The following is a 98,965-nucleotide window of genomic DNA, read 5'->3' as shown; positions in this document are numbered from 1 at the left end:
CAAACGCGCCGCGTCTCGGATTTAACGGCAACGCGACAATGGGCGTGATCCGCGTCGCATGAGCAGAGGAGCAAGCAGATTGAAATCGATTGAGATTGGATGTCGGCCAAACCGGCGCAAGGTTCTTGCTGCCGTCCTCGGTAGCGGCTTAGCCACGGTGTTGCCAAGGCTTGTGCAGGCTGCAGTCGATGGTGATCCAGCGGCTCTGGCCTTTGATGGTGATACCATCCTGCTGGCAGATCGAGGGTTGTTCGTCAGTGACGATGCCGGCCAGACTTGGACCGCGGCAGAGACACTGGGGAACGTGCTGTCGCTGGCGACCCATCGCGACCGGCCCGGCCGTGTGGTTGCGGGGTTGGCCGAGGGCGGTGTCAGCATTTCCGAAGACGGGGGCGCTTCGTGGCGTATCTTTGAAGCTAGGCTGCCTGACGGAGAAATCACTGCCGTTGCTATCGCCTCGCGGAACCCGGACATGATCTATGCCTCGCTTCGCGGCGACGGGTTGTGGAAGAGCGAAGACGCCGGTGCAACCTGGTCGCTCGCCATGGACCGCCCCTGGCTCGACGACGCAGAGCGGGAACTTCTTTCTCTGGCTTCGGTCGAGCTTGAGACCGGCATGGGCGGGATCTGGATCTATGCGGGCACCGAGGTTGGCCTAACGCGGGTGCCCGATTGCTTTTGTCGCTGGCAGGACGTGCAGCCAGGCAATGCGATGGACGCATTGGTTGCGGGTGAAGCCCCACCGTCCGAAGCGCCATTGCCAGGAGGTGAACCGATCCTGTCGCTGGCCAGTGCCCCCTCGGCGCCGGAAGTGATGTATGCCGCGCTGCGTTCGGGCCTCTGGGCATCGCAGGACGGCGGAGTCATCTGGCAAAAGCGGGCGAGCAAAGCTGCGACCGCTGTTGCGGTTCATCCAAGAGACGAGACCTACATCGCTGCCCTGTTGGGCGGCATCTTGAAAATCAGCCGTGACGGCGGCGCAACCTGGATCGAAACAGGAGAACGATGATGGAGAAAATGATGCAGAGAAGAAACGCGCTTGGTCTGATTGGCAGCGGCATTGTCGGAATGGTGGGCCTGACCACATCGGCCTGGGCGCAAGCGACCGGCGATGTGGCGCCCGGTCTGGCGGGCAGCGAAAGGCAGATCACCATCTGGCGCGATCCGGGCTGCGGCTGCTGTGATGCCTATGGGGATTATCTCGAAGAACACGGCTTTACCGTAACGCGTGTGGATGACCGCGACTTCGACAAACGCTCGGTCGAAGTCGGTGTGCCCGCCCAGGGCATCGGCTGCCACTTGGCCGAGATCGACGGCTACTATGTCAGCGGTCTCGTCCCCGTCGACATCATCGAGCGGCTGCTGGAAACCCGTCCGGCGATAACGGGTATCACCTTGCCGGGAATGCCCGCGAACGCACCGGGCATGGCTGCGGTCAAGTCAGGCACGCTCAGGACCTACGCCTTTGGCCCGGAAGGAATCTCAATCTATGCCGATGAATAAGGGGCCGAAAGATCGATCGGCGAAGTGTACGGTCAGGCGGTCAGTGCACCTCGCTGCCCTAGTGTCCGCGCTCGCGACCACCGGCGTTGTGGTGCTGGCCCAATCGGAACCGGTTGACCCGCGTGTCGAGGGACTGACGTTTTTGGGAGAGCCCGTGCTTGCATCCCAGGTCATGGCAGGGCAACAGCTTTATGCGGACAACTGCGCCAGTTGCCATGGTGCCAGCCTCGAGGGTCAGCCCGATTGGCGTCGCCGTCTTGACACAGGAAGAATGCCGGCCCCGCCGCATGATGACTCAGGCCACACTTGGCACCATTCAGACCGCATGCTTTTTCAGATCACTAAAGGCGGGGTCGGGGCCGTCGTGCCGGGATACGAGAGCGACATGCCGGCCTTCGGAGAGGATCTGACAGACGCAGAGATCGCGGCTATCCTCGTCTACATCAAGAGCACCTGGCCTGAGCGACAACGTGAGTTCCAAGCCGAAGTTTCGGCCAATGACACGGGCGGGTGAAGATCGACAGGGTGTCAGGATAGTATCTTTCGACCAAAACCGATCCACCGGGGGACCAATTCGGCAAATCTGTCCTACTCCGCCCCCTGACTCCCGCTTTACCACGCTAATTCGGACCTGACCTGGTTGGCCGTTAACCCGCCCGCAAGGCAAGCATGTGCTACCAGGGTCGCGTGCATGCGTTCACGAAAATTTGCCCTTGAACCTCTAGCCACTAGAAGTCCTATCTATTCAAGGAGAACATATACCGTTCTTGCCATCAATCGTCGGCGGGAACCGAAAGGGTACGAAATGCTGACAAGACGACACTTCATTCAAACGACAACAGCGCTCTTTTCGGCGACTGTGGCCAACCCTGTGTTTGCCGATAGCTGGCCCACCGAAGCGCAGAAGGCTGAATGGGACGCGCAAGTCAGCCCGCCCGGCTTCGATCCGGCCACGTCAAACCCTTGGGGACTACACCCACGTTTCTTGCCTCAGCGTGTGGACGCGAAGGACGGCCTCGTGCCAGGAGACATCCATGTCGATGCGGTTGCGCGATATCTCTACCACATTGAGGAGGGTGGAACCGCGATGCGCTACGGCGTGGCGATCGCGCGGGGCAACCTCTACGAGCCAGGTGTTTATAACATCAAGCGCAAGGTCAGGTGGCCGCACTGGACGCCGACACAGAACATGATCGAGCGGGATCCTGAAAACGCAAGATGGGCCGACGGGATGGAACCCGGCCCTCAAAACGCCTTGGGATCGCGGGCGCTCTATCTCTATGTCGGAGATCGCGACACCTATCTTCGGATACACGGCACACCCTATCCGAGAAGCATCGGCGGTCGCGCGAGTTCGGGTTGCGTGCGGATGGTTATGGCACACATCAACGAGCTCTATCCGAACGTCGAGATTGGATCGACAGCACATCTTTATTCGGCTGAGGACAGTGTTACCGCGAGAAGTTGAATGAGGTAATTAGCTTTGAGCGAAATGATGTGACGTGCGGGTCGTCGTCACGCTTCCCGCGCGACGCAGATCGGATTGCCGTTCACCGTGCGCAGCGGCAACAAGGTCGTTTCAACGGGGCCGCTGTGTTCGTACCAGTAGCACCCGTCTTCCGGCACCAAGCGCGCGGTTGCAACATCCTGATCCGGGGCAGCCATTGCAATCACAGCTTCGGGAACGTTGCCCGGCTGGTCTGCCGAGTCGCCCGATCCAGTCGGCTGGATTGCGCACCCGGCCGTAAGCGACAGCGCCACTGCAAACATTATTTTTTGCTTCAGCATCAAAACCCGCATCAAGCTTCCTTTCGTGTCTGTTTTTTCTTTGCATCGGCTTTTCATGCCTCAAGGCGTGATGGAGCCGGTCGCCGCATCCTCTAGCAATAAAACAAACTGAAATACCACCGTATTTTGCTCTTGAAGCTCTAGCTACTGTAGGGGCTATGTCATGGTAAAGCACCCGAATCCAGAGGTCCATTCATGCCGTCCGACACCCATCGTCACGACCACGATCACGCCGAAGATGCCCAGACAAGCGGCGGCAGCTGCTGCGGGAGCGCCGGAACGTGCGGCGACATCGTTCCGGCGATCCCCGCGCCAGCGTGCGGGCGCAGTTTTCAGGTGTCCGGCCTCGATTGCGCCGAGGAGGTAGCAATCCTGAACAAGGTGGTCGGCCCGAAGATCGGCGGGGCCGAGCATCTCGCGTTCGACGTGATCAATGGACGGATGACTATTCTCGACAGCGCCAAGAGTGTATCGGACGGCGAAATTGCAGAACTGGTCGCAAGCACCGGCATGACCGCCAAGCCTTGGGATGCCGAGAACGCGTCGGTCGACCAGGCGGCCCATCTTGCAAGACAGCGGCTGTTTACGGCGCTCAGTGGAGGCTTCTGGGCCGCAGGATTTCTGTGGCACATCATCGAGACCGGCATGGGCGGGGCGCTCGGCCTCTTCGCGGGTCACGGCGAAGCGCCGATGCCACTGGTCGAGGCAGGGCTGTTCGCGGTTGCGATCCTGTTCGGTGTCTGGCTCGTGGCACCCAAGGCATGGTCGTCCGCTCGGCGGCTGTCGCCCGACATGAACCTGCTCATGGTGGTCGCCGTGGCCGGTGCCATCGGGCTTGGCGAATTTTTCGAGGCGGCGACAGTCGCGTTCTTCTTTTCGCTCTCGCTCTACCTCGAAAGCTGGAGCGTCGGGCGTGCGAGGAATGCGGTTTCAGCTCTGCTCGACCTCGCGCCGCCGACGGCAAGAGTTCTTCATGATGACGGCTCGGAAGCGGACGTTCCGGCTTCTGCGGTTGCTATCAACGCACGTTTCATCGTGCGCGGCGGAGACCGCATCCCATTGGATGGTGAGGTTGTCGATGGGGCAGGGGCCGTCGATCAGGCGCCGATCACCGGAGAGAGTGCGCTGGTCCCAAAGGAACGGGGCGACGAAGTCTATGCCGGTACGATCAACGGCGAAGGCACACTGACGGTGCGCGCCACGAAGGCCGCCTCGGACACCGTGTTGGCCAAGATTATCCGCATGGTCGGCGACGCCCATGCCCGCCGCGCGCCGGTGGAGCAGTGGGTGGCGAAATTCGCCCGCATCTATACGCCTATCGTCATGGCTCTCGCCATTGCAATTGCCCTGCTGCCGCCGCTCATTTTCGGGGGGGCCTGGGATTATTGGTTCTACAATGCACTCGTGCTGCTGGTGATCGCTTGCCCATGCGCTCTGGTCATCTCGACACCGGTCTCCATCGTCGCTGCACTCACCGCCTCAGCGCGGGCCGGGGTGCTGATCAAGGGCGGTGCATATGTTGAGGCACCGGGCAAGACCACTGCACTGGCCATGGACAAGACCGGCACGATCACCATGGGCGAGCCCGAGGTGGCGGCGGTGCATCCGCTGGGCAAAGCATCGGCGCAAGATCTGATGACCCTCGCCGCTGGGCTGGAGGCACGTTCCTCGCATCCCTTGGCGCGCGCCATTCTTGCGCGGGCAGAAGCCGACGGCATCAAGGTATCCGCCGCGGAAGATACCCGAACCGTTCCGGGCAGGGGACTTGAAGGACGCACAGACGGCCGGTCGATCTGGCTGGGGTCGGACCGGTTTGCCGAGGAGAAGGGTTTCGGCGACGCCATTCCGAAGGATTTGCGCGACCGCATCGAAGGGGCTGGCAGCACCCTTGTTGCCGTGGGCGACGACACCGGTGTCACCGGCATCTTGGAATTGCGCGACCGTATCCGCCCGGATGCCAAAGGCATCGTGGCGCAGCTTCACGCGCAGGGTGTGAAGACCATCGTCATGCTGACCGGTGATAACGAGCGGACAGCGCGCGCTGTTGCAGCCGAGGTCGGCATCGACGAGGTCCGTGCCGAGCTTCTGCCCGAAGACAAGGTGACTGCCATCGAAGAACTGGTCGAAACGCATGACATGGTGGCCATGATCGGCGACGGGGTCAACGACGCCCCGGCCATGGCGCGCGCGCATTACGCCATCGCAATGGGTGCCGTTGGTTCGGACGCGGCAATCGAGACGGCGGATATAGCCCTGATGACCGACGATCTCGGCAAGGTGCCTTGGCTGATCGGTCATTCGCGCCGGACAATGTCGATCATTCATCAGAACATCGGTATTTCCTTGGCGACCAAGGGCGTTTTCGTTGTCGCTACCGCGTTCGGACTGGCATCGATGTGGGGCGCGATTGCAGCCGACGTAGGAGTGTCATTGCTGGTGGTGGCCAATGCCCTGCGCCTGCTGAACAGCCAAGAGGCCAAGGCGCCGCCGTCCGGCGGTGAGCAGGTTGGCCCACAGATGGCAAAGGCCGCGCTTGCCCACGGACATTGATCACGCAGCATTTGCAAGGTAACGTAATGTCCATAACAGACCTCACGAAAGAGGCATCGAGCAGTGAAAACCATCCGATTTCCCCGCCGCGCCGTCCTGTTGGGCGGGCTGGTAGCGTTTCTGTCCGGGTGTGCCAGCAAGTTCCGCAGCTATGACGGACCCGAAGTCACCCGTGTTCGGCTTTACAAGGGACAGCGCTTGCTTGTTCTCGACGGAGCCGATCGCGTCTTGCAAACCTATCCGGTCGGGCTGGGTTTCGCTCCTGAGGGTCACAAACAATTCGAGGGGGATGGCCGGACTCCGGAAGGAGTTTACACAATCGACAGGCGAAACCCCAACAGCACCTACCATCTTTCGATTGGCATCTCTTATCCGAACGAGGCCGACATCGCCTTTGCCGAAGCGCAGGGCCTTTCCCCCGGCGGCGACATCTTCATCCATGGTGGCCCACGCCCCGGCATCGACCCGACAAATGTCCGCGACTGGACAGCTGGCTGCATCGCGGTCACGGATCGGGAGATCGAGGACATCTATGCAATGGTGAAGGACGGGACACCTATCCACATCTTTGCATGACGGTCTTTCTCATGCGGCGGTAGTGAGCCGTCGCATTGGCGCCATTGCCCAGCTCCACGAAGCCAAGATGAGCGCCAACAGCATCCAGTCCCCGAAGCTCGCGTAGAGTGTCGGCGGTCGCGCGGAGGGCAGGCTAGCGTCGATGATGCCCGTTTCGCCGGTATCGAGCCGCGCAACGATCTCTCCGCTCGCGTCGATGACCGCAGAGATGCCCGTATTCGCGGCTCGGATGACTGGAAGGCCTTCCTCTACGGCGCGCATACGTGCGGAAGCCAGATGCTGCTCGGGTCCGATGCTGGTGCCAAACCAGGCATCGTTTGTCGCGTTGAAAATCCAGTCCGGCCGGAACAGGTCGTCGACCACATGCCCTGGGAAGATGATCTCATAGCAGATCGCCACGGCGACCAGCGGCACACCCGGAAGCGCAAGCGTTCTCGGGCCCGGTCCGGGCGTAAAATCGCCCAGACCCGCCGTGAGCCGCTCGATGGGCAACCAGCCGCGGAATGGCACATATTCGCCGAAGGGCACGAGATGGTGTTTCGCGTATCCGGTCAGGATCTCGCCGGTCTCGTCAAATGCCTGGACCGTGTTGAAATATCGGGTGCCATCCTCGCTCGGTACACGGTCCGGCACACCGGTAAGCAGCACTCTGCCGTCTGGTAGCGCTGCGGCAATGCGGGCCCGTGCCTCCGTATCCTCATCGAGGAAACCCGGAAAGGCGGTTTCCGGCCAGAGAAGAACGTCGAAATCGCCGGGCTGGGTTGAAAGCTCAAGATAACGCGCGAAGGTTGCCTCGCGGTTCTCGGGCGCCCATTTCTCCTCTTGGGGAACGTTGCCCTGGACGATGCGCAGCTCCACACCGGGTGGCTGTTCTGTATCCGACTGGAGGCGAAGTGTGCCGACGGCCCACATCGTCGCGATGCCGGCCAGCGCCATGAGCGAGATGGTCAGTCGTTGCCGCCCGGACGCCATGACAGCCGCGACGGGAAGTGCCGCGACGAACACGGTGAGAAAGCTTAGCCCATAGCTTCCGACCCACGCGGCGGGCTGGCGCAAAGCGGCGTAATCGACCAGAGCGTAGCTGGCGAGGATCCACGGAAAACCTGTCAGAACGTGACCACGCAACCACTCGGCCACGGTCCAGAAGGTCGCGAACAGGAGGCAGGCCAGGAGATTGCCCAGGGCTCCGCGCCGCGCGATTTCGGCGAAGAGCACAGCGGCAATGGCCGGGAAAATCGCGAGACCTGCGGACAATCCCGCGACGGCCGGGATCGCCATCGCCCCAAACCGCTCGGCCTCGACGTAGAAACTCTCCGCGATCCATGAAATCCCGAAACCGAACTGGCCGAGTCCGAACGCCCAGCCGACGAGAAAAGCACGCCCGAAGGAGAGACCGCGAAGACCGACAAACAACGCGGAATAGACAACGGGAACGAGCAGGAGAATCGAGAAAGGCGGGAAAGTCAGAACGGTCAGCGCCCCGGCGACGAAACCAAGCGTCACCCGCGAAAGCAAACGGTGGCGCAGAGCGATGCGGTTCAGAATTTCCGGCTTCACGACTTGATCGAACGCCGCGCGCTGATCCATGGCGCGGCGAGCAAGAGCCCCACGCCACTGACGACAAATACATCGGCCAAGTTGAAGGCAGGCCAATGTGTTGTGCCAATGTAGAAATCGAGAAAGTCTGTTACAGCCCGATACCGCACACGATCGATGACATTGCCCAGGGCTCCGCCAATGATCGCGCCATAGGCAAGCGTTTCCACCGCATTGTCGGCGCGAAACAGCATAACCCCCAGCCAAACACAGATGGCAAGAGCGAGAGCGATGAGGCTCCACCACGGCGCGCCGCCCAACATCCCGAAAGTCACGCCGTCATTACGATAAAAGACGAGGTTGAATCCCGGAAACACGGGAATCCCGGCGCTTAAAGTGACGGCATTCGCAACGACAATGGCTTTGGTGATCTGATCGATCGCGAACGCAGCAAGTGCTGCGAAGACGCCGATCATCGGAGATACCTTGTTTAGTGACATTGCCTCATCCCAACCAGACATCAAGAAACAGCATTAGAACGAGCCCGACTGCGAGACCGAGCGTCGCCCTGTTCTGATGGCCGCTGCGATGGGTTTCGGGGATGATTTCGTGGCTGATAACGTAGAGCATTGCGCCCGCGGCAAAGGCCAGACCCCATGGAAGCAGCGGTTCCGACAGTGTGATGATCCCGGCCCCGAGCAGGCCGCCAATCGGCTCGACCATGCCCGTCAGCGCCGCGATGCCCCAGGCGCGCAGCTTCGGATATCCCTCGCCCAGCAGAGATACAGCGACGGCCAATCCTTCGGGCGCATTCTGAAGCCCGATTCCGACAGCAAGAGGCAGACCGCCCTCCATACCTCCGGATCCGAAGCCGACCCCAACCGCAAGGCCTTCGGGGAAGTTGTGGATCGTGATTGCGATGATGAACAGCCAGACCCGCCGCAAAGACGCCGCTTCGGGCCCTTCGCGTCCTGTCTTGAAGTGCTCGTGCGGCAGCTTTTCGTTCATCAGGGCGACAGCCCCCATTCCCAGAAGGATCGAGACGCACACGATGGCCGCAGGCATCGCGCCGTTCTCGAACATTGGCTCTGCCGCATTCAATGCCGGGATGATCAGCGAAAAGAACGAGGCTGACAGCATGACACCGGCGGCGAAGCCGAGCGACAGATCGCGCGTGGCCCGGGACGGGATGCGCCCAAACAGCACGGGAACTGCTCCGACTGCCGTGAGCGAACCGGCGGCGAGACTTCCGAGAAAGCCAAGCATTATCGGAGACAGATTTTCCATGGGCGGGCCAGATTATCCTTCGGCGTAGCTCGAAAAGACTTCCGTCGACCCGTCCTTGCGGATGAGGAAGACATCATAGGCCTCGCGGTCGTCTTCTGGCCCCATGCCGGGCGAACCATAGGGCATCGCCGGAACGGCGAGGCCGACGGCGTCCGGGCGCTCATCGAGAAGGCGGCGGATGTCACCGGCCGGGACATGGCCTTCGATCACGTAGCCATCAATGAGCGCGGTGTGGCAGGAGACCATGCGCTGCGGCACGCCGTTGTCGAGCTTGAAGCGAACCAGCGACCCACCGAACATGTTCTCGCCCGTCGGCGCAAACCCGTTTTCTTCGAGATGGTTCATCCAAGACAGGCAACAGCCGCAACCGTTCGTCTTGCGGACCTCGATCGCCGTTGCCTCTGCGAGAACCTGGGCCGCTGGTAACAGGCCGAGGGTGATTGCCAGAGCTTGGGTCATGCGTTTCATGGGTCAGAGCCTTTCGGTTGTCGTTTCGGCAATCTCGCTGCCGAGGTTTTCATTCAGAAGCGCGCGCGCCTCGGCCAGACGCGAGAGCGCGGCGGTATCATCCGCTTCGCTCTCGGCTGCTTCGGCGAGCCGGTCGTCAGTGAGGGGGTCAGTCGGGCGCCCATCCACGAGGACTTCGTAGTGCAGGTTCGGACCTGTCGCCGTGCCAGTCGCGCCGACGCGGCCGATCACATCTCCCGCCGCAACGCGTTGGCCTTGTGCCAGGTCTTCCGGCACGGCGCTCAGATGCGCGTAGCGCGTCATGGTGTCGGAGCCGTGCGAGATTTCGACCACACGGCCATAGCCACCGCGCCAGCCAATGAAACTAACCCGCCCCGGTGCCGTCGATTGAACCGGTGTCCCACGTGCCGCTGCGAAATCGACGCCGGTGTGCATCCGGACGTTGCCAAAGACCGGATGCGTGCGGCGTCCGAACACCGAGCTGAGGCGCGCACCCTCGACCGGCTGTGCGAAGACGCGCAGCACCTCGCCATCGACGTAGATCGTCGCCTGACCGCTGCCGTCGTCCGGCCATACGATCTCGTAAAGCGAACCGCCGATCTCCAGTGCGGCGAAGGCGAGTTCGGGCTGTCCGATCCTGTCCTCTCCGACCCGCGCCTCACGCCAGAGAAGCCTTAGTGTTTCGCCACCGGCCATCTCGCGGCGGAAATCCACGGTCCCACCCAGCATCTGCGCAAGGTCCACGGAAAAACGGGCGGGTATGCCGGCTTCGTCGAGTGCCGCGAAGATCGAGCTGTCGATCACGGCTTCGCCGGCAAGGGTTACGATCTCCGGATCCGGAGCCACGACCTGTGTGGACAACTGCTCGCCGAAAACCACCTCGATCCGAACCCCGTCCTCGACGGCGAGTGAGACGGTGCGGGGGCTGCCGTCCATGGTCGAAGCAACAGTGACCGAGTGCCCCGGCCGCAGCCGTCGCAGATCGTATTCCGCGCCAAGCGCGAGGGCAACTTCGGCTCTGTCAGGTGCCGCAAGACCAGCTTCAGACAGCAAGAAATCGAGCGTTTCGCCAGGTGCAATGTTGCGCGACCATGTCGACAGGGGTGGCTCGATCGCCTGCACGGGCCTGTCGGCAAACGCGACCTGCAGAAGGGGCAGGGGGCCGAGGTCGGGTGCATCTTCTGCCCATGCCGTCGCGGGCAGCGTCACGAGGATGTCAACGTTTTGGGGAGCTTCAGGACCTTGGGGCATCCATTTACCTGCCGAGGCAAGTTCCGGCGGCACGGGTTCTTTCGACATGAAATCAGAGAGGGCGATAGCCGCTCCCAAAACCATCCCCGCAATTGCGACACAAGCCGCCATAGTTCTGAGCCTCATGTCGCCCCCTCCGTTTCTTCTTCCAGCGCGCGGCGAATTTTCGGCACCGCGAATTCTCTGGGTTCGTGATAGTCGATCATGGTGACGAACCGCCCAGAGGCTGCGAACAGGAAGACGCTCGCGCTGTGGTTCATCGTGTAATCGCCGCTCTCCGTCGGCACCCTTTCGTAGGTGGCGCGGAAGCCGTCCGCGACGCGCGCTATCTGCTCTTCCGGTCCCGTCCAGCCGCGGATCGCCGGATGGAAGTAGCCGACATATTCGGCCATCGTTTCGACAGTGTCGCGCTCGGGATCGACCGTGATGAAAACCACGTTCATCTCGTCGGCCTCGTCTCCCAGATCATCGAGCCATCCCGAAATGTCCGAGAGCGTGGTCGGGCAGACATCGGGACAGTAGGTGAAGCCGAAGAACGCCATCGTCGGGCGGCCGATCAGGGTTTCTGGCCCGACCGCGTTGCCCTCATGATCCGTCAGACGGAAATCCATCTCGGTCAGGGCCACAGGCCGCTGCCCGACAGGTTCCGGTCCACCGGGTCCATCGACCTGCCACCAACCGACGAAGAGCATCAGGGCGACCGCCCCGACACCAGCCGCGCCGTACCCCAGGATCGCCCGTCGCCGCATCAGTCCTCTGGCCCCCGCGCGGCGATTCCAAGGATCGGCACCTCGACCGTCACTTCGCCTCCGTCGTCGAAAAGCAGGGTCAGCGGAAAAGTGTCCCCTTCCGTCATTGGTTCTTGCAGCCGCATCAACATTGCGTGCAGGCCCCCCGGTTCGAGCGCGATGCTCTCGCCCGGGGCGATCACGATCTCCCCCGCCGGGCTCATGGAGCTCACACCTTCGGCATTGGTCTTCGTCTCGTGGATTTCGGGCATCATCGCGAGCGGTGTTGTAAGGCCGATCAGCGTCACCGGCTCGTCGCCAGTGTTGCGGATCGTCATGTAAGCGGCCCCGGGACGGTTCATCCCGATGGAGGCGCGGGACCACGCGTTCTCGACGACAACATCCTCGGGTCCGGCCAGCGCGGGCACCGAGAGCCCTCCAAGGGTCAAAAGCGCGGCCAGTGTGCCAGTCAAAATATACTTTTTCATCGTTCTGATCCTGCCCTTTCCATTCAGCTTTGCGCGGCAGCGACTTCGGCGGCCACCAGACGACGCAACTCTGCCTCCCCGAATGGATCGAGCGGCTTGCCGTTCACAAAGAATGTGGGCGTCTGGCGAATTCCCACGGCCTCGACGTCAGCACGATCCTGGTTAAGGATCGCCACGACACCGGGTGCCAGCATTTGCGTGCGCGCGGCTTCGGCATCGAGTCCGGCCGTGGCGGCGATCTGAAGGATCAGGCCAGGCGCCGGGGCACCGTGCGACGCCCATCTCGGCTGTTCCCGCAGAACGGCCTCGAGCACCGGCACGTAAACGTCCTGCATGCGCGCCGCCTCGAGCACGCGGATCGCTTCCTCGGATGCCGCGCCGTGGAAAGGCGTGTAGCGGATCACGACGCGGACAGCATCCCCATGCTCGGCCATGATGTCCTTCACGATGGGATGAAAGGCGCGACAGGCCTCGCAGGCCGGATCGAAGAATTCGACGATCGTGACGGGCGCATCCGCAGGCCCGAGGATGGGCGAGTAGGGGCGGATCATCGCCTCCGCAAGTTCCGGAGCAACGGGCTCCGCTTCGGCCACTGGGCCGGGGCGGTTTGCAAACCAGGTGGCTCCGCCGAAACCGGCGGCGCCGAGGGCAAGAACGGACAGGATCAGGCCGCGTCGATTCATGTTCGTGTGTCCTTTAATGAAAGGGCCGACAGCGCCCCGATCAGCGCGAAGGCGGCGAGCGCCATCAGCGGGATAGGGATGCCGAAGACCAGTTGGTTGTCATCGGTGCAAGAGGGGCCGGTGGCCGTGCAGGGCTGGACGCGTTCGGGAACAAGACCGACGTACAGCCCCATGTGCCAGAGGGCGATTGCGCCGCCGCCAAGCGCCAATGCGATGCCGTAGCGCCCCACGCGGCCGTCCCGCCACCAAAGGCCGAGCCCGAGGACAATGGCCAAGGGGAACATGAAGGCGCGCTGGAACCAGCACAGCACACAGGGCGTCTGCCCCAGCACCTCGCCGATGAAAAGCACGGCAAGCGAGGCGACGAGCGCGATGATCCACGCCAGCCCGAGGGCTGTTTCTCCGGACATACGGTTCATGTCGGTCAGATCCTCTCTTCCAGATCGGCGAGGATCTCTTCGGCGGAGGTGCCGTAGGGCCACGAGTCGGCGAAGCCCGCGTCGGGATCGAAGAGGAACAGATGCGACGTGTGGCCCATCGTGTAACCATCCGGCGCCGCAGCCTCTTCGACGCGTTCGAAGAAGATCGGAAAGGTCTCGGATGTGGCGGCGATCTGTTCCGGCGTGCCGGTCAGCCCGATGAAGCCCGCATCGAACAGCGGGACGTATTCGGCGAGTGCTGCGGGCGTGTCTCGTTCAGGGTCGATTGTTATGAAAATCGGCTGGACCTTGGCGGCATCGTCGCCCAGACCGTCCATCACCGCCGCGACCTCGGATAGGGTCGTCGGGCAGACGTCGGGGCAGTTGGTAAAGCCGAAAAAAACCAGCATCCAGCGCCCCGCAAAGTCCTCCTCGGTTCGAACCATACCCTGGTGGTCCGTCAGTTCGAACTCAGCGAAAAAAGGCGGTTCGGCGTCGGTTCGGGCGCTATCGGCACGATAATCGGACCAGAGCAAAAGCCATACGAAAGCAAGCGCTGCCACGCCTGCCAAAACCCAAAGAAACTTCTGTGCCGATGTAAGGGACAATCCTGTTCGCCTGATTTTGATTCTTATTGCCTGTGCGGATACATCCTCTAGCCGCTAGAGGTTCAAGCACGAAATCATGGTATAGCTTGAACTCACGCGTCTGTGAAACCGACACTTGTTTATTCCGACGGCAAAACCTACACAAACTGTATCTTTTTCATGGAGGCGAAAATGCTCACGATCGGTACTCTGTCAAAGAAGACTGGCACGAAGGTGCAGACCATCCGGTACTACGAACAGATTGGGCTCATGCCCGAACCTGGCAGGACCGAAGGCGGGCAGAGGCGCTACGACAATGCACAGCTCGACCGGCTGTCCTTCATCCGCCATTCGCGACAACTCGGTTTCTCGCTCGATGCGATCCGCGAGCTGCTCGACCTCAGCGACCATCCCAACCGGCCCTGTGATGAGGCTGATGCCATCGCGCGTCGCCAGCTCAAACAGGTGGAGCAGCGCATGGCCCGCCTGAAGGCGCTGCGCACGGAACTGAAACGCATGGTTCACGAATGCAGCGGCGGGCGGACGGGAGATTGCAAGGTGCTTGAGGTGTTGCGGGACCATTCGGAATGCTTGACCGAACACGAGGAAATCGGGGCCTGAAGGAATTCAGCCAACATTCCGGCTGGAACGCAGATCAGCCGCAGAAGTTAATGTGTCGTACAACACAAGCTGGAACCACAAAATGGCCGCTAGACAAGATTCAATGGAGAGACGGACGCTTTGGATCGTTCTGGCGCTCAATATCGGTTTGGCCGTGGCTTTTTTCGCAACAGGCGCCTTCGGCGACTCAAGTGCCCTGATCGCCAACGGGCTCGATAACCTCTCCGACAGCTTCGTCTACGCGATCAGCCTTTTCGCTTTGTCCCGATCCGCCAAATGGAAACGCGGGGCGGCGAACGTTTCCGGCGGGCTGCTGATCCTGTTCGCTGCAGGCATCCTCTACGATGCGTGGCGCCGCTACATCGGTGGGTCAGATCCGCTCGGGACGATCATGATTGCAATGGCCCTGATCGCGGCGGCTATCAACGCAGTCTGCGTTTGGCTGCTCGCTAAGCTCAAAAATCCAAACGTCAATATCCGCGCGGCCAACACCTTCAGTTACAACGATTTCGCCGCGAACCTCGGGATCGTCGTGGCCGGTGGCCTCGTCGCTTGGCTAGGAACCAACTGGCCGGACCTTGTCGTCGGTGTGATCGTCGCCGGGATCGCGGCCTGGGGCGGTATCGACATCCTGCGCGACGCACACGGCGAACACCACAAAGCGGTTCACACGGACAAATAGTTGCGGGAGATTCTTTCTGAAAGAAAGGATTGAAGCTATAGTGACTATAGCAATTAGTCTTGTTCCAAGACGATTCGAGGAGCGACCCGTTGCAGATGATCGACCCCCTACTTGTACCCACCAAACTACTGGATTTTGATGCCGCGCCTCTTGCGCGTCTAATTGAGAACCGCAGCTGGCGCGGCTTATCCGAATACGATCGGATCGGAGCTGCCTATGATTTCGTTCGGAATGAAATCGCGTTCGGATACAATCGAGCTGACGACATCCCCGCATCCGAAGTGCTTTCCGACGGCTATGGGCAGTGCAATACCAAAGGCACGCTCTTGATGGCGCTGCTGCGTGGTGTCGGCATTCGTTGCCGGTTGCATGGGTTTACGATCCACAAAGGCTTGCAGCGCGGTGTTGTCCCTGAGCTGGTGTATCCGCTTGCTCCGCAGGAAATTCTCCACTCATGGGTCGAGATCGAATTTCAAGGTGCCTGGATCAACCTTGAAGGCTTCATCCTGGATGACGCTTTCCTCGATGTCCTGCAAACGTCATTCTCGGACACAGAAAGTCTCTGCGGTTATGGCGCGGGCACGGATTGCCTTGGCGCGCCTCCCGTCGCCTGGAACGGAGAAGATACCTACATTCAGAAAACCGGCATCGTGCAGGATTTCGGCGTGTTTGATACGCCGGACGCCTTCTATTTTTCCCATGAGCAATCCTTTGGATGGCTGCGTGGTGCCCTTTACCGTCATATCATACGCCACTGGATGAATGCGCGCGTTCGTGGTTTCCGCAGCGACCGCCTCAAGACTGACCGACGCGCGACACACGCGCATGAGGAGCCTGCCAATGCCACATGACCACGGGCACGCGCATATCGATCCGGATTCTGGCGATCGGCGGGTTGCCATCGCGATCTGGGCGAACGGGCTTCTTACCGTTGCGCAAATCGTCGGGGGCATATTGTCGGGCAGCCTGGCACTGATCGCCGATGCGCTGCACAACTTTTCCGATATGGCCTCGCTTGTCATTGCCTTTGCCGCACGCAAGATCGCGCGCCGCCCGGCCGATGAGCGCATGACCTTCGGCTATGGCCGGGTCGAAATCGTCGCGGCCCTGATCAACTACACCACCCTCATCGTGATCGGCTTCTATCTGATCTACGAAGGTGGCATGCGCATGATTGATCCACCCGAAGTCATGGGGTGGACCGTAGTCATTCTCGGTGGAATCGCGCTTGTGGTCGACACGCTGACCGCAATGCTTACCTATTCGATGCAGAAGGGGAGCGTGAACATCCGTGCGCTTTTTCTCCACAACCTTTCGGATGCGTTGGCTTCAGTGGCCGTCATAGTCGGCGGGACGCTCATAATACTCTATGATATGCGTTGGGTTGATCCGGCCATCACTATCGGCATCGCGCTCTACATCCTGTATCTGTCCTTCACCGAAATAGGGGGCCCAATTCGAACCCTGATGCTTGGGAGCCCACCAGGTATTGATGGAAATGACGTGGTCAGAGCGATCCAGTGTGTCGATGGCGTTGTGGACGTGCATCATGTCCACCTGTGGCAAATGCAGGAGCACGCCGCGGCATTGGACTGCCATATTGTCGTCGAACGCGAACGGATGGGTGAGGCCGACAAGATTAAAGAAAACGTCAAATCGGTGCTGCATGAACGTTTCTCAATCGAGCATTCCACGCTTGAATTCGAAGCGAGCGACAATGCGCATCAGGAGGCGCAGGTGTTCGGACACCGCTCATGACGATTGCCCAAGGCATACTAGTGGTCGTTGGCCTGCTATCCGGTCTGGTTTTGATTGGTGCGCTCCTTTGGTCGATCGCCCGCCCGTCCAAGCGCATCTGGCCTCCAAACAGAGAGCATTCAGTCATACCAAACATTGCATGGGGACTCACATTGGCCGTGTTTGGGGCGGTGATCGGTTTGGGCATCTTGGATTGGAAATCCGCTTCTATGGCCAACGCACTCCGTTGGGCGGTCGGGCCGTTCTTGATCGCAACCGGAAATCTGATTGTCTGGTGGGGGGCATTCAGCATTGGACTGAAAGCCACCAGCGGTGCGAAAGACGAGCTGATCACTTCGGGTCTCTACCGTTTCTCTCGGCATCCGCAGTACCTTGCCGACATGGCCATCCTGGTAGGTTTTGGTCTTCTCTTCGCCTCATCTTGGGTTTGGCCTATCGTCATCGTTGGAGTTGCCGCGCTGGCCCTTGCCCCGCTCGCGGAAGAGCCATGGCTGCATGAACAATACGGCTCCAAGTATCGCGATTATTGCGCTGAAACGCGTCGATACCTGTAAACTCGCTGCCTCACGAGAACGTCATCGTTTTTCAGTTGAACCTCTAGCTACTAGAGGTCGTATCCGTCAGCCAACAAAAGAGTGAGGCGAGGCATATGACAAAAACACTGAAAACACGACGCCAGTTCGTTTCGACAACTATGATCGGACTTCTGGCAGCACCTTCCCTTCTCCGTGCTCAGGAGCAGGAGCCCTCGGCGGTACGCAGAAATATTTCGTCCTTTAGTGTGGATCTCTGGCAAGACCACTTCGATAACCTTCAGCACGGTGCAATTTTGTGCGACATCGACTCGCGTGCAGTCCAGTATTGGTCGGAAGACGAAAGTGTCTACAAACTCTATCCGTCGAGTGTCCCTGCCTCGGAAGAGTTGACCCGCCGAGGATATACAGAGGTTATAAGGAAGGTGGAGGGGCCGAGTTGGCGGCCCACTCCATCAATGAAAGAGCGTAACCCCGAATGGCCTGACTATTGGCCGCCGGGTCCTGACAACCCGCTTGGAACACACGCACTTTATCTGTCGTGGCAGTATTACCGGGTGCACGGAACCGGTGACACGCGCAAGATCGGTCGGCAATCATCAAACGGCTGTATTGGACTGTACAACGAGCACATTGCTGAACTTTTTGCTCTGGCAGAAGTGGGAACTCAGGTCAGGATTTTCTGAAAGCCAAGGAAAGCTGGCTAATACTTCCATTTTTAACATAAACTTCACTATCGGAACTTGACATCTGTAGCGGGGCTTTCATGGACTCCAAGTCCGAGCAAGCGAAGCTACCGGGATATCTCCCCTTCCAGCACCGCTCGTCCGTGCACCGCCAAGGTTGCTGAAAACCTCTGGCACCCAAACTTGCGGATCACATCGAGTACCCGCGCTTCGTAGGCAGCGTGTCCGATCAAGCGACACAAGTCGGACGCGTGGAACTGGCGGTTCGCAGTTGGTGCGGCTTGCATCTGTCTCAGCAATTCGCGCTCTTTGGGATCCGTTATTGGTCTCGCGGGCGGCTTGACCGCGGGACGAGTTGGAGTTCCCCACGAATTTCGCCATCGGCGCATGAAGCCAAGCAGGAAGCCGGCCGGCACCCTGCCGTTGCCTCGGGACCGGTTGAAGGCAAGGAAGCGATCCCAGATGACCTGGGTGTCGATGTTCCAGCAGGGCAACGTGGCCTTCGCTGCTTTGATGAGCTCCGCCCAACTTGTCTGAAAAACGTTCGAACTCGTGGTGATATCGATCAGCCCTGAGAAGATAGTTTTGTTTTTATTATCTCTAGATAGTGATGTGTCGCCTTCACCTGACACGAGATCATGGGTTTCACTCTCCTCGTCGAAGGCTGAGAACCGAAAGATCCAGGGCGCGAATTTGCCATTCGGCTTCGCCCGCTCGAGCTGCAACTCCGACGTCTCAAGTTCGCTCAGAAGGACCGTAAGATACTGCCGTGAGACACCCATCTTTTCCGCAAGGGCCGAGAGGGTGAAGGCTGCCGTTCCGCGCGCCAAACCGTTGTAGCCATCCTTCCAGGCGATGGCATCGAGGATAAGGGTGGCAAGCTTGTGCGCTGCAACAGAGAGATTTGTCTGCGTGATCCGTCGTAGGATCAGGCCGGTCGTAGGTTCCATGGTCGAGGTCTCCTTGGAGATCCGACGCCATGTCGTGAGACAACAACATTCTTGCCAGCAAAACAACTTTGCTGGTTGCAGGTGTCTTAGCCGTGCGCTAGGAAACTCTTGTTCACGGAGTTTTCTTGCACGGCGTCAGGCTTCACGGTCTGGCGTCGTCTCCTTTTCGGGGGTTTTGCACAGCCTCCCGTGCGGGGTTGTGAGGACGCGCGCGGCAAGACCGCGAGCAGATTTTGTCAGTAGCGAACTTCTTCAGAACCATAGTTCCCGGCGTGATCACGCCAGTCGACGAAGACGGAGCGGTAGAAGTAGCTGCCACATCCATTCGGGATGCTCAGGCCGGATGCGGCCGGCACCTCGCCCACGTTGGATCTTGTCCATCGGTAATCGCCCTGCACGCCGTAGGACCCCAACCGCGTGGAGTCGCTGCGATTGCAGTCGCCATCTCGGTTTTCGTGCTGGCGGTACTGAATGTGATAGACGCGAATGCTGCGCACGAAATCAAAGGCGTCGCCTGAGATGTCGATGTCGGCTTGTTCATCCGCCTGGACGCGAACAAGGGGTATCGGAGTCGATGCCTGCGGTTCGGGCGGATCGCGAAACGTGATGTCATAAAGGCGTTCCATAGGCGACAACGGACTTGGTTCGTTGAACGACACACCCATCGGACACCGCCAGATTTGTAGGGGCGGCTCGATCGGCCATGGCGTGATCCGCCGAATGAAGACCGCTCTGGCATGGGCGCAGGGCGCGGAGGCAGGCCAGCCGCCCGCAAGGCAGAGGAGGATCGCACAGTCCACTTGATAGGCCTGAGCCGGACCTGACGAGGCCATTAGTCCGGATATGCTTATTGCCGTGGCTGTGGCCACGCCGTGGATCACGTGCTTCATGATGCCGACTCCATCTATAATGGTGCAGCGATACGAAACAACATTAACGATAGCAAGGCGATTTGATTGATGGCGACTTGCGATTGTTCGCTTGTGTCGCGTGACGGCTTCCAAGATCTGATGACGGTTTGGGCTCTTGAGGCGTCCTGGAAGCGGCCAAAATTGCGGCCCCCTTTCACGTCCATTGCCAAACAAACATTTGCGAAGAAAGGAAAATGTGGTGTTTCCATGCGGCCACGAAAGCGGTCACGGAAGAACAGACCGCATGAGCCCGTCAAACGGCGTGTCGCAACGCCCATGGTCCCGGGAAGGGCAGTGTCGGAAAACTGTAGGGCTTGGTTCCCCGGCTGGAATCCGGGAACGGAAGGGCGGGTGGAGCAACGATCCTGTGTTGTGGCCTATGTTGGGATCGAACATGCGCTTGAAGATTTATGGCAGTATCTGATACGATTGAGCATGGATAGGAGAGTCTGATGCCAAACGTCCACCTGACCGAACCGATGCAGAAATATGTGCAGGCGCAGATCGAGTCCGGCGCCTACGCCAATCTGAGCGAAGTCGTGCGCGCTGGCGTAAGGATGCTGATGGAGAAGGATGGCGCGCGGCAGTTCTATGCCCTCAAGGCCGATCTCGAGATGGCAGCCACCCTGGCCGAGAATGGGGATTTCGCCGAGTTCGATGCCCAAGCCTTCGAACCGGATGCGTTTGATCGCTGACCCGAATGACGATTCGGCTTTCCGGACAGGCCAAGTCCGACCTTGAAGAGATTCGCACCTACACCGTCGAAACATGGGGCAGGGACCAATGGCTCGTCTATTACCGCCAGTTGGTCACCGCCTTCGAGCGGATCACTGGGGACCCCGACGCGGGCCGGGACAGGAGTCTCTTTGTCCCGGGGATGCGGTCCGTCAATTGCCAGCGACACGTGATCTTCTACAAGCGGCTCGATGCGGCGGATGGCGCGGCCGTCATCCTGCGCATCGTGCATCAGCGCCGCAACATGCCCGCACTCGTCTACTACGAGGATCTCGACGGCGGTTAAGCCCATGCGGTTGCTCAGTCCAATAGCTCGACCAGTCTTCCATAGTCTTCACTGACCTCGCGCGCCTCCTGAAACGCGCGTTGGCGCTCGGCATCAAGACAGCGGAAGTATTCCTGAATGTCGGCAATGTAGCCCTCGAAATCAGAACGCAGCAGATCGGCGTAGGCACGCATGTCTTCTCGCGACTGGGGCAAGAACGGTCGCTCGGGAGGTACGCAATCCGCAGCCGCGGCTACCGGCATGCTTCCAAGCAGGAGCGCGAACAGCAACGGTGCGTTGCGCGCAATAAACAAGCGCAGGGCAAAACTCCTTTGCCGCCTTTAAGATTATCATTCTGTCGGCTATCACCGTTATCGGAGCAAGGTGAAATTCGTCAACACGTTATTATTGTCTTGCTATCACTAATGTTGTTTTGTATCGCTCACGGTGTTGCGACCCCGTGGGCCAGATACTGCACCCAGGCAGAACAAGGACCCAAGGGAAGGCCATGATAGAAGAAGCCCCGAATGTGGTTACAGAAGACGGACTGCGCGGCTTGCTCGCCGAGGGCTACCTCATTGAGGTGGTCTGCAAGGAGAGAGCAGAGAAGCGCCATAACAGCTGGTACGGCTCGTGGGTCATCCGCGCCGTCGCCACTGATGAGCGTGACGATAAAATGCTCGTCACCAGCCGAAGCGTCCTCAAGCTCCGCGACTTCAAAACCATCGTTGGTCTTGTCAGTTTCCTGGCCGACATGGGCTGTACGACCGCTAGCATCCCACTTGAAGAAGGTGGTCGCGAGCGCCACGCCGCGCCTCCGGTCAAAGGCAGCTGACCGCGCAACTGCGCTCGTCGTTGCTTTGGGTACAGGCGTTTGTTCCGCGCCCCCGGCCCTGGCCGACGGTTTCATCTTTTCGGTTGGACCAGACGGCCAATTGATTTCCTCTTCTCAAGAGGCAAACGGGCGTCTTTTTCTCTTCGCAGAACCTCGCGTTCCTGACGCAACGAGCGAGACAGCGATCCCTGCTTCATCTGCCGCCCGCGCCACCCCAGAAATCCTCCAAGCAATCGAAACCACGGCCCAACGGTATGCCGGGCATAGTGCGCTGCGTCGCGCAGGGCTTTCCGTCACTGATTGGGCGCTCCTTTACCGGGCCAATATCGAAGTCGAGAGCGCATACAATCCCGCAGCGCGTAGCCCTGTCGGTGCCATAGGCCTCGGACAGCTTATGCCGGACACCGCCCGCGACCTCGGCGTCGACCCACATGACATTGCGCAGAACCTCGACGGATCAGCTCGCTACCTGCTGATGATGCTCGACCAGTTCGGCGAGGGCTCTCTGGCCCTTGCGGCCTACAACGGTGGTCCGGAGGCGGTCACACGCCACGGCGGCATCCCCCCTTTTCGCGAAACCCAAGGGCATGTGGCCCGTGTGACCGCCGTGTTTGAGCGGCTCAGAGGAGATCTTTCATGACATCGAGGAAACGTCAAAGCGTGCTCCGCACGCGGGCGATCACCGCGTTCGGCGCGATGGCCCTTATCGTGCTGGCGGGTCCAGCGCTTGCGCAGAGCATCGACCTTTCGCCGGTGCAGACCCTTTTGCAGGGCATCGTCGATGCGATCACCGGTCCCTTGGGAATCGTGATCGGAACGCTCGCGCTGATCGGGGTGTTCCTTTCCTGGCTCTTTGGCATCCTCGACTTTCGTCAGGCGCTTTGGGTCGTGGTTGCAATCGCGGGCATCGCCGCAGCACCCACCATCGTCGCCGCCATCTGGACCACCTGAGCTCCATCCATGGCTGACCAGTCCCGCGTGTTCATCGGTCTTCTCAGGCCACCCAAGCTGATGGGCTTGCCGATCATGTACGCAATGGTCTGGCTCTTCGGCTCGACGCTTCTGTTCCTCTGGGTGCAGAGCTGGGTGGTGGCTGTGTTCGCGGGGCTGGCCTGGCCGGCGCTCTGGAAGGCCGCGGACTGGGATCCGAATTTCCTCGATGTCCTGGTGATCACCCTGCAGGAAACCCCGCCCACGACGAACCGCAAGCTGCACGGAGGCGACAGCTATGCCCCGTGATGGAATTGCCGATGAGGTTGAGAACGCCATCGATCCGCTGACCGCGCTGCCCTCATGGGTCAAGGGCGAGAAGCGGCTCTCAATGATGCTGCCTTATGTGAGCCTCGTGAACGACCGAACGATCCGGACACGCGGCAACGAGCTGATGCAATGCATCAGGCTGGAAGGGGTCAACAGCACCACCAGCGAGGACGGGCATCTCGACCGGATCGGCGGGCTCCTGGCTGGCATCGTCGCGCAGGTGGGGACCGAGTTCTCCTTCTACCTGCACAAGGTCTCGAAAGCGGTCGATGTGACCCTGCCGCCCATCCCGGGCGAAGGGTTTGCGGCTGCCGTCGATCAACGCTGGCGCGCGCATCTGGGCCAATCTGGCCTGCGCGACAAGACGCTGACCCTGACTGTGCTGAAGCGACCGGAGGCAGGCAGCCGCTTGCCGTTCGGACTTGGGGCGTCTCGCGCGCGACAGGCGGCGGACACGACCCGCCGCTTGCGCAAGCTCGACGAGGTTGTGGGGTTTCTGCTGTCCTCCTTCGATGAGCTGAAGCCCCGCCTGCTGGCCGCAAGCACCGGCGAGCTTCTGGGCTTCCTCGGGTCGCTCAACACAGGCGAGGAACACCCGCTCTTTCCCCGGTCGCACCTCGGCGTGATCGCCGAGGACGTGGCCAATACCCGCGTCACATTCCGCGGCACGACCATCGCACTCTCGGACGGTGCCGTCGGCGACAAGCTCGGGGCGATCTTTGCGGTGAAGAACTACCCGGCCAAGACCGATAGCCTGATGCTCGACGAGTTGAATCTGCCCGTCGACATGGTGGTCACGCACTCTTTTGTGCCGATCAACGCCAACATCATGGCGGGCCGGATCAAGCGGCAGCTGCGCCTGATGCAGGCCGCCAATGACGGAGCCGTCAGTCTCGCCCAGGAACTGGAACTCGCGCAGGACGATCTGGAATCCAAACGCCTGATCTTCGGCGAGCACCACATGACCGTGGCGGTCTATGCCCGCAACCAGACGGCGCTTGACGACATCGCGGCAGAAATCCGCAACATCTCCGCCACTTCCGGCATCAACCTGATCTCGGAAGCCTTCGGGGCGCGGGCGCATTTCATGGCGCAGCATCCCGGCAATACCGGGGCGCGAAGCCGCAAGGCCGCAATCACGAACCACAACTTCGCTGATCTCGCTACCTTCCACCGCACCCCGCTCGGAAAGACAGGGCGGGAAGTCCCCTGGGGCGTGCCGATCACGCTCTTTCCGACACCCGAGCGCAGTGGTTTTCGCTTCAACTTCCACGAACAGGGCGCGCCGGATCGCGAACCCACGGGTGGCCACACGCTGATCCTCGGCCGTCCCGGCTCCGGCAAATCCGTCCTGGCGGCTTTCCTGATGACCATGGCACGGCGGGCAGGTGCGCGGGTCTTCGTATTCGACTATCGCGCGGGGATGGAAATGGCCGTCCGCGCGCTCGGCGGCAGCTATTCGACCGTGCGGGCGGGGCGCCCCACGGGCCTCAATCCGCTCCAGACCGAGATCGACGTGCGGGGCCAGGCATGGCTTGCTGATTGGCTCGCGAGCCTCTTGGAGCGGCGCGATCGACCGCTGACCCCGGTTCAGACCAACCGACTGCAGGAAGTCGTGCGCCAGAACGCCAGCGCAGGACATGCGGGCCTACGGAACTGGTCGGATTTCGCCTCGCTGCTGGTCTCGACCGATGACGAAGGCGATCTCTTCGAGCGTATGCAGGAATGGACGGCCGAGGGTCGCTACGGCTGGATCTTCGGGGCCAATGCCGAGGACAGTTTCAGCATCGATGGAGACGTCGCGGGCTTTGACCTCACCGGCATCCTCGATTCCGAGAGCGAGCGGGAACGCATGGCGGTCCTGTCCTACCTCTTCCGCCGGGTCGAGCGGGTGATCGAGGACCGCAAGCCCACCATCATCGTCATCGACGAGGCATGGAAAGCCCTCGACAACGCCTACTTCGCGGAGCGACTCAGCAACTGGCTGGTGACCGCCCGCAAGCAGAACGCCGTCGTCGTGATGATGACGCAATATGCCAGCCAGCTCGAGCGCACGCGCACCGGCAAGACCATCGTGGAAGCTGTGCCAACCCAGGTGCTCTTGCCCAACATTCGTGCTTCCGCCGCTGACTACGCGATGCTCGGCCTGACCGAGAAAGAGCTCGACGTGCTTCTGGGCGTCGGCTCGGCCTCGCGGCTCGCGCTTGTACGCGACGACCGTGGTTCCGTCGTGATCGATGCCGATCTCAGCGCGCTCGGCCCGCTCGTGACCATTCTTGGCGGAATGGAGAAGGGCGAAGCGCTTGTCGGCGCCGATTATCGCGAACGTCCTGATTTCTGGAGAGTGACATGACCCGTACCATCATTCGCAGCGTCGTACTGCTCGGGCTCGGCCTGACCCTGACAGCCTGTGCGCAGCATAACCCCCCGCAAGCCAACTGCTTCAATTTTCGCGAGGCTCCTGCGCAGGCAGGAACCGCCACCGCCACGATCTCGACCATGGGGGCGGAGGTCACGCGCCGCGACACGGCCTGCGATTTCGTCCTCTTGGGGGCGGGCGGCTGAACCAATGCGGACCTGGCTTCCTCTCTCGATGATCGGTTTTGCGCTGGCAGGTCCCACGGCGGGGCCAGCGGTCGCCCAGGGCGTGCCGACCTTCGATCTGCGCCTCTTCGCAGAGCGGCAGGCCATCCTTGAGCAGACCGATCAGGATCTCGCACTGCAGCAAGACCGGCTGACCCGCGAAGAGGAACTGGCCGAGATCGAACGCCAGCAACTCGCCGCGCTCGAAGGGCTCATGGATGCCATGTCCCTTGGCTCGGGCGATGTCGCGGGCACCGTGGCCGGGCTCGAGGCGGGGCAGGGGGCGGTTGGTGACGTCGAAAGCGCAGCCGCCAGCCTCTACGCGCCCGAGGACAACAATCCGGCCGCAGCCCGGATGTTTGGCGATGCCCGGGAAGGGATCGAGGAACTGATCATCCGCGCGGCGCGCCACACCCACGGACTGCCGGGCGTGAGCCGTGCGGGCCTCTCGCTCGTGCAATGGCGCTGCCTTCTGCAGGCGTTGATCTGGCAGGAAAGCCGCTTCCAGATCGGAGCGCGCTCCCCCGTTGGAGCTTTCGGGCTCACGCAGATCATGCCCGCTACCGCTAGCGATCTTGGCATCAACCCGGCCTATTACGACGACCCGTACCTGCAGGTCACAGGCGGCGCGCGGTACCTCGCGCAGATGCTGAACATGTTCGATGGAAACATCATCCACGCGCTCGCGGCCTATAACGCGGGTCCGGGCAATGTGCAGAACTACGGCGGTGTACCGCCCTTCGCAGAAACCCAACACTACGTCGTGGTGATCCCGCAGCAGTACAATAGCTACCTCGCGGCCGTGGGCGGCATCGATGCGCTCGGCACCATCGACCCTGTGCTCCTCGCCAACGCGAGTTTCAGCCTCTCGGCCCATGGCGCAGGGGTCTATGGCGATTATTCGCTGGTCTCGGTCCGCGCCGCCGCCCTGCGGGTGCAGGACATTATCACCCGCATCGGTGAGACCGAGGATCTCCACGATGCCATCGCGCTCAACACCTATGCCCGGGCCGAACTGGCCCGGCTGGTCGCGATCCGCACCCGAATCAAGGCCGCCCGAACCGAGCCACTCAGCGCCGAGCAGATCGCCTTGGCGGCGGCCCAGGCTGCCGAGCGGCAATTCATGGATTTCAGTCAGGAGGATTTGCGTTGAACCTGCGCCTGCCCCGTTCCCATTTCGCCGGTAGCATCGCTCTCGCGCTTGCCCTCAATGTCACCGGACCTGCCGCGGCACAGGGTGTGCCCACGGTGGACACCCAGAACATTGCCCAGGAGATCCGCCAGCTTCAGCAGATGCTGCAGGATTTCGGGATCCAGACCGATCTTCTGGACAATGCGTTGGAGCAACTCGACATGCTGCAAAGTCAGCTCGATCAGCTGAACGAGATGTATGCCTCGCTCACCGGGCCACGCAGCATCCTCGGGCTCGCCATGGGCGGGGACCTCGACACCTTGCTAGAGGCCAACTTCGAAGACATCCCCAGTCTGATCCGAGGCATCCAGGCGGGCGATTGGAGCGCTCTTATCGGGCCCAATGCTGGGCCCATGCGCACGCAGATGGAACAGGCGCTGGCAAGCGCCGGGTTCGACGAAGATTCACTCCGCGAAATCGCCACCAGTGGCAATCCGGGCGCTGAAGGCGTGGCCACGCGGGCAACCACAGGGGCTGTGATGTCGGCAGCAGCGCAGAACAGCCACGCAGAGGCGGAACAGTCTCTCGAACGGGTGGAACGTCTGGTCGAGATGATCCCGGACATGGAGGATCTCAAAGCCTCGATGGATCATAACACGCGCGTCACGGCGGAACTTGCCATCGCCATGACCCGGATGTGGGAGCTGGAAGCGATCCAAACCCTCGGCGCAGGCAATGCAGGCGTGGTTGACGCCGCCACCGTTGCCGAAGAACGCCGCTACATGGACTTCACCTTGCCGGATCTTGAGCCGTGAGTGGGGCAGGGGTGACGAGTGCGCGCGAACTCGTGGAAGAGGAACTTGTCTACGGTGCCCTGCGCCGGGAACAGCTTTGGCGGATGATCGGCCTTTCTGGAGCAGGCTTTGGTGTATTCGGCTGTTTGACGGCTGCGGCTGTCGCGCTGATGGTCGAGACGCCGCCACCCGTGGTTGTCCCCTACGATCCCGCGACCGGGATGGCGCTCCCCAATGCCACGGTTGAAACCGTGTCGCTCGCCGAACGACCTGCGGTGATCGAAGCACAAATCTACCGCTACATTCTCGACCGCGAGACCTACAACCAGCTCGACAACGATCTTCGTGTCCGCCGCGTCCTGGCACAGTCTTCCGGGTCGGCCGAGGCCAGCATGCGCGCGATGTGGACATCGGGTCAGGAGAGCTATCCGCCGACGCGATACGGGGCTGCGGCCGAGATGGCTGTTGAGATCGCCTCGATCACCCTTATTGGCGATAACCGCGCCCAGGTGCGGCTCAGAAAGCGTCTGACAAGCCCGCAAGGGGTACAGGATGGATCGTTCACTGCCACGTTGATGTTCGAGTTCCGGCCCGAGCGGACCCGTGCGATCGACGATGTCTGGCAGAACCCTTTCGGTTTCACCGTTACACAATATGCCATCCGATCGGACCGTTCTGAATGACTCGCACTGCAATCTTTACGCTGTTGGCCGCCAGCATTCTCGCGCTCGCGGGAACGACCGCCGTGGCCGAAACCACGCCCCGCCCAGGCTCTCACGACAATCGCGTGCGCGTGGCGACCTGGACTGAAGGCCAGGTTTACCGTGTCGTCACAACCCTGACCCGCGTCACCACAGTCGAATTCGGTGAGGGCGAAACCATCCGCTCGATCATCGCCGGCGATACGGTTGGTTTTCAATTCGACGGTGTCCCGGGTGGCCGTGCCTTCGCCATCAAGCCGACAGCATCTGGCGTCGCCACCAACATCACCGTCTACACCAACCGCCGCTCCTACTACTTCCATGTCGTCGAAGCCCGGGAGACGCCGCATTATGTCGTGCAGTTCCGCTATCCTGAAAACCGCGTGCAACCCACCAGGGCGGTTGCGGCCGATGCGCCGAATGCGAACTATGCGGTCAGCGCCCGAGAAGAGTTCACGCCGACGGCCATCTGGGATGATGGTACCTTCACGTATTTCCGGTTCGCACGGAATGCGCCGGTGCCCGCCATCTTCCGATATTCGAACGGGAGGGAACGCGCGGTGAACAGCCAGGCCTTGAGTGATGGCGTCATCCGCGTGTCCGGCGTCAACCGACAATGGGTCCTTCGCCTTGGCGAAGAGGTGGTTTGCGTCCAGGACGCAGGGCAGGCCACATCATGACCGAAGGTACGGAAGACCTCGCCGCGCGCCTCGCGGCTCTCGAAGGTTCGACAGGCAAAGCGAAGGCCAACAAGCGGCCTGCACCGCTTGCCGCGATCCTTGGAGTCGTCGGCATCGCCGCAGCAGGTGGTCTGGCGTGGGCTGCCCTGCAGCCGTCGGCAGAAGCGCCAATGGCGACCGCCGCGCCGGAAGAGTTCCAGAGCAGCGGCCCCGGATTCGGAGATCTGGCGCCGATTTCTGCCCCGGAGCCCAGCCAGGCCCCGCCTGCGGACACTGGTCCGAGCGAGTCGGAGCTCGCGCTGATGGAAAGTCTTGCGACATTGAGAGCGGAACTCGAGGAACTGCGCGCAAGACCGGCCGAGGCCGCGGACAGCGGGGCGGAGCAGGCTATTGCGGACCTGACGGCGCAAATTGCCACCCTACAGGAAGCATCCGCCGAGGCGCAGCGTGCCCTCGAGCGGCAGCTGACCGAGCGGGATCGCGAATTGGATCAGCTCCGAATGGACTTGGAACTTGCAAGGCTTGCGTCACCAGAGCCGACATCATTGGGACCAAGTGAAGAAGAATTGCGGCTGGCCGAACTCGAAAGGCGGCGCGCAGCCGAAGCTGAGGCCCGCGCAGAGCGTATCGCGTCTCCTATGATCGCGTTCTCCGGGATGGGCTCGGGTGCGGAAAGGGAGAACACGCTGGAAGCCGCACATCTGAATGCAGATGAAGCCTTTGTTCGTTCGGGCGCGCAACCTGCGCAGGTGACACGTGCCGAAGTGATCGCGAACCCTTCGAACACGGTTGTTCAGGGCACCATGATTCAGGCTGTGACAGAGACGGCTCTCGACAGCACACTGCCCGGCGCGATCCGCGCCATCGTCTCGGAAGACGTCCATTCTTTCGATGGAACCCGTATCCTGATCCCGCGCGGCGCGCGGCTGATCGGGCGCTACCGCTCCGATGTCGCACTCGCCCAATCGCGTGTCATGGTGGCATGGGACCGGATCATCCTGCCCGACAATCAGACCGTGCAGATCAGCGCCTTCGGTGGAGACGAACTCGGCCGTACTGGCACCACCGGGTTTGTCGACACCCGTTTCGCGCAACGCTTCGGCTCCGCCGCACTGATCTCCTTGATCGGCGCCCTGCCTGCGGCTGCAGCGGGTCAAATCGACAGCGAGGCGGCGGCCGATGTTGCAAGCGATGTCGGCACGGACCTGCGCGATAGTACGCAAAGCGTGATGCAGGACTATCTGGCGATCAAGCCAGTGATACATGTCGACCAGGGTACACGGATCACGGTCATGGTTGATCGTGACATCGAGATTTTCTGACATGGCTGCAAGTTATCTGGAAGCGTCGCTCGACCGTTTCGGCCCCGAGGTCCTGCGCGACGACACGATCGAGATCTGCATCAATCCCGACGGACAAGTCTGGGGCGAATTCCAGGGCGACCACTTCATGCGAGGTCTCGGCAGCCCGCTGAGCCCAACCGAGATTAAGGACCTCGGCAACCAGATCGCCTCAGCAGCCTCGACCACGCTCAGCACCAAGAAGCCCATCGTCTCTGTCTCGATCCTGTATCGAGATCGCCCGATCCGTGCGCAGGTGATCCAGCCGCCGGCAGTCGAGGGCGGTTTCTCGATTTCTCTTAGGTTTTTTTCCTCCCAGCCGCTTGAGAAGATCAAACTCGGATTCCTTTTCGGCAAGGAACGCAGCCTTGAGGGTCTGCGCCAGAAACGGAACGGCGCGCTGCGCGATGTGGTGAGGTCCGGCGACATCGACGCCGCGCTGCGGTTTTGCGTCGAGAACAAGCTCAACATGATCGTCTCGGGCGGTACATCGACCGGCAAGACGGTCGCGGCGCGCAAGATCCTTTCACTGATCCCGCCCGAAGAGCGGATCATCACCATCGAGGAGGCGGCCGAGCTACGCCCCGAGCAGCCCAATGCCGTGACATTGATCGCGGACCGGGACACGGATGCCCGCAGTGCCGATGTGCTATTGGCCTCAACGCTTCGCATGCGACCCGACCGGATCGTCCTGGGCGAAGTCCGCGGGCGCGAGGCGATGACGTTTCTCGAGGCAATCAATACCGGCCACGGTGGATCGCTGACTACGCTCCATGCCGAGACTCCACAACTTGCTGTTCGCCGCCTCGCCATCGCCGCCCTGAAAACCGATGTGCCGATGACCTATGCCGACATGATCGATTATATTGAGGGCTCGATCGACGTGATCATTCAGGCAGGCCGCCATGAAGGCGCGCGCGGAATCACCGAGTTCTTTCTCCCGGGTCAAACCACAGATTTGAACCTCGACATGGTCGACGGCAGAGGCAACAAGAGCCCCTCCGTGGCCGCTGAGTAAAAAAGGACCCCCCCAGATGCGAAAACCAATCCTCGCAGTCATGCTTGCCGCCCTTACGGGCCCACTTGTGGCGCAGACTTCGCCTCAGGTCTCAAACGATCTCACGATCAATATGTCGCCCCAGCAATACCGGATCTGCAACGATCGCCCGGCGCGCCCGACCTGGATGGACGAAGTCAATCCGCGTGAAGCTTACAAGGCGCTGACGCTGATGGACCTTTACGAACTGCGAGCGTGGGAACAGATCGTCGAGACAAGTAGCTGCAACTGCGGTATCCGCTTCCCATCCTGGGAAAGTGCCGCGATAGAATTCAACGAAAGGTACCTCATGGCCTCAGCTGCAGAACACACAACAGCGCAGCGCAACATCAGGCAGCAGCGCAATGATCTGCGCCACGCAGTACAGGACCTCTGTGAAGCACAAGGCAACTGGTAATGAGCGTCGTCAGCTGGATGGTCGAAACGGCAGACGCGTTCCTTGTCGATGCGGCTGAGTCCCAGTTCGGGGCCGTGGCAAGCAATACCGGCACGATCGTCCTGCTGATGGTCACGCTTTCGCTGATCGGCGTCTGCATCAACATGGCCTTCCAGTTCCGCAGCATGGATGGGGCAAGTTTCTTCTGGTACCTGATCAAGCTGATGCTGATAGGGCTCTTCGCCTTCAACTGGGCCAACTTCAACGCTGTCGCAAATGCAGTCATTGGTGGGCTCGACTATGTGGCGGGCGCACTGATTTCATCAGTCGGGGGCGGCGGGGCGGGCGCTACCTATTTCGCAGCCGAATTCGACCGACTGATTACAGAGTTCAGCCAATACCTTAACGCTATCGGCAGCAACCTGAACTGGATGACGGGCGCGATCCTAGGCGGCATCGGGCTTGTTCTTTTGAGCCTCCTTGGCTTCATGACCGGCATCGTCCTCATATTCGCCAAGATGATGCTGACCCTCATGCTCGGCCTTGCTCCGATCATGATCGCACTGTCGCTCTTCGACGCGACCAAGGATTTCTTCCACAGATGGGTCTCGACGACGATCAGCTACGCCTTCTACCCCATCGTCATCGCCGCCATGTTCTCGACCGTCGTCGGAATGGCGAATTCGCTCTTGGCCCAGCTCGGCGACCCGAACTCAGCCACAAACATCGGCTCGCTGGTGCCGTTCTTCGTGATGGTGTTCCTGGCCAAGGGCTTCGTTGCGGCAACACCCCTGATCGTGCGGGGGATCTCTGGAAACCTGATGGTTGCCGCGGCACCAGCTGTGGTCTCTGGCTCGGCCGGGATCATGAGGGGGATCCTCAATACCGACGGCGTGAAGGGCAGGGCGCGGATTGGCGCGCTCACGACAGGTGAAGTGATTGGGCGGGGGACAATGCAGGGACCCGCCGCTGTGCGGAGTGCTGCAGCTACGGCAAGCGCGCAGGTGGTCAGGATGGCTGAGAGAGCGAAGCGGTTGGGTCGGTGAAACCTAATGCGCCGCCGCCATGATGCCTTCTCGTTGATGCGAAGGGCGGGAAGCGGCCTTGCGCCGGTGCAGCTTGCCGTCCGCGGTAATTGGCCAAAGCGGCCGTTCGCTGCGGTGCGTATTTATGACCACAGGTTGCGTGACCAACCGCGCCCGTGTCGCACCCGCTCGGTCATCGCGTCTCGCATGTCCGAGGGCTGGCTGGTCCTCCCAGATCTTCGAGTATCGGGCAGTCGGGGCGGTTGTCGCCGCAGCAGGCGCTGGCGAGGTGGCGCAGCGTGTCGGCCATCGCCTGCATCTCGGCGATCTTGCGCTCCAGCGCGCCCACATGTTCCAGCGCAAGCCGCTTCACATCGCCGCTGTGCCGGGTCTGATCGTGCCACAGCGCCAGAAGCTCTTCGATCGTCGCCACCGGAAAGCCCAGATCGCGGGCACGGCGCACGAAGCGCAGGATCTGCACCTCGCGCGTGCCATAACTGCGATACCCTGCCTCGGTGCGTGCCGCCGCCGGAATCAGCCCGATCGATTCATAATAGCGGATCATCTTGGCCGAGACGCCCGAGGCCTTGGCCGCTTCGCCGATGTTCATGATCGCACTCCTTTCATCGGGGCAAACCGCTTCAGCCGCAGAGCATTGCCCAGCACGAAAACCGAGGACATCGCCATCGCCCCTGCCGCAAAGACCGGCGACAGCAGAATGCCAAAGGCAGGCCAGAGCGCGCCCGCCGCCAGCGGGATAAGCGCGGCGTTGTAAGCAAAGGCCCAGAACAGGTTTTGCCGGATATTGGCCATCGTCGCGCGCGACAGCGCGATTGCATCGGGCACCACCGTCAGTCGCCCTGACATCAACACCACATCGGCGGCCTCGATCGCAATATCGGTGCCGGTGCCGACCGCAATGCCCACATCCGCCGCAGCCAGCGCCGGAGCGTCGTTGATCCCGTCGCCCACGAAGGCCAGCTTGCCCGAGGCTTTCAGCCGCTCGACCGCCTGCACCTTGCCAGCCGGCAGCACCTCGGCCACGACCTCGTCGATGCCCAACTGCCGCGCGATCGCCTGCGCCGTGCGGGCATTGTCGCCGGTGATCATCGCCACCTTCAGGCCAAGCGCGTGCAGCGCGGCGATGGCCTGCGGCGTGGTTTCCTTGATCGGGTCGGCGACCGCCAGCACCGCCGCGACCCGCTCGCCAAGTGCCGCATAAAGCGGGGTCTTGCCCGCCTCGGCCAGCGCCTGCGCTGCGGCCGCAAGCGCACCGGTCTCGAGCCCGAGGCTGGCCATGAACCGATCTGCGCCAACCGCAATCCGCCCCGCGTCGCTTTGCGCCGAAACGCCCAGCCCGGTGTGCGAGGCGAAGTCGCGGATCGGCGGCGGGGTGAGCCCTTCGGCCTCTGCCGCCTGCACCAATGCACGGGCAATCGGGTGTTCGGATTTCGCCTCGACCGCCGCGACTGCGGCCAGAACGCGGGCCCGGTCAAACCCCGATGCGAGGGTCAGATCGGTCAGGCGGGGCTTGCCCTCGGTCAGCGTGCCGGTCTTGTCGAGCGCGACCACGCGCACCTCCTGCAGGCTTTGAAGCGCATCGCCGCGCCGGAACACGATGCCCAGATCGGCGCCGCGCCCGGTGCCGACCATGATCGAGGTCGGTGTGGCCAGCCCCATCGCGCAGGGGCAGGCGATGATCAGCACCGCAACGCCATTGACCAGCGCAAAGCTCAGCGCCGGGCTGGGGCCAAAGATCAGCCAGGCAAGGAAGGTCAGCGTCGCCAGCCCCATCACGGCGGGCACGAACCACAGCGTGACGCGGTCAACCAGCCCCTGAATCGGCAGCTTGCCGCCTTGGGCCTCTTCGACCATGCGGATGATCTGCGCCAGCATTGTCGCCTGTCCCACGGCTGTCGCGTGGAAGCTCAGCGCGCCGGTCTGGTTCACCGTGCCCCCGGTGACCGGGCTGCCTGCGGTCTTTTCGACCGGCAGCGGCTCGCCGGTGATCATGCTTTCATCGACCCAGCTCGTGCCCTCGGTCACGGTGCCATCGGTGGGCACGCGCTCGCCGGGGCGCAGCTCGATCAGATCGCCCGGGCGCAGGGTGCTGACGTCGATCTCTTGCACCGCGCCGTCGCGCCGCACCCGCGCGATGCGCGGTTGCAGGCCGACAAGGCGCTGGATCGCCTGCGAAGTGCGGCCCTTGGCGCGCGCCTCCATCCAGCGGCCGAACAGGATCAGCGTGACGATGACAGCGGCGGCCTCGTAATAGACGTTCACCGTGCCGGGCGGCAGCAGGCCGGGCGCGAAGGTCGCCACCAGCGAATAGCCCCATGCCGCCAGCGTGCCCACCGCGACGAGGCTGTTCATGTCGGGCGCGCCCTTCGCGAGCACGGGCACGCCCTTGCGATAGAATTCCCGACCCGGCCCGATCATCACCGCCGTGGTCAGCGCCGCCTGCAACAGCCAGCTTGCCTGCTGTCCAAGCACCACCATCACCAGCGCATGGAACGGCGGGAAGAGGTGCGCGCCCATCTCGATGACAAAGACCGGCAGGGTCAGCACCGCGGCCAGGATCAGCTTGCGCTTCAGCCCTGCCTCTTCCTCGGCCTTGCGCGCGGCGGTGGCGCTGCTCGCGGCCCCGCCCGCGGCGGCAAGGCGCGCGTCATAGCCGACAGCCTCGACCGCGCGGATCAGCGCCTGTGCATCCGCCGTGCCGGTGACCTGCGCGCGCTCGGTCGCCAGATTGACGCTGGCCGCGCGGACACCGGGCACGGCGCTCAGCGCACGCTCGACCCGGCCCACGCAAGAGGTGCAGGTCATCCCCTCGACCTCGAGCTCGATCGACTGCCCGCGCACATCGTAGCCCACCGCCTCGACCGCCTTGATGAGCGCCGCGCGGTCGACCCCGTGGCCGGTCACCTCGGCCCGCTCGGTCGCCAGATTGACGGATGCCGTTTCGACCCCGGGCGCGGCCGTCAGCGCCTTCTCCACGCGCAACACGCAGGAGGCACAGGTCATCCCCTCGATGTCGAGTGTGACCTTTTCGCTGTGAACATCTTGAAAAGAAGCAGGTTTCGTCATGGCGGCAACCTTCGATGAATTCGGTCCGCTTTTTCAGATAGGGGTTCCAATCATGGCAAGGTCAAGGGTAGGGCAGAATTTTCTGTGATCGCGGAGCGGGGGCTTGACCTTGCCATAATGGGAAGCCCTATTTGTCATGGCATGATCCGAAGTCCTGAAAAGGAGGGCACCATGCAATTTCACATTGAAACGATGACCTGCGGCGGTTGCGCGCGTGGCGTGACCAAGGCGATCCAGTCGGTCGATCCGGCAGCCGAGGTTCAGGCCGATCCACCCGCGCGCTTGGTCGAGGTCAAGACCAACGCCCCGCGCGAGGCGCTGGCCGCCGCGCTGACGGCTGCCGGCTTCGCGCCCGCCTGAGCCGATGCCCCGCAGTGCCGCCAAGCCTCGTTTGACAATTATCATGTTCGCGACTGGGATGCCTGAGCAATGCTCGCTCCGTCGATCATTTGATCGACGGGGCTAACGCAGCAAATCGAGGCCGTGTTGCAAAGACTGGGGCTGATCATCTGCCTGTTTCTGGGCGCTGCGTTCCTTTTGATGCCGCAGGCATCGGGGGCGGCGACGCATGAGACGCAGATGCAGATTCTGCAGCACGAAGCGCATGGGGCGATGCCCGCCCCGGCCCGGTGCCCCAGCTGTGACCAGACACGGCACAATGATGCCCAGCACACCTGTCCGACGATGGGCACCGCCTGCGGGGCCATGGCGGGCTGCGGCGTTGCGATTTCGGTCCTCGCTATGGCCCCCATTTCCGACCTTCTGCCGCGCGATCTGCCCCTTCATCCGGCCTTGTCCCGGGGGCTGGCGCAGCGTGCGCTGGTGCCCGAGCCTCCGCCTCCTCGCCTGTGACCCCTGCCGCCGTCCCGCAACGGGACAGGTCTTTCACAAGGGGCATGCCCATCGGCACGCCCGTCACAGCATGAGTTCAAGATGAAACGCAGTCTGATTTTTTCCCTCGGGGCCCTTGCCCTTGGGGCCTTCGCCGTCCTGTCGCTCGGGACGCCCGGGCAAAGCGAGACCCGTCCGGTGAACGCCCCCAAAGGCGCACCGATCGTATCGGTCACCCTGCCCGACACCTTCTCGCCGCAGGCGCAGATGGGCGAGCGGGCCTTCAATGCCGTCTGTGCGTCCTGCCACGGCGAGAATGCCACCGGGCGCGTCGGCATGGGGCCGCCCTTTGTTCATCCGATCTATCAGCCGGGGCACCATGGTGACATGGCCTTCCAGATGGCGGTGGTGCAGGGCGTGCGCGCGCATCACTGGCCCTTTGGCGACATGCCGCCGCAAGAGGGGCTGACGCGCGCGGATGTGGGAAACATCATCGCCTATGTCCGCGAGCTGCAGCGCGCGAACGGGATCGAATAACCTCGTGTCGAGGTGGCAAGGGGGCGGCTTTTCCGCCCCCCCGGCCGCCGATCAGGCCGAGACCGCAAGCTCGGTCATCATTCCGGTCGCCAGATGCCCCATCTGGTGGCAGTGCAGCATCCACGGCGCCGCCTCGCCCGCGTCGAAGGCCACCGTCACGCTGCCCATGGCCGGCACATGCACGGTGTCGCGCATCGCGCCGGAGAACCTTGTGCCATTGACCTCGACCACCTGAAACACATGACCATGCAGGTGCATCGGATGCGCCATCATCGACATGTTGTGGAACATAAGCTCGACCCGCTCGCCGCTTTTCGCCGCGACGGGAATGCGGTTCTCCCAGACCCTGCCATTGATCGTCCAGAGATAGGGCTGCATCGACCCGCTCAGCATCACCATCTGGCCGTTCTGCACGGGGCGTTCGGCGAGGGGCGAGACCGCGCGCAGCGCCAGTTCCTGTGTCATGTCGCCCGAGACCGGCGGGTGATCGACCTCGGAGAGGCTCGCGAGCTTCGGCACCTCGGCCCCCTTCGGCGCGAGGATGATCCCGGTGCGCTCGCGCGCGCCTTCGCGCAGCGCCAGAACCGGCAGCGCGATACCATCTGCGGGCAGGTCGATCTCGATATCGAGCCGCTGCGCCGGAGCCGCCGAAAAGCGCATACCGACCAGAGGCACCACCGGCTCGCCATCCACCGCGACGAGGCGCCCGGCAACCGTGCCGAGGTCGATCCAGAAGGCCGTCATCGAAGCGCCGTTGATCACGCGCAGCCGCACGCGCCCGCCGCGCTCGACCGCGATCACATCGGGATCGTCGAGGGTCCGGTCATTGGCGAGATAGGCATCGAAATCGAAATCGTTCAGATCCATCGCCATGCTGCCGCCCATCATGCCCATCATGCCCGGCATCTGGCCCATGCCGCCCATGCCGGGCATGTCTTCCATCCCGCCGCGGGGCGGGGCGGAATGGTCCATCGTGGAGTGATCCATCGCGGTGCTGCCGCTCACCTCGGCCAGCACTTCCTGCGGGCTGCGGAAGGCGAAATCGTGCAGGAACATCACCACTTCCTGCCGGTCGGTCGCGGCATCCTCTTTGCTGCGCACGATGAGCGGCGCGGCGAGCAGGCCGATCTCCTGCTCGGGGATGTGGCTGTGCATCCAGAAGGTGCCGGGGCGCGGGGCGAAGTCATAGGCGCGGGTTTCGCCCGGCTTCAGCGTCGGGTTGGTATTGGGCACGCCATCCTGAGCATTGGGCGGGATCTGGCCGTGCCAATGCACGATGGTCTCGAAATCCAGACTATTGGTCAGATCGGTGCGGAATCGCTGGCCGGGCTCGAGCGTCAGGCCAAAGCCGCCCTGCGCATTGGCGAGGCCCAGCACGGTGGCGGCGCGGCCATTCACCTCGATCACACGGGTGGTGGCGCTCAGCGCCATCGCGCCAGAGTCCGCGCGGGCGCGCGCAGGCACGATCAGAGAGGCCGCAGTCGCGGCGGAAGCGGCCAAAAAGCCGCGGCGGGAAAATTGGGTCATGATGAACTCCAGAACGAGGTTGGACTTGAGGCCGGGCTGTTCGGGGTTCAGAGGCGTGGAGGATGCGGCTCGGGAAGCGGCCAGAGCGAGGGGGCCGTTTCAGCAAGCCGTGCAACGGGCAGCGCAATGGCACGCGCGACATGGGGGGGCGGCGCCACGATCGTTGGCAAGACACTCACCCCAAGGCAATGCGCGCGGCACAGCTCATCTTGCGGCATCGGTTGCCCGACTGCGCAGGCGGCGTGGCTGGGCATGACGGCGGGCCCGGCCGGAGCGTTGAGCGCAGCGGCGGGCGAGCCGACCCCGATCGCGAAAGCGACGATCATCAGGGCACGCAGAAGGGTAGCAAGGAGCGACATGCCAAAAGCCTATCGCAACCGCACAGACCCGTCAGGTGAAATTTGCGTCATCGGAAATCAGGGGAGTTTGGGAACGTCCAACGTCAGTGGAAATTGCTCCGCCTCCACGCAGCACCCGAATGACCGCGTCAGGGACGCAAAACAAAGGTGCGGCGACTAGCCTGAACGTCCGCAGAGGGCCGATCACGTAAACTCCGCGATGATGGCCCGAGTCGTCTGCACAGCCGCCGCAAGTTGGGTCCTGTCTGCCTCCTTGAGCCCCAGACCAACCAGATCGAACGACAATTGACCGGACCCACCGCCACCCGCCGCAGCGCGTGCTGCTCGGCCGCGCGCCCGACCTATTGGCGCTGGCTGCGGATCCTGCGTCTCCGTTGCAGGTAGCTCAACGGTCATCGACGAGGACGCAGTCCCAGACCCCTGTGCCCCTGCAGCCGCCCGCACCGCCTGCAGTTCCTGCTTCAGCTTCTCCACTGTCTCGCGCGTCTCGGTCATTTGCCGATCGCGCCGCAGCCCGTCTTCATCCGGATACGGGAAACTCCCCGCCTGACCCGCGTGCAGCGTCTTCAACACCGGGTCCTCAAAATACTTGATCCGCCGCGCCCGGATCGGCATCTGCGCGTCGATCACGAGGATCACCTCGTCGAGGTCCATGCGACGGGCCTGGTCTTCGGTGAGGAGCGGCGTGTCCTCTGTCCGCTCGGAGACGCTGCGTCCCTCGAACGGGTTGCGCCCGACCGCACGGGACCGCGTTACTACGCGCTTGGTGGTCTTGCCCACAGCCTGGCTCAGTTCCTCGATCGTCTTCTGCTCGGACGGCGTGAGGTAGAGTTTCACACCTGCGCCACCCTGCAACGAGCGGCGGGTGTTTTCGCCATAGATCTCATCCAGCGCCGGGATGGTCTGGGTGACGATGGCGAGGTTTCCGCCGAAGGATCGCAGCGTCTTGATGCTTTCGGCGACGATCGGCATTTTCCCGAGCCGGTCGAATTCATCGAGCATGATCATCACGGGCCAAGGCTCGTCGTCCCCCGGCTCCTGCGCCTGCAGCGAGGCGATCAGGTCGGAGAAGAAGAGCCGGATCAGCGGGGCCAGCGGGCGGATCATCTCGGACTCGACCACAAGATAGATCGCGTGGGGGCGGCGTCTGATATCGCGGAAGGAGAAGTCCGAGGTTGCGGTGGCCGCGTCGATCGCACGGTTGTCCCAGGTGTCGAGACCCGAGGTCATCAGGAGCGACAGGTAGGAGGTCAGGGTGTCGTTGTTGGTCGAGGCCATGCGCTCGAAGATCAGCTTGGCCGAGGTGTTCTTCACCTCAAGCGCGCGCTTGAGATATTCCTTCTGTTTGTCGCCGCCGGAGGCGGTGATCCGATAGATCTCACCGATGGTCGGCACGCCGCGCTCGAAGGCCAGAAGGCCGGCCGCCACGAAGAGGTCGATGCCGCCTGCCAGAAGCCCGCTCAGTTTTTCATTGTCGGTCTGCAGGAAGAGCTTGGCGGTGAGCTTCAGCTCCATCTGTTGCCGATCTGGATTGGTCATCGCGGCGATGCGCGCCAGCGGGTTGTAGCGATGGGTGGGCCGGTCCCAGTCGGTCGGCGCGAACCGAAAGACCTTGTCGCCCATGCTGGCGCGGAAGCGTGATGTCTCGCGAAAGTTTTCGCCCTTCACGTCAAGCACCACGGCCGAGCCTTTGTAGGTGAGCAGGTTCGGGATCACGAAACCCACCCCCTTGCCCCGACCCGTGGGCGCCACGATCAGCGCATGCGGGAAGGTCTTCGAGACGAGGAAGGGGCGCTTCGATTTCGGGGGGCCGAGCTTACCGAGAAGGAAGCCGCCGCCCGGCTTGGCGAAGAAGCCGTTGCGCTTCATCTCGCCCCTGGTTTGCCAATGCGTCGTGCCAAAGCGCGTCAGGGCGTCGCCGAGAAGCGTGACACTCAACATGAGCGCGGCGATGCCGAAGCCCGCGAGGATCAGGTTTACCCAGAGGAAGTCCCGCGGTGCGCTGGTGCCGAGGGCTCGGTACTCGCGCGCAAGCAGGGTTACGTCGAAGGCGTTCGTCGACAGGCCATAGCGGATGGTCAGGTAGCCCGTGGCCACGACATAGCCGATGGCGAGGCCAACCAACGTAAGGCTCAGGATCCCGCCCGCGATCTTGCCCTTATCCATGGGTGATCCCCTTCTCGCCATGGGTCGCGGTATGCCGGGCGCGCTGCGCCTCGATCTGCTCCTCGGCCAGCGCATCCAGCACCCGCTCCATGGCAGGGCCGTGGGCCGTCACCTCGCTGCTTTCCAGATAGGCTTTGGCGAGTTCCAGCTGCCGCAGCGGGTGCTCGGTGAACTTCTCCAGCACATCAGCGTGCCCCGCGCGCAGCGCCGTCACCGCGTTCGGCGTGAGGTTTCTGTCGACCTGCTCGATCAGGCGCTGCCCGTCGGTCTCGGAGAGCGGCTTCACGTCCTCGGCCTCTGCCCGCTGCAGGAAGGTCAACACATCAGGGGCAGTCTCAGCCATGAAACGCCGTTCGGCATAGTCCTGCCGCGCTTGATCCTCGATGTCGAAGCTCCGCTCGCTGATATAGGCGCGCGATGCGCCCATGGCGCGCAGACGGTTGATTTCCTCTTGCACCGCCGCCCCGAACTCCTCGTCCGGCATTTCCGCGCGGTAGCGCGCGAGGGTGCGGTCGTCTTCCGTGATCGGGCCGAGATGCTGCATGGGATCGCGCAGCGCGAGGTCCATGTCGCCAGCGTGGAGGGTGCGGTCCTTTTCCTCGACGGCGAACTCCTGTGGCTTGCGGCTGTCGGTGATCTTGTCCCAGGCCATCGACGCCAGTTCGGCATGATCGGACGACCGTTGCGCGAAGGCGTTGAAGGCGGCGCGGGCCTCTTCGACCTCGACGGCACCGGCTCGGCGCACGGACGGATCATCCGAGAAGGGATGGTCGAAATCCGTCCGGCGGAACTGAGCGATGAGCTCCTGGAAATCCCGGCGCTCGGATGGGGCGAAGATGTCGGGCTCGCCTGTCGCGCGCGGACGCTCCGGCAGCGTCACGCGTTCCGCCAAGGCAACCGTGTCACCGTCGGTCTCATCCACCTCATCGACGGTCCGAAGGATGCGCGCCTCGGTAAGGGTGTCGCCCAGTCGGACATGTACAGCTTCCAGCCGGTCGAGCGCTTCCTCGCGGTCCGCGCCCTTCTCCAGATCGAGATCGCCCGCCTTGGCGATGGCGCGTAGGTCCTGTGCCAGCCATTGCCGTTCGAGCGCGGCATTGCCAGCACCCTCGCGCATGCGGGCGGCCACGGCCGCGGGATCGATGCCCGTGCCCTGCAGCGCCTCGCTGAGGCGCGCCTTCACCGCATCATCATCGAGGCGCGCGAGCTGGTCCTCGCGCAAGTTGGCTCGGGCATAGACCCCGTCTCGCGATGGTGCGTCGAGCAGCGTTGCCGAGCGGTCCCCGAGCGGGTTCAGATGCGCGACGGAGGCCAGTACATCAGTGAGCTTGCGCTCGATCTCCGGCCTCTCGGCCGCGGGCGCCCGGTCGATCGCGGCTTCGATCTGACGGATGTTCTGAGAAAACTCGGTGATCAGCGTGTCGAACGCTGTTTCGTCTTGGGACATGTAGATAGCTCCGTCAGATTGGATCTGACCGCCACTGGCAAGGATGGTGCCGGCCCGATCGAGTGCCTCGGCCACGTCATCGAAGTTCGACCGGGATGCCTCGACCGCCAGCCCCCGATAGGTCAGCGCATTGCGCGCCACCGTTTCCAGGGCCGCGGCGAGATCAGCGCCTGTGCGCTGGCGCTCGACGGGCGGTCGGCCTTCGTCACGGGCCTTGTAGACCTCGTCGATCTCGGCACGGTAGGTCGTGACCCCGCGGTCAAGACGCCGTGTGGCCTCGAGCCGGATCCCGTGGACCTGCGCCGCCTCGACCATCGCCACCCGAAAGGCGTCGTAGTTGAAGTGGTGATCCTTCCCGAGAAAGAACATTTCGCCATCCTTGCTGCGGCGGTTCAGAACGATATGCGCATGTGGATGCGCGCGATCTTGGTGTATTGCAGCAATATAGTCGAATTGCGACCCCTCACCTTGAAAGAGCCGCTCGCACACCGCCTCGGTTATCGCGCGCACCTCTTCGCCGCTGGTGCCCACGGGAAACGCCATCAGAAGATGCGAGGTATGGCCGAGCTTCGGGCTGTGCCGCTCGCCCCACTGGTTCTCGAAGCGTCGCACGACCCGATCAATCTCGGCCTCGGTCAGGGTCTTTTTGCCATCATGCGTGCCGCGACTGTCGAGGATGCGGCTCGACTTGGTGGTGAGGTAGGTGAGCTGGGCCTTCAGTTGCGCGCCCGTGTGGCACCCGCCTTTCGAGATCGGCTTGAAGATGGCCGGCGAGTAGCCTCGCGCAGCCCGGACCATCTGCGCCTTCTTCGACAGCCCCTGCCAACTGCCTGAGACGCGGCTCCAGTCGCGGTCGAAGAGGGCGGGCTCGACGCCGCGCGCCTCACTCCGTGCCATGCTCCGCTCCCGGTCGAACCAGGCCAGCGAGGGCTTTGGTGACTTCGAGGTCCAGTTCGCGGCGGCGCGCGCGGAACATCTCCTGGATCTGGTCAGCCATGTCGAAGACGAATACCGCAAGGTCACGGATCTCAGCATGGCTGGCGGGGGTATAGGGCAGCCGCTCGCCCTTAAGCTTCGCCTCGTTCAGGCGGCGCGCGACCTGGTTCACGTTGTTCCCGACCCGGTTCAGCGCAGCGCTCAACCATCTTAGCTCATCCGTCATGCCTTCATCCGGTCGCAGGAGATCGTCGGCCGCGAGCATCAGGCAGCGCATGGCGTCCGAACGATGCGCGATCCCACGCCGCGCAAGGGCTGCATCGAAGCCGCGAAGGTCGCGATCAGTGATCCGCATGGTCAGCACACGGGTGCGGCTGTCGTTGGCGGAGACGGCGGAACGACCCCGGCTCAGCACGTTGTAGACCGTCTTGGGGGAGACCTTCAGGGCTGCACTGATCACACTGACCGAGACGCCTTTCGCCCGTTCCCGGACGATCTGACGGCGCTCCTGATCGGTCAATCTGCGACTGTGTCCCATGTGAAGTATACGTTCCTATTTCTTGCCAACTTCGTACAAGCCCGCCTTCTCCCAGCACAAGCGGAGAAGGCACCAAGGGCTTGTACTCAATGTAGAAAATCGGCCTCGCGGGCCGATTTGACGTCCTTTGGCAAATGCAGCGCGCAAGGCGCTCAATGCAACGCGTCCCGCGTTGCCTGCACCGCGCATCGCGTCCTTTGGACAGCGTTTTGCGCGCCCTGCAGCACGGTTTCTGGCGAGTGGCAGATGGCCCCTGCTCCCCGCATCGTGCGTGGTGCGGAATGCATCACGTCCAGTGCGAGATGCGTCGCGTTTCCTGTGACGCGGACAATGGCTCATGTCGCATGTCGCACGTCATCTGGGGACCGCAACGCGCAGACGGGAGAACGCCAGGTGTCCCATGCAGCGTGCCTTCCGTCCCGTGCGCGACGCACAATGCGCCCCGCATTCCGCCTGAGGGAACCCGCATCCTGTCTTCTGCTTGACGCCGTCGCACATGGGGGTTAGCGACGCTGAAACATCTTTGTTGCGTTTCAACATTTTTGCGAGAGGGCCGCCTCCATGCCGAACGACAATCTCGTGGTGATCGCCGCGATGGCCCGGAAAGGGGGGAGTGGCAAAACCACGCTCTCGCGCGCCCTGATCAGCGCTGCCGTTGCCGCCGGGCGTCGCGTCCTTCTGATCGATACCGACAGCACCGGCGTGCTTGGCACCTGGCACAAGCGGGCTGAAGCCGCGGGGCTGGGATCGCCGCTCCTGCGTTCGGCGACCGTCGAGAGCGTAGGGGCTGTGGATCGCCGGATCGAGCAGGCCTATGCGGCGGACTCGGCGGATTTCATCTTCATCGACACCGCGGGCGTTGGGGCCGAGTGGTCGGACGGGATCGCCGTTCTGGCCGATCACATCGTGACGCCGGTGATGCTCTCGACCTCGGATCTCGATGTCGGCGCACAGACAGCAGACTGGTTCGAGAAGCTCCGCGCCCGCGTCGATGACCCCGACAGCCTGCCCCGCCACCACGTGGTCCTGAACATGGTCGACACCAAGACCACGCGTGCCGATGCCGCCCTCATCGAGGCGGCGATCGCGCGGTTCCCGGTGATCGAGACCGTGATGATGCGCCGGAACGTCTACAAGGAGATGGACGAGAAAGGCCTGCTCCACGCCATCGCGCTGCAAAAGCAGGCCGACCTAAACCCACTCATGCGCCCGCATGTGCGCCATGTGGTCGAGGCGCTCGAAGAGGCGACTGACATCCTCAACAACATCCTCGCGGCGTGAGGGTGGGGCGGTGAGGAAGAAGATTCCGACAATCACGCGGCCCGACCCGGCTTATGCCGCATCCCTGCGGCCAGAGGTGGGAGAAGACCCGGGAAGGGAAGAGGTGCGGCTCGCGGAGGTGATGCCAGAAGCTGCAAACGTGGAGCCTGTGGTCTTGGACAGTCATGCTGTTTCGCCGCCAAGTACGCAGCCTGCGCCCGCTCCTCAGCCCAGACCGGAGACAGCCGGGCGTGCAGCATCCGCGGCCATGGTATCTCCCACCCGCCCACGCCGCAGTCCGGCGACGCGCAAGATCGACATCCGGGTGAATGCGCTAGAACGGCAGGAGGAGGCCCTGATCGATTGCGGCGTCGATCCCGCCCATGTCATCCGCGCCGCCCTGCGCCGTGCGGTCAAGAACTGGGAGCTCGGGTCCGAGTTCGTCCCTCCCGCCGAGGAGCAGCGGACGCGGATCACCGAATGGCGTGCACGAACCTCGCTGGCTGTCGATGCCGGCGCTGTGACCACCCTACTGCGCGCCCACGACCCGCTCGACGTGCTGAGCAAATGGACTCTGATCCGTGGGCAGTTGGAGCCCCGTATCTGGGCCGAAATCGACGCCATCCTGGCCGAAATCGCCGCGCATGCTGCGGTGCCGCATGACGGTGAGGTCTCGTAACATACCTGTCTAAAAGGATATCTTGAATTCCACCGATCACATTTCCCCTGAAGGCACGTCTTCGCCTTGCAGTTGCAGAAACCAATCTTTAACACCCCATTCAGAACGAGCGACCTCCTTTTTCCTGGTGCAGAGGTCCGAGTAGAGGAGAGCGTCATGTCCCCTGAAACCCGCCTCACAGGCGAACCGATCATGCGCATCCTCTGCAAGAAAACCGACACGCTGGTGGGCTACCTCTACCAATGGAACAACGGCGACCTGCAGCCTGCCTGGCTGGACACCGCCAAGGCTGAAGTGCGCTACGAACCCATCTCGGCCGCAGCCTGACACGCGCACAAATGCGGCGTCATGTCCGGGTCTGCGCCTGTACGCCCCAGCTGAAGCGCTGGACGTGATGCATAGAGCGCGCTTCCATAAATCATGTATATGCAATATCGTGAGTTATAGAGAAGGACTCTATAGCTCATGCGCTGGAACTGGACACAACCCGACTGGCCGAACTTCCGCTTTGACAACGCCGCCGTCGAGGCACTCGAACGGCGGTTCCTGCTGTCATCCGGCGAGATCCTCGGCGCCGTCCGCCATGTGACCGGCGACGAACGCGACCGATTGCGCATCGACCTTTTGAGCGAAGAGGCGATACGGACCAGCGCCATCGAAGGCGAGGTGCTGGACAGGGCCAGCGTTCAATCTTCCCTGCGTCGGCAGTTTGGATTGACCGCCGACGGCGCGCCATCCAAACCGCGCGAGCAGGGCGTCGCCGAGATGATGGTCGACGTCTATTCGACTTACGCGGCACCTCTGACCCACGACACCCTAAGCCGCTGGCACCGGATGCTCCTGGCACATGACCGAAGCCTAGAGACCATCGGTGCCTACCGGCGACATGCCGACGCGATGCAGATCGTCTCCGGCAGGATCGACCGACCGACGGTGCATTTCGAAGCACCGCCTTCGGCGCATGTCCAAGGTGAGATGGACGTGTTCGTCGACTGGTTCAACCGAACGGCGCCAGACGGCACAACGCCCCTGTCGGCACTGGCTCGCGCTGCGCTTGGGCATCTTTGGTTCGAAAGCATCCATCCCTTCGAGGATGGCAATGGTCGCCTCGGCCGCGCCCTCGCCGAAAAGTCCCTTGCTCAGAGCGTCGGCCAGCCGAGCCTGATCGCGCTGGCCTACACGATCGAGCAGGAACGGAAGGCCTATTACGACCAGCTCGAGACCCACCAGAAAACGCTGGACGTCACTGGCTGGCAGGTCTGGTTCGCCGAGATCGTTCTGAAGGCGCAGCAGGTGACGCTGACGCGGGTCGCCTTCTTCATAGCCAAGGCAAAGTTCTACGACCAATTCCGTGATCGCCTGAACGAACGACAAGCCAAGGCGATCGAGCGCATGTTTCGCGAGGGGCCTGACGGGTTCAAAGGTGGTCTCAGCGCCGAGAACTACATCGCCATCACCGGCACCTCACGTGCCACCACAACCCGAGATCTGCAGGATCTGGTAGAGATCGGCGCGCTCAACCGCACTGGGGAGCGGCGGCATACACGGTATTGGCTGGCACTCTCCCAACCTGAACGCCGCAAGTTCCCCCAGATCGGTAAGGTCGGCAAGGAAATCCCACCAAACGGCTGAAAAGGCGTCAGACTAACGGGCCTTCAAACCAACGATGCGAGTGCCTGCGCTGTCCGCCCGTACATCAAATGCTTCGGATAACGAGAGCATATAGCCAAGATTATCTCCGAAGGAGAAGGGAAACATCGTTGGCTGACCGGAAAGCCCGTCAAAAGTAAGCGGGCGGCCTACATGCATGAGCAGCGCTTCAGACATCCATTGGACTGTCTCAGGGCTTTGCAGAGCCATTGGAGGTTTCCGGGTCAGCGTCTTGCCATTTTCACTCTTCCCAAGGAGCGACCAGTCAACCTGCGACTGAAGGACCATATTTGTCATTCGGCGAGTGCCTTCTCGCTCGCCATAGATCTCGGCCATCCTCCTGTGGACTTCCGCCGTGGTGCAATCGCCTTGAAGGGACGTCAACCGACCCACGATTTCGGCAACCTTCGCGAAGAAGGGATAGACTGCCAACGCCATGCCCCAAGTGAGAGCGGCGACCTGCGGATCGGCTACCTGGCGAAAAATGTCGACGCCCCTATCGGCCAAGTCTGAGAGCTCTTCGCGCGGCTCGAGCCAGAGACGGTTCAATACCGTTCTCGTCTTCTTCTTTGCCTCCAGTCCAGCGTGAGACCCCGTAAGGATTTGGTCGAGTTCGCCGATATCAGCAGCACCCGATCGTACCCGTAACGCGGCTTCCGCCCAATCGAGGCGGATAAACCGGTCAAAACCAATCTGAGGAGCTTTAGGCTGCATCTTCTTCTTTCCTAATCCCGATCTTCACAAAGGGCACAATCAGCTCCTCTACCGACATCCCTCCATGAGCGACGACCTGTTGGCCGATGGGCACGAAGGCCCCGCGCCCGCTCGCATAGAGCGGAAGAAAATCGGGCGGTAGACCAGGCCCTCCGAAGGCAAAAGCGTCGATATCTGCCGGAACAGACCCTGCCAACGTCTCGTTGCGGTACGTCCGCACCCGCTCCCCTTTCACTTCACTGATCACGCCTTGATTGAGCCGACCGATGCCATCCGCATCTACGTTCCCATGGTCCGCAGTCACGTAAACTTGGAACCCTCGGCTGATCAGAAGGTTCAGCAGCTTCTCGACGAAGCCGGTTTCGCACCACTCCCGAATCTGGCCCGACAGCCCACGTTTTCCAAGCATGGCGCCATGGACCAGCTCGTCGATCATGTCGACGACGATACCAGCAACCTTGATCGATGGGCTGGAAATAGCGGCCTCAAGGTCGGACAATTGTTCGGTTCTCTTGATGGCCTTGCGATAACAGACTTCCGCAGCGCGCAGCCCATTTTCCATCCAGAAACGGTTCCAAAGGGAAGGCTCCTGACCGGTTGTTTCGATCGACGCCTGAAACTCACGAGGTCTCAACCCTGAGAACAGCGCCTGTCGGGAGACGGAAGTGAGGCTTGGAAGCCATGCAAAACAACCGCTCTCTTCAGTCGTCAGGTCCGGTGCGCGCGCGCTAAGGTACTCTCGAATTTGCACCCACTGATCAAGTGCCATCCCGTCAAACACCAGAAGAGCGATCTTTTCTTCGCCTGCGTTCCGGCGCATCGACAGGTATCTCGGGATGTGGTGCACCATGACGGGCGCCTTTGCCACAGGCAAAGATGGCAAATCTTGAAACCGCTGCTGCACCCATTCTCGCAGTCGCGTGTCCGCCTCGAGTTGCAGCGCACGCATCGCGGGCCGAAGGGCAGCCGCATCTTCGCTCGGCAGTTCATGGAAACGATAGATGGTCTCAGCCAACCGCTTTGCGGCGTCGGTCCAGTCCCGGTGCGTCGCCTCTGGTGCGGGGAGCTTCGCAGCCACCGACCCAATTCCGCCTTCAACCAGATCGCGCAGGCTGCTTGGGCTTTGAATAGCACCCAATCTAATCCAATCAGGCAATGTGGCCGGCACGGTTCGCGCATTTACCGGCTGCAGCGCACCTTCAAGGAAGAGGGTATCAACGATGACGCGAATATCTGCATGATCAAATGGGATGTCGACAACCGTGGTTGCTTGAGACCCTGACTCGAGATCTGTATGCTCGACCTCGACACCCCGCTCTTCCAGAAAACGGCCCCATGCCGCTTGTACCGTGCGGGCCATAGCGCTCTTCGAAGATAGTAGAACCTCGACGGGCAAAGACCCCAAGACCGTGTCCGTCAAGATCTTGGCGACATACTGAGCAAGGACGGGGGGCAACACGATGCCGCGATAAAGCAACCCAAATGCTTCGCGCCAGAAGGTTTCCGGCTTTCGCATGAGGTGAGGATTCACCTCGAATAGATGCGTCAGAAGGAATTCCTTCGTCATACTCTCGCCGAGAACCTGAGAAGCATGACTGTTGTGGGCGGCAAAGAGCCTTTCGATGTCGGTGCTATCGATCTGCCGGATGACGCTGGCATTCAGCTTGGGCATCAGATCGGCAAGACTCAGATCAACCCTTCGTGCATGCCGAAGATAGTCCCACGGTAGAAAGTTCAGGTCCGCTCCTTGGAATTGCAGAACGAGCGCCTTGCTGGCCCCTTCGGCACCCCGATCCCAAGCATCACGGTAGCGTTCTTCGTACTCAACCCGAAATGCGATCGAGTCCTCAAACGGGAGCACCTCAAAGCCACGATCTCGCAAGACCCGGAGGATGTTCTCATCCAGCAGGAGGTTGTCGGGATCGCTTGCGATCCAGAACGATGAGAGGTCCTCGGGAAAGGCCTGAAGTATCCGTTCCGTCCAGGGGGTCATTTGCTGGCGTCCGCCTGCTTGCCGACGCGCAAGACGATAACGCAGTGCAGATCAGGAACGAAGGCTTCTGCAACGTCCAAGCGTGCCAGTCGCGCATCATGCTCTGCCTGTAACCGCTTCTTGCGATAGTCGCGCACCGTCGCAAGTCCGACCCGACCGATCGCCTGTTGCCGTGCCTCGTATGCGTAGTTTGCACGGTCCCGCTCTTCCTTTAGCCGGGTCATGTGTTCGTCGACCAGTTCGGAGAACACCCTTTCGCCCTGTACGACCGCTGCGTTCTTCGACGTTCCAAAGAGCTCCGCGCTGATTGAAGAAGTCGTGCTGCCGATGGCTTCTACGCGCTCGGTGAGCAGCAGGTCCCAAATTCGCTTCGCGGTCGGCTGAAACGCCCGACCTTCGTTGCTGATAAAGACGGGAAGGAAGCGACGGCGGCTAAAGTCATCTGCCGACAGCTTGATCTCCCAGAGTGACCAGACACCACTGACGGTCTCAGGAAGCCCCGAGATGCGGACACAGGGCGTGTTCTGCCCCGCGACACAGCGAGGCAAATCTGCAATCAAGGCGCGAGCTCTGGGATCTTCGAGTGTGAGCCACTCCAGGTCGGGGCGCCCTTCTGCAGTCCTGGCGTCGAAACAGACCGAGCTTGTCTCACCGTCACCGGACCAGCGGACGCGCCATGCATCAGCTTCTCTGGTGGCTTGGCCGCCACGACTTGGCAGCCCTGACGTGATGGCTCTCTCGAGCCAAAACTGGGCAGGATGGTCGCGCCATTTGCGAGCATCCGCCGCATCAAGCTCATGTCTACCGGATAGAAGCTGACTGCTCTGGTTGTGCTCGACAATGGCCGTCCTCAGTTGGGACACGACCGTCTCGCAGTCGGCTTCGATTGCATCAGGGTTCTGCAGGCCATTGACGAAAAGTTCGTCGAACAGCGGCTCTGCCTCGACCGAGTCCATGACGTCGGCCGCCTTGTCGACACCGAACTCTTCAGCGATGACGGCCAGCTTCGTCTCGAGAACCTCGCGAACACGATACTCCACCGTGTCTTCGAGCACGAAGTTGATGGCGCGCACGACAAACGGCTGTCCGATCCGGTCAACACGGCCGATCCGCTGCTCAACCCGCATGGGGTTCCACGGCATGTCGAAGTTCACGATCACATGGCAGAACTGCAGGTTAAGGCCTTCGCCCCCTGCATCCGTGGAAATCAGGATGCGGACGTCCTGCGAGAACGATTTCTGGGTCCGCGACCGTGCCTCGAGATCCATGCTGCCATTCAAGGTCACAACCGAGAAGCCCCGGCTTTCCAAGAAATCGGCGAGCATTGCCTGTGTTGGCACAAACTCGGTGAACACGAGGACCTTGAGGTCGGGATCGTTCTCTTCCTGCTGGATCTTGTAGATCAGTTCGAGCAAGGCCTCCGCCTTGGCGTCGGTCCCCTGTGCTTCGGTCTCGCGCGCAAGGAACAACAGGGCTTCGACATCCTTGCGTTCGTCAGCAAGCGCTTCAAACGCAACCGCTAGGTCGATCTGATCCTCACCCGAGAGCTCATGCCAGTCCTCTGCACGCTCGGCGGGGAAAAGCTTCAGCTGTGCATGATCATCGTCCAGCGCGAGCAATCGCTTTTCGAGCGTCGTCCGGATCGCCGCCGTGCTCGAGGTCACCAGGCGCTGCATCAGGATCATCAGGAAGCCGATATGGCGCTGCTTCGCCGCCATCGCCTGATTGTAGCCGTGGCGAACGTACTCTGTGACGGCTTCGTACAGTCCCTGTTGCGCCGAATGGCGATCCAGCCAGGCGACGGGCTGCAGCCGGGTCATCCGTGGCTTGAAGAGGGGTTTCCCCTCCGCATCGATAGCTGCCCGCTTCTCCGTCCTGACCACAAAGGGGCGCACCCGGTCAGCGGCGATGCTCGACACGTCCGGGAACGTTTCCCGATCAAGCAGCTGCATCAGGCGGTGAAACTGGTCGGTTTTGCCTTGATGGGGCGTCGCAGACAGAAGGAGCAGATACGGCGCAGCTTCGGCCAAGGCTGCGCCCAGCTTGTACCGGGCAACCTGATCGGTGCTGCCGCCCATCCGGTGGGCTTCGTCGATGATAACCAGATCCCATGACGCGGAGATCAGGTCCTCGAACCGTTCCCGATTATAGGTCTGAAGCTGCTCGACGCTCCATCCGCGTCGGCCTTCCATGGGCTTCACAGAATCCAGCGAACAGATCACCTGGTCATGCACGCGCCAGAGGTTTTCCTCATCGTTCCGCCACTGTCTGAACGCCGACAGTTCTGCTGGTTCGACGAAAGTGAACTGCTCCCCGAAATGTAGGCGCATCTCGGCCTGCCACTGTCGAACCAGCCCCTTGGGCGCGACAACCAGGATCCTGCGCGCCATGCCGCGCAGTTTCAGTTCGCGCAGGATCAGACCGGCCTCAATCGTCTTGCCGAGGCCGACTTCATCCGCGAGCAGATAGCGGATCCTGTCGCGGCTCATGGCGCGGTTGAGCGCATAGAGCTGATGCGGCAGCGGCACCACGCTGGACTGGATCGGCGCGAGCAGCAGGTTGTCCTCCAGCGCGTCCAGCAGCTTTGCCGAGGCTGCCGTATGCAGGATCTGGTCGACGGATGACTGGACAGCGTCGAGCGGGCCTAAATCGCGCGCCCGTGCGCGGACGACGGCATCCTTGCCGGGCAGCCAGACGCGATAGGCGGTTTCGCCCCAGACCGTCTCGCGGTCCACGACGCGGCAGGGTGCAGCGTGCCGCGCATGCCAGCACCATTCACCCACGCCGAAGCTGACACCGCCATCCGCCACCGATCAGCCCCCTGTCCGCGTCAGGGCGCTGTCGTACCAGAAGAGCAGCTTTTCATCTTCCTGCAGGGCGTCCTCGGGCACCTTGTTGGCGATGGAGACGATGGTCTGGTAGTCCTTGTTCGCCCAAGCGGCCTTGAAGCCAGCACGCAAGACCTCCAGACGGAACTCCTTGAGCTTGCGGCCGGGAGTGTTGCGATACTCCTCGAACTCCTTCAACAGCGCCTTTTCGCGCTTTTTCTCCAAGTCCTGCGCCTTGTTCGGGTCGGGCACGAACCAGCGGTCCTTGGCCTTGGCCTTCAGCCTCGGGTCGGACTTTTCGAGGTTGCGCAGGTCGTGGAAGTTCGACGACAGGTAAGTGTGGATCTGGCTCGGCACGTCGGTCGACCCATCATAGCGCAGGAAGTTGTCCTCCAGCAGCGCCGACAGTTCGGGTCGCGTCTCGTGCTTCTTCCAGCCCGCGCCGAGCTGGGTCGTGAACTCGGGGTGGACCTCCGGATAGGTTGACGGCCGCTTACGCAAAAAGTCGGTCAGCCAATCAATCGCGCTACGCTCATCCGCAACGAACATCTCCATCTGCGGAGGCTGGGCCGACAAGGCGCGCTTGCGATCATATTCGGGGATCTGGTCAGGCAAGAACACCATGCCATCGCGCTCGGGGAAGCGGTTCCGCAACCCATCGAGGAACTCCTCAGTCGACAGCGGCACAGGAACATCGTGGCGCACGAACCAGGCGACCATTCGGTCATAGATCCGGCGCGGATCTCGCTCGAGGATAAATTCCAGAACGCCATTCTTCGACTTCGAGACCGAGAGCTGGCGAAGGTGTGTCTGCACGAAATCCCATGCAGACTCGGGCGCCGCGCCGCGCTCAGCCAGCCGCTGCTCCAGGCCGCCGTTGGGCTTGTAGGCTGAGATCACAAGATCCTGCTTCACCGCGGTCGTGGACGTCACCTGCCGGTAGCTGCCCTGGACCTTATCCAATGCGGTGACCTCGGCCACCACAAAACCGGCTTGTTGCAGCGCAACTTGAATCGCATTCCAGACCGATGCCTTGCTGTTTGAGAAGACCACGGTCATCCATCGGCCGGGTTTCAATACGCGATAGTACTCGGTGAAACAGCGCTGCATTAGTCCTTGGTATTCGGGCAGCGCCTTCTTCTTGAAGCGATCAATGATCGCCTCTGGGACGGAGTCCGTGATTATGCCATGCCAAGACTCAACCAAGAAGTTGAGGTCTGCATAGTATATGTTTTCGCCAAATGGCGGATCCGTGAAGACATAGTCGATGCTCGACGATGGAAGAGGCAAAGTGGCCGCAGTTCCTGTTGTAATCGCGCTGAAGCCTCGGAATGTCCGAAATGTCGTAAACGTCGATGCTAGTCTATTCAACTTTCCTTCGAGAATGTACCAAGGACTCGGCTCCGCATGCTGAGAAGCAACATAGTACACACCAGTCATGTACTGGTTGACCTGAGAAAAGCCAGTTGGACGATAACGATTCAGTAGAGAGGCAGTCCAAATTGACTGCTCTACCATAAACAGCATCAATCGACGGCATTGAGGATCAAGCTGTGCTTTTGCCTTTGCCCAAAGAGCACCCATTGCTTGGGCAGCTCGTGGCAAGAAGAAATGGTGAAGATGCGTAACTCCCACTTGATCCATTCTTGCCCGTTCATGCGTCATATGCATGGGCGGAATTTCAATCGTAGGCATGTCGTCGGGAAGTGACATCTCCGAAATTCTGGCGATTATCGCCAAATCGCTTGCATCCGGTTTCTTCTCGTACTTCGATTTTCCGATGCTGTACGTTATGAAAGACGGCGCTCTTTTGGGGGTGTTGACGGCTTTTCCCGTTTTTGGATCAATTGCAGAAACGTAGAGCTTTTCGAGACGTTTTTTTGTTAGTTCCGCTCCGCAATGCGGGCACGGAAAATCTTCACGAACCCGCTTTGTATCTTCGTCCAGCGCCTCATCAGTGAAGTTTACCTCACCAGCGCATTCGGGGCACGAATACAACTGCGTCCAGACGGTGAACTCAATCCTGCCCTTCGTCTTACCGTCGGAATGCAGTGTTTCATACATCCAACCGATCTCACGCTCGACGTCGCGCAGGAGTTGCTTGCCTGCCTTGGCAAAGGCATCAACGTCGAAGGGAAGGTTGTAGTTGGCCCCGATGAACGTCGCTGCTGGCGACAGATCGTTCAGCACCACGCGCCGCGCCCCCCATTTTGGCGCGGGGGTGCCAGCCTTCTTCCACTCCATTTCCAGCTTGTGTCGATAGGCGGCGGGCGCTGTGCCGCACCACTGCGCCGCCACGCCGGTCATCCCGGAACCAGCGAAGCCGTCCAGCACGATATCTCCTGGCTCAGTGTAGTGCAGGATCGACGGGACGATGGCCAGATGCGGAACCTTGGTATGGTAGGAATGAGCCTTGTAGATCGGGTCCGTCTTCCCCTCGGACACGTCGATCGCCATCGGCTCGCGCGCATACTTCTCGGCCGGATCGTAGGGCCGCCCATAATGCGTCACGAACTCTGTCAGCCAAGGGTTCGGACAAGCGGTGTAGTAAGGCGGATCCGACATCGCGAGGATCGCCTCATCTGTTCCCTTGGGAAACCCCTCCTGAGCCCGGAACGCAGGATCCTTCAGCTTCTCAGCCAGAAGCTTGAGGAAGTGGTCGCGCCGTGCATCCTCGCTCGGGAAGGTCATGCCAAGGCATTCGATTGATCCGCCAGATTTCGGAAGATTATGGATAAGATCAGTCATGCGCCCATCTTCAGTTTGAGTTGGTCAACAAATCGCTTGGCCCAAGGCGAAGCTGCGATGACCTTTTGAGGGTCGAGCTTTGCAAGAAGTTTGAACGAGTGGTCACCTTTTCCATAGGGTGCTTTCGTCTTGCAGTCCGCGGTTGCCTTCTGAAGCACGTCGTAGACAGCGCTCTTAGTTAAGCTCTCGATTGGCCTTGTTTTGGCTGGCAGTTGATTTTCTCGAAATCCCTGGTTGAAGAAATCCTTGAGGACTTCTCTGTCAGCCATGAACCAACTTTCCATCACTTCAACCATCAAATGACAGTCAGTATCCGCGCCGCCTTTCGGATTCTCCCAGCCATCACCAGGACGGCTCTTTAGATGAGCCCAAGGAAGCCAATCTTTATTGTCCGCACCACTCTGATGAGCTTCAATAACAGGCGCTTCACTGTCGACGAGCAGGACGGCGGCCTCACCGTTCTTGATCGCAGTGCAATAGTCCTCATACGCACTGCGTCGGCCCCCGCATGCAGAGATGCTTGGCATCTTCCCAGATAGACCGGCCTTCTCAAGAAACTCTCGGAAACCTCGCCTGCATTCACTTTGCAGTACTTTGCTGTCACCGCCACCCTCAACATATAGCTTTACCATCTGTTGCCCCCGATTTCACCGCGCGTCCAAAGCTGGCCAAGACGATATTTTTCAAGCCAGGGTTTCAGACGCTCAGCGCTCAGTCGCTCCAGAACCGTTCCTGTCGGGCAGCGGCTAGCAATTATTACTGCCTCAGGCTGATCGGTGAGTGCATCAACTAGTACGTCAGAATGCGTCGTAATGATTAATTGGCAGTGTTCTGATGCCGCCTTCAGGAGCTCAGCGATTGTCGGGATCACATCTGGGTGTAAACCCAGCTCCGGCTCCTCTATGCAAACGAGCGGAGGCGGGTTCGGATGCAAGAGAATGGAAAGCAAACAAAGATACCGCAGAGTACCGTCCGAAAGGCGTGTCGCAGGGATTGTATAGGAGCCCTCGTGGAAGAATACTTGAACTGTACCCCCCTCAATTTGAACGTCAAAGTCGTCGATGCCTTCGTACAAGACGCGCAGAGCTTCAAGCAGGCGCTTTTTTACCAAAGGTTCGCGCCTTAGACGGTTCAGCACGAGCCCAAGGTTGCTGGCATCGGGCTCAAGATGTACATTGGGAAGATCTGCTTTTTGCGGCAGCCGCGGCGTGGTATTTCTCCCAAAGCTCCATTCGCGATACAATCGCATGCGCGCAAAAGCGGAACCCAAGTACGTCAGCTCTGGGTACTGGTCAGGGTCCTTGCGCTGGGAAAGAATCGATGCTGTTGGATCGATTTCTTCGCGTTGCAGCTGTCGTTGTGTGCCTTTGACATTGAGGATACCCTGACCATTTTTCATATGGTAATAAAAATATGGCTTTTCATAACCCGTGTCTGGAGCCTCATTTTCTATTCGCTCGTCGCTGATCTCAAAACGTTGCCCAACCTCCGTGAAGCTCAATACATAGCGCAGCCCTGTCGGCCCTTTCGGATTTTCAAAGATGGCGTCAATCACGGCGTGAGGGACCTTTTTCGATCCTTTCCAGAGCCAATCACGAACACCACCACCATCACGAATAGCAGCCAAGAGATTTGATTTTTCAGACGTGCTCGGTGCTGATCGAATGAGGTCGATTGCTTCGATTAAGTTTGATTTTCCTGATCCGTTTGGGCCGATAACGACATTTAGGGACCGAAGTTCAATAGCTGGGCTATTCTCGCCAAAGCTGAGAAAGTTCTTCAGTTGCAAGGTTTTGAGTAGCATTTCTTTCTCCTATTCAACCACAAAGCGCAGCTTGGTGGTGTCCTTGCCTTTGCATCGGTCATTCAGGAAGGCCTCGAACCGCTTGCGCAGATCCTCGGGGGTTGCAGGGGATCCGCCTTGCAGCAGCGCGGCCTTGATGTCGTCGCTGCCGACATTGACTTTCTCCAGCCCGGAGAGCGCATCCTGGATGGCGGAGGCAAAGTCGCCTGTCACCGGATCGGGGAGAGACTTCGTCGAGACGAACGCCTCGACCAAGCTGCGCGCTGCGGGTTTCAGCAGATCGAGGTTCTCCTGGATCGTCGGGTCTTCGAGGTTGTCGAGAAGCGTCTGCCGCCAGCCATCGATCAAGCGATCCAGCTCATCATCGAGTTGCTTCAGAACATTGGCCGCAGGTAGCATGTCGCCCTGCTCGTTGGCGGGCTTGAAGCTGCAATGCGGGCACATCGGGCTGGCGGTCAGTTCCGACTCCAGCAGCGACGCGCAGCTTTTCAACTTCTCGAGCTTGTCCTCGTAGCCGGTGAGCTGGCTGGTAGGCATCAGGGACACGTTCATCAGCGTACGCATCGACGCAAGGCGCGGATCCTTCCGCAAAGACGCCTTGGTCTTGTCCTCAGCCACACCAAGACGAGCCCGGCTGTGCTGCGCGATGTAGGCGACAACGTAGTCCTTCTTGAGCTTGGCCAGGGTCTGACGGTGCTCGCCGGCGTGTTGGGCCATTCGATCGCTGGCCAGCTTCTCGAGGAGTTGCTTGCGCACATCCTGAGCCTGTTTCACCCAAGGATGGTCCGGCATCAGGACCATTTCGGCTTGGGAGAGATAGGCCGCGACGGTGCCGAGGTCAGCGATCAGTTCCAGCATGGCCTCGACTGCTTTCAACACCTCGAGGTTCTTGCTCTGAGCGGCGATATCGTCCGAACCGATACGCAGGTTCTTAAGCTTGCCCACAGTGTTGTAGGGGGCGAGGCTTTCCGAGAAGGCTTTGAGCCCATCGAGCTTGGAACGCCAATCGCGGATCTCATCTTCCCGCAGCAGTGCCTGACCCCAGAAGCTCAGCCGGCCCGACATATCATGCGACGACGAGAGAACGCGCTTGGTGAGCTTTCCGACTTCCTCCTGAAGCTTAATCACTGGCTCGTCGGAACCTTGGGTCGCTTGTTGCGCCAGACCAGGAGCAAGCCCTAGGACCTCGAACAAGGACCGCAAGACCGCGACGTTGATTTCCTTGGGCGCCTCGACATGCTTGAACTGCTTCAGTTCCTCGAGCGGACGCTCGGCGAGTGCTGTGATCTTGCTCGAGTCGATCTTATCACCCGTGACGGCAAGGACGATGTCGCCCGAGTATACTAACCCGCCGAGAATGACCGCGAGCAGGTCCGGCTCGAGGCGGAACTTGATGGGCGCAAAGCACTCAACCTCGGCATCACCGCTGATCAGCTCGCTGCGGTTCAGAACCTGGCCATGGCCCTTGGCCTTCAACCGGTTCAGGACCTCCAAGGCATAACGCGACTGCGTCGGATCGATCCGATCGCCGTCGAGCATCTCGAGCCCATCAAGGATGATGACTGCATCCTTGGTTCGGTTGCCCCCGGCCAACACACGAAGCGCGTTGCCGATCAGCTGCTTTCGGTTGGACTCGGTCACAAGAGCCGAGAACCTTGGATACTCTGGTGCAACCTCCCCGAACTGGTTGTTGAGCGCGAGGCCGGAAATCGCATTCACCACGTCACGGAAGTTGATCCGCTCTTCCGGGCCAAGGCGTGCCTTTTCGCGCAGCGAGACGCCTTTGGTCCACTCCTGCAGCGCCTTGGACTTCCCCTGATAAGTCACCTCGAAGGCCGACATCTGCTTTTCTTGCAGCCATTTGCTCATGTCGCGCAGAGCATCCTTGGCCTTGTCGAGATAGACCGACTTCGCACCACCGCTGGCAGTTGAAGCCAGGTCCTGTGCCGCTGCGTAGAAGGACAAATGGCGCCGGAAGGCGTCATCAGGGTTCTTCAGCCGGAAGAACACCTCATCGGCTTTTTGATCTTCGCGGAAGCGCGGCGGCTCAAACGGCTGGATGAAGTAGATGTAGAAATCCCGCTCCGGCTGCGCCGTTGGCCGGTCGTTGGGGGCACCGAAGAACAGGTAGCCATTGCGCTCAACGCGGCGATCCTGCCACTCGATCTGGTACTGCCAGATCTGGTGCCCCGTCACGTAGGACGTCTCGTCCGTCCGCTCCATAAGCTGCCTGATGGCACTGTAATAGGCACGATCAAGTGCATCATTCGACAGCACGTCGGCACGTTTCTCGACCTGCGCGTCGTAATCCACGTCCTTCTTGAGGTCGAGGAAGTACTGTTCGGTGTCCGCGGCCTTGGAGATGAACTGCCCGTTGACGGTCCGGATTGTCTCTCTCAACACAGTTTGGACAATCGAAAGCAGATCGGCCTCAGGATCGCCGCCCATGTCTTCAATACCAGGCTGGTAGAGGCAAAGCGTATCGCGCAATTCCTCTGCCGTGGGGCCGACTGGGACATAGATGTCCCCACCCGTCGTCAGACGGTGGACAGCGAGACCATCAATTATCCTCAGCGCCATCGGTCTGTATTGGGGCCGCGTAAACGCTTTGCGAACACGCTCCGACAGCACCTCGGACACCTTCAGGACCGGACCGATATTCGGATCGGCCTTCAGCACACCATTGGAAACGACGGTTTCCCAAAACTTGTCGTAGCCGATAAGCCCCGGACGATCCTGAGGCACCTCGTCCTTCAGAACGGCCTGGATCTGGTCCCGCAACGTGACCAAGGCGCCGCGCTTCTCCGTGAAGACGAGCCGCTCGAATGTCCCGATGTAATCCGGGTGCACCGGGAAAAGCCGAACATATTCGTCCATGCGCTCGTTCATGGACCCGTAGAACTTGGCGAAGGGTGTCAGATAAGCTCGGATCTTGTCTTGCTGGTCTGCAGTCTTCTTGAGGAGTCGCTCGGCGACAACGAAGCTGACGTCCTGACGAGCGAGCAGCACCTGTGTAAACCGGTCCTTCACGCGCCGAAGGCTGTCCGAGACATGCTGAAAGCGGCCACTGTCGAAGATCGCTTCCTGAACGCCCGCGACGAAACGGAAGCGGAGATGCTTCGTGACCTCGCCAATCTCACGCAGGAACGACAGGTCGAGCACGAGATCATGGTCACGGCGAGACCTCAGGTATTCGAGGAACTCATCGACCACGAGAAGAACGCCTTGGTCCGGATGCACCTCTGAGAACGCGGCCATCATCTCCTCAAAAGAGGCTTTGTTGTTGACGACCTTGTCAGCTGGCGGAAACGCGTACGTCACCCCGTGCTTCTCGAGGAACAGTTCGAGCTGTTGGGTGATGATGTCCCGGAGAGACATCTGGCTGGATACCTCGATCCGGTGGACCTTGAATTTGCCCGCAATCGCGGTGGCTGCTGCGGCCACCTTCGGATGCCGGATCATAGGCAGATAAGCCGCATCTTCTGCCACGAGCGACAGCACGGACATCAGGTGAGACTTACCAGTCCCGTAGTTGCCGACGACCAGAACCCCTTTGTGATCCACGCTCTCGTCAAACGAAAGCTGTGGGATCATCTGGTTCGCGATGCGTTCGGCCATGTCGTCGGAAATGACGTAAGTCGAGACCAGCTTCTTGGCTTCTTCGGGCCGGTTGGCATCGAGAAGCTGAATGACCGACTCGATCTGCTCGAACTGAATGAGATCGCCATAACGCATGGGCATACCCGTTTCCTCTCAACGTACTTCAAATAGGATCGTGCCGTCGGGGCTGTGATCCTGATGTTCTGGATGGCCTGAGACGGCGTAGGACAGGCGGTTCTCACGGAGCTCGCCGGGCCAAGGCGCAACCACTGGCCGGACGCGCGCCTGGGCCTTCAAGACATCTAGCGGGCTCATCCGGAGTGTTCTGTCAAACAGAAGCTCAATGTTGTCGACCAAGAGCAGACCATGACCGGCTGCCGTATCCGCCAAGCCTTTGAAAAGCTCTGATACCTGCAGGTGTCGGCGCGTCCGTGGAAGACCCAGCAAGTCCCGCCCAAGAGCTAGGCCGACGTTCAGAACAGGCACCTTCATGCGACCTGATAGCTGGCCAAGGAGGGTGGTCTTCCCACTGCGCGGTGGACCGATCAGCAGTATCAGCTTGCTGTTCAAAAGCGCTGTATCAGCGATTTTTCGTTCGAGCTCCTCGATCACACGCTCCTCCCGCTGGCACTGGGCGGACGCGCACTGGAAGAAATCTGGGCGGCATTCAGAAGCACGATCTGCTGATCCTGGGGCGCTCGTGCCCCGGGATCGGTATCCAGTCCAAGCCGTCGCAATGCGTAATAGAGAAGGGCCCGCCTGACCTTGATCGCCGCCTTTTCCCCATCCATGCCGTAGTCGAGCGCGATGACCTTTGCCTGCGTCGGGGAAAGATCAGGATGTGGGCCTATCTCGAGGACCACGTCATTATTCCACTCTGCGTCTTCCGCAGGCACCACCGCGGTCTCAGTGGAACCGCGAATTTCGATCATCCGAGAGAGAAGGAAATCCTTGAAGACTTCGTCGGAGAGACAATAGGCGCGTGCGTGCCAACGGAAGCCATCAAACGCGATGGCATGGGGCGCGATCCAGCGCCAACGTGGCTCGGGGTTCGACAAGGACTGATACTTGACCTCGATCGCCTCCGAACGACGGATAGCCCCGACCACTGACCGGAGCGTGACAGGGTCGACGCCCCGCACGGGCGTGGGCGAGGCTGCGTAGGGCGGCAAGTCGGCTATCCAGGAGTCCTCTCTGTCGAGGATACCGTCAGCGACAGACCGCAGCTGGGCCAGATACCTGCTTGCGTCAGGCTCTAGAAACTGGGGCTTGAACCCTGGCCCGCGAACGTAGGTACGGGCGCTTTTGTCGTAGACCATGTTGTCTGGTGCGAAGCCGATATATCGGTTCAGATCCATAGAGGCCTGGTTCACCGAAACCCCGAATTGATCCATCAGATCAATGCGGTTCACGTGCCCCTCCCAGAACAGGCGGAACTCTATGAACTCGAGACGTTGCTCGACTCCCCAGCGTAGATCCGACTTGTCGTTGGACACGACCTCCCTCCAAGCATACCCGTGCGCATTAAAACTATGCGCGCCCAATAACTGGGCTTCTGCTGACCCTAGGGCTTAGGCTTCGGTTTTTCAATGCAAATCGGGCAAACACATGACGATAAAGAACCGTCAGTGCTTCGTGGCGCGCTCGTCTGGTTTCAGCGTCAGTCGACGTACCCGCGCCGCTTCTTCACCGCTGCAAGCTTCATCAAAGCGGTGATGGCCTTGCCTTCATCAGGGTGGGTCTCGACCATCATCTGGCCACGGAAGCCAATCCGACCCCACTCGCGCACGAGGCTCGCGCGACCGAAGAGGTCGCGTTGCACGCTCAGCCGATAGAAACGACGCATGTTGCGCGCCGGATCGATCCGGCGCATCTGCACGTCGGTCGGGAAGACATCAAGCTGGATCGGACTATGGTACATGTAGTGATCCGGTGAAGATCCCTAGACAATATCAGGTGGAAATCTGCGCTTCCATCTCGATTTCCCCGCGAGGGGAACAGGGGGCTCACGCCCCCTTCTCGAACTTCATGACCGGGATACCGAGCTTCTTGGCCTTGTCAGCGAGGTTTTCCTGGATGCCATTGCCCGGGAAGACGAGGACGCCCACCGGCAGGACGTCCAGCATGGCGTCGTTGCGCTTGAAGGGTGCAGCCTTGGCGTGCTTGGTCCAGTCGGGCTTGAAGGCCACCTGTGTCACGCCGCGGGACTCGGCCCATTTGGCGGCGATGAGTTCTGCGCCCTTGGGGCTACCACCGTGCAGGAGGACCATGTCGGGGTACTTGGTCCGGACCTGGTCGAGCTTGCCCCAGATCAGGCGGTGGTCGTTGAAGTCGGTCCCGCCGGTAAGGGCGACCTTGGGGCCTGCGGGCAGCATCACCTCGGCCTCCGCGCGGCGCTTCGCGGCCAGGAAGTCGCGGCTGTCGATCAGCGCGGCGGTCATGTGCTGGCGGTTCGCCATCGAGCCGGTGCGGGGGCGCCAGGTGGAGCCCGTGTGATGGACGAACTCGGTCGCGGCGTGATCGCGCATCAAGTCCATGCAATTGCGCCGTTCGATGAGCGTCAGGCCTTCGGCCGTCAGGCGCTCAAGCTCGGTGGATTTCACCTCGGAGCCGTCCTGCTCGCGCTGGAGGCGGCGCTGCGCCTGTTCGTTCTCGTCGAGCGACCGCTCGATCCGGGCCGTGGCGCGGTGGAAGAGGTTGACCTGGCCCCAGAGCACCTCTTCGAGGTCGGGTTCCATGCGGGTGTCTTCCAGGGTCGCGACGAGGGCATCGAAGATGTCGGCGACGGCGACCGCGAGGCGCTGCCCATCGGGCATCGGGCGCGGATCGGGCTCGTCAAAGGGGCGGTAGCCGTAGAGCTGGAGCTCGTCGAGCGCATGGGCGGTCTGGGATGCGGTGTGGGCGGGTTCATACGCGTCGTCGTGGGTGTGGATCGTCATCGGTTTCTTGCCTCCGGGCCTGTCTCGTCCGCGCGTCATCCCGCGCGGCCTTCATGGGCTGCGATAGCCGTGGGAGGGGACGCCCCTTCACCCCCTTTCGGGGCCGGAACGCATGTGGAGGAGGACGGGGGGCGGCTGATTTGCCTTTCGCGATGCAAAGCGAGGGCTCGTCCCTCGCGGCGGAAATCAGTTGCCCCCCGTCCTTGAAGGGGCGGCACCTTTGACGGCCGCCTGCCCATCTCTTGAAGGCCGTGTGGGTGACGGGTGGATGAGGTTGCCCGGGAATAGGCAAAGCGACAGTCCAGAGCCACGACAGGGATGTGACCCCTGCCCCGCTGTCTCTTGCCCGCCCCTGCGCGACGCTGCTCAGCCCAACAGGCGCTGCTGATCCTCAGGTCCGATCTGCACTGCCAGATGCTGGCGCAGCGCGTCCTTGCCGGTCGCCCGGAGATCATCGTTGAAATCCCCGAGCCGCGGTTCCAGCACCCGAACGGCAATCCCGACCTCGGTTGCTCTGGCGCTCAACCTCTCTGCCGCGCCTCGCCCCGCCGGATCGCGGTCGATGGCGATGTAGAGGCGCTGCAGCCCCTCCGGCAGCAGGACCGCCCCGAGGTGACCGGACGAGAGCGCCGCCCAGACGGGAAGGCCGGGCATGGCCTCGACAAGGGACAGCATGGTCTCGATGCCCTCGCCGACCACGAGGATGTCATCATGCGGGGTCAGCCTGACGGCATTGCCGAGGAGGTGACCCATGGCACGCCTCTGCGTCTCGACCCGCGCTTTTCCCTGTCCGTCAGGCGCGAGCCAGGTGCGATGCACACCCTGCAAGGCCCCTGCCCCATCGGTGACCGCGGCGATCAGCGCCGGTCTGGGGAGGCTCCGGGTCTGGCCCTCATCCCGATGCCAGCATTTCGGGTGGAAGCGCAGGGCACTCATCACTCCGCCCTGGGTCAGGCCCCGGGAGCGGAGGTAGGTGTCGGCAAGCGTGCCTGCGACCGGCACCGAGGCTGCGAAGAGCCGCGCCGCCGCTGCTGGTGTGCTACCGGGTGCCTTCGCCTTCTTTGGCACCGGCGCATCCGGGAGGACCGGCTGCGGACGGCCCAGATGCGCCCGGGCCTCAGTGAGAAGATCGGGAAAGCGAGAGATCCCGGTCCTCTCGCGGATGATGTCGAGAAGATCGCCATGCTCGCCCGTGGCTCCGTCGGTAAACTTGCCGGCCGCACCGGGCCCTGTCGCAGGCCCGGTCAGCCGCACGAAGAGCGACCGGCCGGGATTGTTCTGCAAATCGCCCACGATCCAGTAGGATCCTTCCCGCCGTCCGGCGGGAAGGTAAGCGCGACACACGCTCTCTGCGTTCTCCGCAAGAGCGCGGATCACATCTTCAGTCTCGGAATACATGGCTCAACAACCTCCGCGTGCATGTAGTCCCGTCACAGGACAACGTGCAAGCAGACGATCCAGCACGGCGATGCCGGCAGGATCGATCGGACAGAAGAGGCGCAGCTTCCAGCTGATGATCTCCGAGAAGAAGCCATCGGCCTTGAGGCGGTCCTTGGCCGCTTCCGTGAAGCCGGAAAGCTCGATCCGGTTCACCCCCATGACGCGGGACCGGTGCAACTCCATCCCTTCGGCCAGCCGCACCACGGTCTTTCCCTCCAGCACGAGAGCATGGACCTGCGCCGCCGTGAGTTGCGGCGCATCGGCGGCCAACGTGGTCGCGACCCAGGCGGGTGAGACGCGGCGGCCGATGATCCGCCGCCCGTCATCGGTCTGCAGCCGGTAGACGCGGGTTTCGTCCTGGGGGAGCTGTTTCCAGATCGGCAGAAGCAGCCCCGCCACGATGTGCAGCGTGGATTCCGAGAACTCCGGCACATCGGCCAGCTCCGCCGTCCAGGCGGCGGTGAAGGCCGCGCAGTCAGCCTCGAGCCAATGGGTGTCCTCCATCATCCGAGCTGGGACCGTGCTGGCCTCTGTCGGGCGGATCAGACGGAGGCGGGGCTCGATGGTGCCATCATCCAGCATCAAGCTGGTAGCAGACACCTGCACCGCCGCCCGGCCGGAGCGGCTGTTGACGAGAAGGCGCGCTTTTGGGTCATCGAGCCAGTCAAGCGCATCCACCAGCGAGGTCGGCGTGTTGCGCCGTTTTTCCGCAATGGTGAGCAGCTGGGTTTCCGCGCCGGAGCCGGGATGGGTGTAGATCACCCGCGCATCAGTGACGCGGAAGCTCTCGGCGCGCAGCGTCTCGAGCCCGAGGTCATAGACCCCGGCGGCGATGGCGCCCTCAATGCGCTGGTCGAGCAATTCCTCGAAGGCCGCGAAGAGCACGGCCTGCATGTCGATCGTCAGCGCGAGCAGGCGATTGAGGAAGGTCGTGATCGGCGGCAGGTCGTCCTTCAGACCGTTGTCATCGGTCAGGCTGAGACCGGTGGCATCCTCGAAGGCTCCGAGCGAGCATCCCGCGACATCGCCGCGATAGATCCGGCGATAAAGCTGACGCAGGGCGTCACGAGCATAGGGGCTCTCGAGGTTGTCCTCGGGCCGGAACAGCCCCTGCCCGCCGGTCTGACGCTGACCGCGGGTGATGGCCCCGAGCGTGTCAAGGCGGCGGGCGATGGTGGAGAGGAACCGCTTCTCCGCTTTCACATCCGTGGCGACGGGCCGAAACAGCGGTGGCTGTGCCTGGTTTGTGCGGTTCGTCCGGCCAAGACCCTGGATCGCGGCATCGGCCTTCCAGCCGGGTTCCAGCAGGTAATGGACCCGCAGGCGCTGGTTCTTGCCCCCAAGATCGGCGTGATAGCTGCGCCCCGTGCCGCCGGCGTCCGAGAAGATCAGGATGTGCTTCTGGTCATCCATGAAGGCGGCGGTCTCGGACAGGTTGGCCGAGCCAGCCCGAGATTCCACCACAAGCCGCGCGGCAGCGCCCTCGCCCTTGCGCACGATGCGGCGCGAGCGGCCCGTGACCTCGGCCACGAGATCGGTGCCGAATCGCTGGACGATCTGGTCGAGCGCACCTGGCACGGGCGGCAGCGAGGCCAGCTTCTCGATCAGCGCATCACGCCTGCGGGCCGCCTCGCGGCATTCTACCGGCTGGCCGTCGCGCACCACGGGGCGCGAGGACAGGTTGCCCTCGCTGTCGGTGAAGGGCTCGTAGAGCTGCACCGGGAAGGAATGGGCGAGGTAGTCCAGGACATATTCCCTGGGAGTGATGTCACAGCGGATGTCGTTCCACTCGTCGGTCGGGATCTCCGACAGGCGGCGCTCCATCAGAGCCTCGCCGGTCGAGACGATCTGGATGACGGACGCATGGCCTGCCGCAAGATCGGCCTCGATGGCGGCGATCAGGGTAGGGGTTTTCATCGAGGTGAGCAGATGGCCGAAGAAGCGCTGCTTGGCAGACTCGAAGGCCGAGCGCGCGGCGGACTTGGCTTGGCGGTTCAGCGTGCCGCTGTCGCCCGTGATATTGGCGGCCTCCATCGCGGCGGCGAGGTTGTTGTGGATGATGGCGAAGGCCCCAGCATAGGCATCGTAGATGCCGCGCTGCTCAAGCGTCAGCGCATGTTCCAGCATCTCGTATTCGACGCCATCGTAGGAGAGCGACCGGGCGGTATAGAGGCCCAAGGACCGCAGGTCGCGGGCCAGAACCTCCATCGCGGCGACGCCGCCCGCCTCGATGGCTTGCACGAATTCTGCCCGCGTCGCGAAGGGGAAGTCTTCGCCGCCCCAGAGTCCGAGGCGTTGCGCATAGGCGAGGTTGTGCACCGTCGTGGCCCCTGTCGCCGAGACATAGACCACGCGGGCGTTGGGCAGCTTGTGTTGCAGGCGCAGGCCCGCCCTGCCCTGCTGCGAGGCTTCCATATCGCCACGTTCGCCCTTCGATCCGGCGGCATTGGCCATGGCATGGCTTTCGTCAAACAGGATCACCCCGTCGAAGTCGGTACCTAGCCAGTCAATGATTTGGTCGACGCGGGATTTCTTGGCACCGCGCTCTTCAGAGCGCAGCGTGGCATAAGTGGTGAAGAGGATGCCTTCGTTTAGGGGGATGTCGCGGCCTTGGGCGAAGCGCGAGAGCGGCGTGACGAGCAGGCGCTCCTGGCCGAGCGCTGACCAGTCGCGCTGCGCGTCCTCGAGAAGCTTGTCGCTCTTCGATATCCAGAGCGCCTTGCGACGGCCTTGCGCCCAGTTCTCGAGCACAATCCCGGCCGACTGGCGGCCCTTACCCGCACCAGTGCCGTCGCCGAGGAAGAAGCCGCGGCGGAAACGGACGGCATCAGCGGCATCGGCGGGCGCGGCCGAGACCATGTCGCCGGTTTCATCGACGGTCCACGATCCGGCGAGATGCGCGCCATGGGCTTCGCCCGCGTAGATCACTGTCTCGAGCTGAGCGTCGGATAGTAGGCCGTCGCGCAGGACGGCCACGGGGAGTTTCGGGCGGTAGGAGGGTTTTGGGGGGGCAACTGAGGCCATGGCCGCCGACTGCACCAGCTTGGTCGGATGCGGGGCCGCGCCGGGGATGTCGATCGCCTGCAGGCGGAAGGTCTCGTAGATCGCATCGGACAGACGCGCAGCGCCGAGGTCGTCCGCCGTCTCGCGCAGGGTGTAGGCGAGGTCCTCGGCATCTGGCGCAGAGACATTCGCTGCGAAGTTGATCGACGGCGTTGTACGCGGTTTGCCAGCCATTATGCCAAACGCTCGGGCAGGAATTCCCGGAAAGGGGGACGTCGAGCGGGATCGAGCTACATCGCCCGCACCCAGTTCGAGGCGCGGAGGGACCTCGGCCACGATCCGTGCGAGGAGCTGCGCCACATCGGCAGCCATGGGCTGGCTGAGATCAGCGATGATGCCACCCCGCTCGCCGCCGCGGCATTTGTCGAAGACCGAAATCCGCGTCTCGAAGCTGGTGCCATGCTTGGCGAAGGCCGCGCCCGACACAGCACCGGTGAAGACCAGATGTGCCGTCTCGGTCAGGCGGCCGAAGGTCTCGGACCAGGCGGGGGCATCCGGCGCGAAACCGGCACCGGTGATGGCCACGAGCCGACCACCGGGCACAAGGCGCGCAAGCGCCGAGCGCAGATGCCGCGCCGTCGCATCGGTGCTGCGGACATCGAGATTGGCCACAGCCGAAAACGGAGGGTTCATCAGGATGACGCTCGGCCGCAGACCCGCGTCGAGATGATCGTCGATCTGCGCGGCATCGAAGGTGGTGACGGCACGCACCGGAAAGAGGAGGCGCAGAAGGTCGGCGCGGGTGTCTGCCAACTCGTTCAGCGCGAGGCTGCCGCCGGCGATCTCGGCGAGGATCGCGAGAAGCCCGGTCCCGGCGGAAGGCTCGAGGACGAGGTCACGGGGCGTGATCTGCGCTGCCGCCATTGCAGCCAGTCCCATGGGCAGCGGCGTCGAGAATTGCTGGAAGCGCTCCATTTCCTCCGAGCGCCGGGTATGCGTCGGCAAGAGACCTGCCACCTTGGTGAGGATGGGCAAGAGTGTTGCGGGCGAGCCCGCCCGGGCCAGCAACGCGCGGCCGAACTTCCGCAGGAAGAGGACGAGCGCCACCTCGCCCGCCTCATAGGCGAGCTTCCAGTCCCAAGCGCCATCGGCATCGGAGCCGCCAAAGGCGCGCTCCATCTCGAGCCGCAGGCGCAGCGCGTCGATCTGGAACCCTTGCGCCAGATCGGGCTGCAGCGCTTCGGCGACGGCGAGGATCGCGGGCGCGGGTTCAGTGGACGGAACAGAAACGGGAGGCGCAACGGGCGCGAGATAGGTCATCGGGAAACTCCGGAATAAGGGACAGGTTCAGGCCCGGACACCCTCTCTCGGGCACCCTCAGGCCTGATCTTCCCCGACCCCCCTCTTCCTCTCGAGCCGACGCGCCCGGACGGTTGGCTTGATTTTGTTCCTGTTATGTTCTATCTTGGGGCCAAGCCAGCAAGGGAGTTTCCCGATGGACAGCACCACATACGACTTGCCCGCAACGCCCAAGAAAATTGCCTACGCGCGTTCCCTCGCCCTGCGTAACCAGACCCTCCTGCCCTGGGAAGTTCAGCAGGACCGCCGGTCCCTGAGCGCCTGGATTGAGGCGCAGGCCCAGCTGAAGCCTGTATCCGACATGGACCGGTTGCCGACCTCGAAGCAGGTGGCCTTCGCGGAGAATCTCGCCCGCATCAAGCGCCGCGCCGTTCCGGACGAATGCTTCCGCGACAAGGGGTTGATGTCGAAGTGGATCGACGGGAACAAGTGAGCACGGCACCGGCTGGCTCCGGCCTTCCGGAGCTTCTGCCATACCGTGGCTTGGCAAACCGAGCGTAGTTGCCAACCCATAGGTTGGCAGATTAGCCCTTCGGGACATCAGCCTCGGTCAAACTCCTGTCCGAAGGGCCAAGGTCTGCTCCCGGCGGCACGCCGGGAGATACACCGCTGCGATCTTCGGCAACCACCGCAAGTCGTGGCCGTCGCTTAACCCAGCGTCTTCAGACTTTCCTCCACTTGGGCTAGTCCCTCAGTTCTTTGGAAATGTTGGCATTGGAGCGTCCATAACGCTGGAACATCGCATTCATCAAAGCAATCTATAGAGGTCTCTTGGGGCAGAGACGTCGTCGTCTTCAGCGCGTCCATGGGAAGCCCATAAGACCGGCAGACTCAGTCCATCGTTGGAAGCCATGTGTTTCCCCGGAATGACCTCTCTTTCGTCCGGCGATGTGCTGCTTGTAGTGCGTCCGTAGGTGACGGCGGACAGTCCAAAGCCTCGAATAACGCCGGATGGTCACATGGCTGCAAGATCGTCACGTCAGCGCTGTTGCCATTTGCCGATTCCATTTCTTCGGCCCCTCCAAAACGCATGCGCCGATACTCGTCAGCCGACTGCCGTAATCGAGTAGTGCGGTGTCCCATCCCACACAAGATCCCAAGACGCGCCCGGCCGGACGTTCTGGATCGCGTGAGGCTCGAAGCAGACGAGGCAATTCCCGCCAAGAGCAGGCGCCCGGACCGACGGGTAAATGAGGCCACGCGATCCACCCCGACGGAGATGCTGGGCGAGGCTTTGGCCCTCGGGATATCCGATAGCCGGATCGGGATGCAGAGCCGGATGGCCCAGCTCGTCGGTCATGTCGTCGAAGACGCCGATGAAATCCGCCAGCAATTCCACATAGCGAGCGCTGTCATGGAAGCTGCCGGTAAAGCCTAGTTCGCGCGTGCGGTGCCAGGCCACTTCGCTGACGGACACCATCACCTCCCATGCGCAATACCACGCGCCGCGCTCCTCTGTGTTGAAGCGATTTCCGCCGGCGCGGGTATAGGTGAAGGCGGCGTTGACATGACTGTCGCCGTAGATGCGCAGATCGCGGCTGCGGCGCTGCCAGGCAAGCTCGCGCGGGTCCAGATGCGGGTTGCGGCCACGTTCCGCCAGAAGACGGCCGCTGGTCAGACCCTCGATTTCGGCCAGGATCTCCATCTCGTCATCGGTATCTACGAGACCCCGCAAGGACGGTGGCTTGTGGTAGGTGGCGGGCAGAAGACGAACGAAACCGCGATCAGAAACCTCGGTCTGCTTCATGCCCCACCACGCAACGCATCAAGATAGGTCCGCACCGCGAGGATCTGCGGCAAGCCCCCGTCGATGGCGGTGTCAACCGGACGGCTGCCCCCGAACAGCGGGCCGGTGTTCGGACGGGTGAACCAGCTTCGCGCGAGCGGCTCGGAGAAGTAGAGTTCGAGCGACTTGTAAATGCCGATCACCGCACTGAGCCGCAGAAGCTGATCCTTGGTCAGTTCCCCCGCGAAATCCGGCTTCTTGGCGCGCTTCCAGGTGCTCTCTGACATATCCGCAAGGCCAGCCGCTTCCTTGAGGCTGAGACCCCAAGCATCGGCCACGCGCGCATAGGCCTTCAACGCGACGGCGTTGATCTGTGCGGGTTCCCGGATTTTCTCAGCAACGTACATGGCGTCCTCCATTGGCCTGAATATAGATCATATGACCTCTTTGTAAAGATCAAATGAACTGCCCGCGCTCTCACCCGAACCGCCGCCCGGCTTCGGTGAAGGTGTACTCGTTCACGATGATCCCCTCCTCTATGGCCTCGTCCGAGGTGAGGTGGTCGTATTCGGCTTCAAGCTGCCGGTAGAGCCAGCGGGCCAGATCGCGCAGCGCCTCGGTCACGATCTCCTCCGCATCGTCGGTCGGCGACTGCCAGGTCGGGCTGTCGCGGGTGATGTCCACGGACATGGTGTATTCGTGGTAGTAGCGGCCACGGTGGCTGGCCTCGGCGGCCAGCTGGTAAAAATTGCGCCGCTGGAGGGCCTGCAGCCGGTCGGCGATGCTGTGCAAGGTTGCGTCCTGTGGCGCGTAATCCCGGATGTGCGCGGCCGCGCCCTTGGCGTGGGACCAATAGCCCTCGAAGCAGGCTCCGTCGCCCTGGCTCCAGAAGCCGGAGAACCAGATGCTGGGCTTGGCCCGCGTCCCGCCGCCCATCAGGCGGACGGGGGTGGTCTTCAGCCGGATGCCGAGGATTTCGCAGACCCGCTCGAAATCCTCGTAGACCGCGTCCCACCAATCGTCGTGGGGGCCAAGCTCGCGATACCAGCTGCGGGCCTTTTCCTTGGCGGCATCTGAAAGTTCTGGGAACTGGTAGACGATGGTGCAGATGAGCTCAGGCATCGATGTCCTCCCCGTTGAGAGCCGCGGCCAGCCATTCGTGACTGCTGGTCCAGCCGAAGGATTTCCGCGCACCGAGATCGATGACATGCGCGCCGCCGCCGAAGGCGTCGAGGCGGGGCCGGGAGCAGGTCAGGGCGTACTGGAACCCCCAAAGGCCGGTAAGGTCGAGGTCGTCGGCAAGGCGCAGCACGAAGCGGATAACCGCCTCGACATCGCCCTGCTCGTCGTCATGGAGCCAGAGGGTGCTGCCCTCGGGGGCGCCCTGGCGCTCGAGAGTGAAGCCCGCGACCTCAGGATCGTCGGCGTCCTGATCCGCAGCGCGCAAGCACTGGAAAAGCGCGAGCGCGCGGGCAGCCTTGTCGGGGGTGCCGACGTCGAGCTGGCACGAAAAATGGGTGAAGTAATCCGCCATGGGAACCTCCTGAATGGGGAAGACCCGGCCAAGAGGCCGGGCGCTGTGTCGGGATGAGGGGGTGGTCGGGAACGATCAGCGGACCGGATCGTCGCCCGCCGCCTGTCGCGCGGCATGGGCGCAGAGCATCTGCTGGTAGAAGCGTTTGCGCGCTGCCCGGAAGCCACGAACGGCGCGAGTGTCGGGGTGCAGCGCCCGGACCGCCGACCGCAGGACGGTGTAGGGCGACGCCGTCGCCGGCAGGCCGAGGCGTTGATAGGACGGGTCGGTCATGTCAGGCGACCTCGACCACGGGCGAGGCGAGATGCGGATCGACCAGCGCCTCGATCCGCGCCGACCGACGCATCCAGGGCTCGGGCCGGATGGCCTTCACCCAGTCAGCGAAACCCGGAATGAAGCCGAGGTCTTCCTTCACATGCTGTTCGCCGACCCAACGGGTCGGGATGATGCGGCCGGTCGAAAGCGTGATGGTCGGCCCGAAAATCGTTTCCGCCATGAAGATGCCCTCGGCATGGTGGCGCAGCGCCCGGTGCCGAAAGTCTGCTGTGATCTCCTTGCTCTGGTCGAACCAGGAATGCACCGCGATGAAGTCGTCGACCGTGCCGCCCCATTTCTTCACCGAGGACAGGGCATGGTGATAAGGATGTGCCATCGCCGCCCCCTCAGAAATCGTGGGTATGGAGTTCGGACGAGGTGAAGCGCTCATTGAACTCGAGGTGGATGCAACGGGCGGAAGCGTCGAAGCAGAACTCGCCGTAGGCGCCGTCGTTGTTCTCCCAGCCGCCATGGGTGTCGGAGAGGAAGTCGTAGGCCAGCTGCTCGACGACATCCTCGAGCGAGAGCTGCCGCATTTCGACTTCGGGGTCGTCCCAGGTGAGCGCGGCGTATGCGATCTCGGTCGCGGGAAACTCGACGGCGGTCTCGCCAGACCAGGCGCCGATGCTTTCGATCTGGCCGCTGTCTCCAGCACCGTCGAAGGTTACGGTGACATGGGTGATGTCGGCGGCCATGAGGCCGTCGAAGAGGCGGTCCTTGTTGCCGGGGCGCAGCGCTTCGATCCGAGCGGCACGCTCGGCATGCGCCGCGAAGATCTGCGCCATGTCGACGGTCGAGGGCGCCATCGGGGGCGCGAGGGTGGGTTCACTCAGGGTCATCGGGTGTCTCCGGTAATGGGAAGGGATCGAAGCCGGGCCGGGCGATCTCTCTCCCCCGGACAAGCTCCAAATCCCCCCTGCCCTCCTCTGCCTCTCGGGCCTCACGCAGCGACCTGCAGCGCCCGGGCGGCAAAGGCGCGCCAGAGCGGATCGACGAGCCGCGCATCCAGAAGATCGGCCCTGTGGCGCAACTGAGCCGCCAGATCGGGCTCACCCCAAGCGGCCGCGCGGCCTGCCTGCGCGCGCAGTTGGCTTGCCTCGGTCACCACGCCCCGCGCCTCGGCCGCACTCGTCACCGGGTGGCACCAGGCGACGGCGTGGTCGCTGGCCGCCCCAGCCAACACGAGGCGCGCGTCACGGTCGAGGATCGCGAGAAGCTGGGGCGCGGCATCCGGGGCGATGCCCTCGGCATGGTCGATCGCGCCCTGCATGGCCTCGGCCAGCGTCGCGAAACAGGCGAGGACGAGCGGGGCGGCGCGGCCCGACATGAGATCAGCCGGCGCGCGGCGCGCCAGGGTCAAGGCAAAGGGGTGATTGGGGTCTGTGTCGCCCAAGGGAGAATATGGTGGGACGCCCCGCGGGTAGGCGGTCGGATGGATCGGCAAGGGCAGGTCAAACATGGGAGTATCTCCGACGGCGCGGGAAGCCTCTCTCCCCGCCTCATCCGTCAAAGACCAAACCGCCGCCCTCTTTCTCGAAGGGGCGGCGGTGATGGGCCCGATGGGCTCTCAGAGCTTGCCGAGGGCCCGCAGGCTCAGCTCCGTACCGGCACCGACGATGATGTGGTCGTGCAGCGTGAGGCCGAGGTACTTGCACCCCTTCTGGATCTCCTTGGTCATGCTGAGATCGGCCTCCGACGGCGTCGGATCGCCGGACGGGTGGTTGTGGATCAGGATCAGGGCGCTGGCGTTCAGCATCAGCGCCCGCTTGATCACCTCGCGCGGATAGACCGGGACATGATCAACCGTGCCGGTCGAGAGAAGCTCATCGGAGATGACGCGGTTCTTGCGGTCGAGATAGAGGACGTGGAAGCGTTCGATGGGCCCGCGAACGCTGAACGCGCAATAGTCCATCAGTGCCTGCCAGCTGCCGATGACCGGGTTCTGGCTGAGGTAGCGGCCGAGGATGTCGCGGGCCTCGAGGACGATGGTTTCTTCCTGGGGGGTCATGGGGGTCTCGCTGAAATGCGCAGGCCGAAGCCCCCTGCCCTCTCGGGGCGAGGCCAGTAGCGTGCGTGTGGAAGGGGAGTGCGCGACCGCCGCGCGCGAAGGCGGTCGCGATATCGGGCCCGGCGTTAGCCGACCCGGTCGAGGAGCTTCTTGGCGCGCCCTTCCATGTCGAGGCGGGCATCCTGCTGGGTCTTGTCGCGCGCAAGCCGCGTGATGCCTTGCACGAAGTCGAAGATACTCTCTGGCGGGCGACCCTCTTCCATCAGCACCTTCTCGATGATCTTGCCGGATTCGGCCTTCGAGAAGCCGCGCTTGCGCAGGAAATCATCCCGGTCCTCGTCCGTCCGCGCCACGATCTGCTGCCGCGCCGCCTTGATGCCATTCACGAACCCCTGCGGCGAGGAATTGGCGAACCGCGTCAGCGCCGGGGCCGCCTCATGAGCAAAGCGCGACGCCGCATACTTCGAGTGGCGGATCTTGATCTCCTGGAAATCCTCCACGCCCCAAAGGTTGCGGTTCTGGCACACGGCCCGCAGGTAGAAGCTCGCCATACCGAGGGTCTTCGCGCCCACTTCGGAGTTCCAGCAGTAGAAGCCCCGGAAATAGAGATCGGGGGAGCCGTCCGGCAGCCGGCCCGCCTCGATCGGGTTGTGATCATCGACCAGGAACAGGAAGACGTCGCGGTCCGAGGCATAGAGCGTGGTCGTGTCGCGGCTGATCTCGACATCGGGGTTGTAGACCCCGGTCGACCAGTCGAGCACGCCCGGCACCTTCCAGCGCGTGTCGCCCGTGCCATTGCCCGCAATGCGCTGCACCGCCTCGACCAGCTCATGGTCATGGATGCGGCCATAGTCGGGGCCGGTCACCGCGCGCAGTTCGGTGCGACCATCTTCCGTCTCGAAGGTCTTCACTTGCTCAGCGCGGTGGTTGGTCAGGCCGTATTGCAGGTTGATCCCCGCCAGCGGCGCAGGCAGCTGGCGCAGGTAGGACGCCGGCGCGCCGACGATGCTCGCTAGCTGGCCGAACGCCCAATGCGTGGGTGCAACCGGTTCATGCGCTTTCGGAAGGACCAGGTGCAGCCGCTCAGCGCTGTCGCGCGCGGCTTCCACCCTGATGTCTGCCGTCTGCACCACCCGGCTGCGGCTGCGCTCGGAGCGGCCTTTCACCGATGTCCAGAGATCGTCGAGCGACAGATACCGCTCGTCATCGGGCCGGTTGAACCATTCGGACGACACCCGCCCGTTCCGCTCACCCCGGCTCACATCCACCTTCCAGCCACCAGCCTTCGTCGGCCGTACCGGGTCCAAAACTTCCACAACGCCCATCGGCTATCTCCCGTGACAGGCGCCGGAAGCCACTCTCCCAGCCCTCAACCCGTCACCGGGAAACCGGCACTCCTCTCACTCTTGGGTTCACAATGGCGAATTAGAGCAAAGCGGCAGTGTCCGAGGCCTGCGGGTGGTCACCTGCGCCATCTGGGGTACAAGCTGCTGGATCGGGCGGACACGCTGGTAAACGAGAACGTCCCGGTTCTTGACCTGCACTTCTACTTTGCGGTCAGAGGTGCGTTCTATTACCGGTGGCGGGATCACGATCCATTCGCCTTGGACGAGGCAGTGAAGAGTTTCCAGCGCCAGATCGGACTCGGGGCTAACGTGGTCCGGTTCTTCCGCGAGGACAAGAACTGGGGCTTCATCCCGGCCCACGCTGGCTACCGGCAGCTTCGCATCATCGAAGAGAAGCGCGGCAACTGGACCTTGGCGAGGGCGCTCTGCAAGCAAGCGAACACAGAGGGCTGGGCAGATGACTGGGACCACCACATCGGTAGGATCGACAAGAATCTGGCGGCGATGAAGACGCTAGGCTGAAGTTTAACAGACCCGGCGGATTTCCCCGCCGGGCCCGAGAGGGAGACCCCGTTCTCAGAACGGGATCTCGTCGTCGCGGTCGACCAGCTCGGGGTTTTCGTTCTCGGCCGACTTCGGGCGGCTCAGGAAGTCGACCTTCTCGGCGATGATCTCGCAGCCGTAGCGGTCGTTCCCCATGCTATCGATCCACTTGGTGTAGTGGATGCGGCCGTGGACGAGGACCTTCATGCCCTTCTCGCAATGCTCCGCGACCGTCTTGCCGAGACCGTTGAAGCAGGTGATGCGGTGCCACTCGGTGTCCATGACCCGGTAGCCGTTATCGTCGCGCAGGACGCGACCTTCCGAGATGCGGGGGCGGGAGGTGGCGAGGCTGAAGTTGGTGATCTTGGTGCCGCCTTGGGTGGTGCGGACTTCGGGGGTCTGACCGATGTTGCCGGCGAGGATGACGATGTTCTGCATGGTAAGCTTCCTTCTGTGTCCTGTCTTCGGGACCGTCCCTTCGACAAGACCCGGAAAAAGCCCGTCGGGTGACGCGTGCACGGTGGACGGAACGGACGCCGGAAACCCCCAGAGGACCGGGGTGGAGCGGGCAGCCCCAAAGGGGCAACACGGCCCGGACTGACGCGGGGTTGCGCGCAGGAGCCCGAACGGGATTAGGGGATTGTCAGTCGAAGGGATGGCCCAAGAGACAGAGATGCGCGGGGAGCCCGTGCCAGAACTCGTCACCCTGCCAATCGGGACAGCCTGACCCCCAGGCCAGCACCTCCCTGGCGGCGAAAACGACGATCAACAGCCTTTGCCACCCCTACCCCAGCCTTCCGGGAGTTGCGGCACCCTGCCGCGACGGGCTATCGATACCGGGACATTCAGGACACGGACCGCATCAATGGCTGATTTCGATCTCGAGGCACTGTCGCTCAGCGAGCTGAAGAAAATGCAGAAGGATGTCGCCAAGGCGATTTCCACCTATCAAGATCGGCAGAAGGCGGAAGCCCGCGCCAAGGTGGAAGCTCTCGCCCGGGACCTCGGCTATTCCCTGGCCGAACTCGTCGGCACCGAGACGAAATCCTCCCGTGCGCCTGCAGCGGCGAAATACCGGCACCCTGAGAACCCGGCACTCACCTGGTCCGGCCGCGGGCGCAAGCCGCAGTGGTTCGTGGAGGCGTTGGAGGCAGGAAAGACCGCGAGCGACCTAGCCATCAGTTGAAGGCTTGACCTACGCTTTCGGCCCGAAGCCGTCATTCATGACAGGCGCGGCGGCTCGCCGCTGTTAGCTTGAAGCGGTCGTTCACCCTAGGCGCCGCGCTCGCGCCCGAGGCAACTTCTTCCAGAAGTTCATGGATGGCACTGCGTCACAATGGCGCCAGCGCAATCCGGAATCACAGCCAGTCGCCGCACGTAAACATGTCCCACCTTGGATGGCCACTAGTGCGAACTCGCTCCGACGCCCACGCGATCCTATCGACCGCGCATATTCAAGGATTTAGGAGTTCAGTCACGAATTTCCTGTTTTGGTGCGCGTTGCGAGGGTCGAAGTCCTTAGGCTGCCGTTTGATTGCATCTGCCAGCTTTTTCTCAGCCCCCAAAATCAGTCGCGAAAAAGCTTCCGGGTTCTCTATTTCGCGCAATGCGGTGGCGGCATATTTCTGCTGCGCAGAATTGCTGTCGAGCGGAGGGAGCTTTCCGAATTCCTTGCGCACTAGGGCTGCAAGAATAAATCTAAACTTCCAAACATTTCTTCTATTCTTGCCTGAGCACATCCCTTCAATTCCCTTTAGAATCTTTGCGGCTAGAAGATATGGCCACATAGAATTACTGTCTTGGAAAATTCGATCTCTATACTTATTCAGAAGAACGCCATAATAGTCGTTAGCATCAACGGGCTCTTCAAAGCAGCAGCTAATCACTGCGTTTGTCAAGTTTGTCAGCGTTACGATGTTATGTGGGGAAAAAGTCGTATCGCTGTACTGCCTTTTCCTACGTTCGTACACTACCCTGTGCGCTTCATCCCCCTCAATGCTAAGGAAAAATCTTTCAAGCCTCTTGTGGAATTCACCCAGTACAACAAAAGCCTCATCTTTGACTTCTGTTTGGCGATTGGTTGCGCGCACAATCTCGTTGATTATTTCCTTGTCCTCAACCTCGATGATCTTCACTGGAACAACTGTCTCAGGCCTCAGTTTGGATTTATTGGAGAAAATAATATTGCTCGTTTGGCAGCCGTTTACGATCTGATAATCGGAAAGAGTGAATTTTTTTCCCACAAGAGAAACCCCTCTTGCAACAATCGTTATGCCATTGTTAAGCGCGGGCAGCCGTCCTTGGCTCTCGTCTGAAGAAATAGTTGCTGAAATTTCATCATTCACTGGGTTTCGACTAAGAAAATCGCGAACGTTTTCATTGAAAACTGCCTTGTGGAGCTTTCCATCGGAATTTGATAAAAGTGTAACGAGTTCGGTGCAGGGCAAAAGCCCAAGGTAGGCTTGTCGTATCCCCGGAATCTGCGGGAGTGAGGCGAACTCATTCATAGACACCTCCTTTTCAACCCGAAGGTTTACTTCCTGGTATCTCTGCTGAAGCCGATCAGAATCCAAAAATTCAAAGGAAACATCAGAAAAGAGTCCTAGGTCCCTAAGGTCCTGCATGCCCGCTTCGGCGCGAGCGATCAAATTCTCATCTTCTTTGAAACTGCCCGCATAACAGTAATAAATGTGAAGCTTTGGCTTGCCTCGAAATCTAACACTTACATCAAAAACGTGATTTGAAAGGTCGCGCTTGTCGGCAATGTCTTCATTGGCTGGCATATAGCTCTTGCCGAAAAACTCTCGGATGCCTTGCAGAAAGCTCCCGACCTCCGCAGCCTTGATGTTTCGGGTTGCCTTCGACTGAATGAAGCAATAGTCAACTGAAATTCTGTGCCGTTCTGAAATTTCATTGACCTGAGCAGGGGCCACCACGTGTATATCGTTTAAAAATATTGCGACGGCATCTATCGCGGTGTCATGAGTGCCCGCGACGACTGCATCCGTGAGCTCCGTATGCTCTGAAAAGTCTCGATGCATCACACAGTATGCGGAGAAAAACTCAAATATATCGGACTCTTTCTCTCCTTCCAAGTCGTACGTTTTGGAGAACTCACGCAGATAAGAGCCAAGAATAGGATCGTCCATATTTTCTCGCTTTAATTTATTCAGTTTGCAGCTCGCAGCTTATTGCACCTCACTCGCGCCTACAGTAATCGAAGGCGTAAATGCTGAAGCCACGCAAGCATCCCTTTTCGCACCAGTCTCGGTAGGTTAGCTAGGCGGTATCGATCTATCAAGTCACATGCGGTCTACGCTTGGTATACAGGGTGGGAGCCTCTGATGGAAAGGCTCGCGAAGCTCCGTTTCTGTGGGCCGCCGGTGTTCGCGCGGATTGTCGAACAACAGCTTTCTGAGTTTCTCTGCCGTTAGTCTTTGTCGCAGCGAACGGCAGTTCACCGCCGATGCTGTTGAAAAAGTCTTTGTTGCAGCGCGGCAAGTCCCTTGATTCACTCGATTATGAGGGGATTGGAGGATTTCGTCATGATGGGCATCCAAACGGCACCGGCACAGCTGTTCTATGACTTCGATCTGGAGCGTCATGTTCCTTCCGGTCATATGCTTCGCGAGATCGACCGGTTCCTCGACGTGGATGGCATGAGAGAGGCCGTGCGCCCGTTCTACAGCCACCTCGGGCGTCCCTCGATCGATCCAGAGCTGATCATCCGCATGTTGGTCATCGGTTACGTCATGGGCATCCGATCGGAACGTCGCCTCTGCGACGAGGTCCATCTGAACCTCGCCTATCGCTGGTTCTGTCGGCTGGGCCTGGAGGGGAAAGTCCCGGATCACTCGACATTCTCGCGGTATCGCCATGGCAAGTTTCGCGAAAGCAATCTGCTGCGACAGGTGTTCGAAGCCACGGTCGAGCGTTGCCTGAGGGAGGACTTGGTGGCAGGCGAGGGCTTTGCCGTGGATGCCAGCCTGATCTCCGCTGACGCCAACAAGGCCCGGTCAATCGCAGCCGAGGACTGGAGCCCTGAGGTCGCACGCGATGCTGGTAACCGGGCGGCGCGGGAATATCTGGACACGCTGGATGATGCCGCCTTCGGCGCCGCGTCACCGACCCAGCCGAAGTTCGTGGCCAAGTCCGACCCGGCGGCGCAATGGACCCGCGCCGAGGAAAGTCGCCCCTATTTTGCTTACGCCACCAACTACCTGATCGACACCAAAAGCTCGGTAATCATGGATGTTGAGGCGACGCGAGCCATTCGCCAGGCCGAAGTCGGGGCGTCGCGCACGATGCTCGACAGAACCGAGAAGCGGTTCGGGATCAGGCCGGATTGGCTGGCGGCCGACACGGCCTATGGCAACGCCGAGAACCTCGGATGGCTGGTTGAGCAGCGGAGCATCGTCCCCTTCATCCCGGTGATCGACAAGTCGGAGCGGACTGATGGCACCTGGTCCAGATCCGACTTCGAATGGGACGAGGCGAATGATCAATACATCTGCCCTGAAGGGCACGCTCTCAAGCAATATCGCCGGAACTACTCCGATCCGAACCGGGGTCAGGACACCGGCGGGCGGAAGAAATATCGTGCCCTGAAGGCGACATGCCAGACCTGTCCATCCAAGGAAATCTGCTGCCCGAAAGCTGAGGCCCGATACGTCACCCGTGAACCCCACGAGGAAGCACGCGAGTTCGCCCGCGAATGCCGCAAGACCAAGGCCTACAAGGTATCCCGAGACAAGCGGAAGAAAGTAGAGATGCTCTTCGCACATCTGAAGCGCATTCTCGGCCTGACCCGGCTACGCCTGCGCGGCCCCAATGGTGCGAAGGACGAATTCCTCCTCGCCGCCATCGCCCAGAACCTCCGAAAGCTCGCAAAGCTGCGGCCTCAGTGCGCCAACTCGGAGGCCACGGCATGATCTAAGTGGCCAGATAGTCGCTACAAGGCGGCGCGACGGGCGATTGTCCGAACCAAACGGCGACACCCGAGCCTGAGGGCAGCTCAAAACGCGTTCTCAGGCCGACTTTTTCAACAAAATCCGCCCTCTGCGCATCAAGATCTGCGCTGGCGGCACACAAGCGTTCTTCAGATCGGCACCGCCGATCACTCTGTCGGCGATAGGCCCGGGGGCGCGCCTGCGCCCTGCCGGGCCCTCGGTAAGTGAGGCCGAAGCCTCACCCGAAGGGATCGTATTCCGAGACGATCACGACCTCGTCTCCGTCGATCTCATCGGCGGGGACGGCGCCGAAGGTTCCATCCCCTGCCTGGAAGACGACGATCGAAACCATGAGCGTGGCGGCGAGGGAGGCGGCGAAAGCGTGGGCATCTTTGCGGGACATCTGTTTGGCTCCTGTCTTGGAGGCGGGGGACCATCCCCCGCACGACAGGACCCCGCAGGCCCGAAGACTGGCTGACATCACCGGGTGCGTTCGGCTCGTCCGAATCCACCCGGCGGCACGGGCTTGCCCGTAGTCCGACCCCTCGCGGGTTGATCTCGAAGACGGGATTCGGGGCAAGGAAGGGAATGGCGAGCGGGGGATGGTGCCCCAACGTCAGGAGCCAGTTGTCCGGCTGATGCCTGGAACGCCACAAGCCTCCCGGGCAGGCTCGTGGTTGAAGACTTTCGTCTTTGGGGATGGATCCTTTGGCGCCCCGCGATTTCGCGGGACGAGGGTCTGGTCGGTGAGAGGCCCGCCTTTCGGAAGGCCCCTCACGCATTGTCAGGGCTCAGGCGGCCAGGTCTGCGTCCCCTGCCCTGTCGCCGTCCTCGGCACCGACGATTTCGAGACGGGCATTGCGATAGCCTTCCCGTGCGATCCAGAGCTCGGCCGCAGTGATGGATTCCGCCAGATGCAGGAGCTCAGTGTTGCCACCGAAGTCCAGAAGCACGCGCACCTGCCCGGGCTTTGGTTCCTCGGCGACCTCGAAGACTAAACGGCTGTCCGCCGAATGGCTGCGCATGATGGTGACGAGGATGACCCCGTCGGAGGAGAAGTTGCCTTCATGTAGCGTGAAGGAGGCTGGCGCTGTCCAGGTCGGATAGGCCCGGGGCGGTTCCTTCTTCACGAGACGGCCCACGCCGTTCGAGCGCTCCCAGGCCGCGAGCTTCTTCGTGAAACGTGCCGGCGGCTTGGGACAGCCGTCGGTGTAGCGAATAAGCGCCCCGAGGGGGGCTGTGTCGATGATGGTTGTTGCAGACATGATTCCTCATCCTGAATGCGAGCTCTTGCATTCATTATATTGATATTGTTGTGTTTTATGAGAGAAGGGGGCGGGTTTCCCCGCCCCCAGATGGCGCAGATCACTCTGCGGCCATCATCGACGCATTGCCGTCGGGCAAATCAGCCATCAGGAAGGCCGGGAGATCGACCTCTTCGGGCTGGCCAGCGTCCTGCCCCTGCCCTTCTCCGACCGCCTCGCCGTCCTGCGCGGCCAGATCGGTCCGGCGGAGGACCTCGGGCAACCAACCGCTGCCCTTCAGAAGCCGCTCGGCCTCGGTAGCCATCTCGCCCTTCTTCAGGTGATCGAGAAGCTGCGCGGCCCCCTCTCCCTTCGCCTCGCGCACGGCCTCGAGGATCCGTGCCTTGGGCACACGGTTGAGATAGCCATCGACCGTCGGCTCCCAGCCCGCTTCGACCATGTCGAGATCGACGGCACGCGCCACAAGATCGGCATGGGCCATGCGGCGGGTCAGGCCGCTGGCGGAGATGCCCGCCCCATAGGGGTTCACCTTCTCATGAAGCGCGTTGATCCCGAAGCTGAGGCAATGCGCGAGGAGAGCCAGACGACTGCCTTGGTCGAGTACCGTCAGATAGTCCCAGAGCGCGGCATCATCGCCGAGAGCCAGATCGACCTCCCAGGCGGCGTGACGCTCATCGACCAGCTTCGCCACGACGCTGTCCTTCAGATCGGGCGCCTGAGCCGACATGTAGACGTGGCGCACCGATGCTTCGAGACAGCTGCCCGAAGCAGAAGAGGTGCGGAAGGTGTCCTTCACCAGCTTCAGGAGCAGGAGTGTCAACGCGACGTCCGGCGAGCGCCCGATGGCCTCGCGCAGCGCAAGGGTCCGGTGGGCCGTCAGTTCCATGACCAGTCGCTCGGGCAGCGGCTTGAGTGCACCATCATCTTCCTCATCGGACGCATCCGAGCCGATCGGCTGACCACCCGAAGTGATGACGGTGCCCCCGGCGGAAGTCGCCGATGGTTTCCAGCTGGAACCACCGACATCATCCCCCTGCCCCATGGCCTCCGCGCCATCACCATCCTGGACCGCGGTCTCCTCGCGCAGCTCATCCTCGGGCCGGACATAGCCACGGTAGACCGCGAGACTGCCGTCCCGATCCAGCGTGACGAAGACGCCCGCGCGCCCGACCTCCGCCGGATCGTAGATCAGCGGCTGCTGCTCGAGCGCTTCCATCGCCATTTCGAGCTGACCGAGCCGCGCGTCGATCTCCTCGGGGTATTCGTCTTGGCCGGAATACTCCTCCTCCAGCGCACGATACTCGGCGAGGAGCGAAGCGTGGGCCGCGCTTTCCTCGTCGGTCATCGGGGCGGGATCACCGGCCAGACGCCGTAGACCGTGGCTGTAGCCATAGGGCAGGTCGGTCGCCACTTCGATCCACTTCCAGCCTTCAGAGGAAAGCGCTTCGGCCTCAGTCTGAAGCTTCTCGGCCACCAGCCGGTCGAGCAGGGCAGGGTCCTCGAGCCAACCACCGTCATCACCCTGGAAGAGATCGCGCAGCACGACACCACCCGCCGCCTCATAGGCATCGATACCGACGAAGATCGCGCGACGATCCGATGCCCGGACCGAGGTCTCCGTCAGGATGCGCCGAATGGCATAAGGCTCCTTGTTCCAGGAATTCTTTACCGCGTCCCAGACCTGCACCTGACGCACGTGATCCGGGTTCACCGTGAAGGCCATCAGCTGTTCCAGCGTCATGCCATCCTCGGCATAGACCTCGAGCAGGGCAGGGGCCACGGAGGCAAGTTTCAGGCGCTGCTTGACGATCTGCGGCGTGACGAAGAAGGCCGCCGCGATTGCTTCCTCGCCCTGACCCTTCTCACGCAGGGTCTGGAACGCACGGAACTGGTCGAGCGGATGCAGAGCAACGCGCTGCATGTTCTCCGCCAGAGAGTCGTCCTCGGCGAGGATCGGTGACGCAGCCTCCCGCACGATGCAGGGGATCGGCGCGGTCTTGGCCAACCGCTTCTGCTTCACCAGCAGCGACAGCGCCTGGAAACGACGACCACCGGCCGGGATCTCGAACAGCCCGGTTTCGACGCCATCGGCATCGAGCACAGGTCGGACGTTCAGGCTCTGCAGCAGCCCGCGGCGGGCGATGTCTTCTGCAAGTTCCTCGACCGAGACGCCAGCCTTGATGCGCCGTACGTTGGACTGGCTCAGCACGAGCTTGTCGAAGGGGATGTCCCGCGATGGGGACAGCGTGATTTTCTGGGCAACTTTCGCCATCAGATCTTCTCCACGACGGGCGCCGGAAGCCACTCTCCCGATCTCACTTCCCGTCACCCCTCAACTCACCAACCTTTTCCTCTCATCGTTCATAATCGCGCGACCCGTCCGGCGGTTCACAGCTGTGAACTGTCTCGAGCGTCACGAGAGTTCACAGCTGTGAACATCATGCCGCGGTTCGCCGGGACATCAGCGCCATGACCATCGGCCCGCAGGAGAACTCGCCCGCCGCTGCCTTGGATGTCAGCGCACGGAGGTAGCCACCGGGCGATCGGATGTCCGCAAAGCGTTCCAGCATAGCGACGACAACGATCGATGCCTGCTCGGGGCCCATGAACCGTTGCGCTTCTTCCCAAGCTGACGCGCTGATCCCCATGGCCGGCCGTACATGGCAAGCCGCGTCGAAAAGCTGATGCCAATGGCGGATGTCGCCTTGGTAAAAGGTTTTGAGCGACGGGCAGCCAGCGATCACCAGATGGAGCGGGATCTTTGGCACGCGTCTTGTGTCGGCTTCTTCCACGTCAGCACCAGGTGCATCCGTTTCAACATCTGGCGCGTCGGCCGCCGCCCCGCCTTTTTCTAAGGCAGGTTCAAAGTCTATAGATTCTTCATTTGAATTATGATGGTGACGCTCAAAACTGGCATCATTGGTGTTCATTTCTTCTGTTTCAGGGCCGTCAATGACGTTGCGTGCATGGTCTAGAAGGGCTTCAAGGTCGGCTCTAAATGCCGAAAGCTCATCGAACGCGAGCTTGCGGCGGAGGGCGCGCGCTGTCAGGACAGCCTTGTCGCGTAGTTGGTCCCAGAGGCCAAGACCTGGCCGGATCTCCTCTCCAAACTCCGCCACGGCAGCGAGATCGCGCCGCATGAGGCTCACGACCTCCCGCAGCCGACGCACACGGTCCTCGGCCTCACGCACGGCCTCTGCGGCCCGTGCCACCTCTTCGGACCGGCAGTAGAGTGGCGAGAGATCAAAGCCAAAAGCCACGCGCTCTTCGCCATGCCTGCGGACATACCTCTTCCCGTTGGGGCTATCGCGTCGCATGAGCAAGCCTGCCTCGACCAGGCGGGCCAGGTGACGGCGCATCGTAGAGCAGGGCATGCCATTCAGCCGCTCGCAGATCGCCTTGTTGGACGGGAAGACGACCATCTCGGAGTTCCCGCCAAGCGCATCATCGGGAAAGAAGCTGAGAAGCCCCTGCAGGACGGTCAGATCGCGCTCGGTAACCCCAAAGGCGGCCTGCGCCTTTGAAAGCTCGCGAAGGAGCTCCCACTTGTTAACGGGCTTGCCTGGAACAGACGCCTCAGGCCGCTCGACCACGCGCAGATGGGCGTGCGAGATCGGCCGCATAAACGGCGAAATTGGTGTGTACTCCATGATGTCAGTTCACGAAGGCAAAGAAAGACCGCGCCGCGAATCACATATGACTTGCGGTTTGCGCGCTGGCCCACTACCTTGAAGGTGCTAAGATCAAAGTTGGGGTCTCGTGGAGCGCAAGCTTTGCGGGACCTTTTCTTTAGCCTGTACCGTGCCTCCTTCTTGTTGCTGCTCTACCTCTCTTCATGTCTCGTGTTTCCAGCGATCATGAAGCTCTTCGAGGACGTCCTGCGCACGGGCGTCGAGCCACTGTGCAAAGGCATCGTCCACATCCGTTAGGTCCAGCCTGACTGCCCGAGCCGACCTCTTGATGGCTCCCACAGGTGCGCCATCGATCAAAAGGGGCGTCGCTTTTGGTCTCGGCCTCTTGTCAAGAGAAGGACCACTGGTCCTTTTCACATGACGGACAACGGCCTCAAATGCCGCGACCGAAGGATCAACCGGGGGCTCCTCGTCGGCCAGTGCGCCTGCGGCCGCTTTGCCACGGGCATCAATCGCAACCCGGCACAGCTCGTCCATGCCCATGCCGGAGTTGGAGAGTTCCTTCGCCAAGGATTCCCATCTGGGGCGCCCGATTCCATGAGCCGGTCCGATCGCATGGGCCAAGGCTGTCCCGATCGCCTTGGCAACCGAGATCGACATCGAAACCGCAGAACGGGTCACGTTCAGCACTTCGGCAATCTGAGCCTGCGAACCAAAGCCGTTGTCGAGCAGTTCCTGCGCAAAGAGGGAGCGTTCGATGTAACTGAGGTCGCGCCTTCCGGTGTTCTCGGAAACCTGGGCGCGCAACGCGGCCGTATCGTCCAGGTTCGCGATAAGCGCTCGAACCTTCTTGACCTTGTCGGAGGCACGAATGGCCTCAAGACGTCGGCGTCCATAGACAAGGAGATAGCGATTGGTCTCGGTCGGGTGGCGCCTTACGAGAATGGGGACGGTCTGGCCGTTCTGCTCTATCGAGGCGCGCAGATCATGCACATCCTTGGGGTCGAGGCGATCCGAGTACCTTTCGTCCTCGATCTCAACCGGATCGAGTTCCCAGACATGGTGAGCATCCACAGCATCGCGCGCAGAGCGGAGCGCCCGATTACTTGACATCATGCTGCCCGGGGGAGGGGGCGTGCCCGCCGCCGCCAAACTGTCGAGCATGGACATGCGCTTTTTCTTGCTGTCGGTCATCAGCGCCCCCACGTCTTCTGGATGAGCTGGGCGATCTCATCGTTGACGGCATTCAGGCTTTCGATTGCCCGGTCATAGGTCGTCCGGGTAAAGGCGCTCCGCTCGACTTCGTACAGGGTCTGCTTCGTCAGGCCGGCATCCGAGATAGCCGTCGACTTAAGCATCGGAGCGTTCAATACCTTGTCTCCGTACATCGTCCGTAGGAAGGCGACGATGCGGTTCTGTGGCGCGTCCGTCGGCTCGTAGCGGGTCAACAGATAGCGCATCCAGTCATGCGACATGTCGGCTCCGCTGTCGGCGATGACATCCATGAGATCGGCTGTCATCCTGAGGAACTGGCTCATCGACATCACGTCGAGCATCTCGGGATGGATCGTCACAAGAACGCCTGTCGCGGCCGACAGCGCGGACATAGTCAAGAACCCGAGTTGCGGAGGACAGTCGATGACGACGACGTCATACCGATCATCGACCTGTGCCAGCGCCTCCTTCACGCGGAAGAAGAACAAGCCCGCGTTGCCACGAGAAAGAGCCCGGGGCGTTTCGTGCTCGAACTCCATGAGTTCGAGGTTTCCGGGAATCAGATCTAAGTTTGGTATGTAGGTCTTGCGGATGACCTTTGCGATCGGAACCGGGTCTTCGTAGCGGATCGCATCGTAGAGTGTGCCACCATCACGCAGGTCGAATTCCGGCTGAACCCCGTGCAAGGCCGTAAGCGAAGCCTGCGGATCAAGGTCGATTGCCAAGACACGATACCCCTTGAGGGCCAACCGCTGCGCAAGATGCGCCGAGGAGGTTGTCTTGCCGCTGCCACCCTTGAAGTTCATCACGCCGATGATCTGAAGATGATCCCCAGCGCGGCGACCAGGCAGGTAGTCTCCCGGCTTGCGAGCCGTTTTCTCCAACAGGATCCGTAAGTTATGGATATCTTCGGCCGAATAATGCCGCCGGTTCCCCGATGAGACCTCTGGCGACGGCCCCTTGCCATCAAGGTGAAGTTTCCTGAGGTATGAGTCGTTGACGCCCAGCAGTGCAGCAGCTTCCCCAGAGGTGAATTTGCGCATAGTCTTCGAAGCGTCGGGCGGGAACAGGCTCTCACGCTGCGAATGCAATTGCGCCGCCAACAACTCGGAGTGCTGGCGGATCACAGCGTTCAGGTCTTCTGGTGTATCGGCTCTGCTCATCTGCCCTCGCGCGTCCGTGGCGTGTTCACGGATTTCGGCGTTTAGTCGCCCTTTTCCGTGACTATTGCCGGAGGACTCAGATTCGTGCAAGCACTTTCTAGATCTGGTGTCGGCCACTGCGTGACGCACAAGAGTAGCCCAAGCTCGCGGACAGGCTTGCCCATGTAGTTAGTGTAATATACATTACTGTTCGTATATCCACGCAGGAGGCCAAAATGCAGGTCGCAAAATGGGGCAACTCGCTGGCCGTTCGCTTGCCCGCGGAGCTTGTCCGGGAACTTGGCCTCAAGGAAGGGGATCAGATCGATCTGGTCAAGGACGACGGCCAGGTCAGAGTCCGTCGTCTGGCGCGCGCGGATGAGGTGCTGACGGGGCTGCGCCGCTTCCGGGGCAAGCTGCCCGCTGCGGCACGCCTGAGCCGCGACGACGCGCATGAGCGCTGAGTTCGCGGATACGAATGTCGTTCTTTACCTGCTCGACGACGGCCCGAAGGCCGATCGCGCCGAGGTCATCCTGGGGCAGGGGCCCCGGATCAGCGTTCAAGTCCTGAACGAGACGCTGGTCAACTGTCGCCGCAAGGCTGGCCTGAGTTGGGAGGAAGCAGGGGCGTTTCTCGAGGGCGTGCGCGCCTTGTGTCCCGTCGAAGACCTGACCCTTCAGACCCATGACGTCGGCCGCGCCTTGGCGGAACGCTACGGCTTCTCGATCTACGACGCGATGATCGTGGCCAGCGCTTTGGTTGCAGGCTGCACCACGCTGTGGAGCGAGGACATGCAAGATGGCTTGCTGGTGGAAGGCCAACTTCGCATCATCAACCCCTTTGCGCGAGCGGACAGTTTCTGAGCTTGGCGTCTGCCAAAGTCTTGTAATCCTTCCATGTCATGGAGGATTCGCAAGGTTGTTAGGCTACTCAAGCAGACCCAACCTCTCCGCCCGCTCCAGCAGCATCTTCACGGATGACGGCTGCCAGCTTGTCCGCCCACGGGGTGTTCGCTCACGCATGGCTTCCAGCCGGCTGCAGATCGCCTGAAGCGTGATGTCCGGATCCGCGCCCTTGATGGCGGCGACGATGGCGGGCAAGCGATCATCCGTCTCGCGGCGGCCGGCGCGGGCGAGCACAGTCTCGGGCAGAAAGCCTTCGCGGACATAGGCGTTCACGGCACGTAGCAAGCGGCTTTGTGTCCAGCGGCGTTCGCGGGGCAGGGGGCCGTTAACGATCCGCAGTACGTCTTCCCACGCCATGTCGGGCCGCAGGCGGCGCACATGGGGCACCCAGTCCTGCGCGGTTTCGTTCAGCCGTTCCATGTAGCCGTCCTGTCGCGCCAGCCGCACCTTGCGAAGAGCGGCAGGGTCTTTGGCCCGCAGTCCAGGGTTTCCGCCCACGCGGCCCTTTGTGCGCGCGCTGGCGAGGCCGGCCTTGGTGCGTTCGCGGATCAGGGCGCGCTCGAACTCCGCCGCGGCGCCCAGGACTTGCAGGGTGAACTTGCCCTGCGGCGAGGACGTGTCGATCGGATCGGTCAGAGAGCGAAAAAAGGCGCCTTTCGCCTCCAGCCGCTCGATCACCTCCAGCAGATGCGAGAGCGACCGCGCCAGACGGTCGATGCGCACCACCACCAGCGTGTCGCCCTTGCCGATCCGCTCGAGCACGCGGGCCAGCACGGGCCGCGCGCGGTTGCCGCCCGAGGCCTGCTCCTCGTAGATCTCGACGCAGCCCGCAGATTTCAGGGCCTGCGACTGGGGCAGGGGGGTCTGATCCTCGGTCGAGACGCGGGCGTAGCCGATCAGGGGCATATAGTCAGGCCGTTTGCAGTTGCATACATTGCCAATAAACGACCGTTTGTAAACAGATGCAAGGGCGCTCTCTGTGGCGCTGCTCATCAAAAAGCCCTTGGTTTTCATACGCTGAGCGCGATCAGAGATATCTCGCAGACCACCGCGCGCACGTGCTATATGAGGTGTGCAGGCGCACCCTGACAAAACACTTGGGTAAACTGCAAAACTGCCGTATTTTGCACATATGAAGCCTCAAGTATCTACACAGTATGGTAGTTTTGATGATCCTCTAGTGGATGCGGAAGGGCTTGAAGAGACGTCTGAGGACGACCTGTGGTTCCTACCCGGACCGATGGAAGTGGAGCCGGATTATCTGCCGCCCGGACCGAGGGCAGAGCTGCGTGAAACCGCAGTCCTCGACGCTTGGCGGAAGGCAGAGGCAGGCAATGCCGCCCGTCTCGCCCGTGTGGCTGGCCGGATTGGCGCGCTGGATGACCGTCTGCGCCGTGGCCCGGAAGGCTGGCGACACAGGCTCGCGCTGATCGAGGCGGCAGACCTCAGCTGGTTTGTGGGCGACCGAATTGGCCCGGATCGGCTGGCACTCTGGATATCCATGCGCCTGTCGGGTGTGCAGGACGACACCGCGGCGCTCGCGCGTGTCGGATGGGCGGTGCGGCGTCTTACAGGCGGTCCCGGCCCAGAGGTGGACCTATCCGCTTTCCTCGATCGCCGTGACCCTGAAAACATGGCGGATGAAGCCGAGCCCTTTGCGGATCGCGCGGGCGGGTGGCTTGACCTGATGGCGCAAGCCGCCGACCTGCACCCGATCACACGCGCCTGCATGGGGTTTCATCTCTGGAGCCTTGCGGGCCTCGGGCAACAGGGCGACCGGATAGAAGCGGCGGTTACCGCCGCACGCATTGCCGCCAGCGAAGGCCCTAATTCGAATGGGGGGGCCATCTTTGCGCCTCTGGCTATACGCGGGGCAGGGGGGTTGCGCGCCGGTGGCCTCCCGGCTGAGCGCTTGGAGCGTTGGCTCGAGGGAATGGCAACCTCATGCCTGACCGCAATGCGACACCTCGACGATATTCAGGCATGGTCAGCGCGGGCGGAAACCGTGATGGCTCCGCTCTCTGGGAAGACACCACCAGCATTGCGCGCCGTGCTGACCGAATGGCCCCTCGTCTCCGCCCCAATGGCCGAGACCCTGACCGGTGCCAGCCGCGCCGCCGTCCAGCGCAACCTCGCATGGATGGAAACGCGAGGCCTTATCCGCGAAGTGACCGGGCAGGGGCGGTATCGGATGTGGTGCGCCACCAACTGAAAACCGCAGCAATATTTATGCCTCCAGCATATCCTCTTCTATTATTCAGGCAGATCCCCGTCAGCGAACAGGTTGGGGAAAAGTCGCTCACGGTAGTCGAGAGAAAACGCAGAACGCATGGGCGTCTTCGGTGAGGCGGATGACAGTTAGCCGACTGATGTTAGCTTGCTCAGCGTGTTGCGCGCCGTGCGCTCGGAGGTCTTGAGGACGATCTGCGCCTCTCCGCGTTCCAGCGCACCAGACCGAAGAACCGCCGAAATAAGGTCGGGCGCACACTTGTCATCGACAGTATCCTCGACCAGACGCCGATAACGTTTTTCGAGACCGCCTAGGTCAAAGAGCTTGGCCAAGAAGGTGATCTGATCCAGCGCAACCTTCAGGAACCATTCGCAATATGTCTTCAGGGCGGCCTCAGAGAGGTTACCCCGCCCGTCTCGATCGCCGCGCCGCGGGCTGTCGCTTGGGAGCACCAGATCGGCACCGCGCTGGGACCTGATCCTGCGGGACGAGTGGGTGATAGATACCTACTTGATGCTCCGCGCATTGATCCGTTAACCCGTGGGCCTCAAGGGAAGCAGAGAAAGCGCTTGAATAGCCCTCGTTCTTTTGAAGCCGTAATTGGTGATTTTGAAATCAAAGAGACGGACGGTTCTGTCATGCCATTGAGGGATTGCTGTGCCTGTACATGGTTAAGGTTCCGTGGATGGCTCTGGAAGTCGGGTTTCTCTAACAGTGCCCGCGCCAGCTACCGCGTGTCAGGTCGCCAAGCCAATTGACTCTCCGTCATCTTTGACCGACGCTTCACTTGTTGGATGGTACCGTTCTTGGCTGCAGATCGCTTTATGCGCTGTATTCCTCGGCACTATTGAGTGTTCCGAGAAATTCAGCTGATCGATTTAGCCGAACCAGCGTTGGCTGCTGCCTGATTGATTCAAATCTCGGAGAGGAGACTACCCATGTCAAAAGATCAAGCAGGGTCTGCGACCGGCACAGCGCAGCGCAGTCTTGTCGTGCAGGAATTTACCAACGGCATTCTGGACCCATCGCAGCCAATGCTTGGCCCAGTTGAAGACGGCGGCACGATAATCGCCAATACCGCACCAGGATGCTGGGGACCAATGATCACCCCGCGTCTCCGCGGCGGACACGAAGTAACAAGACCTGTCTATGTGAATGGCGCAGAGCCGGGCGATGCGCTGGCGATCAGGATCCGCGACATCACCGTAACCGCCATTGCTACCGCGTCAGGACACGATTCGTCACCCGAAGGGTTCTGTCTTGGCGACCCCTATGTGGCGGCTCGCTGCCCGCATTGCGACACGCTCTGGCCCGAAACCCATGTCGAAGGGATCGGACCGGACGCGGTGCGCTGCGACAAGTGCGGCAATCCCGTCAAGCCGTTCGAGGTGGTTCACGGCTATACCGTCGTGTTCGACGAGACCCGCAGTGTCGGGGTGACCATGCCCAAGAAGGCGGCCGAGAAGATTGCGCATAATGCCGAGCATTACGCAGCGCTGCCCGATCATTCCGTTCAGCACCCTATCCTCGTCTACGCGCCCTCTGACATGCCCGCAGTGATGGTCCGGATGCGACCGTTTCTCGGGCAACTGGGCACGACGCCGTCGATGCCGTTGCCAGACTCGCATAATGCGGGTGATTTTGGTTCGGCCTTGATTGGCGCACCTCACCAATACGCGGTGACGGCAGAGCAATTGGATGAGCATCGCACAGATGGGCACATGGATATCGATGCGGTGCGCGACGGCGCGATTCTGCTGACACCGGTCAAGGTGCCGGGGGCGGGCGTTTATATCGGTGACATGCATGCCGGACAGGGTGATGGTGAGATCGCGGGGCACACGATGGATGTGGCCGGCAGCGTCACACTACAGGTTGAGGTGATCAAGGGCCGCACCCTTGCCGGTCCGGTGCTGTTTCCCCGCCTTGACGATCTGCCACCCATGGCCCGACCCTTCAGCGCCGATGAAAAGACGAAAGCCATAGCACTGGCGCGGGAATGGGACATTGACCAGTTGGAGGAAACGGCTCCGATCTCGGTTATCGGCACTGGCCCGACACTAAATCAGGCGATCGAGAACGGGCTGGCCCGCGCCGCCGACCTGCTTGGCATGACGGTCCCCGAGGTGCGAAACCGTGCCACCATTAACGGGGCTATCGAAATCGGTCGTGCGCCGGGCGTCATTCAGGTGACATTCCTTGCGCCGCTGTCTGCATTGGACGCAGCCGGAATCGGGAAATTCGCACGCGAGCAATACGCGATGTAACAGGAAAGAGATGACGCCGCGGCAGTCTGCAATGACCTATATCAAAGCGGACTGCCGGATGCCGTTTAGCGTTAACGGGTTCGCGCGCTCACACGAAAGTTACTGATCGGAGGACACACATGAAACCGACGAAAGAGCAATCAGTATGGATGTATGGAACCATGGTGCTAAGCCGCCGCTTCGAAGAAGCGATCGAGAAGATCTATCTTGAAGGCAAGACCCCCGCGTTCAACATGGCCAGCGGCCCGATCCCAGGTGAGATGCACCTGTCGAACGGGCAAGAGCCGGTCGCGGTGGGCGTTTGTGCGCATCTGGAGGCGGACGATATCGTGACCGCAACCCACCGCCCGCACCACCAGGCAATCGCCAAGGGTGTGGATCTGAAAAAGATGGCGGCCGAAATCTTTGGCAAGGCGACCGGCCTGTCCGGCGGGCGGGGTGGCCACATGCACCTGTTCGATCCGGCGGTGAACTTCGCCTGTTCGGGCATCATTGGCGAAAGTTGCGGGCCCGCTTGCGGGGCTGCGCTGTCGCGCAAGTTGCAGAACAAGCCGGGAGTCGCGGTCGCTTTTCTGGGTGAAGGTGCCGCGAACCAGGGGGCTTTTCACGAAGCGCTCAACCTTGCCGGGGTCTGGAACCTTCCGGTCGTTTTCGTGATCGAGGACAATTCCTGGGGGATTTCGGTTCCCAAGTCCGAGGCGACAGCTGTGGCACGCAATGATGTGCGCGCGGCGGGCTACGGTATGCCCGGGCATTACATTTCCGGCAACGATCCCTATGCGATCTTTGACATCGCAGGTCAGGCAATCGCGCGAGCCCGCGACGGCAAGGGTCCGACGCTGATCGAAATCGAGACCTATCGCTTGGCGGGGCATTTCATGGGAGATGCGGAGCAGTATCGCCCAAAAGGGGAGAAGGAAGCGCTGTTTGCCAAGGATCCGATCCCCAAAATGCGCGAACGCCTAATCGCTGAGGGCCATGCCGCCGAGAGCTTAGACAAGCTTGAAGAGCGCGCCGAGGCCCGCGTGGCCGAAGCGATCACCTTTGCCCGCAACAGCGAGTATGCGCCGGAAACCGATGCGTTGACCGCCGTTTTTGTCTGATTTTCCGACCTCCACAAATCTGTGGCATGAAAGGATTTGACCCATGCTTGACCAACCGACCAACGAACGCCGCCTGACCATTGCGCGCGCGATGGCCGAGGCGATGCAGCAGGAAATGCAGCGCGACCCGAGCGTTTTTGTGATGGGCGAGGATATCGCCGGTTTCGGCGGTATCTTCGGCAATACCCGCGGCCTGTTCGAGGAATTCGGCAAGGAGCGGGTGCGCGATACGCCGATCTCCGAAACCGGCTTCATCAGTGCGGCTGTCGGTGCCGCCATGGACGGGATGCGGCCTGTCGTGGAACTGATGTTCGTCGATTTCTTCGGCGTCTGCTTTGACGCGATCTACAATCAGATGGCCAAGAATACCTATTTCTCGGGCGGAAACGCATCCGTCCCAATGGTGCTGATGACTTCAACGGGGGGCGGCTATTCGGATGCGGGTCAGCACTCGCAATGCCTTTACGGGACTTTTGCGCACCTGCCGGGCATGAAGGTCGTTTCACCCTCGAACGCCTATGACGCCAAGGGGCTGATGACCGCGGCGATCCGCGACGACAACCCGGTGGTCTATATGTTCCACAAGCAGTTGCAGGGTATGGGTTGGTTGGGCACCGAAGCGGGCGCGACAGTCAACACACCCGAAGAGGGGTATACCGTCGAGATCGGCAAAGCCAAAGTGGTGCGCGCCGGCACGGACGTGACGCTGGTCGGCCTGGCCATGGGGGTGCACAACGCGCTGAAAGCCGCCGACAAGCTGGCGGACGAGGGTGTCAGCGCCGAGGTTGTCGATCTGGTTTCGCTGGTCCCGCTGGATCGGGAGACGGTGATCAATTCAGTTGCCAAAACCGGTCGTTTGATCGTGGTGGACGAGGATTATCACAGCTATGGCGTGTCGGGTGAGATCATCGCGACCGTGACCGAGCACGATATCTCGAAGCTCAAGGCATCGCCGGCCCGTGTGACCTTCCCGGATGTGCCGATCCCCTATGCGAAGCACATGGAGCAGTTCTGCCTGCCCAATCCTGACAAGATTGTCGCCGCCTATCGCAAGATGTAGAATTTCGTCTCAAGTATAGGAGTGAACGCATGGCGACAGACGTGAAGGTGCCACAGGATCTTTGGGAGGATGACGGCATGGAAGCCGTCATAACCAACTGGCTGGCAAGTGACGGCGCAAATGTGCGCAAGGGCGCGCTGATCGCCGAGATAATGGTTGAGAAGTCGCAATTCGAGGTCACGGCGCCCGCCGACGGAATTCTGACGATCGCGAAACAGATCGATGACATCGTACGCAAGGGAGACGTGATCGGGCAGATCACGTGATCACCGCGGCGGCGACCGACCCTGTGCGGAAACTGGCACTTGCCGATGCACTGGCGTGGGAGGCTGCACGCCTGACCGACATTGCCGTCGGACGCCGCGATGCCGCTGCCCTGCTTTGGTCCTGCGAACCTGCGCTGGTTGCGCCTTCCAAGATGGCCAAGCTTCCCGGTTTCGCCCGCGCATGTGCGCAGGCCGCCGATGCTGGCTGGCCGGTGCATCTGCGCGCCACAGGCGGCGATCTGGTGCCGCAGGGGCCTGACATCGTTAACCTGACGCTTTTGTTTCGCGGGCCGCAGGGCGCGGCGTCCACGCTGGAGAGCGCCTACAAGCGCCTGACTGCGCCGATCCGCGAGGCACTTTCCCAAGCAGGCATAAGCTCTTGCCACGGATCCGTGGCGGGTGCCTTTTGTGATGGCCGGTTCAACATAACCGTGATGGGCCGGAAATTCGCCGGAACCGCTCAGCGCTGGCGCCCGATGGCGGGTGAAATGGCAGTTCAGACCCATGCGATGATGTTGATACGCACCCCGGACGAAAACACGATCACGACGCTCAACCGTTTTTATCTCGATTGTCGAATAAAACGGGTGATCCATGCCAGCGCACATGTCGGATTGCACGACCTGGTTCAACTGGACGATAAGGAAGCTATCCAACACCGTTTCCTCCGCATGATCGCTGATCGGGCACATTTGTGGTCGGCGCCGAGACTGTCATGATGGGGTCTGATGCGGGAGGGGGGCAGAATAGTACGTCCGGCATTGTCAAGTTCTTTCGGTGTGATTTGAAACAGGCCCTTCAGCTGATTTCAAGCCGTCATCTTTGCAGCGTAGGCTGCCCAAAGGCTGACCGCATCCGATCGAGCATGGCGATACGATGTGACGGTGAGGTGATAGCGTCGAGGTTCGAAGACGGCGTCGATTTGGTCATGAGCGGCAAGGAAGCGTTGTGCTTGCCTCGGTGACTTGAGTCGCCCCATGATTTTCTCTCGTAGTCGGGTCGGTCTGCAACTGCCTCCAATCCTGTTGTTGAGGCCTTGGTGAGCACGATGGTCCGCTTCCGGTGATAGTGTCCCAACGCGTAGTGTAGCAGGCCACGCGCGGAGCCCCTCCGGCGTAGCGCAGCGCGCGGCCGGGGGTGGCTCTGGCGGTCATCGTCGATCTTCGGGAAGGTTCGTGTCGCGTAGCCCTTAATTGTGAGATGAGGAATTCAATGAATTCAACGA

General features: G+C 61.7%; 100 protein-coding genes and 2 pseudogenes. 47 read left to right on the top strand and 55 right to left on the bottom strand.

Going from position 1 to position 98,965, the window contains the following annotated elements; all coding sequences use genetic code 11:
- Nucleotides 1-79 precede the first annotated feature (79 nt).
- The 4 genes from BMI90_RS16915 to BMI90_RS16900 all read left to right on the top strand — a co-directional run bounded on the left by BMI90_RS16915 (nucleotide 80) and on the right by BMI90_RS16900 (nucleotide 2,971).
- Complete coding sequence (locus BMI90_RS16915; RefSeq protein ID WP_233128156.1) at nucleotides 80-1,009, top strand: exo-alpha-sialidase; 930 nt, start codon at nucleotides 80-82, stop codon at nucleotides 1,007-1,009.
- Nucleotides 1,009-1,503, top strand: a complete 495-nt coding sequence (locus tag BMI90_RS16910; RefSeq protein WP_043772565.1) for a DUF411 domain-containing protein — start codon at nucleotides 1,009-1,011, stop codon at nucleotides 1,501-1,503. The genes BMI90_RS16915 and BMI90_RS16910 overlap by 1 nt, the downstream gene beginning before the upstream one ends.
- Complete coding sequence (locus BMI90_RS16905; RefSeq protein WP_138919430.1) at nucleotides 1,496-2,017, top strand: cytochrome c; 522 nt, start codon at nucleotides 1,496-1,498, stop codon at nucleotides 2,015-2,017. The genes BMI90_RS16910 and BMI90_RS16905 overlap by 8 nt, the downstream gene beginning before the upstream one ends.
- Before the next feature lie 291 nt (nucleotides 2,018-2,308).
- Nucleotides 2,309-2,971, top strand: a complete 663-nt coding sequence (locus BMI90_RS16900) for a L,D-transpeptidase (RefSeq protein WP_009503854.1) — start codon at nucleotides 2,309-2,311, stop codon at nucleotides 2,969-2,971.
- 47 nt (nucleotides 2,972-3,018) lie between these two features.
- Here BMI90_RS16900 and BMI90_RS16895 read toward each other — a convergent pair whose 3' ends face one another.
- Nucleotides 3,019-3,303, bottom strand: a complete 285-nt coding sequence (locus BMI90_RS16895) for a hypothetical protein (RefSeq protein ID WP_043772563.1) — start codon at nucleotides 3,301-3,303, stop codon at nucleotides 3,019-3,021.
- Between the two features lie 183 nt (nucleotides 3,304-3,486).
- Between BMI90_RS16895 and BMI90_RS16890 the strand changes: the two genes are divergently transcribed.
- A complete protein-coding gene (locus BMI90_RS16890) occupies nucleotides 3,487-5,841 on the top strand; it encodes a cation-translocating P-type ATPase (RefSeq protein WP_078530651.1) in 2,355 nt (784 codons plus the stop codon).
- Between the two features lie 63 nt (nucleotides 5,842-5,904).
- The gene (locus tag BMI90_RS16885; protein WP_018001713.1) at nucleotides 5,905-6,417 is read left to right on the top strand and encodes a L,D-transpeptidase family protein; all 513 of its coding nucleotides are present in this window, start codon (nucleotides 5,905-5,907) and stop codon (nucleotides 6,415-6,417) included.
- A gap of 9 nt (nucleotides 6,418-6,426) precedes the next feature.
- On the opposite strand, the gene lnt is transcribed toward BMI90_RS16885, so the two are convergent.
- The 10 genes from lnt to BMI90_RS16835 are packed head-to-tail and all read right to left on the bottom strand — an operon-like array spanning nucleotide 6,427 to nucleotide 13,849.
- On the bottom strand, nucleotides 6,427-8,004 hold the full coding sequence (lnt, locus tag BMI90_RS16880) for an apolipoprotein N-acyltransferase (RefSeq protein ID WP_076367378.1): 1,578 nt from the start codon (nucleotides 8,002-8,004) through the stop codon (nucleotides 6,427-6,429).
- The gene (lspA, locus tag BMI90_RS16875) at nucleotides 7,971-8,429 is read right to left on the bottom strand and encodes a signal peptidase II (RefSeq protein ID WP_076367376.1); all 459 of its coding nucleotides are present in this window, start codon (nucleotides 8,427-8,429) and stop codon (nucleotides 7,971-7,973) included. The genes lnt and lspA overlap by 34 nt, the downstream gene beginning before the upstream one ends.
- A gap of 28 nt (nucleotides 8,430-8,457) precedes the next feature.
- Nucleotides 8,458-9,240 (bottom strand): ZIP family metal transporter, encoded by a 783-nt coding sequence (locus BMI90_RS16870; RefSeq protein ID WP_009573592.1) that lies wholly within the window; start codon nucleotides 9,238-9,240, stop codon nucleotides 8,458-8,460.
- A 12-nt stretch (nucleotides 9,241-9,252) separates the two neighbouring features.
- Nucleotides 9,253-9,708: a DUF411 domain-containing protein gene (locus tag BMI90_RS16865; protein ID WP_076367374.1), complete on the bottom strand. Its 456-nt coding sequence runs from the start codon at nucleotides 9,706-9,708 to the stop codon at nucleotides 9,253-9,255.
- Nucleotides 9,709-9,711: 3 nt separating this feature from the next.
- Nucleotides 9,712-11,085, bottom strand: a complete 1,374-nt coding sequence (locus BMI90_RS16860; protein ID WP_076367372.1) for a M23 family metallopeptidase — start codon at nucleotides 11,083-11,085, stop codon at nucleotides 9,712-9,714.
- Complete coding sequence (locus BMI90_RS16855; protein ID WP_076367370.1) at nucleotides 11,082-11,708, bottom strand: SCO family protein; 627 nt, start codon at nucleotides 11,706-11,708, stop codon at nucleotides 11,082-11,084. The genes BMI90_RS16860 and BMI90_RS16855 overlap by 4 nt, the downstream gene beginning before the upstream one ends.
- Nucleotides 11,708-12,175: a copper chaperone PCu(A)C gene (locus BMI90_RS16850; RefSeq protein ID WP_076367368.1), complete on the bottom strand. Its 468-nt coding sequence runs from the start codon at nucleotides 12,173-12,175 to the stop codon at nucleotides 11,708-11,710. Before BMI90_RS16850 ends, BMI90_RS16855 begins: the two co-directional genes overlap by 1 nt.
- Before the next feature lie 23 nt (nucleotides 12,176-12,198).
- On the bottom strand, nucleotides 12,199-12,858 hold the full coding sequence (locus tag BMI90_RS16845) for a thioredoxin domain-containing protein (protein ID WP_078530650.1): 660 nt from the start codon (nucleotides 12,856-12,858) through the stop codon (nucleotides 12,199-12,201).
- Nucleotides 12,855-13,277: a disulfide bond formation protein B gene (locus tag BMI90_RS16840; RefSeq protein ID WP_009573598.1), complete on the bottom strand. Its 423-nt coding sequence runs from the start codon at nucleotides 13,275-13,277 to the stop codon at nucleotides 12,855-12,857. The genes BMI90_RS16845 and BMI90_RS16840 overlap by 4 nt, the downstream gene beginning before the upstream one ends.
- 5 nt (nucleotides 13,278-13,282) lie before the next feature.
- Nucleotides 13,283-13,849 carry an SCO family protein gene (locus BMI90_RS16835; protein ID WP_076367366.1) on the bottom strand — a complete coding sequence of 189 codons (567 nt, stop codon included), beginning with the start codon at nucleotides 13,847-13,849 and terminating at the stop codon, nucleotides 13,283-13,285.
- 207 nt (nucleotides 13,850-14,056) lie between these two features.
- Here BMI90_RS16835 and BMI90_RS16830 point away from each other — a divergent pair, with 207 nt between their 5' ends.
- The 6 genes from BMI90_RS16830 to BMI90_RS16805 all read left to right on the top strand — a co-directional run bounded on the left by BMI90_RS16830 (nucleotide 14,057) and on the right by BMI90_RS16805 (nucleotide 18,144).
- Nucleotides 14,057-14,485, top strand: coding sequence for a helix-turn-helix domain-containing protein (locus BMI90_RS16830; RefSeq protein ID WP_013959865.1), 429 nt, complete (start codon nucleotides 14,057-14,059; stop codon nucleotides 14,483-14,485).
- A 103-nt stretch (nucleotides 14,486-14,588) separates the two neighbouring features.
- The gene (locus BMI90_RS16825) at nucleotides 14,589-15,167 is read left to right on the top strand and encodes a cation transporter (protein WP_009573601.1); all 579 of its coding nucleotides are present in this window, start codon (nucleotides 14,589-14,591) and stop codon (nucleotides 15,165-15,167) included.
- A 95-nt stretch (nucleotides 15,168-15,262) separates the two neighbouring features.
- Nucleotides 15,263-16,018 (top strand): transglutaminase family protein, encoded by a 756-nt coding sequence (locus tag BMI90_RS16820; RefSeq protein WP_071167460.1) that lies wholly within the window; start codon nucleotides 15,263-15,265, stop codon nucleotides 16,016-16,018.
- Complete coding sequence (locus BMI90_RS16815) at nucleotides 16,008-16,925, top strand: cation diffusion facilitator family transporter (RefSeq protein WP_076367364.1); 918 nt, start codon at nucleotides 16,008-16,010, stop codon at nucleotides 16,923-16,925. The genes BMI90_RS16820 and BMI90_RS16815 overlap by 11 nt, the downstream gene beginning before the upstream one ends.
- Complete coding sequence (locus tag BMI90_RS16810; RefSeq protein ID WP_076367362.1) at nucleotides 16,922-17,479, top strand: methyltransferase; 558 nt, start codon at nucleotides 16,922-16,924, stop codon at nucleotides 17,477-17,479. The genes BMI90_RS16815 and BMI90_RS16810 overlap by 4 nt, the downstream gene beginning before the upstream one ends.
- Before the next feature lie 95 nt (nucleotides 17,480-17,574).
- On the top strand, nucleotides 17,575-18,144 hold the full coding sequence (locus BMI90_RS16805) for a L,D-transpeptidase (RefSeq protein ID WP_076367360.1): 570 nt from the start codon (nucleotides 17,575-17,577) through the stop codon (nucleotides 18,142-18,144).
- Between the two features lie 107 nt (nucleotides 18,145-18,251).
- Here the strand turns inward: BMI90_RS16805 and BMI90_RS16800 are convergent, their stop codons facing one another.
- Nucleotides 18,252-19,094 (bottom strand): hypothetical protein, encoded by an 843-nt coding sequence (locus tag BMI90_RS16800; RefSeq protein WP_078530649.1) that lies wholly within the window; start codon nucleotides 19,092-19,094, stop codon nucleotides 18,252-18,254.
- 236 nt (nucleotides 19,095-19,330) lie between these two features.
- Nucleotides 19,331-19,984: a hypothetical protein gene (locus BMI90_RS16795; protein WP_246831577.1), complete on the bottom strand. Its 654-nt coding sequence runs from the start codon at nucleotides 19,982-19,984 to the stop codon at nucleotides 19,331-19,333.
- Nucleotides 19,985-20,457: 473 nt separating this feature from the next.
- Between BMI90_RS16795 and BMI90_RS16790 the strand changes: the two genes are divergently transcribed.
- Together BMI90_RS16790 and BMI90_RS16785 are read left to right on the top strand one after the other, a co-directional pair.
- Nucleotides 20,458-20,700, top strand: a complete 243-nt coding sequence (locus BMI90_RS16790; RefSeq protein ID WP_008336111.1) for a type II toxin-antitoxin system ParD family antitoxin — start codon at nucleotides 20,458-20,460, stop codon at nucleotides 20,698-20,700.
- A 5-nt stretch (nucleotides 20,701-20,705) separates the two neighbouring features.
- Nucleotides 20,706-21,026 (top strand): type II toxin-antitoxin system RelE/ParE family toxin, encoded by a 321-nt coding sequence (locus BMI90_RS16785; protein ID WP_017468227.1) that lies wholly within the window; start codon nucleotides 20,706-20,708, stop codon nucleotides 21,024-21,026.
- 14 nt (nucleotides 21,027-21,040) lie between these two features.
- On the opposite strand, the gene BMI90_RS16780 is transcribed toward BMI90_RS16785, so the two are convergent.
- A complete protein-coding gene (locus tag BMI90_RS16780) occupies nucleotides 21,041-21,268 on the bottom strand; it encodes a hypothetical protein (protein ID WP_078530654.1) in 228 nt (75 codons plus the stop codon).
- Between the two features lie 245 nt (nucleotides 21,269-21,513).
- Between BMI90_RS16780 and BMI90_RS16775 the strand changes: the two genes are divergently transcribed.
- Genes BMI90_RS16775 through BMI90_RS16710 form a run of 14 tightly spaced genes read left to right on the top strand, consistent with a single transcriptional unit; the run spans nucleotide 21,514 to nucleotide 32,809 of the window.
- Nucleotides 21,514-21,840 (top strand): hypothetical protein, encoded by a 327-nt coding sequence (locus BMI90_RS16775; RefSeq protein WP_009574148.1) that lies wholly within the window; start codon nucleotides 21,514-21,516, stop codon nucleotides 21,838-21,840.
- Nucleotides 21,797-22,480 carry a lytic transglycosylase domain-containing protein gene (locus BMI90_RS16770; RefSeq protein ID WP_078530648.1) on the top strand — a complete coding sequence of 228 codons (684 nt, stop codon included), beginning with the start codon at nucleotides 21,797-21,799 and terminating at the stop codon, nucleotides 22,478-22,480. Before BMI90_RS16775 ends, BMI90_RS16770 begins: the two co-directional genes overlap by 44 nt.
- Entirely contained in the window at nucleotides 22,477-22,791 is a 315-nt protein-coding gene (locus BMI90_RS16765) for a TrbC/VirB2 family protein (RefSeq protein ID WP_009574150.1), read from the top strand. Before BMI90_RS16770 ends, BMI90_RS16765 begins: the two co-directional genes overlap by 4 nt.
- A 9-nt stretch (nucleotides 22,792-22,800) precedes the next feature.
- A complete protein-coding gene (locus tag BMI90_RS16760) occupies nucleotides 22,801-23,079 on the top strand; it encodes a VirB3 family type IV secretion system protein (protein ID WP_009574151.1) in 279 nt (92 codons plus the stop codon).
- Nucleotides 23,069-25,453: a type IV secretion system protein B4 gene (locus BMI90_RS16755; protein WP_078530647.1), complete on the top strand. Its 2,385-nt coding sequence runs from the start codon at nucleotides 23,069-23,071 to the stop codon at nucleotides 25,451-25,453. The genes BMI90_RS16760 and BMI90_RS16755 overlap by 11 nt, the downstream gene beginning before the upstream one ends.
- Nucleotides 25,450-25,665, top strand: coding sequence for a hypothetical protein (locus tag BMI90_RS16750; protein WP_028095514.1), 216 nt, complete (start codon nucleotides 25,450-25,452; stop codon nucleotides 25,663-25,665). Before BMI90_RS16755 ends, BMI90_RS16750 begins: the two co-directional genes overlap by 4 nt.
- Nucleotides 25,666-25,669: 4 nt before the next feature.
- The gene (locus BMI90_RS16745; protein WP_078530646.1) at nucleotides 25,670-26,836 is read left to right on the top strand and encodes a lytic transglycosylase domain-containing protein; all 1,167 of its coding nucleotides are present in this window, start codon (nucleotides 25,670-25,672) and stop codon (nucleotides 26,834-26,836) included.
- Nucleotides 26,833-27,630, top strand: a complete 798-nt coding sequence (locus BMI90_RS16740) for a type IV secretion system protein (protein WP_078530645.1) — start codon at nucleotides 26,833-26,835, stop codon at nucleotides 27,628-27,630. The genes BMI90_RS16745 and BMI90_RS16740 overlap by 4 nt, the downstream gene beginning before the upstream one ends.
- Before the next feature lie 11 nt (nucleotides 27,631-27,641).
- On the top strand, nucleotides 27,642-28,292 hold the full coding sequence (locus BMI90_RS16735; RefSeq protein WP_078530644.1) for a type IV secretion system protein: 651 nt from the start codon (nucleotides 27,642-27,644) through the stop codon (nucleotides 28,290-28,292).
- Entirely contained in the window at nucleotides 28,289-28,990 is a 702-nt protein-coding gene (locus tag BMI90_RS16730) for a TrbG/VirB9 family P-type conjugative transfer protein (RefSeq protein WP_168172812.1), read from the top strand. Before BMI90_RS16735 ends, BMI90_RS16730 begins: the two co-directional genes overlap by 4 nt.
- Nucleotides 28,987-30,312: a TrbI/VirB10 family protein gene (locus tag BMI90_RS16725; protein WP_078530643.1), complete on the top strand. Its 1,326-nt coding sequence runs from the start codon at nucleotides 28,987-28,989 to the stop codon at nucleotides 30,310-30,312. Before BMI90_RS16730 ends, BMI90_RS16725 begins: the two co-directional genes overlap by 4 nt.
- 1 nt (nucleotide 30,313) lies before the next feature.
- Entirely contained in the window at nucleotides 30,314-31,348 is a 1,035-nt protein-coding gene (locus BMI90_RS16720) for an ATPase, T2SS/T4P/T4SS family (RefSeq protein WP_078530642.1), read from the top strand.
- Nucleotides 31,349-31,364: 16 nt separating this feature from the next.
- Nucleotides 31,365-31,784 (top strand): hypothetical protein, encoded by a 420-nt coding sequence (locus BMI90_RS16715; RefSeq protein WP_078530641.1) that lies wholly within the window; start codon nucleotides 31,365-31,367, stop codon nucleotides 31,782-31,784.
- Nucleotides 31,784-32,809: a type IV secretion system protein gene (locus BMI90_RS16710; RefSeq protein WP_078530640.1), complete on the top strand. Its 1,026-nt coding sequence runs from the start codon at nucleotides 31,784-31,786 to the stop codon at nucleotides 32,807-32,809. Before BMI90_RS16715 ends, BMI90_RS16710 begins: the two co-directional genes overlap by 1 nt.
- A 172-nt stretch (nucleotides 32,810-32,981) precedes the next feature.
- Here BMI90_RS16710 and cueR read toward each other — a convergent pair whose 3' ends face one another.
- Nucleotides 32,982-33,398 carry a Cu(I)-responsive transcriptional regulator gene (gene cueR, locus BMI90_RS16705; RefSeq protein ID WP_078530639.1) on the bottom strand — a complete coding sequence of 139 codons (417 nt, stop codon included), beginning with the start codon at nucleotides 33,396-33,398 and terminating at the stop codon, nucleotides 32,982-32,984.
- Nucleotides 33,395-35,875: a heavy metal translocating P-type ATPase gene (locus BMI90_RS16700; RefSeq protein ID WP_078530638.1), complete on the bottom strand. Its 2,481-nt coding sequence runs from the start codon at nucleotides 35,873-35,875 to the stop codon at nucleotides 33,395-33,397. The genes cueR and BMI90_RS16700 overlap by 4 nt, the downstream gene beginning before the upstream one ends.
- 171 nt (nucleotides 35,876-36,046) lie before the next feature.
- On the opposite strand from BMI90_RS16700, the gene BMI90_RS16695 reads away from it, so the two are divergent.
- From BMI90_RS16695 to BMI90_RS16685, 3 genes are all read left to right on the top strand, one after another.
- Nucleotides 36,047-36,235: a heavy-metal-associated domain-containing protein gene (locus tag BMI90_RS16695; RefSeq protein WP_078530637.1), complete on the top strand. Its 189-nt coding sequence runs from the start codon at nucleotides 36,047-36,049 to the stop codon at nucleotides 36,233-36,235.
- Between the two features lie 219 nt (nucleotides 36,236-36,454).
- A complete protein-coding gene (locus BMI90_RS16690) occupies nucleotides 36,455-36,727 on the top strand; it encodes a hypothetical protein (protein WP_146671327.1) in 273 nt (90 codons plus the stop codon).
- Nucleotides 36,728-36,808: 81 nt separating this feature from the next.
- On the top strand, nucleotides 36,809-37,243 hold the full coding sequence (locus BMI90_RS16685; RefSeq protein WP_078530635.1) for a cytochrome c: 435 nt from the start codon (nucleotides 36,809-36,811) through the stop codon (nucleotides 37,241-37,243).
- Nucleotides 37,244-37,294: 51 nt separating this feature from the next.
- On the opposite strand, the gene BMI90_RS16680 is transcribed toward BMI90_RS16685, so the two are convergent.
- The 5 genes from BMI90_RS16680 to BMI90_RS16660 all read right to left on the bottom strand — a co-directional run bounded on the left by BMI90_RS16680 (nucleotide 37,295) and on the right by BMI90_RS16660 (nucleotide 44,198).
- Entirely contained in the window at nucleotides 37,295-38,770 is a 1,476-nt protein-coding gene (locus BMI90_RS16680; RefSeq protein WP_078530634.1) for a multicopper oxidase domain-containing protein, read from the bottom strand.
- A 47-nt stretch (nucleotides 38,771-38,817) separates the two neighbouring features.
- Entirely contained in the window at nucleotides 38,818-39,129 is a 312-nt protein-coding gene (locus tag BMI90_RS16675) for a hypothetical protein (protein WP_078530633.1), read from the bottom strand.
- Nucleotides 39,130-39,312: 183 nt separating this feature from the next.
- Nucleotides 39,313-41,295, bottom strand: coding sequence for a type IV secretory system conjugative DNA transfer family protein (locus BMI90_RS16670; protein WP_078530632.1), 1,983 nt, complete (start codon nucleotides 41,293-41,295; stop codon nucleotides 39,313-39,315).
- Entirely contained in the window at nucleotides 41,288-43,639 is a 2,352-nt protein-coding gene (locus BMI90_RS16665; protein WP_078530631.1) for a relaxase/mobilization nuclease domain-containing protein, read from the bottom strand. Before BMI90_RS16665 ends, BMI90_RS16670 begins: the two co-directional genes overlap by 8 nt.
- Complete coding sequence (locus tag BMI90_RS16660) at nucleotides 43,626-44,198, bottom strand: helix-turn-helix domain-containing protein (protein ID WP_246831576.1); 573 nt, start codon at nucleotides 44,196-44,198, stop codon at nucleotides 43,626-43,628. Before BMI90_RS16660 ends, BMI90_RS16665 begins: the two co-directional genes overlap by 14 nt.
- Nucleotides 44,199-44,777: 579 nt before the next feature.
- Between BMI90_RS16660 and BMI90_RS16655 the strand changes: the two genes are divergently transcribed.
- The 4 genes from BMI90_RS16655 (at nucleotide 44,778) to BMI90_RS16645 (ending at nucleotide 47,787) form a co-directional block, all read left to right on the top strand.
- On the top strand, nucleotides 44,778-45,497 hold the full coding sequence (locus BMI90_RS16655; protein ID WP_078530629.1) for a ParA family protein: 720 nt from the start codon (nucleotides 44,778-44,780) through the stop codon (nucleotides 45,495-45,497).
- 247 nt (nucleotides 45,498-45,744) lie between these two features.
- Nucleotides 45,745-46,155: a hypothetical protein gene (locus BMI90_RS19015; protein WP_246831575.1), complete on the top strand. Its 411-nt coding sequence runs from the start codon at nucleotides 45,745-45,747 to the stop codon at nucleotides 46,153-46,155.
- 156 nt (nucleotides 46,156-46,311) lie between these two features.
- Entirely contained in the window at nucleotides 46,312-46,482 is a 171-nt protein-coding gene (locus tag BMI90_RS18825; RefSeq protein WP_168172811.1) for a hypothetical protein, read from the top strand.
- 138 nt (nucleotides 46,483-46,620) lie between these two features.
- On the top strand, nucleotides 46,621-47,787 hold the full coding sequence (locus tag BMI90_RS16645; protein ID WP_078530627.1) for a Fic family protein: 1,167 nt from the start codon (nucleotides 46,621-46,623) through the stop codon (nucleotides 47,785-47,787).
- A 12-nt stretch (nucleotides 47,788-47,799) separates the two neighbouring features.
- On the opposite strand, the gene BMI90_RS16640 is transcribed toward BMI90_RS16645, so the two are convergent.
- From BMI90_RS16640 to BMI90_RS16580, 13 genes are all read right to left on the bottom strand, one after another.
- Nucleotides 47,800-48,519 carry a hypothetical protein gene (locus BMI90_RS16640; RefSeq protein WP_078530626.1) on the bottom strand — a complete coding sequence of 240 codons (720 nt, stop codon included), beginning with the start codon at nucleotides 48,517-48,519 and terminating at the stop codon, nucleotides 47,800-47,802.
- Complete coding sequence (pglZ, locus tag BMI90_RS16635; protein ID WP_078530625.1) at nucleotides 48,509-50,512, bottom strand: BREX-3 system phosphatase PglZ; 2,004 nt, start codon at nucleotides 50,510-50,512, stop codon at nucleotides 48,509-48,511. The genes BMI90_RS16640 and pglZ overlap by 11 nt, the downstream gene beginning before the upstream one ends.
- A complete protein-coding gene (locus BMI90_RS16630; RefSeq protein WP_078530624.1) occupies nucleotides 50,509-53,322 on the bottom strand; it encodes a helicase-related protein in 2,814 nt (937 codons plus the stop codon). Before BMI90_RS16630 ends, pglZ begins: the two co-directional genes overlap by 4 nt.
- 3 nt (nucleotides 53,323-53,325) lie before the next feature.
- Nucleotides 53,326-56,088, bottom strand: coding sequence for a DNA methyltransferase (locus BMI90_RS16625; protein WP_078530623.1), 2,763 nt, complete (start codon nucleotides 56,086-56,088; stop codon nucleotides 53,326-53,328).
- The gene (locus tag BMI90_RS16620; RefSeq protein WP_078530622.1) at nucleotides 56,085-56,720 is read right to left on the bottom strand and encodes a DUF4276 family protein; all 636 of its coding nucleotides are present in this window, start codon (nucleotides 56,718-56,720) and stop codon (nucleotides 56,085-56,087) included. The genes BMI90_RS16625 and BMI90_RS16620 overlap by 4 nt, the downstream gene beginning before the upstream one ends.
- On the bottom strand, nucleotides 56,714-57,892 hold the full coding sequence (locus tag BMI90_RS16615) for an AAA family ATPase (RefSeq protein ID WP_078530621.1): 1,179 nt from the start codon (nucleotides 57,890-57,892) through the stop codon (nucleotides 56,714-56,716). Before BMI90_RS16615 ends, BMI90_RS16620 begins: the two co-directional genes overlap by 7 nt.
- A gap of 9 nt (nucleotides 57,893-57,901) precedes the next feature.
- Nucleotides 57,902-61,633, bottom strand: coding sequence for a DUF6079 family protein (locus BMI90_RS16610; protein ID WP_210401976.1), 3,732 nt, complete (start codon nucleotides 61,631-61,633; stop codon nucleotides 57,902-57,904).
- 12 nt (nucleotides 61,634-61,645) lie between these two features.
- Entirely contained in the window at nucleotides 61,646-62,104 is a 459-nt protein-coding gene (gene brxF / locus BMI90_RS16605) for a BREX-3 system P-loop-containing protein BrxF (RefSeq protein ID WP_078530620.1), read from the bottom strand.
- Complete coding sequence (locus tag BMI90_RS16600) at nucleotides 62,101-62,988, bottom strand: WYL domain-containing protein (protein WP_078530619.1); 888 nt, start codon at nucleotides 62,986-62,988, stop codon at nucleotides 62,101-62,103. The genes brxF and BMI90_RS16600 overlap by 4 nt, the downstream gene beginning before the upstream one ends.
- A gap of 164 nt (nucleotides 62,989-63,152) precedes the next feature.
- Complete coding sequence (locus tag BMI90_RS16595; RefSeq protein WP_078530618.1) at nucleotides 63,153-63,413, bottom strand: WGR domain-containing protein; 261 nt, start codon at nucleotides 63,411-63,413, stop codon at nucleotides 63,153-63,155.
- Nucleotides 63,414-63,498: 85 nt separating this feature from the next.
- Nucleotides 63,499-64,431, bottom strand: coding sequence for a DUF2493 domain-containing protein (locus BMI90_RS16590; protein WP_078530617.1), 933 nt, complete (start codon nucleotides 64,429-64,431; stop codon nucleotides 63,499-63,501).
- Nucleotides 64,432-64,797: 366 nt separating this feature from the next.
- A complete protein-coding gene (locus BMI90_RS16585) occupies nucleotides 64,798-65,829 on the bottom strand; it encodes a toprim domain-containing protein (protein ID WP_078530616.1) in 1,032 nt (343 codons plus the stop codon).
- A gap of 3 nt (nucleotides 65,830-65,832) precedes the next feature.
- On the bottom strand, nucleotides 65,833-70,194 hold the full coding sequence (locus BMI90_RS16580) for a strawberry notch family protein (RefSeq protein ID WP_078530615.1): 4,362 nt from the start codon (nucleotides 70,192-70,194) through the stop codon (nucleotides 65,833-65,835).
- A gap of 175 nt (nucleotides 70,195-70,369) precedes the next feature.
- Between BMI90_RS16580 and BMI90_RS16575 the strand changes: the two genes are divergently transcribed.
- Nucleotides 70,370-70,666, top strand: coding sequence for a hypothetical protein (locus BMI90_RS16575; RefSeq protein WP_078530614.1), 297 nt, complete (start codon nucleotides 70,370-70,372; stop codon nucleotides 70,664-70,666).
- Nucleotides 70,667-71,278: 612 nt separating this feature from the next.
- Here the strand turns inward: BMI90_RS16575 and BMI90_RS16570 are convergent.
- From BMI90_RS16570 to BMI90_RS16525, 10 genes are all read right to left on the bottom strand, one after another.
- A complete protein-coding gene (locus BMI90_RS16570; RefSeq protein WP_078530613.1) occupies nucleotides 71,279-71,980 on the bottom strand; it encodes an RES family NAD+ phosphorylase in 702 nt (233 codons plus the stop codon).
- On the bottom strand, nucleotides 71,977-72,378 hold the full coding sequence (locus tag BMI90_RS16565) for an MbcA/ParS/Xre antitoxin family protein (RefSeq protein ID WP_035714338.1): 402 nt from the start codon (nucleotides 72,376-72,378) through the stop codon (nucleotides 71,977-71,979). Before BMI90_RS16565 ends, BMI90_RS16570 begins: the two co-directional genes overlap by 4 nt.
- A gap of 58 nt (nucleotides 72,379-72,436) precedes the next feature.
- Nucleotides 72,437-73,081 (bottom strand): antitoxin of toxin-antitoxin stability system, encoded by a 645-nt coding sequence (locus tag BMI90_RS16560; RefSeq protein WP_078530612.1) that lies wholly within the window; start codon nucleotides 73,079-73,081, stop codon nucleotides 72,437-72,439.
- A complete protein-coding gene (locus BMI90_RS16555) occupies nucleotides 73,074-73,493 on the bottom strand; it encodes a hypothetical protein (protein WP_078530611.1) in 420 nt (139 codons plus the stop codon). The genes BMI90_RS16560 and BMI90_RS16555 overlap by 8 nt, the downstream gene beginning before the upstream one ends.
- Nucleotides 73,494-73,568: 75 nt before the next feature.
- A complete protein-coding gene (locus tag BMI90_RS16550) occupies nucleotides 73,569-73,766 on the bottom strand; it encodes a hypothetical protein (RefSeq protein WP_078530610.1) in 198 nt (65 codons plus the stop codon).
- Between the two features lies 1 nt (nucleotide 73,767).
- Nucleotides 73,768-74,145: a hypothetical protein gene (locus BMI90_RS16545; RefSeq protein WP_078530609.1), complete on the bottom strand. Its 378-nt coding sequence runs from the start codon at nucleotides 74,143-74,145 to the stop codon at nucleotides 73,768-73,770.
- 10 nt (nucleotides 74,146-74,155) lie between these two features.
- Entirely contained in the window at nucleotides 74,156-74,647 is a 492-nt protein-coding gene (locus tag BMI90_RS16540) for a DUF6878 family protein (RefSeq protein WP_078530608.1), read from the bottom strand.
- A gap of 101 nt (nucleotides 74,648-74,748) precedes the next feature.
- A complete protein-coding gene (locus BMI90_RS16535) occupies nucleotides 74,749-75,267 on the bottom strand; it encodes a DNA repair protein RadC (RefSeq protein ID WP_078530607.1) in 519 nt (172 codons plus the stop codon).
- 108 nt (nucleotides 75,268-75,375) lie between these two features.
- The gene (radC, locus tag BMI90_RS16530) at nucleotides 75,376-75,816 is read right to left on the bottom strand and encodes a DNA repair protein RadC (RefSeq protein ID WP_078530606.1); all 441 of its coding nucleotides are present in this window, start codon (nucleotides 75,814-75,816) and stop codon (nucleotides 75,376-75,378) included.
- A gap of 125 nt (nucleotides 75,817-75,941) precedes the next feature.
- Nucleotides 75,942-77,141, bottom strand: a complete 1,200-nt coding sequence (locus BMI90_RS16525; protein ID WP_078530605.1) for a DUF932 domain-containing protein — start codon at nucleotides 77,139-77,141, stop codon at nucleotides 75,942-75,944.
- Between the two features lie 291 nt (nucleotides 77,142-77,432).
- Between BMI90_RS16525 and BMI90_RS19010 the strand changes: the two genes are divergently transcribed.
- Nucleotides 77,433-77,684, top strand: a complete 252-nt coding sequence (locus tag BMI90_RS19010; RefSeq protein ID WP_246831574.1) for a hypothetical protein — start codon at nucleotides 77,433-77,435, stop codon at nucleotides 77,682-77,684.
- A 54-nt stretch (nucleotides 77,685-77,738) separates the two neighbouring features.
- Here BMI90_RS19010 and BMI90_RS16515 read toward each other — a convergent pair whose 3' ends face one another.
- Complete coding sequence (locus tag BMI90_RS16515) at nucleotides 77,739-78,143, bottom strand: single-stranded DNA-binding protein (protein WP_078530604.1); 405 nt, start codon at nucleotides 78,141-78,143, stop codon at nucleotides 77,739-77,741.
- Nucleotides 78,144-78,570: 427 nt separating this feature from the next.
- Here BMI90_RS16515 and BMI90_RS16510 point away from each other — a divergent pair, with 427 nt between their 5' ends.
- A complete protein-coding gene (locus tag BMI90_RS16510) occupies nucleotides 78,571-78,891 on the top strand; it encodes an H-NS histone family protein (protein WP_078530603.1) in 321 nt (106 codons plus the stop codon).
- A gap of 268 nt (nucleotides 78,892-79,159) precedes the next feature.
- Here the strand turns inward: BMI90_RS16510 and BMI90_RS16505 are convergent, their stop codons facing one another.
- A complete protein-coding gene (locus BMI90_RS16505) occupies nucleotides 79,160-80,854 on the bottom strand; it encodes an AIPR family protein (RefSeq protein ID WP_078530602.1) in 1,695 nt (564 codons plus the stop codon).
- Nucleotides 80,855-81,250: 396 nt separating this feature from the next.
- Between BMI90_RS16505 and BMI90_RS16500 the strand changes: the two genes are divergently transcribed.
- On the top strand, nucleotides 81,251-82,636 hold the full coding sequence (locus BMI90_RS16500; protein ID WP_078530601.1) for an IS1182 family transposase: 1,386 nt from the start codon (nucleotides 81,251-81,253) through the stop codon (nucleotides 82,634-82,636).
- 256 nt (nucleotides 82,637-82,892) lie between these two features.
- Here the strand turns inward: BMI90_RS16500 and BMI90_RS18820 are convergent, their stop codons facing one another.
- From BMI90_RS18820 to repA, 6 genes are all read right to left on the bottom strand, one after another.
- Entirely contained in the window at nucleotides 82,893-83,057 is a 165-nt protein-coding gene (locus tag BMI90_RS18820) for a hypothetical protein (RefSeq protein WP_007803240.1), read from the bottom strand.
- A gap of 388 nt (nucleotides 83,058-83,445) precedes the next feature.
- Nucleotides 83,446-83,919, bottom strand: coding sequence for a hypothetical protein (locus BMI90_RS16495; protein ID WP_078530600.1), 474 nt, complete (start codon nucleotides 83,917-83,919; stop codon nucleotides 83,446-83,448).
- Nucleotides 83,920-84,019: 100 nt separating this feature from the next.
- The gene (locus tag BMI90_RS16490) at nucleotides 84,020-86,191 is read right to left on the bottom strand and encodes a ParB/RepB/Spo0J family partition protein (RefSeq protein WP_078530599.1); all 2,172 of its coding nucleotides are present in this window, start codon (nucleotides 86,189-86,191) and stop codon (nucleotides 84,020-84,022) included.
- Between the two features lie 166 nt (nucleotides 86,192-86,357).
- The gene (gene repC, locus BMI90_RS16485) at nucleotides 86,358-87,569 is read right to left on the bottom strand and encodes a plasmid replication protein RepC (RefSeq protein WP_078530598.1); all 1,212 of its coding nucleotides are present in this window, start codon (nucleotides 87,567-87,569) and stop codon (nucleotides 86,358-86,360) included.
- 183 nt (nucleotides 87,570-87,752) lie between these two features.
- Nucleotides 87,753-88,745: a plasmid partitioning protein RepB gene (repB, locus tag BMI90_RS16480; RefSeq protein ID WP_078530652.1), complete on the bottom strand. Its 993-nt coding sequence runs from the start codon at nucleotides 88,743-88,745 to the stop codon at nucleotides 87,753-87,755.
- Nucleotides 88,745-89,929 (bottom strand): plasmid partitioning protein RepA, encoded by a 1,185-nt coding sequence (gene repA / locus BMI90_RS16475; protein ID WP_078530597.1) that lies wholly within the window; start codon nucleotides 89,927-89,929, stop codon nucleotides 88,745-88,747. The genes repB and repA overlap by 1 nt, the downstream gene beginning before the upstream one ends.
- Nucleotides 89,930-90,144: 215 nt before the next feature.
- Between repA and BMI90_RS16470 the strand changes: the two genes are divergently transcribed.
- Both BMI90_RS16470 and BMI90_RS16465 read left to right on the top strand, forming a co-directional pair.
- Complete coding sequence (locus tag BMI90_RS16470) at nucleotides 90,145-90,372, top strand: AbrB/MazE/SpoVT family DNA-binding domain-containing protein (protein WP_078530596.1); 228 nt, start codon at nucleotides 90,145-90,147, stop codon at nucleotides 90,370-90,372.
- Nucleotides 90,362-90,772 carry a PIN domain-containing protein gene (locus tag BMI90_RS16465; RefSeq protein ID WP_078530595.1) on the top strand — a complete coding sequence of 137 codons (411 nt, stop codon included), beginning with the start codon at nucleotides 90,362-90,364 and terminating at the stop codon, nucleotides 90,770-90,772. The genes BMI90_RS16470 and BMI90_RS16465 overlap by 11 nt, the downstream gene beginning before the upstream one ends.
- Nucleotides 90,773-90,835: 63 nt before the next feature.
- Here BMI90_RS16465 and BMI90_RS16460 read toward each other — a convergent pair whose 3' ends face one another.
- Nucleotides 90,836-91,720, bottom strand: a complete 885-nt coding sequence (locus tag BMI90_RS16460) for a recombinase family protein (protein WP_078530594.1) — start codon at nucleotides 91,718-91,720, stop codon at nucleotides 90,836-90,838.
- Nucleotides 91,721-91,946: 226 nt separating this feature from the next.
- Here BMI90_RS16460 and BMI90_RS16455 point away from each other — a divergent pair, with 226 nt between their 5' ends.
- Nucleotides 91,947-93,026, top strand: a complete 1,080-nt coding sequence (locus BMI90_RS16455) for a hypothetical protein (protein WP_078530593.1) — start codon at nucleotides 91,947-91,949, stop codon at nucleotides 93,024-93,026.
- A 41-nt stretch (nucleotides 93,027-93,067) separates the two neighbouring features.
- On the opposite strand, the pseudogene BMI90_RS16450 reads toward BMI90_RS16455, so the two are convergent.
- Nucleotides 93,068-93,487: pseudogene (locus BMI90_RS16450) on the bottom strand (Fic family protein); the annotation flags it as partial.
- A 495-nt stretch (nucleotides 93,488-93,982) separates the two neighbouring features.
- On the opposite strand from BMI90_RS16450, the gene BMI90_RS16445 reads away from it, so the two are divergent.
- The 5 genes from BMI90_RS16445 (at nucleotide 93,983) to BMI90_RS16425 (ending at nucleotide 98,459) form a co-directional block, all read left to right on the top strand.
- Nucleotides 93,983-95,311 (top strand): acetamidase/formamidase family protein, encoded by a 1,329-nt coding sequence (locus BMI90_RS16445; RefSeq protein WP_078530592.1) that lies wholly within the window; start codon nucleotides 93,983-93,985, stop codon nucleotides 95,309-95,311.
- 119 nt (nucleotides 95,312-95,430) lie between these two features.
- Nucleotides 95,431-96,414: a thiamine pyrophosphate-dependent dehydrogenase E1 component subunit alpha gene (locus tag BMI90_RS16440; protein WP_246831573.1), complete on the top strand. Its 984-nt coding sequence runs from the start codon at nucleotides 95,431-95,433 to the stop codon at nucleotides 96,412-96,414.
- 43 nt (nucleotides 96,415-96,457) lie between these two features.
- Nucleotides 96,458-97,474: an alpha-ketoacid dehydrogenase subunit beta gene (locus BMI90_RS16435; protein ID WP_078530590.1), complete on the top strand. Its 1,017-nt coding sequence runs from the start codon at nucleotides 96,458-96,460 to the stop codon at nucleotides 97,472-97,474.
- Nucleotides 97,475-97,503: 29 nt separating this feature from the next.
- Nucleotides 97,504-97,740, top strand: a complete 237-nt coding sequence (locus BMI90_RS16430; RefSeq protein ID WP_078530589.1) for a lipoyl domain-containing protein — start codon at nucleotides 97,504-97,506, stop codon at nucleotides 97,738-97,740.
- Nucleotides 97,737-98,459: a hypothetical protein gene (locus BMI90_RS16425; protein WP_078530588.1), complete on the top strand. Its 723-nt coding sequence runs from the start codon at nucleotides 97,737-97,739 to the stop codon at nucleotides 98,457-98,459. Before BMI90_RS16430 ends, BMI90_RS16425 begins: the two co-directional genes overlap by 4 nt.
- 89 nt (nucleotides 98,460-98,548) lie before the next feature.
- Here BMI90_RS16425 and BMI90_RS19005 read toward each other — a convergent pair.
- Nucleotides 98,549-98,851 (bottom strand): annotated as a pseudogene (locus BMI90_RS19005) (IS6 family transposase); the annotation flags it as partial.
- Nucleotides 98,852-98,965 lie beyond the last annotated feature (114 nt).

Origin of the sequence: Thioclava sp. L04-15 (genome assembly GCF_002020275.1) — a bacterium.
Lineage (GTDB): Bacteria > Pseudomonadota > Alphaproteobacteria > Rhodobacterales > Rhodobacteraceae > Thioclava > Thioclava marina.
This window is presented reverse-complemented; position numbering and strand designations above follow the sequence as displayed.

What these genes read in the sequence shown, in the direction of transcription:
- BMI90_RS16505 (WP_078530602.1), bottom strand. Translation starts at nt 80,854, where the DNA reads ATGGACGATCCTATTCTTGGCTCTTATCTGCGTGAGTTCTCCAAAACG.
- BMI90_RS16685 (WP_078530635.1), top strand. Translation starts at nt 36,809, where the DNA reads ATGAAACGCAGTCTGATTTTTTCCCTCGGGGCCCTTGCCCTTGGGGCC.
- BMI90_RS16855 (WP_076367370.1), bottom strand. Translation starts at nt 11,708, where the DNA reads ATGCGGCGACGGGCGATCCTGGGGTACGGCGCGGCTGGTGTCGGGGCG.
- BMI90_RS16775 (WP_009574148.1), top strand. Translation starts at nt 21,514, where the DNA reads ATGATAGAAGAAGCCCCGAATGTGGTTACAGAAGACGGACTGCGCGGC.
- BMI90_RS16555 (WP_078530611.1), bottom strand. Translation starts at nt 73,493, where the DNA reads ATGGCGGATTACTTCACCCATTTTTCGTGCCAGCTCGACGTCGGCACC.
- BMI90_RS16515 (WP_078530604.1), bottom strand. Translation starts at nt 78,143, where the DNA reads ATGCAGAACATCGTCATCCTCGCCGGCAACATCGGTCAGACCCCCGAA.
- BMI90_RS16510 (WP_078530603.1), top strand. Translation starts at nt 78,571, where the DNA reads ATGGCTGATTTCGATCTCGAGGCACTGTCGCTCAGCGAGCTGAAGAAA.
- BMI90_RS16620 (WP_078530622.1), bottom strand. Translation starts at nt 56,720, where the DNA reads ATGGTAAAGCTATATGTTGAGGGTGGCGGTGACAGCAAAGTACTGCAA.
- BMI90_RS16595 (WP_078530618.1), bottom strand. Translation starts at nt 63,413, where the DNA reads ATGTACCATAGTCCGATCCAGCTTGATGTCTTCCCGACCGACGTGCAG.
- BMI90_RS16570 (WP_078530613.1), bottom strand. Translation starts at nt 71,980, where the DNA reads ATGAAGCAGACCGAGGTTTCTGATCGCGGTTTCGTTCGTCTTCTGCCC.
- BMI90_RS16800 (WP_078530649.1), bottom strand. Translation starts at nt 19,094, where the DNA reads ATGGAACCTACGACCGGCCTGATCCTACGACGGATCACGCAGACAAAT.
- BMI90_RS16435 (WP_078530590.1), top strand. Translation starts at nt 96,458, where the DNA reads ATGCTTGACCAACCGACCAACGAACGCCGCCTGACCATTGCGCGCGCG.
- BMI90_RS16440 (WP_246831573.1), top strand. Translation starts at nt 95,431, where the DNA reads ATGAAACCGACGAAAGAGCAATCAGTATGGATGTATGGAACCATGGTG.
- lspA (WP_076367376.1), bottom strand. Translation starts at nt 8,429, where the DNA reads ATGATCGGCGTCTTCGCAGCACTTGCTGCGTTCGCGATCGATCAGATC.
- BMI90_RS16700 (WP_078530638.1), bottom strand. Translation starts at nt 35,875, where the DNA reads ATGACGAAACCTGCTTCTTTTCAAGATGTTCACAGCGAAAAGGTCACA.
- BMI90_RS16500 (WP_078530601.1), top strand. Translation starts at nt 81,251, where the DNA reads ATGATGGGCATCCAAACGGCACCGGCACAGCTGTTCTATGACTTCGAT.
- cueR (WP_078530639.1), bottom strand. Translation starts at nt 33,398, where the DNA reads ATGAACATCGGCGAAGCGGCCAAGGCCTCGGGCGTCTCGGCCAAGATG.
- BMI90_RS16665 (WP_078530631.1), bottom strand. Translation starts at nt 43,639, where the DNA reads ATGGCACGGAGTGAGGCGCGCGGCGTCGAGCCCGCCCTCTTCGACCGC.
- BMI90_RS16535 (WP_078530607.1), bottom strand. Translation starts at nt 75,267, where the DNA reads ATGTTTGACCTGCCCTTGCCGATCCATCCGACCGCCTACCCGCGGGGC.
- BMI90_RS16865 (WP_076367374.1), bottom strand. Translation starts at nt 9,708, where the DNA reads ATGAAACGCATGACCCAAGCTCTGGCAATCACCCTCGGCCTGTTACCA.
- BMI90_RS16780 (WP_078530654.1), bottom strand. Translation starts at nt 21,268, where the DNA reads ATGCCGGTAGCCGCGGCTGCGGATTGCGTACCTCCCGAGCGACCGTTC.
- BMI90_RS16675 (WP_078530633.1), bottom strand. Translation starts at nt 39,129, where the DNA reads ATGTCGCTCCTTGCTACCCTTCTGCGTGCCCTGATGATCGTCGCTTTC.
- BMI90_RS16640 (WP_078530626.1), bottom strand. Translation starts at nt 48,519, where the DNA reads ATGCAGCCTAAAGCTCCTCAGATTGGTTTTGACCGGTTTATCCGCCTC.
- BMI90_RS16610 (WP_210401976.1), bottom strand. Translation starts at nt 61,633, where the DNA reads ATGCCCATGCGTTATGGCGATCTCATTCAGTTCGAGCAGATCGAGTCG.
- BMI90_RS16695 (WP_078530637.1), top strand. Translation starts at nt 36,047, where the DNA reads ATGCAATTTCACATTGAAACGATGACCTGCGGCGGTTGCGCGCGTGGC.
- BMI90_RS16680 (WP_078530634.1), bottom strand. Translation starts at nt 38,770, where the DNA reads ATGACCCAATTTTCCCGCCGCGGCTTTTTGGCCGCTTCCGCCGCGACT.
- BMI90_RS16730 (WP_168172812.1), top strand. Translation starts at nt 28,289, where the DNA reads ATGACTCGCACTGCAATCTTTACGCTGTTGGCCGCCAGCATTCTCGCG.
- BMI90_RS18825 (WP_168172811.1), top strand. Translation starts at nt 46,312, where the DNA reads ATGTCCCCTGAAACCCGCCTCACAGGCGAACCGATCATGCGCATCCTC.
- BMI90_RS16725 (WP_078530643.1), top strand. Translation starts at nt 28,987, where the DNA reads ATGACCGAAGGTACGGAAGACCTCGCCGCGCGCCTCGCGGCTCTCGAA.
- BMI90_RS16550 (WP_078530610.1), bottom strand. Translation starts at nt 73,766, where the DNA reads ATGACCGACCCGTCCTATCAACGCCTCGGCCTGCCGGCGACGGCGTCG.
- BMI90_RS16720 (WP_078530642.1), top strand. Translation starts at nt 30,314, where the DNA reads ATGGCTGCAAGTTATCTGGAAGCGTCGCTCGACCGTTTCGGCCCCGAG.
- BMI90_RS16430 (WP_078530589.1), top strand. Translation starts at nt 97,504, where the DNA reads ATGGCGACAGACGTGAAGGTGCCACAGGATCTTTGGGAGGATGACGGC.
- BMI90_RS16590 (WP_078530617.1), bottom strand. Translation starts at nt 64,431, where the DNA reads ATGACGATCCACACCCACGACGACGCGTATGAACCCGCCCACACCGCA.
- BMI90_RS16655 (WP_078530629.1), top strand. Translation starts at nt 44,778, where the DNA reads ATGCCGAACGACAATCTCGTGGTGATCGCCGCGATGGCCCGGAAAGGG.
- BMI90_RS16825 (WP_009573601.1), top strand. Translation starts at nt 14,589, where the DNA reads ATGGAGAGACGGACGCTTTGGATCGTTCTGGCGCTCAATATCGGTTTG.
- repC (WP_078530598.1), bottom strand. Translation starts at nt 87,569, where the DNA reads ATGGAGTACACACCAATTTCGCCGTTTATGCGGCCGATCTCGCACGCC.
- pglZ (WP_078530625.1), bottom strand. Translation starts at nt 50,512, where the DNA reads ATGACCCCCTGGACGGAACGGATACTTCAGGCCTTTCCCGAGGACCTC.
- BMI90_RS16895 (WP_043772563.1), bottom strand. Translation starts at nt 3,303, where the DNA reads ATGCGGGTTTTGATGCTGAAGCAAAAAATAATGTTTGCAGTGGCGCTG.
- BMI90_RS16765 (WP_009574150.1), top strand. Translation starts at nt 22,477, where the DNA reads ATGACATCGAGGAAACGTCAAAGCGTGCTCCGCACGCGGGCGATCACC.
- BMI90_RS16670 (WP_078530632.1), bottom strand. Translation starts at nt 41,295, where the DNA reads ATGGATAAGGGCAAGATCGCGGGCGGGATCCTGAGCCTTACGTTGGTT.
- BMI90_RS16495 (WP_078530600.1), bottom strand. Translation starts at nt 83,919, where the DNA reads ATGTCTGCAACAACCATCATCGACACAGCCCCCCTCGGGGCGCTTATT.
- BMI90_RS16910 (WP_043772565.1), top strand. Translation starts at nt 1,009, where the DNA reads ATGGAGAAAATGATGCAGAGAAGAAACGCGCTTGGTCTGATTGGCAGC.
- BMI90_RS16490 (WP_078530599.1), bottom strand. Translation starts at nt 86,191, where the DNA reads ATGGCGAAAGTTGCCCAGAAAATCACGCTGTCCCCATCGCGGGACATC.
- BMI90_RS16560 (WP_078530612.1), bottom strand. Translation starts at nt 73,081, where the DNA reads ATGCCTGAGCTCATCTGCACCATCGTCTACCAGTTCCCAGAACTTTCA.
- BMI90_RS16785 (WP_017468227.1), top strand. Translation starts at nt 20,706, where the DNA reads ATGACGATTCGGCTTTCCGGACAGGCCAAGTCCGACCTTGAAGAGATT.
- BMI90_RS16905 (WP_138919430.1), top strand. Translation starts at nt 1,496, where the DNA reads ATGAATAAGGGGCCGAAAGATCGATCGGCGAAGTGTACGGTCAGGCGG.
- BMI90_RS19015 (WP_246831575.1), top strand. Translation starts at nt 45,745, where the DNA reads ATGGTATCTCCCACCCGCCCACGCCGCAGTCCGGCGACGCGCAAGATC.
- BMI90_RS16540 (WP_078530608.1), bottom strand. Translation starts at nt 74,647, where the DNA reads ATGACCCTGAGTGAACCCACCCTCGCGCCCCCGATGGCGCCCTCGACC.
- BMI90_RS16760 (WP_009574151.1), top strand. Translation starts at nt 22,801, where the DNA reads ATGGCTGACCAGTCCCGCGTGTTCATCGGTCTTCTCAGGCCACCCAAG.
- BMI90_RS16900 (WP_009503854.1), top strand. Translation starts at nt 2,309, where the DNA reads ATGCTGACAAGACGACACTTCATTCAAACGACAACAGCGCTCTTTTCG.
- BMI90_RS16545 (WP_078530609.1), bottom strand. Translation starts at nt 74,145, where the DNA reads ATGGCACATCCTTATCACCATGCCCTGTCCTCGGTGAAGAAATGGGGC.
- lnt (WP_076367378.1), bottom strand. Translation starts at nt 8,004, where the DNA reads ATGGATCAGCGCGCGGCGTTCGATCAAGTCGTGAAGCCGGAAATTCTG.
- BMI90_RS16645 (WP_078530627.1), top strand. Translation starts at nt 46,621, where the DNA reads ATGCGCTGGAACTGGACACAACCCGACTGGCCGAACTTCCGCTTTGAC.
- BMI90_RS16465 (WP_078530595.1), top strand. Translation starts at nt 90,362, where the DNA reads ATGAGCGCTGAGTTCGCGGATACGAATGTCGTTCTTTACCTGCTCGAC.
- BMI90_RS16575 (WP_078530614.1), top strand. Translation starts at nt 70,370, where the DNA reads ATGGACAGCACCACATACGACTTGCCCGCAACGCCCAAGAAAATTGCC.
- BMI90_RS16810 (WP_076367362.1), top strand. Translation starts at nt 16,922, where the DNA reads ATGACGATTGCCCAAGGCATACTAGTGGTCGTTGGCCTGCTATCCGGT.
- BMI90_RS16455 (WP_078530593.1), top strand. Translation starts at nt 91,947, where the DNA reads ATGAAGCCTCAAGTATCTACACAGTATGGTAGTTTTGATGATCCTCTA.
- BMI90_RS16850 (WP_076367368.1), bottom strand. Translation starts at nt 12,175, where the DNA reads ATGAAAAAGTATATTTTGACTGGCACACTGGCCGCGCTTTTGACCCTT.
- BMI90_RS16625 (WP_078530623.1), bottom strand. Translation starts at nt 56,088, where the DNA reads ATGACTGATCTTATCCATAATCTTCCGAAATCTGGCGGATCAATCGAA.
- BMI90_RS18820 (WP_007803240.1), bottom strand. Translation starts at nt 83,057, where the DNA reads ATGTCCCGCAAAGATGCCCACGCTTTCGCCGCCTCCCTCGCCGCCACG.
- BMI90_RS16690 (WP_146671327.1), top strand. Translation starts at nt 36,455, where the DNA reads ATGCAGATTCTGCAGCACGAAGCGCATGGGGCGATGCCCGCCCCGGCC.
- BMI90_RS16815 (WP_076367364.1), top strand. Translation starts at nt 16,008, where the DNA reads ATGCCACATGACCACGGGCACGCGCATATCGATCCGGATTCTGGCGAT.
- BMI90_RS16470 (WP_078530596.1), top strand. Translation starts at nt 90,145, where the DNA reads ATGCAGGTCGCAAAATGGGGCAACTCGCTGGCCGTTCGCTTGCCCGCG.
- BMI90_RS16745 (WP_078530646.1), top strand. Translation starts at nt 25,670, where the DNA reads ATGCGGACCTGGCTTCCTCTCTCGATGATCGGTTTTGCGCTGGCAGGT.
- BMI90_RS16580 (WP_078530615.1), bottom strand. Translation starts at nt 70,194, where the DNA reads ATGACCTATCTCGCGCCCGTTGCGCCTCCCGTTTCTGTTCCGTCCACT.
- BMI90_RS16805 (WP_076367360.1), top strand. Translation starts at nt 17,575, where the DNA reads ATGACAAAAACACTGAAAACACGACGCCAGTTCGTTTCGACAACTATG.
- BMI90_RS16565 (WP_035714338.1), bottom strand. Translation starts at nt 72,378, where the DNA reads ATGGAGGACGCCATGTACGTTGCTGAGAAAATCCGGGAACCCGCACAG.
- repB (WP_078530652.1), bottom strand. Translation starts at nt 88,745, where the DNA reads ATGACCGACAGCAAGAAAAAGCGCATGTCCATGCTCGACAGTTTGGCG.
- BMI90_RS16840 (WP_009573598.1), bottom strand. Translation starts at nt 13,277, where the DNA reads ATGAACCGTATGTCCGGAGAAACAGCCCTCGGGCTGGCGTGGATCATC.
- BMI90_RS16790 (WP_008336111.1), top strand. Translation starts at nt 20,458, where the DNA reads ATGCCAAACGTCCACCTGACCGAACCGATGCAGAAATATGTGCAGGCG.
- BMI90_RS16715 (WP_078530641.1), top strand. Translation starts at nt 31,365, where the DNA reads ATGCGAAAACCAATCCTCGCAGTCATGCTTGCCGCCCTTACGGGCCCA.
- BMI90_RS16890 (WP_078530651.1), top strand. Translation starts at nt 3,487, where the DNA reads ATGCCGTCCGACACCCATCGTCACGACCACGATCACGCCGAAGATGCC.
- BMI90_RS16820 (WP_071167460.1), top strand. Translation starts at nt 15,263, where the DNA reads ATGATCGACCCCCTACTTGTACCCACCAAACTACTGGATTTTGATGCC.
- BMI90_RS16585 (WP_078530616.1), bottom strand. Translation starts at nt 65,829, where the DNA reads ATGTATTCCGAGACTGAAGATGTGATCCGCGCTCTTGCGGAGAACGCA.
- BMI90_RS16845 (WP_078530650.1), bottom strand. Translation starts at nt 12,858, where the DNA reads ATGAATCGACGCGGCCTGATCCTGTCCGTTCTTGCCCTCGGCGCCGCC.
- repA (WP_078530597.1), bottom strand. Translation starts at nt 89,929, where the DNA reads ATGAGCAGAGCCGATACACCAGAAGACCTGAACGCTGTGATCCGCCAG.
- BMI90_RS16615 (WP_078530621.1), bottom strand. Translation starts at nt 57,892, where the DNA reads ATGCTACTCAAAACCTTGCAACTGAAGAACTTTCTCAGCTTTGGCGAG.
- BMI90_RS16755 (WP_078530647.1), top strand. Translation starts at nt 23,069, where the DNA reads ATGCCCCGTGATGGAATTGCCGATGAGGTTGAGAACGCCATCGATCCG.
- BMI90_RS16830 (WP_013959865.1), top strand. Translation starts at nt 14,057, where the DNA reads ATGCTCACGATCGGTACTCTGTCAAAGAAGACTGGCACGAAGGTGCAG.
- BMI90_RS16525 (WP_078530605.1), bottom strand. Translation starts at nt 77,141, where the DNA reads ATGGGCGTTGTGGAAGTTTTGGACCCGGTACGGCCGACGAAGGCTGGT.
- BMI90_RS16710 (WP_078530640.1), top strand. Translation starts at nt 31,784, where the DNA reads ATGAGCGTCGTCAGCTGGATGGTCGAAACGGCAGACGCGTTCCTTGTC.
- BMI90_RS16870 (WP_009573592.1), bottom strand. Translation starts at nt 9,240, where the DNA reads ATGGAAAATCTGTCTCCGATAATGCTTGGCTTTCTCGGAAGTCTCGCC.
- radC (WP_078530606.1), bottom strand. Translation starts at nt 75,816, where the DNA reads ATGACCCCCCAGGAAGAAACCATCGTCCTCGAGGCCCGCGACATCCTC.
- BMI90_RS16445 (WP_078530592.1), top strand. Translation starts at nt 93,983, where the DNA reads ATGTCAAAAGATCAAGCAGGGTCTGCGACCGGCACAGCGCAGCGCAGT.
- BMI90_RS16795 (WP_246831577.1), bottom strand. Translation starts at nt 19,984, where the DNA reads ATGAAGCACGTGATCCACGGCGTGGCCACAGCCACGGCAATAAGCATA.
- BMI90_RS16750 (WP_028095514.1), top strand. Translation starts at nt 25,450, where the DNA reads ATGACCCGTACCATCATTCGCAGCGTCGTACTGCTCGGGCTCGGCCTG.
- BMI90_RS16460 (WP_078530594.1), bottom strand. Translation starts at nt 91,720, where the DNA reads ATGCCCCTGATCGGCTACGCCCGCGTCTCGACCGAGGATCAGACCCCC.
- BMI90_RS16860 (WP_076367372.1), bottom strand. Translation starts at nt 11,085, where the DNA reads ATGAGGCTCAGAACTATGGCGGCTTGTGTCGCAATTGCGGGGATGGTT.